We start from the raw sequence: 115,343 nt of genomic DNA on the forward strand, positions 1-115,343 counted from the left end.
CGCTGCCACCAGGTCGAAAACTGGTTATTGTTGTTATTGAAACCGTCGGTAAGTCTTGGCCATAGCGCATGTAAATTCCGGTTATCTTCCGACCAGTGGTCGTCAGCAATCGCTTTCAGCAAGCCATTCTGGAAAGAGCCATTCAATGCAAAAGGCGTAATATTTCCCGGATCAATAAAGAAGGAAGATCTTGCAGAGCCCTGGAAGAAAGTGCTCACATCAAAGCCTTTAAATCCTAAGGAGAATCCAAAACCATAGATAATCTCCGGATCTGTAGACAAGCCAATCGGTACTTTATCCTTATCGGTGATCTGGCCATCTCCATTAATGTCACGGTATTTGATATCTCCACCCATGGTAGGGATCAGTCCTCCAAAATTCTGTGTCGGCGAGTTTCGGGCCTCTATGTCGTCCACAAACAGACGCTCTGCAATCAAGCCGTATTTTTGTTCAAAAGGATAACCTAATCTCGACAGATGTTTCAGTCCATCGGGATAATCGGGCTCTTCGTTCACCATGACTTCATTCTTTGCATAGGTAAAGTTACCTCTCGCCTGAATCCACCAGTTGGAACCAAATGTTTTACTGTAGTCCAGTGCCAGGTCAAAGCCTTCATTTTTTGCTTTACCAACATTGGCCTGTACCGTGGTATTAAAGCCCATTGTACTTGGAATATTAGTCCTGCCCATCAGGATGTTGCTCCGAATGGATTTGTAATAATCAAACACCATTGAGAACCCATTTTTGAAGTTCAGGTCAAAGCCCAGGTCTGTTGTCGTGGCCTTCTCCCAGGTAATGTCGTAGTTCTCATACCTGCTCACATAATAACCAGGTCTGTAAAAATCCCATTTATCGCCCCAGGTATATCCCCGGCCGGCACTGTTGGGATCGACATTGGAAAGGTAAAAGAAGCGGTCCTCTGACCTTCCGATCTGGTCATTTCCAACCAAACCATAGGTACCTCTAAGCTTAAACCTTGTGATTACCGATTTAAGCGGTTCAAAAAAGTTCTCCTCAGAAACATTCCATCCTACACCCGCCGAAGGGAAAAACCCAAAGCGGTGGTTGGCCGCAAAACGCTCAGAACCATTGTAGCCAAAGTTACCTTCGAAAAGATAACGGTTATCATAAGCATAGGTTAACCTTCCTGAAACACCTAAATTCCTTGAGGGCAATGAAGCCTGCAGATCGCCTCCGTTTGCGGTAAGGTAATTTCTAAGGATCCCGATGAGCATCCCTGTAACCGCATGTTTTTCTTTAAATGTCCTGCTGTAGTTAACCGCAAGTTCTCCGTATGTAGTGGTATTCTGATTTCTGTTTCCCTGATTATAACTCAGAAATTCAGTCCCTCCCAGGGGATTTAAAGGAGAAAGAATGCGCTCCGTGCTGCCCGGAATAACGGTCAGGTTATAGAAAAACGGGTTAAAACTACGGGCTACATCAAAGTAGGAATAGCGTTGGGTATAAGCCATTAACCTCGTCGAAAGGCCTTCTGTAATCGCCTTCAGGTCCTGTTTCAGTTCCAGCTGAACGTTTACCGTTGAGGTATTGTACTGCTGATACCCGGAAACCATCCTCGCATAAGGGTTGATGTACATGTTTTGTGAATCGCCAATGAAAGCATTTCCAAACAAAGGGTGTTTTGAAAATGGCGAATATTCTGCCGGATACACCGCGGGGAACATCACTGGATTAGACCACAGTGCAGTTTGAAATACCGCCGCACCGCCATTGATCAGATTGCCCCATTCATCGCGTCCGCCAATGGGACCAGTATAATCGTCAAACTGAGCAGAAGTTCTGACGATAGCTTCTGTGGTCGGTGTAAGCTTTAAATTTACGTTAGAGCGCACCGCATAGTTCTTAATTTTAATGTTGTTATCTAAATTGTTTTTCTTGTCCGTTCTTAAGATGCCATTATCTACATTATAAGTTCCGGCCACATAATAGCGCGCCGTATTTCCTCCGCCGCTTACATTCATATTGAAACGCTGGTTATTGGTATAATCTTTAATCAGCTGCTCTATCCAGTTATTATTTGGATACAGTAATGGATTGTCTCCCGCTGCCGTATGGTCAATTTTGTTGGGGAGATAAGGAAGGCTTTTCTTAGGATCTCTTGTTAAAACTGCTTCATTTGCCAGATTCATATAGGTAATGTTATCTGCAAATTTGAAATTTCTGGTGTTGGACGACAGTGAGTTTTCGAAACGGACATTAAATCTCGCTGCACCAATTTCCCCCTGTTTGGTTGTCACCAATACCACCCCATTTGCGCCCCTTGCGCCGTATAACGAAGAAGCCGCCGCATCTTTAAGTACCGAGAAACCGGCGATATCATCTGGCTGTAACCTCGCAAGGTCTGTTCCTGTCGATTCCATTCCATCAATCAATATCAAAGGGTCTTTCTTTCCGGCACCAAAACTACCTACCCCCCTGATAAAGAAGGAGGCATTGTCCATACCAGGCTCACCGCTTCGCTGATAGGCCACCATCCCGGCAATACGCCCGGCCAGCATTGTGGTCAGATTTGAAGTGGGTCCCTTTAGTTCTTTTGGATCTATAGTGGTGATCGAAGCCACCATGCTGCTTTTCTTCTGTGTGCCATAAGCCACAATTGCCACCTCTTCCAGGCGATCCTGTGCAGATACCATCCTTACCGTTACCGGTTTCCCTTTCTGAACATACAACTCCCTTGGTTTGTAACTCACGAAAGAAAAAATCAATGTTGCCCCCTCTCCGGAAACATCCAGGGTAAATCTTCCCATATTGTCCGTCTGAGTACCCTGCTTCGTTCCTTTTATCATTACAGAAGCGTTTGGAATGGGCGCTTTGTCGACGCTGTCGATGACGAGCCCCGTAAGCCGTTGCCCGGTTGTTTGAGCATTAAGCGAAGTTGCAGTACCAATGCAAACCAGCAGCAATAGCCAACAGCTGTACATTGAAAAAAATCTGGTAAAATTATATTTCATATTGATTTAGTTTGGTTCAGAGAAGAAAAATAAACCAGACGAATAGAGGCAGTTAGATCCCATAGATGCAGCATGCGTTCATAATTTATATTTGGTTGGCTCGTTGGTTTGTTCGGGTAGTTCATCTACACTATACTACACTACACTAGTGCCAAGGTTGTAAAAATATTTTACATTCCAAAATTTATTTTTCAGAAGGTATTTTGAACAAACAGAATTAGGAGGCAGCGGGCACCTGACCCGGTAAAAGAATGAAAATCAATACCATACAGATATAAACTATAAAGAATTTCTTCTGATTAGCGTGCTCTTCATGATGTGTTGTATCGGTTTTCTGAATAGTACAAACTCTGCGGCCATTTCGCCCATTTGAGCAAAATCAATAGAGAATGTGGTAATTCCATCAAAGATTATTTCTTTTATATTATCATCATTATGAGATAATATGCCTAAATCTTTTCCTGGTTTCAATCCTTTAATTTTAGAGTCTTTAAGGATTTCCCATAATTCCAGATTATGGATGGTAAAGTATACTTTATTTGGCGCGATGCTGCCTAGTTCATATTTACTTTTGATAACGCCATTGATGTGATAGTCCTTGATAAAGCGTTGAAACGAGTCCATAACATCATTTGGCTCCGCAGATTTCTGCTTAAAAAAGAAAACAAACTCGTCGAATTCTTTAATGCGGTCTGCTAATTCTACAAAGGCGCTATAGGAGGATTCCTTAAATTCCTGTACGATATAGGAATGTTCTTCATTCAGGTTCAACTGTCTGTCGACAATCAGCAGCTTATTCATCGGAAATTGCGCCACCAGTGGAATGGACTCAGGAAGGTCGATCGGAGCGATCACATACATGCCGTACTTGCCTTTGATGTTATTGATGGTGTTCTCAAATACAGCAAAGTTATTGTGGTGAAAGAAAAGATCCAATTGAATGTTTTCACCTAATTTATTTCTGAAACTCTGGTAAAATGTTTCCTGGAAGGTATCAAATGCATATAATAACAAACAGACCCTTAAATGCTGCTCCGTATCTTCTGTCGCCACAAAATATCCCTTTCTGTTTTTGGATTCCAGAATTCCCCTGCTCACCAGTTCCTTATAGGCTTTTGCAATCGTTTCACCTGCAAAACCAATTTCCCTGATCATCCGGTTTACTGAAGGTAAAGCATCTCCCCTGACCAATATTTTCTGATCCAGGGCATTGATAATTCCCTGAACCAATTGTTCATGTTTCGAAAATGTGGATACATCTTCCAGTGCTTTAATTTCTGTAATTAATTGATATAGCTTCATGCAGAAATGCGATAAACAGCAAAGATTAATATTGGCCGTTAATAATTATATTCTGCGGTGAAGATATAAAAGTTTTTAGATTTTTAGGATTCCGGAGATTTTTCTCATTCCATAGTACACTATTTGGCATTCCACACCAGGACATCTTTGTGATGTAAAAAATGAATACAGTGCAGCTTTATTCACTGATGTACATTCTACTTCTCCCACACTATTCTCATTGTGATCCTATCTTTGCCTTAAATAAAAAATTACAACATTATATATAAAAGAAAATAAAAACAGAGTTAATCAGGTTTTTAACCAAATAATATTTAAAATCGCTTAACGACAAGAGAAAAAAATGTTCAACACCCCTTTACCCTATAAACTCGTACAGGTAAAATCAAATAAGTATATCTCTACTGAGAGTTATTCCAATGAGATGATATTTAGATTTTATAGACACAATGAAAAATGTTGCATTAAATATATCGTGTCAGTAAAAAGCTATGACAATTCCTTCCTGACATTAGACTTCTATCCAAAAATCAATCTTAGTCCCAAACGGCACTATTCCGATTCTATTCAGGATTTAAGATATAGAATGTTAACCGGACAAAACTCCTTTGGTTATATAGGAGGAACGATATTAGATATTATGAATTATATTCAACAGCAAACAAACAAACAAACATACGCACCTGGGGATTTCTAGCCGCGAATCTTCCAAATGAATTTACGAACTATAATAATAAGCGCTTTAACGTATATAAGGAAGTATTAAGGAGAACTTTTATCCGTCACCAGACCGTTTTTGGGAATAAAGACAAAAGCGCTATTTTTGTAATACCAAATAACAAACTGAAAAACAAAGATTTAATAACAAAAAACTATGAGCAGATCTTTTCAGAAACAAATTAAATGTACAGGACCAGTAGAACTATCGGCTGATGTAGCACGTTCGATAGCAAATCTTCGGCTTCTGTCTGGATCTAAAGGAAAATGGTCTTCAACAGCTAAGGAAAACAAATTTAAAGGAATGGCTGAAAACATTGAAATTGTCCAACCTTTAATCATTCCAGGATATAAAATCCGGGGGTAAACCCTATTTTTCACTTTTAGATACCACCAATGCAGCCACGCTATGCCCTATTGTGTTCGTGATCGCCCTTGCTTCACTCATAAAACGGTCGATGCTTAGCAGTACAGCCAGGCCCTCTACCGGAATCTTATGAATACTGCCAACTGTGGTCACTAAAGCGAGAAAACCGGTTCCCGGGATCCCGGAAGCACCCTTTGAAGTCAGCAAAACAATCATCACAATGTTGCATAGTTCAGAAAATGAAAAGCTGATGTTGTTGAGCTGTGCCAGAAATATGACCGACATTCCCAGATAAATGCAGGTTCCGTTCAGGTTCAGGGAGTTACCGGTTACTGTCACAAGCCTCACTACCGGTTGTTTCAAGCCAAGCCCTTCCAGTCTTTCCATCAATAGCGGAATAACAGAACTGGACGAAGAGGTACCAAGTGCATATAGAAGCTCATTTTTAATGTTCCCCAGGAATGTAAAAACATTCACCTTAAAAGCAGCGAGCAGGCTTCCAAGTACGATGAGTACGAAAAGGAACATCGCGATGTAAGTCCCCGCCATCATCTTGCCTATAGGAACCAGGGTATCCAGTCCATAACGGCCAACCGTATAAGCAATCCCACAGAAGGTAACAATTGGGGCCAGCAGAAAAATATACCTTAACAGCCTCAGCAAGGTGAATTTTAATTGGTCAATAACCCTGATCACCTCATTCCTGTATTTATACTGATTGACAAACAGGCCAATTGCGATGGCCAAAACAAGGATGATGAGCATACTGTTTTGCAGGACCACGTTCAACCATTCATGATAATTGCTTTCTTCTACCTTTGGAGGAGAGATTATGCCTAAAAAGCTTTTGTCTATTCGCCCGGGCTTAATCAGCAGGGCACTGCAGATCCCAAAAACAATTGCCATGGAACTTACAACAACGAAATAAACAAGGGCTTTAACCGTAATCCTTCCGGCAAGCCTCAAATTTTCCAAACTGCCAAACAAGCTCACAATACTCAGGAAAATGATTGGTGGCACAAAGGGCTCAATAACGGTCACAAATGAGGTACCCACCCATTGCATTTGTAAAGCAGCTTTCGGAAAATAAACGCCGCACAAAGTTCCCATCACTATGGCACTGAGTATCTGTAAGCTTAAATAACGATTCAGCTTATTCGGGTTCAGGTTTGTTTTTGTCAGGATGCTCAAATCGTTTAGCTATGGTATTTGCTTCTTGATGAAGATACTTAAAACCATCAATTAACCAAGAATCAATGGCACTCCGTTTTTAATTCATGAAATGTTGCCCTTGTATTCATTTGATTCAGTTAATGTTCGCTAATTTTCCCTTTTCAATTTCAGTCCCTCCAAGGCTCCAATCCTGTTCTTCTTCGCTTTCTATTACCGGATTGAACTCTTTCTCGCTCTTGGCGATCACGATCGTCGCCACACCGTTACCAATGATATTGGTCAGCGCACGGGCCTCGCTCATAAACTTATCTACGCCGAGCAGAAAGGCCAGTCCTTCGATCGGTATTTTGTGCAAGGCGGCCAGGGTAGAGGCCAGTACGATAAACCCGCTCCCGGTAACCCCCGCAGCTCCTTTTGAAGTGATCATCAATATTCCAATAATGCTGAGCATCTCCAGTACTGAAAGTTCAACCCCATACAACTGGGCGAGGAAAATCACCGACATCGAAAGGTAGATCGACGTTCCGTCCAGGTTAAAGGAATAGCCTGTTGGAATAACCAGTCCGACTACAGACTTGCTGCAACCCATTTTTTCGAGCTTCTGCATAATCGATGGAAGTGCCGATTCTGAAGAGGAGGTACCCAGTACCAGCAGCAATTCTTCTTTTATATATTTAATGAATTTCCAGATGCTCATTTGATAATATTTCATAATCCCGCCGAGAACGAGAAAGATGAAAATCCCCATGGTCAGGTATACCGTACCCATAAGTTTTGCCAATGGAACGAGGGTATGAAGTCCGAATTTACCTACTGTGTAAGCCATGCCACCAAAAGCACCCAGGGGCGCCAGGTACATCACATACTTTAGCCCGAGAAAGACGATTTTAGACAGACGACCTAAACCTTTTACCGCTTTTTCACGGTGTCTGGAGTAATTGAGAATAATCCCTGCAATAATCGCCACCACCAATACCTGAATGGTCACGTTGTTCATAAAGAAATGTACCCAGTCAAAATCCTTTGCAGGTCCGGAAGTGTATTTCGAGGCATCGCCGATTTGAAGCTTAGACTTATCAATATTTCCGGGCTTCAACAAAACCGCCATGACAATCCCGATGGCCAGAGAGAAAGTAGATACGATTTCAAAATATAAAAGCGACTTCAGGCCTATCCTGCCCACCTTTTTCAGGTCTCCCATACCGCTGATTCCCAAAACGATGGTTAAAAAGATAATGGGCGCGATAAAGAGCTTGATGATGTCGATAAAGGTCTTTCCTATAATTTCCATTTTCACGGCAGTTGCAGGTGCATAACTGCCCAGCACTACACCGGCGATAATGGCGATGAGTACCCAGAAAGTTAGGTTGGCGAGGATCCGCAGCCATATACTTGCTGTTTTTTTGTTCTGCTGAAAAGCAGGTTGAGGTGATTTTTCGATTAACATGTGGCTCTTTTTTATTAGTCTATATTGATATGGTACATCAGAACAAACATCATTTTCCTGTCGGTAACTTTGAGTGCTGTTCCTTGAGTAGTATAAATTGGTCTGCTCTGGGCATTGAAAACGAATTTGGAGGAGTGGTCTTTTAACAGCAGGCTCAGTCCGAGGTCGTAACTAAACATAGGGTCAGATAAGCGCTCAAATCGGGAATACTGGACTCCAAAAGCGGGCATTAGCCGGGTTTTCTTAGTCCGGCGGTTAAAATATGGCAGGGTAACCCCCGACTGCAGAATCAGGCTTTTTCCCGTTCCAACTACAGGATAGGCATTTCCGGCTCCATTAAAGGCCGCTATTTTACTTTCGATACCATTCGCCATATTGTTTATCCCCAGGTTGCGAATATAACCAGGTCCGTAATCATGGAGAAATGCAGCTGCATAAATATTCAGGGAAGTGCCGCTTTCTTTATTCAGCGGCGCATCAAAAAAGACATCTGCGCTGAAGAGTTTCATGCTATTTAAAACCGTATCGCCGGAACTGAGGCTCCACAGCAGGTCTTTTTGATACTCTGCACCAATCCCTATTGCCAGCACTTTTTTCCTGCCCAGGTAAGTTCCGGCAGAGATTGGAGAAACATTGCTTTCACTTTCAAAAAACTGCCATTTTACATAAGCAGAGAGGTTAGGTTTGACCTTCAGGTTATTGAAGTTGGAAATTCCTTCCTGAGGTTTCGCCGTTACAGGGATATAAGGTTTTGAAATGATCAGTCTATAGTCTAATGGCCCAAGCTGTCCTTTTGCAAACAGATTCAGGTTTCGAAGGGTAAGGTCAGTACGGTTCACATTTCCAAGGATCAGGAATGGAACATCATATAACAAAGTGGATCCGGGCCCCGCGGCAAATCTGGTCAGCCCTTTCCAGTTCGAACGCCCTCCGCCAAGGCTCAGCATTTGATTAAACTGGTATTCCCCGTAAGCATCCAGCAGTTCAACCGGGCTTTCATTGTGGGAAAGAGAGGTAAGATTGGTGGTACCGGCCTGAACTACAAACATCAGGTGATCAATTGGATTGGCCGTTACTTTTACCCTGAATCTTCTTAGGGACAGGTCTGCAGTATTGGCCACCTGACTTTCGTTGATCCTGCTGCCCGGGTTCATCATGGTATACCTTGCCCAGAATTGCGCATAGGCAGAAAACCGAATCCGTTTATCCTGCTTTTTCTCCTGGCTAAAAGAAGGGTCAGGAAAAAAAAGGGCAATTCCCAGTGCCAGGATCATTCCTAAAAAAAGAAGTCCTGTATTTCTGATCACCGAAAAAATAGAGATATTAGCCCTCATCTATCTTAAGTTTTATATTTGGTTGTTTCCCCACAGCAAATAGCTGCACCCGGAAATTAAATATGAGTATAAGGACTGTTGAAAAGGATTTATATCAATAAACGACAGAATAAATAAACGAACAACCAGAACTGAAAAATCACGATGAACAAATGATCCTGCTATTAAACCTTGTCTTTTTGATTTTAATCCTGAGGTTATCTTTCGAAAAAAAGGTAATGAACCTCCTGCTGAACGGAAAGTGGCCAGGTGTCATTTATATGCAGCATGTCCTGTTCTGGCTTGGATTTATTGGCCTGAGTGCTTACATCTACCTCAGTTTGTTTGGCTTTCCCGGCGCTTTGTATCGCTTGCTGTTTATGCTGGCCATCAATATCCCGCTGTACCTTTTATGCTTCAAAAGACTCGTTCCTCAATATTACCAGACCAAAAGATATGGGGAATATGTATTGTACACTGCAGGTGTTTTTGTGCTCTCCAGTCTGATCAGAATCCTGCTTGAACCTGAACTTTTCGACAATGGGATCGCGGCAGAAGGAAAATACATTTTCATGATCTACCTCACGCAGCTCATCATTATACTCGTTCCTTCCATGCAGGGTATCTCCAGATATAAGCTTATCGTGGAACAGGAGCTTGCCGAACTTCTGATCAGGAAAAAAGAAGCAGATCTGGAACTGGTAAAATCAAAGATCAACCCACATTTTCTCTTCAATACGCTGAACAATATTTATTCCTACAGTTATGCAACGGACAGCATTTCGGCAAACCTGATCAAACAGCTCAGCCTCTTAATGCAATACACTACTTATGAGGTGGAGAAAAAAACGATCCCCATAGAACGGGAAATTCAAATGATCACCGCATTGGCTACGCTCTACCAGTTAAAAAGTAAAAGCAAGCTGGATATGGAACTCGACTTCGAAGCGAATGAGCTTTTTAATATAGTAGAAATCCCTCCAACCATCTACCTCACCCTTTTCGAAAATGCAGTCAAGTATTCTGTCATAGGACAGGATGAAAAGGCCTATATCAGGCTTAAATTGTCACTTCAGAACGCCGTGGCGGAGTTTAGGATTTCAAATTCTATAGCTGATAAAAAGACATCCGACAATTCACCATCCTATAGAGGGGCGGGAATCAAAGTATTAAAAATGATCCTGGACAGCCAATATGGGGAGAACTATAATTTGGAATCTGTGCAGAAGGGCGTAGATTACAGCACTGTATTAACCATCAGAATATGACCGCAATCAAAGCCATTTATGTTGATGATGAGTCTCCTGCACTGGAGCTCATTCGTAAATACTGTGCCGACCTTCCTGAGATCGAACTTATGGCCTGTTTCCTGAATCCCCTGGAAGCACTGAATTACAGTCGTCTTGATGAGGTGGAGTTGTTCATCCTGGACATTGAAATGCCCGGACTTTCCGGAACAGAGATGCTGGCCCTGATTCCTAAAGGAAAACTGGGCATTTTTATTACTGCAGATCCGACCCATGCAGCAAAGGCATATGACCTGGATGTCATCGATTATCTCGTTAAACCGGTATTTCCAGAGCGCTTTCTGAAGGCAGTTCAAAAGGCAATTGACTATAGAAAGCTGACTGACCCTGAGGTCGAAAAAGAATTCCTGACTTTCAGGTCAGATTATATGTTAAATAAGGTCCCCCTGAGCGAGATCCAATGGATCGAGGGATTTGGAGAGTACCTAAAAGTCATCACGAGGTATAAACAATACCTGGTTTTACAACGGTTTTCTGATTTCATTGAAAAGAATGTAAAGCTTGGCTTTGTCAGGATTCATAAATCCTACATCGTTCAGAAAGCACATATATTGTCCCATAACTCACAGTTTGTGGTACTGAAAGACGGCAAGCAGCTTCCGGTAGGAAGGACGTATAAAGATGCGCTTAAATAAGAAAAGCCTCTTGCACCTTCAAATTTCAGAATCGTTATAACAGGATCATTTGCCGGAACGTAATTATAAAATCCGACAGCTATCTTTGCCTTCTTTGCCAAATGCAACAAAGTGTTAACAAATGTTAAATTCGGCCAAAAACCGCCTTTGAATGATATATTTGTGGCACATACAAATACTTTCTACCATGAAAAAAATATTATTTATCGTAATGCTGTTTCCTTCATTACCCCTGTTTTCTCAAAGGAAAATAGCAGACTTAAAAAAGGAGGATTTCATTTCCGACTTTGATTTATCCGTCAACATCATCAGGAAACAGCACCCCAATCCTTTCAAATTTATTAAAGAAGAGGCTTTTAACCATAAAGTGGATTCACTCCGCAAATCTTTGGTTTCAAATCCGGACATCTATAACTTCATATCCTCTTCTCCACTGCGATTAATAAAAGATGTCCATACTTCAGGAACAGTGGCAGAAGATCTGTCAATTGAATTGTATAAATCTGTCTCTTATTTCCCATATCCCGTCATCGTAGAAAAAGGAAGGGTATTTGTGAATATCATGAACAAAGAAATACCTTTTGGATCCGAAATAACAACGATCAATAAGGTACCGGTAAAGAAAATATTGACGGAAATTGCCTCCAATGTTGATGGTAACATTCAAACAGGTACTGACCGGAATGGAAATGATTTTGCGAGGTATTACAGTTTCAGGTACAGGAACCATGAAAATTATACGATAGCATTTGTTAAGCCGGGGAAAACAGAAACAGCGTCCATCACAGTCAGCCCGATCTCCGCATCTGATTATTCTTACAGGAGTGCCAAATGTGTTTTACCTTTTAACCTGTTACAGCAGAGCTATAGCATTTACAGTGACCTTAATGATCAAAAACAAACGGGCATCTTAACAGTAGGCACTTTTAACCTTTCAGAAGATTATGCCTACAAGGAATTCAGCAATTTTTTTAAAGAAGTCAATCAGAAAAAATATACCAATGTAATTATTGATATACGCCGTAACTCAGGTGGAAATCCAGCCATTGCGGCGCTCTTGTATTCCTTCATCACGAAAAACTCATTTGCAAACACCTATACCTACAAGACTAAAAACATCACGCTGGCTTATCCGCAGTATGTAGTAGACGGGAATATGAGGACCTACTCCGACGAAGATATCCGCAGTCAGAATAATTACTTATATCAGCGCTTTGATAAAAATGATACGACCGGATGGTATACCGGAAACACCAGATTAATGGAGGGTTTACTGACGAATTTCCCTAAAGATAAAGACGCTTTTTCAGGGAACGTAAAAGTGTTGGTCGGTGCAGAGACAATTTCAGCGGCTACCTATTTCGCCTCTTTGGTGAAGGTAAATAACAGAGGGTTAATTATCGGAAAAGAGACTGCCAGTGGAGTAGATGCGACAACCGCAGCCTGGTTTGCCAGCTATCAGCTTCCGGCTACTAAAAGTGTTTTGACAATTCCGCTTACAGAGATTTATTTCTTTAACGCAACAAAAGACAAGGGGCGTGGATTAATGCCTGATAAAGAATTACCAATCGAATTGTTTATTAAATATGCACTTGAAAACAAAGACCCTGAAATGACTTACGCCATGGGAGAAGGATAAAAAACAAAGGCCTATCTCCTGCAAAACAGTGAGGTAGGCCCTTTAGGTCATTAATTAACTGGTTGTACTTTTTTAATGATTAACCTGCCATTCTTTTTAACCATATCAACGTTATTTAATTTCGCTTTATCGAGGATACCTGCCTCACATGGCTCTTTTGATGGCTTAAGGGTGAAACTGAAAACATCTGCAGCCTCCTTTCCTCCCGATATCGGTAATTTCATCAGGAGTGTATCTACAGATTCGGCGCCAAGAATGACTGTGAAATACCTTGCTGTACCGGATCCGATAACCTCCGGCTTCCAGCCTTCTTTAAAAAGCTTATCATTTTTTTTAAAAAAGCCAATCTGGTCCGGGGTATATTTTGGATTGTCCGAGAAGAATAAATCTTTCCCTGTACTTGCATCTACAACATTAAAGTTCATGCTGGAATACTTGATCTGCATTGAACAAAAAGTAACTGGATCAGATTTCCTGCAGCCCGATCCGATAACAACAAGAAGGAGCGCGATAAAAAAGGATTTTGTTTGGTTTGTCATGATTTTTGGTTAGTGGTGATCAATCAAAGAATACTCGATTATCCCATAAACGAGTAAAATATGAATTTCGCTACACCACTGTTGTTATGCCCGCTTATTCAGGCTTTCCAGCAACTGCTCATATAAATCATCGCTAACGGACTTTTGAGGCTTAATCTTTTTAACTGTCGCACGTTTCCCTTTGGCTTTAGATTTTATAATCTTTAACAGTTCTTTAGAATAATCATTTTTAAAAGCGGTAATATTAAACGATCCTGAATATTGCCTGATCAAGGCCAGTCCAACCTCCAGTTCCTTCGGCTTAATGGTAATTTCTTCTTTCAGCTGAACCTCCCTGGTACTGCGGATCTCTTCCTGAAAGCGGATCTTTGTAATGACAATAATGCCATCCAGCGGATGAATAACGCAAAGATGTTCCTGATTTCTCAGTACAAAACGCGCTACCCCTGCTTTTTTAGATTTCAGCAAGGCCTGAAGTAGCAAAGCATAAGCTTTCTTTCCCTGATTTTCGGGTTGGGTATAGTATGAAGTTTCGTAATAAATCGCATTGATTTCCCTGATGTCGACGAAGTTTTCTATTTCTATGACTTTTGTTTTTTCAGGTTTTACCTCTTCAAAATCATGATCGTCCAGCACAATATACCGGTCTTTCAGAAAATAACCTTTCACAATATTTTCAAAAGGCACTTCTTTCTGCGTCTTCTCATTTATTCTCTTGAATTTGATGTTGGAATGGTCCCGTTCATCGAGCATATCCAAATCAAGATTACTGCTGGTCACTCCGGAAAACAGTTTCACAGGAATATTCACCAAACCAAATCCAATAGCACCTTTCCAGATAGATCTCATAATTAAATTGTTTAGGTTAGCGGTTTCTTTTAATAACGGCGGCAAGATTGATGCCTTTGCCCAGCACCGGTTTAAACAGGTCGCCCATTTCATTTGCCCGGGAGACCGCATTATAAATGTTAAAGTCCTTCATTTGAAGCCCTTTTTTTACCTCATCCCAATGCAAGGGCATGGAAACTGTAGCTCCGGGCTTAGGGCGTAAAGAGTAAGGAGCAGCAATGGTAGCCTGAGCCCTATTTTGGAGGAAATCCAGATAGATCTTTCCTTTACGGTCGGCCACCACCCGTTCCATACTGGTTGTTTTCGGCAGCTCACGGTTAACAAGCGTGACGATAATTTTGGCAAACTCCTTACTCTGGTCATAGGTGTATTTGTTTCCCAGAGGAATGTAAATGTGCAGGCCTGTAGATCCACTGGTTTTACAATAGCCCGGAACACCCATATCATCCAAAATAGCTTTGGTTACCTGTGCCACTTCAATAGTCTGATCAAATGCTTGTTTATCCGGATCCAGATCAAGGATGCACCAGGTTGGATGGTCTGGTTTCTTAATCTTGCTGCTCCATGGATGTATTTCGATGCAGCCCAGATTGGCCATGTACAATAGTGTTGCCTTATCCTTTCCTACCAGAAAATGTTTATCGGTATCGTCTCCTTCTGCATGATACAGATATGTTTTAATCCAGTCGGGCACTTTTCCGGTCACGTCTTTCTGGTAAAAATTTTGACCGGTAATCCCATCAGGAAAACGGTTCAAAGACTGCGGACGGTCTTTCAGATAAGGTAAAATAAAACCGGAGATCTGATCATAATAATTGATCAGGTCACGTTTACTTATTTTTTCAACCGGCCAGTATATTTTGTCCGGATTACTGAATGTTAACTCATGTCCGTTTACTTTTTTCAGCTGTGTTTCTCCCTCTTTTGTAATTAACATGTCTTTAGGATTAATGGATTTCGGGACAACTTTATCAATTTCTACCGCCCTTTCCAGCGTTACTTCTTTTGCCTTTTTATCTTCCCTCATTCCCTTAAAAGATGGATGTCTCATTAACCCATCTTTGGTCATTTCTGCAAAATTCACCTCGCAGATCAGTTCGGGCTTTAACCAGGTTGCTTTCGCCTGGGGGGTATTGAACCTAAACCGGTTAGGTTTATTGACATCCGGTTCTTCAGAAAACGGGATTTTATCTGTAATCAGTGGTTCGAACTGCCTGAGCAGTTCTTTTTGGGTACTCAAACTAAAGCCTGTCCCGATCTTTCCGGTATATATCAATTTCCCCTTTTTGAATAAGCCTGCCAGTAGCGAACTAAAAGGTTTCGGGCTCCCTGCAATTTTGGTGAAGCCACCAATCACCACTTCCTGACCTTTGCTGGTCTTTATTTTTAACCAATCATTTGTCCGGTTCCCAATATGGTAAATACTGTCGGCCCGCTTCGCCATGATTCCTTCCAAACCAATGCGTTTTGTTGCATTAAGAAATTCGGTCCCGGAAGTTTCAAAGGCTTTACTGAACCGGATAGGAGATTCATCGGGAACGAGCGCTGCAAGAATTGCTTTTCGATCAAGCAAGGGCAAATGGCAAAGGTCATAGCCATTGTACCACAGGATATCAAAAACATAGTACAGCAGTTCTCCGTCGGCATCGCTATTCCAGTTTTGCAGGGCTCCAAAATTAGCATCCCCCTTTTTATTCACCACGACTACCTCCCCGTCTATAATTGCATTAATCTTCCAGTCTTTCAATTGCTTATAGATGGGATAATACTTCTGATCATAGGGTTTATCATTACGGGATTTGAACGCGACCTTTCCTTTATTCATAAAAGCTACTGCACGATACCCATCCCATTTGATTTCATATACCCAGCCCGGTTCATCAAAAGGCTCAGCGGCCAAAGTCGCCAGCATAGGTTTAACCTGATCGTAAAAAGTCTTTTTTACTGCTTTTTTAAGCAGTTCTTCTAACCTGCCAGCCACAGGTACTCTGGCTTTACCCTGCTTTTCCATCACTCTAATTGCTTTTCGGGCCTTTTGATCGGGATTATGATCAGGCTTTTTTTCCATTTGTGCAATGGTTTTCCTGGAAATAACAGATTTGTCCTTTAAAAGAATGTCCCGGTCTTCTGCATACTGATCTTTGAGTTTCATGAGCAGCCAACCGTTATCTCCCCTGCCATGAGCTTTAACCAATGCATAAGCCCCTTTGAGTTTCTTTCCCTTCAAAATGACTTTAAGCTTTCCCGCTTTCAGCTGATCAAGCAACTGTTTTTCCTGTTGTCGAAGATCACCGGATTCAGGCTCGAAGGGCTTGTACGTACCTTCGTCCCATACAATTACGGTACCTCCTCCATATTCCTTTTCGGGAATGATGCCTTCAAAACTCCGGTAATCGTAGGGATGATCTTCCACCATCATCGCCAGACGCTTAATTTCGGGATTGGTAGATGGCCCCTTTGGGACTGCCCAGCTTTTTAATACACCATCCATTTCCAAACGAAAATCATAATGCAAATGAGTAGCATCATGTTTCTGAATAACAAAACGCAATTCATTTCCGGTTCCCTTCCCCCCTTCGGGCTCAGGTGTTTTCTTAAAGGAACGTTTCTTTTTATATTCAGTAAGACTCATTGGAAATCATGTTGAAGCCTGAGGGCAAATTGAAAAATAAATGACTCGGGTATAAAACAAGCATAGGGGCAGAAAGTTTAGGGGAAGGTTGCGCTGGTTTGGCATTCCTGATATTTAACTCTTTTTAACATACAGTTGTTGCAACTATGTTGTATATTTAAATATAATTTAATTAGGGATGATTAAATTAGTTGATTATGGCCGGTAGCAGTTTGGTAGCTGCTACCACTTTTTCTATCTTCGGGATATGAAATACATCGTCATCATGGCTTTCGTTTTAACGACGTTGAATGCCATTGCTCAGCAACCGACTTATAAATGGGAAGATGAGCTTTGCCTATATGAAGGTACATACGACACCAAAAAAGTCACAAAGGCTCAGCTCAAAGCCTGTTATCGCCTTGCCTTACAGAACGATTTCGATATCAATACCTCCCCGATGGTCTTTAAACCGGAAGACATTCAAAGCCGTCTGCAACCGGAAAAACTGGAAGAAGAATTCAGTACTAAAAATGAGGCGCTAAAAAAGCTCATAGTCCCCCAAACCCCTTTCTGGAAAGGGTTTAAAGCAGCAAAACTGAAAGAGCAGCAGCAGCGCTATGCCTTTAACCGCGCAGCTTTTAAGGCTTATAAAGACGTCAATGCTTTAAAAGAATACCAGTCAAAAAATGAAGCTGCACAACGCTATACGACAATATTATTGGCCGGCGGTAATACCCTGCTGGAGGAATGGAAGGAATTGAGAAAAAAAATGGCGGCAAGAAACGGTGATCCCGACCGGATTACCCGCGAGTATGAAGCCCGTCTTGCATCTCCCGAAAGATTGAATTACGCTTTTGTAGATGTGATGACTTTTGGATGGTTCAACAGTGCCAATGAAGGAATTGAACTCGCTGCCGATATTTACCCTCAGGAACTGGTAAATAAAGAATGGAAAAAGCTATTCATCAAAACAAAAACCATTCATTGTGATGAACCGTAATTATAAATGGTAAAATCAGAATAGAATTTCATTCTCGACTTCCAGCTGATCTTCAAAGAGTTTGCCAAGCTCAACAAGGTATTCGGTATCAAAAACGTCCGCCTGGCTGAGATTCTTTGCAAACAGGATACGGTCTAAGACGCTGACGGCACCATTTACCGGAAAAACCAATACCCTGCAGCCAAGGGCTTCAATTATTGAAGAAGCTTTGCTCCCTGATAAAATAGGATTCATTTCATACCCCCTGCCTGCACCCATCGCGATCAGTTCTATATTCCCATTCTTCAGCAGATCAACCACATGACCAGTTAAATCTCCCTGGCTAACCATACTGAAAACTATTGGTTTACGCTGATCCGTATCTATTAATGAAAACAACCTGCTGAGATGATGTTTAATTTTATTCATTTCCCCCTCGCAATGATCTTTCCAGGAATGATCCCCTTCTCCATGAAAAATACCCGGATAAAAAGTACTTACCGGAATGCCATAATCAGTGTAGAACAACAATATATTCACATGGAGTTTTACAGCCAACAGTGCGGCCTCCTCTGCTGCAATCAACGCATTTTTCGAAAAATCTGTCAATACAAGAATCGTTTTCATGGTCACAAACGTTAATTTTACACCTGGCAATTTCTTCAGAAAACAACCTCATTTTTATGTCTCCTACTGGACAAATCAGTGATGAAGATCATTGTTTAATCCCCACTTATTCACTAAATTGTAGTCATCCAATAAATCTTATACAAGATGGACAAATCCAATAGAATATCAAGAGCTTTTTACCAGCAATTAGCAAGACTATTTTATGCCATTGCGGCAACTGACGGCAAGGTAAGAAAAGAAGAGGAGGAGGAGCTGAAGAAAATTGTAAAAAATGAATGGCTCAGCTTTGACGCTTCCTTTGATGAGTATGGAATTGATTTTGTCTGCTACATTTCAATCACGTTCGACTGGTTACAGGAAAATGACTGGGGCATTAAACGGGCCATCTCCGACTTCAAAACTTACAGAGAAAGCAATAAAAATCTGTTTACCGATCCCATCAATCAACTGATCCTGAAAACAAGTGCAGCAATTACTTCGGCATTTGCAACGCAAAATAAATCTGAACTTGTATTGCTAAATAAGCTGAATATGGTACTGAATAACTAAAATGATAAAGGCAGGTACGCCGACCAAAACGCACCTGCCCTTATTTTCTTATTCTATGAGTACCCAGGTATAACTTTCCGGCTCCAGCGTACAGGTATATTCAATTTCATAATTCCTGTTCAGGGTATAGCTTTTTGCAGCCTTTCCCTTTTCCATCAGCTTTGCGACCGAAGTTAAACCAGTATAATAAAGCGGAACCTTGATGGTCCTGGTAATTTTCTCTTTTAATGGATTGTACAACATCAACATCCCTTTGTTTTTCAGCTTAGGGTTTACATGCAGTAAACCATCCCAATCTCTTCCATCTGCCCTGCGTAAATGGATAATCTCTGAATTCAGAATGTCACGGTATTTCTTATACCAGTCTATCACCCTGACTACGGTCAGCCTTGTATTTTCCGTATCGTACAACCTTGGGCCGCGGTAGCAGGCCTGAACGCCGGCACCATAGTACTGCATCATCAATTGCTCGTAGTCTTTAAGGTGGTCTTTTAAGGGTTCCAATACCGCCTCAGGTCCTCCGCCCTGATATTTAGTAAGGGGAACAAAGCCCCAGCTCATGGAAGCGGTCTTTTCCCAGGTGCCGTCAAAGATATTCTGACGGTTCAGGATCAGTTGGTTTTCTCTTGGCAAAGAGAAATTCACTTCCCGGTAGCCAATTCCGATTTTATGCGTCCCATCGAGAAAGTACCAGTCGGGCGCATTGATATAGACCCCTTTCCCATTTAACCAGTGGTATAATTCTTTCTGAATCGTGATCTGCTTCCATTGAGAATCTTCCAATCCCTGGTGTCCCGGATGACTGGTAGAAGCGCAGACATCACCGGGATAGGGCCCGTCATTTTCCCAAATATCAAAACCTGTTTTCGAATAAAAGGCCTTGATCTTATCCCGGTATCCCAATCCCCACTTACTGCCAAAACATGGTGCATTGCCAAAAAAGGCACCTCCGGGTTTACCTGTTTTGGGATTAATGACATCATCTTCATCACTGATCCTGCGGGAGCTGAAAAGGGAATAACTGCCGATAAAAACCTTTTTCTGATGTGCATAGTCGGCAAGGTCTTTCCATCGCTTAATGTTTGTAGCGCTGGTATCTTCCACATTACAATGACTGCCAAAACTCAGGATGAGTGCTTCGTAACCTGTTGCCGCACACTGGTCTACGGCACTCCGTACTTCGTCATCGTTCTTGCTCACCAGGTGCATAAATATCGGGTTTGCTGTTGTCCAGGGTGCAATGGTATTGTACATTTTTCGGATAGCAAGGCCTCTCCGCTCCCGGTCATAGCTGTCCATCAATAGTTCACAACTGCGTATAGATTGATAAGTTTCTCCTTTTTTCAAATCGATTCCAGATACCTTATCAGGATAGATTTCCAGCAAACAAGGTGTTTGATAATCGTAATTGACCTGTGAGGTGTAGGTAGAATCTACTTTCCAATGGGTGGTCTGATCACTCAGGTCATACCTCATGGCATTGTTAAACGCATAGTTACTTTCCACATAAATGCCCTGAGGGTTTGCCATTTTATCGACTCCTCCCACTACTGCACTTTGTTCCTCTACCATGCCCAGGATTTCGTTCACCACACGGTTTACTTTAAAAGTCTGATCTCCGGTATTATGAATAGAAAGCGATTTTACAATTAAAGGAAGGCCATCATACAGCTCATAGTTTACGCTGATTTCCAAACCGGACAATTGAGCCGCAACGGCACGGTAATGAAAGGAAAGCACTTTCCCGCTGGCCTGCTTATGATTTGATGCCCAGAATTTACTCTTCCAGTTTAACTGTGAACGGATTGGATTGACTTCAAAATTAATCATCTTAAAATCCTGATCACCCGGAGTAAAACGGTCCAGCCATTCCGGTAAGATGTAAGCGTTCTCTTTCTGCCCGATCAGGCCACCAATGTGGTAATCTTTTCCATTGATGTTGATCCTCGCTTCTGGTTTTACTGACCTCAGCAATTGCTGCCCGTTTACCTGGTTCAGGTAATCAATACAGACTACATTGGGTTCAATTCTGAATGTACGCTTCACAAGACCATTGTCAAGCGTGACTTCTTTCTTTGTGTCCTTTACTTTAACAGTTGCGGTATACTCAGTTGCGTTTAACAACCAATCTTTTTTTACCACTTTCTGCGCCAGCAAAACTGAAGTAGAGCTGATCATACCAAAACCGATCAGGGATAAACCAAGCCGGATCTGTTTAATGTTGATTTTTTTCATTCGTGTTTATTTGTGTGTTTGTTGGTTAAGCAGCTGGCATAGCTATACGCCAGCTGCTGTGGTTTCTTGTTTTAAAAATAATACTTTTTAACTACTGGACGGTAATGTCCCTGCTTAAACTCTTATCGGCTACAGTTACCGTAACCTTAGCATTGGTATTGCCGAATTTGATGGTCACCTTTGATGTTCCTTGTCCACCTGATATCGTGGCATCTCCGGTTACCTCCCATACATAAGTACCATTGATGTAATAGGTAGCAAAATCAACACTGTTATTTTTCTTTACTTCTGCCGGACCTGATATGACAAGTGTCTTAGGCGCTTCGTATCCGCCTTCTTCATAATTTTTTTTACAGGCTCCCAGACTTAGGGTCACCAGGAGTAACATTGCTATGAATAGATTTTTCATGAGTTGTTTAGTTTATACAAATAATCGTTTAATAACCAGCATTTTGAGTCAGATTCTTATTCAAATCCCTTTCCTGTTGGGGAATCGGCCACAGGTATCTGAATTCTCCCCAATTACTGATGATCCAGTTGACACCAGGATTGCCAAGGTGTTTGTTTTCCAATGCGGATTTCAACGTCTTCCAGCGTAACAGATCTTCGAACCTTACCGACTCTCCGGCCAGCTCTACCCTGCGTTCATGACGGATTTTATTCCTCATTTCTTCTTTTGTTAAACCAGCAGGAAGGTCAGGATTGCTGATCCCTGCACGCCTGCGGATTTCTTTGATCGCTGCATATACGGACGGGTCCGGGCCAACGGCCTCATTTTGTGCTTCCGCATAGGATAAATAAGCTTCTGCATTTCTGAGTACGATCCAGTTATAAGGAATCGTTCCTTTTGGCAACGTATTGAGGACGGCACTTGAAATGGTATATTTCTTCCAGCCATACATCGTTGCCGTCCAGGTCCTTTTCCATGGGATTCCAAAATAATCAGAACCTTCATAATTGATAGTGGCCGCCAAGCGGGGATCTCTGTTCTGATACTGTGTCAGGTCTGTCCTCACATCTCTGGCTCCGAGTACAAAAGGAGTACCATCGGCATTGTCATATTCATTGACAAGGTTTTGCAGGACCTGGCCCCAGTTCCAGCCTCCGGGAGCAGTGGTGGCTTCACCATTATCCGTATATCTGGTATTGATTTGAGAACCAAAATCTCCCGCACTGTTGCCCCATTGAATCTCAAACAGGGATTCTCCCAGATTTTCGGTCCCCGGCTTATTAAAGAGGTCGCTATAGCTGTTATTCAATCCATAATTCAGGTCTAAACAGGCTCTTGCCGATGCTGCAGCGGCGGTCCACATTTGATTGGACATTTCTACCCTCGCCTTTAACACCAATGCTGCACCTTTCTTTACCCGCCCAATATCTACTCCCGTATATTCTTTTGGAAGATACTGTGCAGCAAAGTTCAGGTCATCAAAAACAACCTTTAAGACCTCTGCTTTATTCGATCTTGAGGGCAGGAGCACATCTTCCGAAGGTAATTTCAGCATGAGTGGAACATCCCCGTACCGCATCAGCAAACGCTGGTACATAAAAGCCCGGAAAAAGCGGCATTCTGCCAGCAACCTGTTCTTCAAAGTTTCATCCATCTCAATGGCCGGGATTTTTGCAATAGCAACATTTGCCCTGGCAATGGTCGCATAGGAAGCGTTCCAGACCCTTCTCACATAACTGTTGCTGCCCAATGCCGTTTCAATCCCACTGGCCACTCCACCGTATAGTGCTGGTGAGCCTTCGCTATCCCATCTTTCGTCGTCTGTCAATACACTTTCCCAGATATACACCCAGCCAAAGTTATCTTTACGATACATGGTGCCATACACCGAGTTGGTGCCTAAAACAGCATCATTAGCCGTTTTATAGAAATTCTCCTCATTAACATTGTTCGGATCCTTTACATTAAGCAGGTCCTTTTTACATCCCCAGGAATTGACTGCAAGGATGATGAGTAATATGTTGATATAGTAAGTTTTCATCTGTTTCTGATTATTTTTAGCGGTAATGAAGCTTGCGGTGCAGGTTTCATCTTCAATAGTTTTTTCCCTTAATTCCATTAAAAAGTAACATTCAAGCCCAGCGTATACGTTCTTGCCTGGGGATAGTTGATCGTCTCCCTGCCAAAAGCCCCGCTTTGTTCAGGATCAAGCCCATAGTATTTGGTAAAAGTCAGCAGGTTATCCGCTCCCGCATAAACCCTTAAAGCTGAAATCTTCAGCTTACCAAGCAAAGATGAGGGAAGGGTATATCCAAGTTCCACATGCCTTAACCGGATGTAGGAAGCATTCTGCACGTAATAAGAAGAAACCGTATTGGCCAGGTATTCACTTCCTGCAATTAGCCTTGGGTGCTGGTTAGAAGTCCCCTCCCCATGCCACCTGTTCAGTGCATAGGCATAATTGTTATTGTTCTGCAGGTAGTACTCAAAGTAACCATAGCCATACTGCAGGAAATCCTTTTTCAGGTCTCCCTGAAATAAGAAGTTGAAGTCAAAGTTTTTGTAGTTCAATCCGCCAGACAAGCCCAAAGTATACTTTGGAATGCTGTTACCGAGAATGGTACGGTCGTTTTCATCGACCTTTCCGTCACCGTCGGTATCCAGAAACCTGAGATCGCCGGGCTGGTCATTGATCCGGTGCGGGTTAGCGGCAATTTCAGCAGCATTCTGCCAGACCCCGATGGCTTTAAATCCGTAAATGGAATTAAAGGATTCGCCAATCTGATTTACGGCCTCTCCTGCTCCTCCGACAATCTGTTTATCGGTCAATCCATTAAATCTCAGCAATTCGTTTTTATTGTAAGAACCGCTAAAGCTGAGGTTATAGCCCAGGTCCGTATTGATCTTATCTTTCCAGCTGACAAACAATTCCAGTCCCCCGTTTTTCAGAATTCCGACATTTTGCACCTGTGTTCCCAGAATCCCCTGATCATCAGAAATCCCTGTGGTGGCTGGGATACTCACCTGTGTCAACAGGTCTTCAGATTTTCTTTGGTACGCATCAACCGTAACATTTAAACGCTGGTTAAACAGGGCCAGGTCCAATCCGATGTTCAGGAGCTTATTGGTCTCCCATCTGATGTTCTTATTGGGCAAAGAATTTAAAGAGCCGATCTGTGCTGCATTGTTATTAAACACATATCCATCTTCAATGATGACATTGGAATTGTAGGTAAAATCAGGAATAACACTGTTTCCGGTCAGGCCATAGCTGGCCCTTAACTTCAAATCGTCAACTATTGTTTTCAACGGACTGAAGAAATCCTCTGCCGAGATTCGCCATCCCAGGGAAGCAGAAGGGAAAAATCCCCATCGGTTACTGGGAGCAAATTTTGAAGAGCCGTCTCTTCTCGCTACAGCCTCTATCAGGTATTTCCCTTTGTAATCGTAATTAACACGTCCAAAAAAAGAACGTATGGCATTGATTCCCGGAACATTCCCACCTGCATCCCGATGAGAAACGGTCACTCCTGTAGTTGCATTTACCCCGATATTCAGAAAATCATTGGTAGGATATCCCCCTACACGTGTGGTATAAAGCACATCTGATTTTTTCTGCTGTTCTTCATATCCCAGAACTGCCTTAATAGTATGGTCTTCGTTTAAGGTTTTGTTAAATTCCAGCGTATTGGTGATCAGGTAGCGGTCACTCTCTCTGTAAGTTTCCCTAAAGGTTCTGTTGGCTGGTAAACGGCCGGCAGAAGGAACAAGTTCCCCCTCATAATTCCTAAACTCATAACTTGGATCAAAAGTCTTATTCAGGAAAGTGGAGCGCTCATAAGTGACATTGGAACGGAGCTTTAGAGAAGGTAAAAACTTATATTCTGCATAGGCAGTGGCCAGGAGAAAGTTGGTCGGTGCATTATTGGTATAACCAAGGCTAAGTTCCCGCTCCGCAACAGGATTCAATCCCGTAGTTACCGAGCCGGAAGGATCGTTTTTACTGTACACGCCCGGCCTGCCGTCGGGAGTCTTAAAAGGGATCGTTGGAGAGAAGACGGTGGCATTGGTAAAACTGGCACCCCCCTGATTTTTACTGAAGGTATACTGTGCCTGCATTCCCATACTGAATTTCTCGCCAACCTGGGCGTCCAGTTTTGTTCTCAGGTTTAACCTTTTATACCAGGAATGGATCGCAATTCCTTTCTCGTCCAGGTAATTGGCAGAAACCAGGTAATTTACTTTCGGAGCACCGCCTGAAACGCCAATATAATGTTCCTGGCGGATTCCTGTCTGCAGTATTTTATCCCTCCAGTCTGTTCCTTCTCCCATGTTCCGGATCTGATCATCACTAAACAAGGGCATTCTTCCGGAGTTAATTCTGGCTTCATTCTGCAGTAAAGCGTATTCCTTTGCATTTAGCAATCTGGGCATATTGGCCGCCTCGTTAAAGCCCGATTTATAGGAATAATTGAGTCTGGCCTCTCCTTTTTTTCCGCTTTTAGTGGTGACCATAATCACGCCATTGGCCCCATTGGAGCCGTAAATCGCGGCAGCAGAGGCATCTTTTAAGATCGTAACCGTTTCTACTTCATCGGGGCTGATTAAATCAAGACTTCCTGCAGGTACACCGTCAATCACAATTAGAGGAGCGTTGTCGATGAAGGAGCCAACACCACGGATATTAATGGAAACCTTTGCTCCCGGCGCACCACCATCTCTATAAATCTGGACCCCGGCTGCGCGTCCCTGTATTGCCTGACCAATCCCGGTACTGCTCTGCCCCTTAAAATCTTTTGCGTCAATTTGCGTCACGGCAGCCGTCAGGTTTGCCCTTTTCTGAGCGCCATACCCCACCACAACCAGCTGTGCAAGCTCTGCCACATTTTCTTTGAGTTCTGCGTTTACAGCCAGTTGTTGTCCGGAACCGACCGTAATCTCCTTTATTAACTTTTCAAACCCTATGCTGCTAAAAGAAATTTTATAATTCCCTTCGGGTACCGCAGGGAAACGGTAATTCCCGTTATTGTCTGTGATCAGGGTTTTAGACCAGGTTCCATTTTCTATTTTGATGGTTACCCCTGGTAAGGGCTCTCCTTTTTTGGGTTCTTTGACTTGCCCGAAAACACTACCATCGGCATATCCGGTAAAAGACAATTTGATCGGCTCTTTAGGTTTCACAATGATCGTCCTGTCGGTGATGCTATAAGTTAAGGCCCGTCCTTCCAGACATTTACCCATTACTTCATCCAGCGAAGTATTGGAAAAGTCCACACTAATCTTCGTGGAGGTATTGAGCATCTTCCCGGAAACAAGAATGTTGTACCCCGTCTGACGCGTGATTTCCCGGAACACCCGTTCCAAAGAAGTATTCCGTTCTTTAAAAGACACCCTTTGGGCCTTCCCCGAAATGGCACTCACTTGCATAATAACAGCAATCAATAAAATAGCTGTAAGTTTCATAACCAGCAGAAATTTAGTCATGTAGGTGGAACACCCACAATATTTTTTAGTATAATTTTTATACATTTGATTGTTTGGTTTAAGTTGATGGAATTGTTCGTACAATAAGAAATTGATTATAACCAGGCATTTACAGGACCAGGAGGGCAATCCGGGTTCTGTTTTTTTTGTTATAACCAGGCTTAAAATCAGGGTGATCTTTCGTGGTTCATATCCGGTTTTTTATTTGGTTAAATATTTGGTTTTGTTTGGTTGATTCGAATTGATAGTGCGGAGGAACTATGGCATCGCCGTGACGACATTTCCCTCTATCCTGAAATGTATATCCCCTGTCGTCTCCAGCATTTTGAGCAATTTGGAAATCTTTTCAGTTCTTGATATCGTTCCCCAGTAGGTATTCTTTTTTAGGTCTTCGTTTGCATACCGGACTTCTACGTTATACCATCTCGACACTTTTTTCATAATACTTTCCAGCGCTTCGTTGTTAAACATAAATTTGCCTTCTTTCCAGGCGACGACATCACTGGTTTCCACAGGGATCACACTGAGTTCTTCTCCGGAAAGCACTGATTGCTGATTAGGCTTAAGTATCCGTGATGCAGGATGTGCAGCGCTTTTATCTTCTTTAGCCAGTGGCGAAACCGAAACCGCCCCTTCCAGCAAAGTAGTTTTAACGCTAGCTTCATCGGCATAGGCATTCACATCGAAGTGAGTACCCAATACTTCTACGGTTTGTCTGTTGGTTTTTACGATAAAAGGTTTGGCTTTATTCCTCGCGACTTCAAAATAAGCCTGTCCGCTGAGTACCACCATACGTTGGTTGGCCTCATCAAATGATACGGGAAACTTAATCGATGAGGAAGCGTTTAACCAGACTTTAGAACCATCCTGAAGTATGATTTGGTGTTGTCCTCCGCGAGGGGTTTCTACGGTATTATACGTGGAAATACCTGCAGTGGAAAGAGCGGGATCAAGCACCTTATACACCAGTTGTCCGTCGGCAGTTTTAGCAATACTGATTCCGGTTTGTTTGGCCAGTTCTCCATCGGAAACATCTGTCAAACTGATTTTCTTTCCGTTTGCTAAAGTCAGGATTGCCTTATTGTTTCCCGGGAGTACATCCTGCGCATAGGCGGCAGCTTCATGTTTTAAAGAATTTCTGTTTTTCAGATGATAAAATAATCCGGCGCTGCAGACAAGGAGCACAGAAGCGGCAACGGCAATACGTTGCCACAACACACGTCGTTTATTTTTTTCCAGTGCTGATTTTTGTGTTTTGATTTTTGTCAGGATCTCATTTCTGGTCTGCGCGTAGTCCGGCATCGGGGGTTCTTCCAGCGCTTTAAACTCCTGGTTATACCAGCTTTCGAATTGCGCAGTCTCTTCGGCAGAGCATGTTCCTGCCAGGTATTTATTCCATAAATCACGCGCCTGCTGATTGTCCATAAAGATTGGGTATTTTGGTCTTATGGTTAAGACAGGTCAGCGAACAATAAGTACCATGCGGATTGAAAAAAAATCAGGGATGGAGAAAAAGATAGATCAGAGCCAGTCCGCCGAACTTTAGTTTAAGGATTTTTAAAGCCTTGCTGATTTGATTTTTTACGGTACTATCGGCCAGGCCCAGCTGTTCCCCAATCTCTTTATAGGAGAGGTTTGACTTTCTGCTCAGTTCAAATACTTCCCGCATTTTCTCGGGTAAAGCGGCGATTTCTTTTTCAATCAATGCGGCAAGCTCGTTTTCCCGGACACGGTTGTCGGTGGTATACTCGCCATTGCGCAGAAAATTTCCAAGAGAAGAAATGTATTTTTCTTTAATCTTCCCATGATCCAGGTAATTCAGGATTCGGTTACGGACCGCAGCATACAGGTAAGCAGATAGTGAAGAGCTGAGTTCCAGCTCAGCACCTTTTGTCCACAGGTTAACGAATATTTCCTGTATAATGTCACTTACCTCATCGTCATTATACAGAATTTTACGGGCATGGCGGTATAAAATACCCCAGTACCGATCGTAGATCTCCGTAAATGCATCGTCATTCCCCGACTTCAAAAGGGAGATCAGTTGCTGATCTGTGCAAGACTGGTATATTGACATTTTAAATTCCCCATGATAAATGTATTGATTATATCATAAAAAACAAGAATAGCCCCCACAGGAGTACCGCTTAGATATAAAATCTGTTTTTTTATGTACTGAATTGCAAAAGACAGGGTACTTTTGCAGCTGAGGTATAAAGTAATCAGGTTATGATAGAAGAAGTGATACTGGTAAACACCAGCGATGAGGTGATAGGAACGATGCCAAAACTGGAAGCACACCTGCATGGCAAACTTCACAGGGCATTTTCTATTTTCATTTTTAACACGTCAAGGCAACTGTTATTACAGCAACGTGCTTTTGACAAATACCATTCTCCAGGCGAATGGACCAATACCTGCTGTAGTCACCCCAGGCCGGGAGAGGAAACTGCTGACGCAACTGTAAGGAGGTTACAGGAAGAAATGGGGATGGAATGTAAAATGGAACCGGTTTTTAGCTTCCATTATAGAGCTGAAGTTGGGGATGGCCTGATAGAAAATGAATATGATCATGTGTACTTCGGAACAAGCGACATCCTGCCACAGCCCAATTCGGAAGAGGTCAGTGCTTTCAGATATGTAGATATGGATGAATTAAAAGCCGACCTGACTGAACATCCTGAAAACTATACCGCATGGCTAAAAATATCTTTTGAACAGGTCCTGTTTCATTACCATAAAATGTTTGCTAAGGAATTTTAGTAGATTTGTTCCTATAAAAAGCGCTCCATGCACAAAATCTGGTTTACTTCTGATCACCACTTCGGACATAACGGAATCATTCAATATGCTGGAAGGCCATTTGAAAGTGTAGAGGAAATGGATGAAACCATGATCCGCAAATGGAATGAAAAAGTGAGCGATAAAGATGCAGTCTTTTACCTTGGGGATCTTGCACTCAACCGCCCCGAACGGCTAAAAGAAATTCTTAAACGCTTAAACGGAAGCATTTACCTCATCACCGGTAATCACGAAGTCTCCGCCCTTTCCTGTAAGAAGAGGTTCGAATGGGTAAAAGATTATTATGAACTGAAAGTGAATGACGATACCGTAAAAGGTGGAAAACAAAAAATCGTGCTGTTTCATTATTCCATTAGAAACTGGAATGGCAAAGGAAAAGGAAGCTTCCATTTATACGGTCACTCCCATGGAACACTGGAAGAAGATATGAATTCATTATCCTTTGATATTGGCGTAGACAACCATGATTTTTACCCACTTGAATATCAGGAAGTGAAGGCCATCATGTTAAAAAAGGAATCGGCGCTTCAAATCCTCAGACGGGATCCTGCAGACAGTAATTCCATAGAAAATCTACTGTAAACGATTGAATTTACAGCGCTGATTTAAATGAACGTGGACTTTCCCCAACCTGTTTCTTAAAGAAATTATTGAAATTCTGTGGGTGCTCAAAGCCCAGGCTATAGCTGATTTCTGCAATCCCCCAGTTGGTATACCTCAACAGGTTTTTAGCTTCTTTAATGATCTTTTCCTGAATAATCTTTGAGGTAGGTTTTCCGGTGTAGCTCTTAACGCTGCTGTTGAGGTGATTTACATGGACATAGAGCTGCTTTGCAAAATCAGCAGGGGTTTTAAGACTTAAGGCCATCCCGGGCGCATCTATAGGAAACTGATTATCCAGCAGGTCCAGAAACCGGTTCACTAACCTGTTGGGCTGGGCCGTTTTAACAGAGGGACATACATCTGACTGGATTTTTATACTGCTATAAATGATGAGCTTCAGCGCAGTTTCAATCATTTTATTTTTATGCTCAAAATCCTGATGGTACTCGGTATGCATCAATTGAAAGTAATGCAGGTAGGCCTCAAACTGTGTCTCATTCAAAAGAATAAAAGGATAAGGACTGCTTTGAAAACTGGCATATAAAGTATCCAGTTCTCTTTTGAGTTCTGTGCAGAGGTATTGTTCATTAAACAGGCATACATAACCTCCCTGTTGTTCAGAAACGTTTTCCCAGCCAAACTTCAGACTTGGGTTTGAAAAGAAAAGCGCGGGCTGGTTAACGTCTAAATCACCATTCTCTGTATTTAAGACGGCATGTCCGGTAGTCAGGCAGATCTTATAATAATCCTTTCTGTTAAACGGAATACTTACGGAACAGTGATCGCGCTTCAGTACATTAAAGTGGCTGGTGGTACCATTTGAACGCAATAAATCAAAAGGCAATTCCCTGTTCGTAGTCTGGTAATAATGTATAAGGGTTTCTTGCTTATCCATAATGACCAAAATTACATATTTATAGCTGTTGGCGATGCGAATTTCATCAAATCTGTATAAAAATATATTGAGCAATATCATTTTTATACCTGCTTAAAGGCATTTTTATCCTTGGTATACCTCAATAGATTTGCTTCAAATAAATATTACTGATATGAAAAAGTTAATTGTATCCATGGCGCTGTTGATGGCCGGACTTTACGTTTACCCTCAATCCTCCCAAACCGGAGAACAGTGGAGAGTCAGACTTAGGGGAGTCGCGGTTATCCCTCAGGAAAGTGCTTCAATCGGAGTGATAGGTGGTGATGCTAAGATTTCAAATTCCTTTATTCCGGAACTGGATTTCACGTATTTCTTTAACAAACACTTTGCAGCAGAACTGATTCTTGGAACAACCAGGCATAAAGTGAATACGGTTGGGTCTGATCTAAGTGCAATAGGTGCAGCAAGCTCGGCAAAAGTAGATCTGGGCAAGGTATGGTTACTCCCACCCACGCTGACCTTACAATATCATTACCCTGTTGGAAAGTTTAATCCTTACCTGGGTGCGGGTGTCAACTACACCATTTTTTACAGTGCCGATGAAGGTCCGGTAGTCAAAGGAATAAAGTATAAGGACAAGTTTGCTTTTGCCGCACAGGCTGGTTTTGATTATGACATCAGCAAAAGGTTGTTTGTCAATGTGGACCTAAAGAAAATCTTTCTGTCTACCACTGCTACTGTTGATGCTTCGAACCTTACCCCATCAGGAAGTCCACAACTGGCTCCGGTGTTGAGCAATATTGAGGCAGATGTAAAAATCAGGCCCTGGTTATTGGGTGTAGGTATTGGCTGCAAGTTTTAGCCATTTGAATCTCTTTGAAAACTATGTTACTTGGCCTTTCCGGAATGATTTCGGAAAGGTCATATCTGCCCGTATAATGTGGCAATTCCTTCTTCTTTTTTTGCCAATTGAAGCAGTTCTTTCTGAAAACGATCAATCGCAGCCGGCTCCATAATAATTTCCAGCTTGAGCTTGTCTTTTTCCTCTTCCCGGTATTCGGTACATACATTAGCTTCCAGATGTACTTCTACACCCGCAATTCCATTTACCCCAACAGGATAGTATTTCATAGAAAAATAAGCGTAGCTATCTTTCTCCCCTGCTTCATAAAATAAAACCTCGCTGCTTTTTGGATAATCAATTAAAGACTTCGCAAAGGCTGATAAAGGCTTAGATTGTTCATATACTTCAGTACTGCCATAAAAGCGACCGTTAAAAGCACTGACAGACATTTCAAACATATCGTCATCTTTCCAAATCACTTTTACTTCAAGAAATGGTTTTTGCAGGCTTAAATTCATTTTGATAGTTTAAGGAGCAAACCTATCATTTCATTTGATTAATTACTACGAAATGATCATAAAAAAGGAGTGGTTATCACTAACCACTCCTACCAATCTAAAATTAACTAATGGAGAACGCTAATTGAGTTTCGCTGCGGGGATACTTTTAGTCATTTTCTCGAATCCGGCAATATAGCTGTCGAACTCAGCGGTCAGCTGACTAACCATCGCCTTCTTTCCCTCTTCATTTCCTTTGACCACTGCCCCCCACTGGACACTGGTTTTTTCCCCTTTTTCTTTTGTAAATATGGTAATCTCTGCAGAAGTGACTCCCTTTGGAAGGGACTCTTTATTGATCACTATGTTCATGAACTTATATTGCTGATCCAGTTGGGTAATGCTTTCTGAACGTTTCGTTCCATCAGAGAACACAATATCTCTTCCCACCGGAAAAGCAGGATCACTGATCTTGATCGAACTCAGGTATCCGTTCGCTGCAATCTTAAGCAAATCAACACTATTGAGAATTTCCCAGGCCCTGTGTTGATCCATATTAAATGCTACTTCTTTATTCACATCCCATTTTATTGGCGTAGCGGCTCCCATTTGAGCATAAGCGCTACTTCCTCCCAATACACCCAGTACCAGGAATAAAGACCATATTATTTTTCTCATTTATAACCAGGATTAATTACCAAAAATCTCTTTTAATTTTTTATCAAGGCTTTCTCCGCGAAGGTTCTTCTCAATAATGTTTCCTTCTTTATCTACGACTACCAGGTAAGGAATTCCGCTGAACAAATAGGATGACATCACCTCTTTTGATTCCTTAGCATTTACCTGTGGCCAGGCCATTTTTTCTTCATTCATCGCTTTCTTCCAATCGTTCTCCTTGGCATCGACAGAAACCGCCAGAATTTCCAATCCCTTGCTTTGATATTTCTTATACACTTCTTTCAAATGAGGAATTTCCTGGCGACAAGGTCCGCACCATGAGGCCCAGAAATCAACAATCAGGTATTTACCCTTAAAATCTTTAGGACTCCATTTTTTGCCATTCACATCCGGAAAAGCGAAGTCCGGCGCTTTTTTACCATTTGCAATCTTCGCCGTTTGCGCCATATTCTCCAGAATCTCCTTTTTCTTCTCCTTCGCTTGTGTTAACCAGGGATATTTTTTGGTCAGGTTATCCAGTGTAGACATCAGCAATTCCCCATCTCTCTTCCAGCTTAAAGAATTCAAAGCATACAATACAGCGGGTTGATCTTTGTATTTATTCACGAGGTACTTGATGCGGAAGGTCATGTCAGTATTGATCTTATCGAAACCATCTTTCACATAGTTGATCCATAAACTATCCTTCGAAAGACCAGCCTTCCATTGCTCCTGTCCTACTGCAATCATTTGCTGATAGTTGAGGTAGTTCACCAGGTTAACATCATTAATCAGGTCATTATCTGCAGAAGTATTCTCCATATAGATATATGGCGGATTCTTGATTTTCATCTTCGCCGTATCAATCCCCCTCACGTTGACATGGATATTGTCCTTATCGGCCCAGAAATCTATACGGTCAAAATAATAAACCCTAACCTGATAAAAATCAGGCTTCTCCGCATTTACTTTGAAGGAGAAACTGTTATTGGCATCCAACTTTGTACTGTCCAGCGCTTTAAATGCCCTTTTAAATCCTTCTCCTTCGTATTTACCAAGGTAAATCCAATATTTATCTTCTGTATCAGGAAATTTCACCTTACCGGTAAAAGTCACCTGTTTTCCTTTTTGTGCAAAGCTGCTGCATACCATCATTAAGGCCGCAACGGCTAGTATCAATCCTTTTTTCATTTTTTTTATTTGCTTTATTTAGTTTTGGTTATTAATCTTTCATCATTGGAGGCGTCATCTGCCCCTTTTCACTGGCTTCTTTTCTAAGGGCCATCGCTTCTAAAGCCATACTTTCTGCATCTGCAGTTTTACCCTGCTTTTTTAAGATTCTTTTCTTCAGATCGGCTACCTGTATCTTGGTAAACAAGTCCGGATTTGCTTCCGAAATCTTTACCGCCCAGTTCAAAGCCTCCGGATAGTATTTTGCAGGCGCCCGACTGACCATATCATTGGCAGCAGTAACAACAACAGAAATCTTTTGTGGAAAGCTATCGTCGTTCCAGATCTTATTCAATCTTGCGGAGAACTTGTCCCATTGATTTGAAGCGGCATATTCGGTCAGGTCCAGCTGACTTAACATCGGCTTTGAACTAACAGGTTCATCAGCTAAAAGCTTCCTTATCGCCGCAGCACGCTCCGCTGCATCCTTTAATTCCGTTTTTTGCTCATAGGCTCTCTTAATAGAATACACCGATCTGTTGAAAGTCTGCTGGAAATAGGAATCCACGTTAGCCTTTCCATAGGCAGTGGCAAGCGATCCTTTATTTGCATATAAATAAGCAAAAGCGCTGGAAGAAGGGGTATTCAGATATTTTAAGATCAGCCTCCAGTTGTGCGCTTCCAGCAATGAAGTTTTAGGAAGTTTATCAAAATAAACCTTCGCCACCCTGCCCATTTTATCTGATTCGTAAGCCTTGTCCAGCCCTTCCAGATAAGCCAATGCCGTGGCTTCAGAATGGTCTCCGCCATTAAACTTTTTGGCCAGTCCGAATACCGTACTTTCCGGCTTTAAAGCTTTAACAGCCTCCCCCATAAATTCAGCAGCAGGCGCACTTCCCACAATCTTGTGCACCACCTCTCCATCTCCATTGATGAACAAATAGGTTGGGAATGCATTGACACCAAATTTGTCTTTCAATGCAATCCCTTCCCCCTTCTCCATATCATACTTGACATTGATGAAAGTCTGATTAAACAGATCAGCAACACTGTCTTTGGTAAAAACATCTTTTGCCATCATTTTACAAGGCCCGCACCAGCTGGTATAAGCATCAAAAAAGATGAGTTTATTTTCTTTCTTTGCATTCGCCAGCTGTGTTTTCCAATCGGCTTCTTTAAACACAATCTCCCGGTGCTGTCCGGCGGCAGACAGCGCAACCAAACAGCCCAGTCCGACCATTAGTCTTTTCATTGTTCTCATATTTATACTTGTTTAGGGGTTTTGTTCAAGGTTTGGATTTAACTGCATCTCCAGTGGTGGCAATGGGTAAACCACACGTTTATCCGTAGCTTCAATCGTTAAACTGGCAGCGCTATAATCGCTGTAGTTCCTGATCACAGGTAATCCATTGCGGAAATTATCAAAAGAAGAATGTCCTTCCCAGGCCAGCTCCAGCCTCCGCTCATTCAGCACGACTTCGAACATGGTTTTTCCCGCCAGCGCCATCGTTGCAGTGGTCCATGCCGGAGCATTTGCTCTTGTTCTGATCGTATTAACTGCAATCAGTGCATCAGAATTATTGCCTAATTTAGCCAGGGCTTCCGCCTTGTTGAGGTAAACTTCCGCCAGTCTAAGATAAGGGGTAGCGCTTCTGGTTTGCGAACTGAATTCGAAACCTCCCGGTGGAAAAACCTGCTGAAAGTTGAACTTATTTACCGAGTTTCTGCTTTTGTCGGTTCCGGCAATCCGCTTATCGTTTTCAACGGTAATAAAGCCCTTTCTCAGGTCTGCAGCATTTTGATTAAGAATGGCCATATAGTCTGGGGAAGCAGCGTATTCTCCCTGATAAGGAAACCCAAATACATCTCTTAAAATCAGAAATTCATTTATTCTGTTTCCGTTCACATCATCGTGTCTGAAGCTGAAAATAAGTTCTTTATTGCTTTTTCCATCTATAGCAAATGAATTGCTGTAGGCTGCTCCCTGTAAAAGGCTGTACTTGTTGGCCGCGATCACTTTATCGGCATACTCCACTGCCTTCGTATTAAACTCGTTTTGAGGAGCAGAGGGTGTTCCTCCCATATACAGGTAAACCCTGGACAACAATGCCCATGCGGCCTCTTTCGAGGCATAATAATTTCCGCGCGTTTGTGTCATCAGTGCTGCCGCTTTTTCCAGATCTGCAATGACGCTGGCATATACTTCTTTGACAGTGTTACGCTTAGGTTTATAGTCCTTATCCACTGCTGAGTTTAAGGAAAGCGGAACTGCCAGGTTATTTCCATTGTTCTCATAATATGGTCTTCCATAAACCCGAAGCAAATTGAAGTAAGCCATTGCCCTGAGGAAATAGTTTTCTCCTTTGATCTGGTCAAATCCAGCTCCCTGTCCGTCGGAAATGGCATCTATCACTTTGTTCGCACCAAAAACAATCCGGTAAGAACAACGCCAGAAAGAGGAAGTCATCCCCTGAGTGGGAGAGTTTACATAGGTGTAGCTATCGCTTCTGCTTTGCGGAAAGGGCTGACTCGTGGCCAATAGGTTATTGCCCTTTAATTCACTTAAATTATACCAGCTCAGCGCATACGAAGCATCACCCGCAGCTCCGGTAACCAATAACGCATAATTGCCATTAGTCGCTACAGTAAGGCCATCTAAATTGGTAAGCAGTTCGGTATCGGCCTTATCATTTGAAGGCCTGATGTTCTCATTTATTGATTTCTTGCAGCCAAATAGTAAAATCGCTGCGAGACAGATATATAAGGATTGGATATACTTAGTCATGGGGTATAGGATTAAAATGTTAACTGTAAACCAAGCAGGTATTTCCGACTGGCGCCATATCCTGCACTTACGCCATAATTGTTCTCATTACCTGCCAGAACACCTTCGGGATCAGCTCCATAAAAGGTCTTTTTGGTAAAGACAAAAAGGTTATCACCACTCAGATAGATATTCGCTCTTTTTAGCTTAACCGCACTGATCAGCTTTTCCGGCAGGCTATAGGCGAGGCGAACATTCCGAACCCTGATGTGACTGGCGTCTTCCCATAACCTGGAACTGGAGCCATCAGCACCGTCTGTACGCGTCCGAAAAAGCATTGGCTCTGTCGCCTGGTCTCCTGGCTTTTCCCAGATCACCTGACCGCTACCTGGCTTGATCTGATTGTTTTTCAGGATGTTATTTCCCTCCGAAGAAAAGTAGGAATTTCTCGAGTTGTTAAAAACCAGATAATTGGCAGAGAAATTCAGCAATACAGAAAGCTCAAAGCCATTGTAGGAAAAGGTATTCAGTAAGCCGCCGTAATATTTGGGTGTCATGTTCCCTACAAACTGGTACTGAGCACTGTAAGCATCGCCGCTTAGTCCGGCAAGAACTTCATCTAAGGTGTTCACGATCGTCCGGCCGGTAACGTTACCCTGCCCGTCTATCGCTACCCGTTCAAATTGAGGCTTTCCTGTTTGAGCATCAACCCCAAGCCATTTAATGTCATGTACACTGGAAATGTCATCACCCTCTTTTATCATACCCGAATTTCCACGCGAAAGCGTACCGTTGTATAATTTCTCTACTTTATTGGTATTGAAAGTGATGTTAAAACCAGTTTCCCACTTGAACTTACCAGTCAGGTTTTTACTGTTCAACAGGAGTTCTACCCCACGGTTTAGCATCTGAGCGATATTCTGGTATTGACTAGGCACACCAAGTAAGGCAGAAGTTCCAACCCTTTGAATCAGGTCCGTAGTCCTTTTACGGTAAAAATCAGCACTGATGGAGAGCCTGTTGAACAAACCAAGATCCAGCCCAAGGTTTGCTACATAAGCTTTTTCCCAGGTAATGTTACGGTTTCCGAGTTGGTTGATCACTGCTGCAGGATCCCCTCCATACTGGTAGCCGAAATTATAAAAGCTTTCCGTCAGGAAGTCCTCCCCTGCCACTTTTCCATTTGTACCATAACTCGCCCTCAATTTTAAATTACTGATGTATTTATGGTCTTTCAACAGATCCTCGTTGGAAGCCAGCCAGGCACCACTCACAGAGTAGAAATGACCATCCCGTTTATCTATCCCAAAATTTGCAGAATAATCCATCCGGTAAGAAGAATTTAGAAAATACCGTTCCTGGTAATTATAGCCTCCCTCTGCAAACAGAGAATAAGATCCGCGTGCAAATTTCTCTCCCCGGAAAGCTTTACCACTACCAGTGTTCCATACTTCAGCTGCTGCAGATGCAACTTTGATACCGGTAGGCATATTCTTCACCGATAAACTATTGTACTCAGAATTACTTCTGTTGTATTCAAAACCGCCTAAACCATTGATGCTATGGGAGCCAAACTGCTTACGTGCAGAAATCAGGTTCGAGGTCATAAACGAGTTTGTATTTGTTTTCTGCTGCACCAGACTTCCTTTATTCGTAGCCCCGGATAAAGACAAACGGTCCTGATAGGCCTCATAATTTATAAAAGAAGTATTATAGGAATTGTTGGAAGTCAGCGTAAGCCAATTGTTCAACTTATATTTCGCAGAAAGGACTCCCAACACCTGTTGAGTTTTGGTGATGGTGCTGTTATAAGGTAAATCGTATAGCGGATTCTGAGTGGTATTGCCCAAAGCATCAACGCCAAGAATCTTTTTAGGGCTCCCATCCTCATTGTTCGGCACATACCACGGTAAAGTTAAAGCACCGGTAAGTCCTCCGATCGGACTGGCATTGCCTTTATCAAAAATGGTACTTAGGTTCGCATTTAAACTTAGCTTACTGGTAATATTATGATCGAGATTTAATTTGAAGCTGGATCTCGTAAGGTCATTCCCTTTTAGTGCACCTTGCTCATTGTAGTTGTTGGCGCCAAAGTAATAACGTGTTTTCTCCGTTCCGCCAGAGAGCGAGAGGTCTACTGTTTTTGTCAGACCATCTCTGTACAACTCCCGGTTCCAATCGGTGTAACTACCAGTCACCGAAGCCGGAGGAAGGTATTTGTTCAGGTAAGCATCCTGCGTTAATCCTTCATTACTCACAGAGAAAGAGTTCAGCAACATTTTACGCTGGTAATCATAGAGTTCCTGACTGTTCATAAACTCAATTTTACCCAGGTATCTTTTGCTGACCCCAAAACTGCTGTTCAGGTTCAACTGCGTGTTGCCTGCCACTCCTCTTTTAGTCGTGATCACCAATACCCCCTGACTGGCCCTGGAGCCGAAGATGGCAGTAGATGCTGCATCTTTCAATAAGGTAACGGTTTCAATGTCTGTAGAAGAGACGATGTCACTTGGATAAGCAACATCAGGATAGATGATACCATCCACCACGATGAGCGGATTCAGGTTGTTTGTTACCCTTAAATTGTCTGTAATCGGCAAAGTACCCTGCCCCCGCACTACAAAACTGGCTTTATTATTTGGGTCGCCGGAAGGTTCAGTGATGTACATCCCGGCTATTTTTCCTTTCAGCTGGGAAATCAGGTTCGAAGTGGTTACTCCCTCCAGCTGACGCGCAGAAAAGGTTTGCAATGACCCGGTAATTTCGCTGGCCTTCTTTATGCTGTACCCGACCACCAGTGCTTCCTGGAGCTGGATTAATGCAGGCACGAGGGTTACATTTATGGGCTCGTCACTGTCGTTGGAAACCACTTTCTCTATCCGTTTGCTCTCATAACCTACGGAACTAAACACCAAACGGTACTTTCCAGGAGAGAGATTGATGGTAAAGCTCCCGTTTAAATCGGTCACAGTGCTAAGATTGGTGCCATCTACTCTGACGGATACGCCGGAGATCGGACCTTTTCCGTCGGTTACTTTTCCGCGAACCGGCTTTTTAATTTCCGGCACTGATTTATTTTCAGTCGCCCTGGATTTTGGTTTTATGATAACGGTATTGTTTACAATTACAAATTCTAAAGGTTGGTTGACCAGGGTTTCCTCAAGAGCCTTCTCAACCGTCACGTTTTTTAATGACAAGTTGATTTTCGAAGGATTTTTCCTGAGCAGGTCAATATTGTAAAAAAGAGAATAGCCTCCTTGACTGGCAATCTTCTTTACAACGCTTTCTATGCTTGCATTTTTTTCGGCTAAATTGATAGACTGGCTGAATGCAACTGCATTTGCCTGGAAACTGAGAATCAATAAGCATATAATTAATTTCATGACTCTTAATGCGTCTAGAATTTTATTCATATTTTTGTTCGGTTTAGTCGTAGGCAGCCGCTTTCCTTTTTTAAGGAATCATGGATGCCAAACGATTTGGGTTGATAATTTGATGAGATCTGTCAGGATTGATTTTATGTTTAACCCGGAACTTTTGTCCGGAGGTGGTCGAAACACCTCCGGCTTTTTTATTCCTTGTTAAAATCCGGTTCGTTAAGATTTTACAATAAGCGTTCTCCCTTCTATTTTAAAGTTTATACCATTTGTTGCTAAGATTTTTAAGACGTCTGATAAGGCCAGTCTCCTTGGAATTTTAAGCAGGAATAATTCCTGTGAAGGCTTTCCTTCAAAGACCACATCAATGTCGTACCAACGGGAAAGCTGTTTCATGATGTTGACCAGATTTTCTTCGTTGAACTGGAAATATCCGTTTTTCCAGGCAAGGGCCTCGTCCAGGTCAACAGCGTTAACGTTGAGGCGGTTATTTTCAACGGTAGATTGTTGTCCTGGTACCAGGACTTGTGTATTTACTGATTTTAGCGCCTGCTTCTCAGCTAAGGAAACACGAACAGACCCCTCAAAAAGCGTAGTTTTAGTTTTGACCTCATCTGCATAGGCATTGATATTGAAATGCGTTCCCAATACCGCCACTTCCTGAAGGGCAGTTTTGACAAGGAAAGGAATTTTCTTTTTGGCCACTTCAAAGTAAGCCTCTCCGGATAACTCCACTTTACGTTCCTGTCCGTTAAAAACGGCCGGATATTTTAAGGAGGAGGCCGCATTTAGCCATACCATCGTACCATCTGGCAAGTTGACCTGATAGAGCCCTCCCCTGGGTGTAGTGATTGTATTAAATCCGGCCGCAGCTACGGAAGTCTTCGAGATTTCATAGACCAGTTTCCCATCCCCTGTTTTTGTAACGGTAAGGCCTGATTGTTCTGCGATTTCTCCCTTGCTGGCTTTATCAAGATTGATCGTTGATCCGTTGGCCAGGGTTAAGGTCGCTTTATTGCTGGCAGCTGGGATGGAACTGACATAGACCGCATCCTGTTGCTTTTTAAGATCAGAATGATGATTGAGGCTATATAAATAGAGTCCGGCAGATACCGTAACAAAGGCCAGTCCAGCCGCGGCATAACGGTACCAGGAAATTTTCCGGACAACAGGTTGGTGATGATGATGGCTTAGAATGTGATCTAAAATATGGTTGGCTTTTTCCTCACTTAATCCTTTTCCCTTTTCTACTGTGGCCCAGGTATGGTCCATCAGATCGTTCATCTGTTCAGTTTTTTGATCTGCCATTAGCAGAGAAAAAAACTCTTCCCGCTCTTCGGCAGTACAGATTTCATCAATGTATCGCTGGTATAAATAAGCTAGCCTTGTATTCATCGCGTTGAGTTTGTTCTCCCTTTTCTTATAATGACCCCTAAGAAAGAAGACAGGAGTAACGGAGAATAAAAAAAATGTATTAATTCTTTTTATTCAGAATTTCCATCACAATGATGAATACAGCAATGTCGGTATGACTGCTGATATAATTGCGCAGAAAGCGCAAGGCATGCTGCATATGGGTTTTTACAGTAAGTTTAGAGATGTTGAGCCGATCGGCAACCTCTTCATATTTTAAACCTTCCTGATGACAAAGACAATAAACCAGCTTTTGCTGCGCAGGAAGCTTTTCGATCCCCTCATTTAAGATCTTTTCAGAGTCTTTGAAAATAATGTATTCTTCGGTATCATTATGATCTTCCCTATAGCTGCTGCTGCTCATTTTGCTCGTTTTGAACTCAAGAGCCATCCTGCGTAAGACTTTAAGGGTATGGTTTCTGGTCACAGTACGAAGAAAGCCGTCAAAGTTCTCGATCTCAGTTAAGGTTTCCCCAAGACTCCAGATTTTAACGAATACTTCCTGAACAATTTCTTCGGCAATCGATTCGGCTTTTACAATTCTAAAAGCATAAGCGTAAACTTTTGCCTGATATCGATGAAAAACAGTACTGAATGCCCGTGCATCACCAGCCGAGACGCGTTGTAAAAGCATCTTTTCATCGATAAAAACTTCTGTATGCATTGTTTTGTAACCGGGTTTAAAGTAGTAGCCCGGAAGATTCCCCTAAAGTAAATTTAGGAATTACAATTTCATTGTTAACAATTATTTCACAAAAAGTTTAAACCTGCAATTCAAAAACCTGTTGAGGACCAGCGAATAATAGGACCACAGCTTAGTTATCGCCCTGAACTTTTCACAAAATCCAGGTATTTCCGGATATCATGTTCCAGCTGTGCCGGATAAGGATACTGCAGTTTAAGCGCCAGTTCTGTTCCCAGTTCATGTACCAGATCAGCATAAGCAATTAATGCCCTCCAGTTGTCCCCGATGTCACTTCCCGAAAATGTAGCTTCAACTTTTTGCCACATTTCCGCCGACAGGTATTTCTTAAATAAGCGACCATGTTTATTGGTCGTCACCTTCCAGTCATGATCAATGGCGATATACCACTCAATAACCGGAACCAGATAATCTGTGCGCATATTGTTTTCGGACATAAATTTTGCATAGAAAATATCGTCCCTGGCCAGGCATTTGATCACATAGGTCATGTCCCACCAAAAGTCATTTAGTTTCTGTTCAAATGCTGCTGCCGAAGGTTTCCTGATTAGGCTAACCTGATGTGTGGCTGGTTTTAACTGATGTGTAAGCCCATCTTTATCCAAAAGTATTTTGTAGCCTATATCCCAGTCTTCCTGCAGTTCCTCTGCCTTCACCTCTTCCAAAAACCGGGCAACACTGTACAGCTTAAAGTCAACTTTTTCATAATCGTCATACAGCACCATCCGCATTGCATGCCTCCCCTCAAACACTTCTTCCCTTTCCGATATCTTCGCGATTACCTGACCAAATTCAGAAAGCCAAAGGTCATCAGCCAGAACCTTTGGCAGATCGGCAAACACCAGCTCTACATCCAGATCACTGAATTGATCCACGGGAGCAAGGGGATTAACGAGGGAGCTGGTTAACAATACCGCCCTTACATTGTCATTCTGACCTGCCCAATCTATGATCTGCTGAAGTTTTTGAGCGCTGTTATTCATGTGCTGATGGATCTTTTATAATTCCGAAAAAAAAACCGGAGCCCGGGGATCTCCCCAGGCTCCGGTTTTGATCTGCTATGAGCAGCAAGTTATAAATTTTCCAATGCTTTTTTTACGCCTTCACCTACTGCTTTGGCAGATTGTGGATTTTGTCCGGTTACCAGTCGCTGGTCCGTTACCACATGTTCCTGCCATGGAGCTGATTTTTCATAAATCCCGCCACGTTTTTTCAATTGATCTTCCAGTAAAAATGGAACCACATTTTCCAGCTTAACAGCTTTCTCTTCTTCATTCGTGAAACCGCTTACTTTCTTACCATCAATCAGGAATTTCCCATTGCTCAGTTTGATGTTTACCAATCCGGCTGGTCCGTGACAAACGGCACTAACCACCCCATTGTTTTCATAAATCCTGCTGGCAATTCCCGCGATCTCCTGATTATCCGGAAGGTCCCAGACTGCTCCATGCCCCCCGGCATAGTATATCGCTGCATAATCTTCTGCTTTTACTTCCGAAGGTTTATGGCTGTTACTGATCTTTTGATGATACACCTGATCTTCCCAAAACTCTTTGTTTACTGCATCCGAAAGATCGAATCCATCGACCGGCGGATTGCCACCTTTAGGACTTACAAAATCTATTTCATAACCGGCTTCTTTTAATACTTTCCAGGCGTGACTCACCTCTCCGAGGTAATAACCTGTAGCTTCTCCGGTACTTCCTTTTTTGTCATGGCTGGTCACCACAAATAAGATTTTCTTTTTCATCTGATTAGATTTGAGGGTTTGCGCATTTGCTGTATTTACAGAGGAGAAAATGGCGCAACATGCAAGAACCATCATTCCCTTTTTAATCATCTTCATAGTATTGAATTTAAACACCTCCATTATTACAATGGACAAGGGCACAAAGTTTCAATAAAAATAGAAGCGCTGAAAGGAAGCTGGTCACAAAATTTATGTGATTACAATCACACTAAGGATGGCTGAGCCGACTCAATGTTTCTCTTGATACGCCTATATAGGCAGCAAGCAGGGTTTTTGGTAAACGTTGCAAGAGCTTGGGATTCAATTTCAAAAACCGGTTGTACCGTTCCTGCGGATTTTTGTTCAGCAGGAACAAAATGCGTTGTTGTAAGGCCACATAACCTGCATGGGATTTCTTACGGAAAAAATTGGCCATGCCCTTGATCTCATTGCAAAGTAACTCCCTGTCTTCCGCAGAGATCACCAACAGCTCGCTGTCTTCAATACAGTCGATATTGATGCTTGCCGGAGTATGGTATACCAAAGATTGATAGTCTGAAATCCACCAGTCTTCCATGGCAAACTGAAGGATGTGGATCTTTCCATCCTCATCGGTATGATAGGCTTTGAGCAGCCCTTTGACTACCCAGTAATCATGAAGCACTGCTGAACCTTCCTGCACCAGAAACTGATGTTTTTTGAGCTTCTTAACACTAAATTTAGAAAGCACCTCATCAAACTCTGCATCTGTTAATGTGGTCATTTTCTCTATATGTTGACGGAAGGCTAGGCTCATCTTCAAATCTATTCAATTTTTCAAAATAGAAGTACACCATAAGTTTACTTTATTCCAGCGCTTGCAAGCCCTTCAGGATCTCTTTTGTGATCTCCTTTCTCCATTTACCGAAATTAGCATTCGGTTTTCCCAGCGCTTGTGTCAACCGTGTGGCAAAGAAATAAGGTCGGTCTTTGTTGACCAAATAGCCAACCCACCAGCCAATATCCTGCCCTTCTGTTCGTGTCCAGCCCGTTTTCGACCTCAAAATGTAATTTCCGCTCTTTTCAGTAACCATTACATTTTTAAGAATTTCGGTATTTCGTTTGGAAAATGGTGTCTTGCCCTCATATAACTTAACCAAAAATCTGATCTGGTTTTCAGGACTTATTTTCATAGGACCAAAATTCCAAAAGTCCGCCCCTTTTTCCGAAAGGTCTAAATTGCCGTACCCTGATCGTTTTAAATAATCCAGATATACCGGCCGCTTAATCCTTTTGGCAATTTCAATAAATGCCCAGCCTGCAGAAACCTCGAACGCTTGCTTCACCGACAGGTCTTTATAGATCTCCGGGCGGTATCCATACAAGGTGGTATCCGTCTTTCCTGGCCATGGGATAATTTCCTGTTCATCTTTAATCGCTCCGCTTTCCAATGCGATCAGCAAATTGATGATTTTAAAGGTTGAAGCCGGTTGCATGGCGATTTTTGCATCGGCAGCATCACTATACAGCCATTTTTTGTTTTTGTAATCGAATATCGTGGTACTGCCCCCGGCTCCATATTTGCGAAAAGTACTGCTCAATGTTTCCTGAGCGTAACCTGCGACAACAAAATAAAAGGCGATAATAAGGGAAAGAAGTATCTTTTTAAACATTGGTTTCTTTATTAAAATAAACAGGCCCCTCTTGAATAAACTAAAATGGGAATTTACTGATGTTGCTTTTTACAAATTGGTAGAGTGTATCTATAAGTAACGGTCTTTGTATTTCAAACAAATCGCTTTGTGCGGTAAGTTCGGCTGTCTGGCCTACAAAGCCATCCCTTTCCAAAGAAACTTTCTGCTGAGGGGCCTGAACAATAGCAATTGCCTGGGCTTCTTTTAAAGTCTCCGCTATTTCAGGCAGCAAAAGTTGCCGATCGATCAGATCACTGATCACATCCAAATGAAAATATAACGCTGTTTCAAAATCCTCCCAACCGGCAAAACCAAGCCACTCCATCAGCATGACCAGACAAAACACTTCCGGTTGAAGCCGGCTTAAAGCATCAGGATGCAGCCAGTATTCCCGGATCAAACCCTCCTTCTCTACTACCGCCCCGGCGATTTTCTCAAGCGCCTCTTCCTTATCTTTATTTCTTCTGATGATCAGTTCAGTAAGGCTAAAGCGCGCTTCGTCAATGTATTTTAAGGTCGCAGCAATATCAAAGTTGTACTTCAATAAATGTACCGAGGCCTCCTGTTCCGAAATACCAGTCTTCTGTACAATTAAGTCCCTACATTCCTGCCTGAAATAGCCTGCAGCCTCTTCCACATTTCCTCCCGCCTTTTCAAGGAGATTAAGTCCATAACGCAGTCCTATAGGGAGCTGCTGCCTTAAATTTTCCAGTTTATGTTTATCAGTTTCGTCCACAGTTCGAGTTAAAGCAGATCATGCCAAGTTTACCAATCAAAAAAAGCTTTGCGCTAAGATAATTATTATTGACCTATATGAACAAACGTTTCCTTTTTTCATTATTTTGGGCATTATGGCATTGGATTTTCACCGGCTCGATAACAGCGATTACTTATTTGGACTCGACACTGCTAAGTACAACATGCTTGAAGAGATATTTGAAACCTTTAAACATTGGACGGGCCTGGCAATTGACCCATATACAGACAACCGGCTGTCAGTGGACCATCAAAAAATACTCCTCAGAATAATTGATGACTATGTGGCTATAACAGACCTCAAAAGAGATAAATCAAAAACAACGGCGATTTTGGAATTCAGGGGATTATTAACCTATTTATCAACTAACAATTGGGATATAGAACTCCTGGGAGATTAAAAAACCTGTTTAAACCAACAAACACCACGACGCATCAACAGATCCTGGCTAAGGTGGCCAATAAGTAAACCTTTAAACCAGGATTAATCCTGGTACAGGTCTTTTAACTGAAGGCTGATCAGCCGATACCCCATTATTTTCATTGCTGAGCCCAATTGCAATTTCAGCGCCTCACTAAGGTCTTCATAATCACTAAGGGCAATCGACTTACTTCTGTTAAAAAAGAAACCGGCTACCTTTATTTTTATAATTTCAGAAAGTGCTTCTTTTCTTTTGATACTATCCTTGAATTGATAGGCTACTTTCTTAATATTTTCTGTCCCGGTATTAAGGAGCTCCCAATTGAGGAAAAGGGTAACATGCAGCACTTCCTTAGCCTCCGTCGGTATATCCAGCTTAAAGGTATCACTTTCAGTTAAAGTGGAAATCAGGCCATTGACCTGGTCAATTACAGGAATCTTAAAATAAGTCCCCCCGGAAACCGCACGATGGAACTTCCCTATTCTTTCAATAATCAGAATGGTATTCGGCGGAACGCGAAGCCTGCTAAAAAAAACAAGAGCGGTAATGATAAGAATACAGATGGCGAACAGGTTGATCAGCGAATTCATACGTTCAGTTTTTTTAATAACAGATTTGCCCAATCTAAGCATTAATAAACTTCCGCATTAAATTTTGGGACGAATTGCCCTATTTAGCGGCAAGAGAACTTCGTAAATTTAACGATTAAGGGACATGCCGAAAACCCTGAAAGTAGTAGGCAAAAACTAGAGTTTTATTCTTTTTGATCTATAAAAGAAACGCAATAAACAATTCTGCTGATCCATGGATCAGCAGGTTGTTAATTGCGGCAGTTTTATCGCTTATAACTTGACTTTCACAAAATATAACCTGTTCTTGTCTACAGCTTTGGTGAAGGGCAAAATTTTCTGTGCAAAAGTTCCACCTGGCCCTGGAATTACCCCAAAATCATCATCGTTGGAGATAACCAGTATATTTCCGTTGATCAGGGCCAAACCTTCTGCTTTATCATGAGGGTAAACCGCAGGTAAATCCTTTAGCAGATCCAGGACAAGCGACTTACTAACGGGAACAATACCAGCAGTACTCAAACCTGTCTGATCTTTCAGTTCTTCTGCAGTCTTACCGGAAAACAGCTTACCATTAGCTGAGTTCGCAGGATCAGAAATCTCAGTTGCTCCCGAAAGATCAATCTTAAAGACCTTTTTAAAGGTCGCCGGCGAACTCGCTGCCCCACCATAGCCCCCGTCTCTTTCGAGTGTCAGAAAGGTCGTTGCGTTAACGGCCAAAATTTCACTTACCCCGGTTAAAGATGGGTTCTCCATTAAATAAACATATTGTTTTGTAGCTGCTGTAGCGATGTCAAAAGTAAGAATCCGCAATACGACAGAATTTGTTGCCGCAGCAGCACTGGGATTAGACATCGGCGACTGCATAATGCCAACCAGTGTTTTTCCATCCGGAGTAATGGCAAGTCCTTCCATTCCACGGTTTGCTTTACGTTTCGCAAAAACAGCAGGAATACTCCTGCCACCTGTGCCATTACCAAAAGGATTGATCCTTTCAATTGTACGGCCATTCGCATCCACATGCAGAATATGAGGACCATATTCGTCACTGATCCAGAAACTGCCATCTGATGCCCTTACAAGTCCTTCAGAATCTATACCATCGATACTTGGACTAAGGGTCTTCCCTGTCAGGTCGATCGCTGTTTCACCAGTGGAACCTGATCCGACCGGATTCGGCAATCCGTTTAAGTTTTGTCCGAGGGCATTTTTTAACATGATGGTTTGCTCCAGGACTAGCTTTCCGTCTTTTAGTCTGAATTTACCAATCTGAGGCGTAAAATCAGCCTTTCCGAAGATTTTAATATCTGAAGTAGCCCCTTCAGCATTCGGTCCGCGATCCGTTAAAAGGTAAAATACATCGGGCGCATTGGGATCGGCTGCCACTGCAGAACCGAATCCACCGTTGTACACTTTCACGCCATTGGAGGCTTCAAATAACAATGCAGGATCTGAGGCCTCGGCCATATCAGGATAAGTGATCTGCGCGGTACGGTCATTGTTCTTTTTGCAGGAAGCAAAAAGTACCGCAAGGGCCACAGAAGAAAGGAGTAATGTTCTTTTCATATAAGATGCTTATGTTTTTACAAAAAGAGCATCAGACTATGAACAAATTGTTAAGCCCCGGATAAGTTCCTGAATTTCTATTATTCTGAAAAAAATCAGCGGAATGCCGCAAATGCTGATATATTTACAACATCAGGCGAAATGAGATTGATAACGAACACGGCACCTGATTAAGAAAGAACAACAATACATGAATACTGAAATCGTAAAACTGCATACCGCAGGACTTGTTGTCCTGAAAGACGGAAAACTACTCCTGGCTTTTAGCAAAAATAAAAAAGCATGGTATCTGCCGGGAGGAAAAATAGATGCAGGAGAAACCGCCCTTCAAGCCATCATCAGGGAGGTTAAAGAAGAACTTAACCTTGACCTCAATAGCAAAAAACTGATACTTTATAAACACATTACTGCAGCGGCCTATGGTGAACATAGCCATATCCAAATGGAACAGGACTGCTTCATGTACAACCTGACAGAAAAAATAGCACCCGGCAATGAAATTGAAGAAGTACGCTATTTTGATCTGGAAAGCTATCTGCAGGAACCTGCTCAGGTTCCCGGTGTTTTAATGCTTTTCAAAAGCCTTGAAAAAGACGGAATATTGCCTATTCATATTTAAGGGCATCTATCGTATTTGCAACAGCGGTTTTGTAAGACTTTAGACTAACGGTAATCAGGGTGATGGTCATAGAAATCAAAAATGCCAGCAGGAATGGCCAGATACTAAGGTCTATTCTATAAACAAACCCTGATAACCAATGCGAAACAAAGAGATATGCCAATGGCCATGCGATCAGGTTGGCCATAAAGACCATGATCAAAAAAGAACCATTAAGCATTTTAACCAGTTCCAACGTAGAAGCACCCAGGACTTTTCTAATGGCAACCTCACGTGTGCGCTGAGCAGCAATAAAAGAGATTAACCCAAACAAGCCAATAAAGGAAATGAAAATAATCACTCCGGAAGCAATATTAAAAAGTACCCCGGTTACCCGCTCATTTTCGTAGTATTCATTAATGTCGTCATTTAGAAAATTAGCGTCGTAAACATAACTTGGATAGGTACTATTCCATAAAGCTTCTACCTTTTTCATAGCAGACATGAGCTTTCTGCTATCCAGTTTAATGGCCAGTTTAAAGTACCCTTCTTTCTGAGGATAAATCACAAGGGCCGAAATATTATCCTTCAGAGAGAGGTCATTGTAATCTTTCACCACGCCGGTAATGGTCATCTGAAATCCGTTGGTTCTTAAGGATTTGCCAATAACCTCCTGAGGATTTGAAATGTTCATCTTTTTCAGAAAAGTTTCATTTACCACACAGCCGTTCACAGTGTCACTTTTTATAAAGGCCTTCCCGGCAACAAGCTTCAAATCAAACAATTTAAAATAATCCTCATCAGCTTTTGAATTTCTCAATTCAAAATCAACATTTCTTTTACCGTTGTAATGAAAATCAGAAGAAGTGATGTCACTGGAAGAAGGAGCAGTCTGACAAAAACTAAGCGCTTCTATTCCCGGGATTTGAGAGGCCCTTTCCTTAAACGTACTGTATTTACGCTGGCTTAAGCTATCGGCTGGCATACCAACCATAGCAACGGCATCTTTGTTAAATCCAAGTGGCTTTTCCCTTAAATACTCCATTTGTTTCATAATCACCAGTGTGCCGATAATCAGCCCGATAGTAATGGTAAATTGTACCACAACGAGGACCTTCCGTAAACTCAGCCCGCTGGCATTCATCGCTACCTTATTTTTTATTGCTAAAACAGGACTAAAACCAGACATCACCATGGCAGGATAAAAACCTGCCAAAAAGCTCACCAGAACAATCATGATCCCCATGAACAGGAAGATCACCGGTTCTCCGAACAAACTCAATACGACCTGTTCTTTGAGCAAAGAACGCATCCCGGGAAGTGCCATCTCTGTCAGCACACAGGCAATGAGCATGGCGATCGTGGTGACGACAAAAGTTTCCATCAGAAATTGCACTACAAGCTCCTTACGCTGACCGCCGATGACCTTGCGCACACCAACTTCTTTAGAGCGGTTAACAGACTGTGCAGTAGCCAGATTCACGAAATTAATACAGGCCGTAAGAATTAAAAACAAACCAATAATACCCAATCCGTAAATTTCCTTTTTACTGATAGAGACATCCGCAAAGCTGCCATACCTTTCGTTAAAATGAATGTCACTTAACGGCTGTAATGCATTGGATTGATTCCCCAAAGCTTTTTTGTCCGGATAATATTTGTCGTTAAATTGTGCCAGTGGTTTTTCTAAATCGGCCAGCCCCAGTCCCTTTTTCAATAAGACATAACACTCCATTCCTGAACTTACACTTTCCCAGTTTACATATTTCTTACTGTTAAAAGTCTGATAACTCACTACAATTTTTAAAGGAAAACTGCTGTTTTGAGGTCTGTCCTTAAATACACCGGTGACCTTTAAATTCATCTGATTGGCAAATAAAAAGCTTTTCCCAATCGCCCCTTCCGTACTGCCAAAAAATCGTTTTGCAGTGCTTTCTGATAAGGCTACCGTATTGGGCGCTGATAAAGCCTGCCGAGGGTTCCCCGATAACCATGGCATATCAAAAATCTCAAAAAAGTCCGGCTCAGCATAATAAACGGGTTCATGAACCTTTATAAAGTCCTGTCCTTTTTCGTCCTTTACATGAATAATTCCCCACTTTTTAATGATGGCCGCAACTTTCTCCAAACCGGCAAATTCATTCCTCGCCGCCGGAACCAGTGGCAGTGGAATGCCTTTTGAATAATCATCATAAGTAGCATATTTCCAGTTGGTGACAAAACGATAAATCCGGTCTTCATTTTTATATCCTTTATCAAAACCCAGCTGGTAATTGATAAATATAAAAATGAGCAGACATGCCGCAATCCCAATAGATAAACCAGCAATATTGATGAAGGTATATCCTTTATTTTTCCAGAGGTTGCGCCAGGCAATTTTAAAGTTCAGAAGAAACATAAGGTCAATTTCTATAAAAATAACCATTGCTGTGCCAGAAAGAAATCAGGCCATAAACTCCTATTCAACAGCGAATTAACAAGTTGCCTTGTTTTAAATTGTTCATTTCTGAACAATTGCTGAACGATAGCGTACAACATCACCGGGTTATTTCCTGAGGAAGAGCGCTCATAACAATGCTAATATCGCTTTTTTCCAACCGCATTCTTTTAACACATTTTAACTTTTCTTTAACACTAATTAACGCAACATAGTTGTATCTTTAAACCTATCAAAGTTGGTTAACTTTGATAGTTGAAAATAGCCTGAAGGTAACTGCCTGGTCGCGTTTACTAAAAAGCTATAACAATCAGGAAGCCCCCCTCCTTGATTGTTTTATCGTTAATCCAGGTAGTTAGACGGATGTCTTTCTACCTGGATTTTTTTAATACCAGGTAAATGTGATGCTTCTTCATTTCCGGTACGATGTAGATTCAAAACAGAAGAATAAAAAATATCAAATAGAAAACATTTTTCCAACATTCATCTTAAATTAAATAAATCATTAATTTTGAAATACTTAAAATAGATTAGATGTTAAATAAAATAGCAACGGTACTACTCTGCATTACTTCAATCTCCTTATCCGCTCAGGAAAAGATAACCGCTGCCGATTTGGCCCGCTTTAACCATTATTTTGAAATTAAAAATGATAAACTAACGGGTGAGGGCGCTCAATTGTTACTCAGCAGGATGGCGGAAAGCCAATTTACGATGCTTGGTGAACAACACGCTATTGCGGAAATATCCCAGTTGACAAACGCCCTGCTCCCACATTTATCAATGCAGGGATATAAAAATTTTGTAGTCGAGGCCGGTCCGAAAAGTGTAGAACGGATGACCACTGAAATTAAAGAAAAAGGACAGCTCTACGATTTTAATTCAAAATACTTTAAGGAAACATGGGGTGTTCCTTTTGTCTTTTTTGATGGTAAAGAGGATGAAACCTTTTTAAAAACAGCAATAAAAAACAACTTTAAACTTTGGGGCATTGATCAGGAATTCCTTTATTCCTATTCATTTTTATTTGATCAGATGTATGAGCTTTCTAAAAACAAAGCACAGATAAGCCCATTTTACAAGACTGCCAAAAGCTTTTTGCTGGGAGAATTTAAAAAATCTGCAGCATCCGATGACTATAAAATGTTCGATCGCCTGTTAAATAATCAGGAAATAAAGGCATTCTTTGAAAAAGCAGGCTCCGGCAATGCAGCAATCAAAACCATCATCGCATCGATCATCAAATCCTGGGAGATCTATGCCTTATATGATAATGGAAAGTACGCGATGAGCAACTCCGGCAGGATCGCATATATGAAGTCCAATTTTGGAAAGAATTACAGAGAGATGGAAAGTAAAAATAAAATGCCAAAAGTCTTCTTTAAAATGGGAGCTGTTCACCTGTCGCTTGGAATAAACAGCCTTGGACTCTATGATATGGGAAACATGATCAAAGAACTCTCAAACCTCAATGATACCAAAGCCCTTTCGATCATCTGCGCGCCAAGATTTCAATACGAGAAAGATGGTACCATCACTGACAACATCAATGAAGAAGAACCGGAATTAATCCCGGTTTATCAAAATGCGGCCAAAGAGCGATGGACTCTGGTAGACAATAAAAGCATTGAAAATTATTACAAAGGACGTAAAGTCAAGTTGAGTGAAGCATTAAAAAATCAAATTTCAAAATATGATTTCACACTCATCCCCCCTGCTTCCCATAACACGCAACCGAATTATAAAACTCAGGACTAATTATCCATTCCCATCTGTGCTCAATACTTCGCTCATATAATCGAAAAACGGACGCATTTCCAGGAAGGTTCGTCCTGCCTCTTTTAAGAAATCTTCACTAAGCACCTCTTCATCTGAAAACGGCCTGATGAGCAGAAACTGCTTGTACCTCAACAGATCAATCGCTTCGTGTTCCAGATCAAATCCCTTAGGTTTTGTTTTCAGCTGATCCCCCTTTAATCCACCGAAGCAGGAGATAAACGAAGGGCTGCTGATGATCTTTCTCAAAGGCGCATCGTCAAAAGAGATGTCATCTCTGATGAGTTTTAAATCTGCCGATGAGGGTCCCCAGAAACCTCCGGCAATAAAACTCCTGCCTTGTTCAAGATGGAAATAATACCCACCTCTGCGAAAACTGGTAGCGCGGGTAAAGCTTCCGCCCCAGTAGGTCTGGTAAGGCGTCTTGTCATGGGAAAAACGGACATCCCTGTAGATGCGGTATAATGCCCGTTTTCCAGACGCTGTTTCAATCACATCATGGGTCCGGAGTCCGGCCAGCAAAGCTTCTGCAAATCCTTCCATGAGGATTTTTTCCTGTTCAAATTCAGGTTTATGCTGGTTGAACCAATCTCTGTTATTGTTGTTTTTTAACTGATTTAGAAAGTCAAAACCAGATTGATGTACTCGTAACGTTTTTTCAGGATAATTTGCCATGGGGCGTATAGAATGTATTTTATGTTTATGCTTTAGCAAGCAGTTTAATATCTGTTACTTCGAGAATTTGTTTTGGATAGCCTTTTAATACACTGTTGATCATGGCCAGGCCTACTTCTTGCATGGTGCTGACCCGATCCGGCATCAAAATTTTCAATAAAGGATAAAACCAGCTGATCACTTTATAAAAACTTTTAACATTCTGCTGTCCTGCTGTAGGTTTCATAAAACCCGGGCGGAAATTATACACCTTTTTGAAAGGCAAACGCATCAATGCATTTTCAATTTTTCCTTTTACCCTGGCCCACATGATGTTTCCCTTTTCCGAACTGTCGCTATGACTTCCCGACACATGACTAAAGACCATTTGCGGGTTAAGGCTTAACAATTTCTCTGCAAAACCGAGAGTCGTATCATAAGTAATATGACTATAATCAGACTCATTCATACCATTTGAACTGATGCCTGCACAATAAAAACAAGCGTCATAACCGGTTAACTGCTCCGAAAATTCATCCGGATTCAGAAAGGAAGGAATGATACATTCTTTCAGCCGGGGATCCTTTAGCGCATTGGATTTGCGGTTTACCATCAGTACTTCCTTTACCAGAGGGTGTTCCAGGCAGGCCAGCAGGACACCTTCCCCCACCAAACCGGTAGCACCTGTTAGGATTACTTTTATTTCCATGATTCAATATACAAATATGATGGTAAACCTATAAATATTACAAACCAGATCCTGATCCGGAAGATTTATTTAGTAATATTGAATAAACACATCATTTCGAAACCTTTTTATTTCTCAAACATGAAAATTACACTAGACCTTAAATCAATTATGATTGGATTTCTGGGGACTGCTTTGCTGGTCTCTATCATTAGTTTCAAAAACAACAGCGATGAAAATGAGGGCAAATTTAAGACGGTCATTGGAGAACAGGGCATTGTGATCCTGGATTCACAAACAGGAGCCTATATCATTGCCCCAATCATGCGGGAAGCAGGTAAGGTCCAATGGATCAAAGGGGATTTTTACAACACCCATAAAACAGGGAAAGACAATAAAAAAGAAAACTAAATAGTAAATCCCCTGCCTTTTAACAGTAAGACAGGGGATTTATTTAATGTAAAAATGGATTTAAAACCGCAATTCTACTATAACAACGCTTTCAGCTTCTCATCAATATCTTTCTCTTCTCCTGAACGAACAAGAATCTTTCCGTCCTTATCCAGCAAAATGTAAAAGGGCAAAAAAGGAGCTTCATACTGAGAGATAACCCTGGCCGTTCTGTTTTTTACGGGAAATTCATCTGTAACCTGAATCCATGGCATCTTTTCCTGATCCAAAGCCTTAATCCAATCCGATCTCCGGCTATCGTTGGTAATACTAACCATTTCAAATCCCTTATTCTGATATTCCTGATAGACCTTTTTCCAGTGAGGGATCCCTTCCCGGCATGGCTTGCACCAGCTGGCCCAGAAATCAAGCATCACATATTTTCCTTTTAAGGAAGAAAGCTTAAATATAGTGCTATCCCTCTTTAAGAGCTGAAAGTCCGGCGCATCTTTCCCAACCATCACTGCCTTCCGGGAATTGACACTCTTCAGGATTCCCCGGTAATAAACCGATTGCTTTGCCGCTCCATCTATTTTACCCAACAGTGCATCTATTTCAGGAATGGCCATATCTGAATTCATCCGGTAATAATTAGATAAGATATACGCGGCTGCAACCGATGACGGCTGCTTAACAAGGTATCCATTAATCCATTTCAACTGCCATGCACTACTCAGTTTACCCAAAGAATCAAATTTCAGTTTCATTTTTTCCTTTTGCTTCGGATCTTTCTCTACATCATACGCTTTATTCAATCCTGCAAATGCCTCCATAAATTTCAGCTGCTGAGGGTCCTTGTCGAAGGTCTGATAAGTATCCTGATTGCCGGACCCCGTAATGACCGGATCTTTTAGATTCGCTCCCTTGTCGCCTCCATATCCGGTATAATCGTAATGGACGGCTCCCGCAGTATCCGATGCAAAGGTGATATCGCTGTTTTCTACAAAAACATTCGCCACCCAATTACCGGGCTTAACGATAATGGTCATCATTTCCGGATTTTCGGCCTTCCCTTTCAATTCAAAGGTCCCGTTTTTAAAAACAACGCTGTCCAGCACTTTCTTCGTTCGCTCCTCCTCATCAAACTGCTGAAGAACGACCACTCCGCTATCGACTCCCTTTATGGTTCCTTTAATGCTAAAATGATCTGATGCAGAGGGTTTACAACCCGCTCCCAGTAGCAACATCAAGCCACCGGAAAGCATTATTGAGGTATATTTCATGTACAGTTTAAAGATTAATTGAACAATTCAGCCAGTTTTTTTGTCAGCGCTAAACCACGCAGGTCTTTGGCAATAATTTTTCCCTGAGGATCAATCAGCAAGGTGCTTGGAATTCCCATAATGCCATAATAGGTAGAGACTTCATTTTTCCAGCCCTTCAGATCTGAAACCTGTGTCCATGGCATATTGTCGTCCTTAATTGCCTTTTTCCAGTTTTCCCCTTTATCGTCAAGGGAAACCCCTACAACAGTGAAATTTTTGTCTTTGTACTCATTGTAAAGCTTCAGGACATTAGGATTTTCAGCACGACAAGGTCCGCACCAGCTCGCCCAGAAGTCTACCAGCACATATTTACCTTTGAATGCAGAAAACTGCACAGGCTTACCCTCAGTATCATTCTGTTTGAAATCCAGCATCGGTTCTCCAATGGCGCTCCGCTTTAAGACAGCAAGGCGCTCAGAAATACGCTTTCCCTCCCCGCTTTGCTGTGCCGATGGAGCCAGTTTTTCAAAGGCCAATGCCACCTCATCATAACTTCCCATCATTGCCTTTTCTGAAACCATACTAATGCTTAAAGGACTTGCAGGGTGTGCAGCAATGTAATTATTGTTCCGCTCCCTCCGCTGTTTCCTTAAGTCATCGACCTTTTCTTCCAATGCAATCTGCTCATCCTTACTTACCTTACCCCATTTTTCATACAAAGGGGATTCCTGATCATCAAGGTATTTCAAGGTTTTATCATAAGCCTCGTACTCGTCCTGCGACTTAGATCCGGTAATCTTTATATCCTCAGTACGCTTTCCTCCACTGATCTTAATGTTTCCACTTTCCACAAAAAACTGATAATACCTACCAAAAAGCATCGTACCTACCTTCTGTGGTTCAGCCATTTTCGTCACCCATTTAAACTGGCCATTATTGACCTTTACGGTATCTGTTACCGCCTTGCCATCCTTAAAGTAATAGATGGAGATTTCTTTCTCTTTCAGGCCCTCGAGCTTACCAGATACGTTTGCCGTTTGTGCGTAAACCGTAATGCCGCAGCACAACAGGGCTGGCATGATTAATTTTAATTTCTTTATCATCTTTGATTATTTTAATAGTTCTGCTAATTTTTTATCGAGATCCTCATCAGAACCACCATTGTTATCTCCGTACCGGCCGATGATCTTTCCCGATGGATCGATCAGGATTTTTGTAGGTAAAGAATGAATGCCGTACTTCTCAGAAATGTCATCCGGATTGGGTAGATTTTTCATCCTCAGATCCATATCCAGACCACGCAAAACGTGATGCCAGATGCCTATTTTATCCTGATTCACCGCCTTTTTCCAGGCTTCATGATTGCGGTCATCATCAGAAACACCGATAATCTCCAGCCCCTTCTCATGGTAAGTATTGTAGACATTAATCAGGTGTGGATTTCCTTTGCGACAAGGGACACACCAACTCGCCCAAAAATCAATGATCACATATTTGCCTTTAAAATCTGAAAGTGACAGCGGCTGATCGTTGAGGTCTTTCGCTGTAAAATTTGCAGCCACACTTCCAGGCATTCCGGATTCAATTTTGCGGATTTCCTTATATAGCTCTTGTACCGCTTTATCCTTTTTCATCGTCGCATTAAAGTTATTGTACACCCTTTTCGTCGAATCAAGCCCCATCTGCGCAAGGTAAAACCGCATCATATCTGCAGTCACATAAGAATTGGGATGGGCGATAAAAAAATCATAGGTGATCTTTTTTATCCTGTCATTATAAGGTCCCAGCTGATCCCGGATTTCTGAAGCTTTTTCATGATCTTTTTCTTTTTCTAAAGCATCAATCACGGGCTGCATTTCTTTTCGGATCCCGGCAATACTTCCATGAAGTTCATTCAACTCCAGCTGGGTTTTCGAACCGGTAATTTTGAAGTTCTTTGGCTCGCTGGAAACACCGGAAATCATTAGGGTTCCAGGCTCCAGATATATTTCCGTCATTCTTTCCCAAAACTGCTGGCGGGGAATCACCTCGTCTTTCTTTTTAAACAGAATTCTGGCGCCCACAGGCTTATTGATTTTGCCGCTAAGGCTAAATTTACCGTTCACAACAGGTTTGGATACCTGAACCTGTTTTCCCGTAGCATCTGCATAATAAAGCAGGACAGAATCGGCAGCACTTACATTTCCATTAAGCTGGAACTGATTTTTTGTTTGCCCCGACTGGGCAAAAGAAGCTTGCCCCTGATAAAAAAGAAAGGGTAGCAATAAAAGGTGACTTATTTTCATGATTTAGGGTTTTTACAGTTGATAAAAAGTATTTTAATTTTTGCTATAGCCTGGGTTCTGATCACCGATCATTGGATTCTTATCAAACTCCTCCTTGGGAATTGGAAGAATAAAATGATTCTTGTCTGTGATCGCAGGTTTTACCGCCAATACAAAAGACATTGGCATTCTCAATAATGCAGACCAGTCCTGCCCATCTTCAAAAGACAGGTTCCTGGCAGTTTCATTATAGAGCTGAATCAATAGCGCATCCGGGGTATTTGCATTGTCAATTGCAGAAAAATCACTGACACCTGCATGTGACAACACTGTTTTAAGCAGCGTTCTTGCTGCATTGAGATCCCCACCAGAGCGAACGATTCCTTCGGCCTGAAGTAAGTAAACTTCAGTGAGCCTCAGGGCATAGGAAACCTCCACCTTTGGACCTTTGTATTTAAGAATTCCGTCAGGTTCTGTCCCCACCACACCAATCATCCAGCTGTTTCTCGGATCAGTTGCAAAGAGCGCTTTGAACGATGGTGTAGCGGTATAGCCCGGACTGTTTCTATAAAAATAAGTATCAAACTTACTCACCTGATTCACTTTTGGAAACAGTCCAAGCATCACTTCTTTACTCTCCAGTCCCTTGGAACTAAAGATGTCCTGAAGCTGAGGTTCCAGTACATAGGGAGAATTCCGGATGATATCATCCGTTAAAGCAACTGCCTGGGCATAATCACCGGCAGCCCCCCTGATCATAAGGATCCTTGCTTTAAGGGCTTTGGCAACCCAGCGGTTGGTATAGTAGTTTACACTGCTCAGCGGTCCATGTGCAATCGCGTCATCCAGGTCGGCCAGAATAAAATCGTAACTTTCTTTAACAGAACTCCGCTTTTGAGCAATGTTATTAGTGGTGACAAATTCCTTCCTCAGCAATACGCCATAACTGCTGTTGAGGTCATGAAATTCCGCGAAATACCGCAGCAATCCCTGATGACCATAAGCCCTTAAAAGCCTCGCTTCTGCGAGAATCTCCAGCTTCCTGCTTCCGGAAAACTGTTGGTCCTGAAGTTTGGAAACCTGTTCAATGACCCCATTTGCTGCATTCAGCAGGCTATAATAGGTTCCCCATAACCGGGCAACAGCATAATCCGTTGCGGAAATGAGGTTGTTCTCATCCAGTGATGATCCCCCATGCGGATAAGTAATATAACCCGCCAGATAAGTCGGGGTAATTTCATGGTTCCCCGACCACAATATGCTGGGTGTCCCACGATCATCCCCACCTTCAGCTAACCGAAGGTAGACACCGTTTAAAGCCACTTCCGCACTCTTTTGATCAATGATCGCATTTCCTTCCACTTTAGACTGGGTAGGCAATGCATTTAGTTCCTTCTTGCAGGATACAGAAATCCCCAGTGCAAAAAAGCACATGCTATATATCAGAATTAATTTCTTCATCGCTTTAATATTTTATGATTAAAATCCCATACGAACACCAAAGGTGTATGACTTCACTGTTGGATAACTACTCACATCACGCCCGCCTCCGATCACACTTCCAGGATCGTCACTCACCTCAGGATCAGGCCCCGGATAATGAGTTACCGTGAAGATATTGGTCCCTGTAGCGTATACAGACAGGTTATTCATCCTCAGTTTCTTTAAAATCTTTTGGGAAACATTATAGGCCAGCGTAAGCGATTTAAGCTTTAGATAAGAAGCATCGTACACATTTAAATTGGTCAGCATTGGCGTGTCATCAAACATGTATCTTGGTCGTTCTGATCCGGTATTCGATTCACTATAATGTTCCAGCGCCCTGATCCCTTTATTGGGCAGGCTGTTGAATCCCATATCGCTCACATCCTTCTGATAAATCAGGTCACCGCCATAAGAAAAAGTAAACAGGGAAATCAGGCTGAAATTCTTATAACTAAGCGTATTGGTATAGCCACCAAAGAATTTAGGAGCCGCACGCCCAATAATGTCCTGCTTCCAGAAACTATTTTCAATTTCATAAGACATGTCGCCAATGTTCAGTAAAGGATCAAAAATGCTCCAGTAGGGAAAGGCCTTCTTGTAATCTTCCAGCTGTTGTGGGGTCTTGATCACGCCGTTTGCAACCCTACCGTACAACAAACCCAAAGGCTCGCCTTCTTTCACAATACTGGTGCCCAGGTTCAATGCATTCCGGTCATTTGGATTAGAAAAAGGACCGCCGTCAATATTGATTACTTTGGAAATGTTTCTTGAAATGTTAATGGCACCATTCCAGCTGAAACCTTTACTCCGGACAAAATCACCATGCAGGTCCAGCTCTAAGCCTCTGTTTCTGATTTTGGCAATGTTGTATATCACACTGCTGTAAGAAGAGCTGGGTGCAGGTGTAAGGTTTAAAAGTGCGCCATCGGTTACTTTGTTGTAATAGCCAAAAGTACCACCTAACCTGCCTTTAAAGAAGGAAAAGTCCAGCCCAAGGTCCTGCTGACTGGTCGCTTCCCATTTGATGTTTACGTTGCCCAGCTGGTTGGGTACCAGTGCATTTTTATCCGCATAAGCGTCGGGAGCATACAAAGTCCGCCACATATGGTCGCCAATACTTTGGGTTCCTGTTTTACCCATACTGGCCCTGATCTTAATCTCATCTATCCATTTCACACCTTTCAGGAAGTTCTCCTGAGAGACTCTCCATCCTATCGCTCCGGAAGGAAAATAGCCGACCTGATTGGAGGGTGAAAACTTGGATGAAGCATCAGACCTGCCGGTAAAAGTGAAGAGGTATTTATCCTTAAACACATAGTTCGCCCGGATGTAAAAAGACAAAAGGGAGCTCTGGCTCGCAGGGTTTGCGCCTTTTACCGATACTGCCGTTGCGGCAGAGCCCAGGTTATTGAGGATAAAATCATCGGGAAAACCCCTTCCCGTAGCGGAAAAGAAATCGGCTTTATTGTTCTCCCAGGATGTCCCGGCCAGAACGTTCAAACGATGGTCATCATTAAATTCTTTATTCCAGGTCAGCGTATTTTCAATAAAACTACTCAAAGAGTTAGAACTGGCCTGAGTACCTAAACCTCCCTGAGAATCTTCACGACCGTAAAAACCGCCAATCTCTACAAAACTTGGAACATAGTTTAACTGGTTATAAGCGCCATAGTTAACCGATAGCGTACTCTTAAATTTCAGGTCTTTCAGGATATCATATTCCGCGGAAACAGAGCCCATCAAAGTATAATCTTTCGCTCTGTTGGTTCCTGCAATTACGGCGAGTGGGTTTTGATAACCTCTGTAATCTGAACTGAGCAGGCCCAGTTCGGAGTAAGAACCATCACTGTTGTAAGGAGAAAATGTGGGTGGCGCAGTGAGTGCCTGGCCATAAACTCCGTTCGTAATGTTGTTTTTCGTATAACCAAAATTCAGGTTAGTGATCAGACGCAGGCGTTTGGAGATTTCGCTGTCCAGGTTTATTTTTCCGGAAAGACGGGTAAAATCAGTGCCTTTTATCGTTCCATTCTGATTGGTATAGTTAAGCGAAGTATAATACCTCGATCCGATCCCGCCTCCACTTAAAGCAAAGTCTGCATTCTGGGTAACGCCGGTTCTTAAAATCAGATCCAGCCAGTCGGTATCGGCATTTCCAAAAAATGAAGGATCATTCAGGATGCTTAAAGCTTGTTTTGCCGTCCCCGTTGTCAGGCTCAGGTTCAAACGTTTACGCTCATTGATGTAGTTATTGGCGCCTTCTCTAAGCCCGGCTTTATATTGCTCAGCATTCAACACCTTTTCTTTAATCGGTTTGTTAAAGCCCACATAATAATTGGCGCTAAGGAGTGGTTTAGAGTTCAGCTTTCCCTTTTTCGTGGTAATGATCACCACACCATTCGCCGCTTTCGAGCCATAAATCGCCGTAGCAGAAGCGTCTTTGAGGATGTCAATACTCTCGATATCGGAAATGTTCAGCCCCGCAAGATTGTTGAGCCCCCTGGAGAATGCTCCGGAAACACTGTTGTTAAAATCTTCACCATAATTGGCCGCCTCTACCGGATTCACGATGTCCGACTGCCCGTTGATGTAATTATTAGAGATCACGGTAGGAATTCCATCAATCACATACAGGGGATCATTTGTTCCAAGAAGGGAGGCCCCTCCACGAATTCTGATCCTTACCGCACCCCCCGGAGATCCGTCTGCTTTGGTTACCTGTACACCAGGCGTCTTTCCGGCAAGTGCATTGTCGATACTCATAAAAGGAACATCTCTGACTTCATTCACATTTACGGAAGAAACAGATCCTGTCAGGTCCTTTCTTCTGGTGCTTCCATAGCCCACCACGACCATTTCGTTGAGTTTGTTTAGTTCCGGCTCCATCTGCACCACCATCCCTTGTTTTGCGGGCAGTTCTTTAGTGACAAAACCTACACAGGAAAAAACAAGAATCGTATTTTCATCAGGTGCATTGATCGAAAACTGACCTTCTATATTGGTGGCAGTCGTTTTATTCCCGCCTTTAATTCTCACGCTCACCAGGTTAAGTGGGTTTCCATTGAGGTCTTTAACGGTACCATTGATGATCATCACCACCTTACTTTCTGTGCGAAAGTTCTGCTCTTTGAGCTTTTCCTTCACGAGAATGGTTTTGTCAAAGATGCTGAAGGTAAAGGGCTGCTGACTGAAGATCTGTTCCAGTGCAAAGGCAATCGGAACATTCGTTAGCGTTAAGGTTACAGGACTCGATTTCTCAATGAGCTGTGCATCGTACAGCAACTGATATCCGCTGAGCTTCCTGAGCTTTTGTAAAACATTTTTTAGTGGGGTATTCTTCTCCGTTAAAATGATCTGCTGGGAATACCCGGATGCTGAAACATGAAGACAGCAGATCAGGACGATAATTGCAGTCAATTTCATAATTAAAATTAATTTAGATTTTAAATCGAAGAATGAAGGGAGACCTTTTTTAGGGCAATAGGGTTCCTTGTATTGAATTTTGAAATTCATACATTTGTTTAGTTAAGGTTGTGGTTCGTTGATTGAGTTATTTTTTTACGGCTGTGCCTTAATAGAACCAGATGCGGTGCAACGCATCTGGTTTAATTTTTCCAGGCGGTGTATAAATGACTACATAGGCATTGTTTTTAGGTTAATATTTAGTGTTTTAAGTTGATCACTTTAATGGTCTTTTCGTCAATTTCAAACTGTATTCCTCCCGCTATTTCCAACATCTCAAGCACTTTTGAAAGGTTGACACTTCTGGAAATAAATCCCATAAAAAATCTGTTTTCCGGAACGTGGCTATAATCGACCTCTACATCATACCATCTGGAGAGCTGTCGTAAAATACTTTTCAGGTCCAACTCCTTAAAAAGGAAGTTTCCCTCTTTCCAGGCTGTAGCCATTTCAATATCTGCTGGACCGGTCTGAATGCTTTTCCGAAGTGTCGCCTGCTGACCAGGTTTTAGTACTGCAAAATCTTTTCCCTCAACAGGGTTTACAATGTCCCCGAGACGGCGAATGAGTACAGCTCCCTGAAGCAAAGTCGTTTTCGTGACGTCCTCGTCAGCATAGCTGCTCAGGTTAAAATGAGTTCCCAATACCGACAGCTCCTGGCGGGCCGTTTTGACGATAAAAGGTTGCTTTTTATTATGGGCAACTTCAAAATAGGCTTCTCCGTTTAATTCAACTTCCCGTGTTTTCAAATTTGTAAACATGGCTGGAAAACGGAGTGAGGAAGCGGAATTCAGCCAGACTTTCGTCCCATCCGGCAAAACAACCTGGTATTGCCCTCCTTTTGGCGTTTCAATCTTATTGTATCTCGGCTGGGTAATTTGAGCTGTACCCTGATCAGAAAGGGTATAGATCAGCTGCCCATCTGCCGACTTACTAATGGCTACCCCGGTCTCCTTAGCCAGTTGTCCGTTCGCGGCATCGTTCAATACAATTCGTTTTCCATCCGCAAGGGTCAAATAAGCTTTATTACCTCCGGCAGGAACGTCCTGTTTTGCAATCATTGCAGGAGTTGATCCGCCACGATGGAAATAAAAGAACAAAGCGCTGCTCAGGGCAATCAGAATCACAGCCGCAGCTGCAAAGCGCGGCCATAAACGCAACGGCGTTTTTTGAACTTCCGGCTCCTCATCGAGCCTGCTCCAGATATGATCTATGCGTTGTTCAGCTTCTGCATCGGCAAGATCAATCTCTTCATCTGTTCTCCATTGCAAATACCAGCTTTCCAGCATGCCAACCTCTTCCGCAGTACAATGTCCTGCGTCGAATTTTTCAAGTAATGATTTTAGTTCTTCTTTGTTCATCTTCTGAGGGCACTAATGATCTGGGTTTAAAGATATAGACCATCAACTCCCGCCGAACAGGTAGATTATTTTAAAAAAAATTGTCAGGGCTTGATAAAGAAGGCCAGAAAGGTCAAAAACCAGAGTTTTGCCCGCAGAATTCTCAGTGCATTGGTCACTTGTTTGGAAACCGTTTGCTCAGAAAGCTGTAACTGATCGGCTATTTCTTTATGAGACAGGTGATGTTTTCGGCTCAGCTCAAATATTTCTCTCATTTTTGAGGGAAGCGCAGCAATCTCTTTCTCAATGAGTATGGTCATCTGATGCTCGCGGACAAGATGGTCTGTAATGTTAACGGCACTTTTTGCCGTTTCAAAAAAGGAAGTAATGTAGGCAGATTCGATGTCTTTATGCGCCATGAATTTAAAGACCCGGTTCCGCACCGCGGTATATAAATACCCCGATAAGTGCGTTTTTAAAACAAAGCTCTCCCTGTTGTTCCATAACACTGCAAAAAGATCATGGATGATGTCTTCTGCTTCATCAGCATTCCTTAAACGTTTGTAAACATGCAGGTATAAAAGATATTTGTACCTGTTGTAAATTTCCGTAAAAGCAGCCCGGTCTCCCTGCTGCAATAAAATAGCCAATTCACCGTCGCTAAGACCAGTATAAGTTATCATCCCCATTTTCCCCTTAACATAAAGGTAACAAACACCTGTCAATGTTGATTAAACAATTTTGAATTTTGAGGGCATTCCTTTTTTTTAAAACCACTTCAGTTCATGAAAGTTCTGGTTAAAAAACCCGGTTAAAGTGCTTTAAAAACGAGGATGTAATTTCCTAATAGTAAAATAACAAATAATTACAGAAATTAACAATACCACTGCTGCCAATTAAAAATATTTATTTTATAAATTAGCAAACAATTTAAACAACAAAACGTTATAAGGGGTATAACTATCTAAAATATAAGCCAATGAACCCATTTGACATTGAAGTAACAGTGAGCAACAAAAAAGAAAAGCTACAAGTTGTTCCTTTTGAGAAAGAAAACAAGTACAAACTGCTTAATGGAGAGAGAGAAGTAGGAACAGTATGGCCTGCCAACGGAGAAAATGGCGGTTTATGGAAGTCAGATGTATTCATGACCCACCAGCAGCTGATTGAAATCGGTCAGAAAATTGCACAGCGTAACCAGTATGTATAATACATACCGGTTACCTCTTTAAAGCGGATGTCAAATGTTATTTCTTTTCTACAGGCAAATCCTTTGGAAGAACGAGGTCCTCTTCCTTTACCGGAACATAATCAATTGAAGTTGCATAAGCTTTACCTGTTTTCATATCAAGCCCAAGAATAGCACCCTCTTTAGAAAACAGCCCAAAAGGCCCGATTCTAAATGGCAGCTCTTTACAGATCCATAGTGTAACATCCCCTGATACCACACCCTGGCAGCTAAAACCTAAAATCTCTCTGGTTTTAGCAGGCTTATTCTCTTTGCTGCCCTCTTTTTTACCAACCTTATCGGCCATCGCCTGTAAGGATCTCTTTCCCTCTTTGTCAATCAGATAATAGGTACCTTCCACAGTCCCATCACTGTACATTCCCCGTCTGCCTCCCTCAAAATCCATCTTTACCTTTACGCCATCTTCACCTTCCTGTTCATCGGGGTTTATACGTTCAATTTTTGCCAGATTTCCTTTAAAATAAAGAATTTCCTGAGAGGTCGAGAATTCAGGGATCATATCCTTGAATTGTAACTGATCCGGTTTTAAGGAAGCGTGTAAATTTATACTCACTTCATAATTCACTTTACCCTGGGTCTTGTCCTGAGCACTTAAATTAAAGCCGATACCAAAGGTGACCAGCAATAACATGATTTTTGTTTTCATATGATTCTATTTTTTATTTGATTTTGGAAAATGTCTGAACTTGTAAACTGCAGAAATCTGAAAAAATCTGCCCAATGCATTGTTTCTTTTGTCTTCGATATAACCGTTCCCTGTAATCCTGCTGATGCTTTGATTCCGGTTTAACAGGTCTCTTGCCTCAGCTTTTATGGAGAACTGTTTCCCGATTTCTTTATTCAATCCACCATTTAATAATATCACACTGGTATTATAACCCTCACTCAGACCCGGCGTGCTAAATCCATCCATACTGCCTTCCAAAGACATTTTAAAAGGAAGGATCACTATACTTTCCAAACTATAGCTGAGCAGCCAGTTTTGCTCTGGTAAACGACTTGGCCCTGAAAATTTACGGTCGTTCCAGGAGGCACTGCCACGTCCGTTAAGGCTGATTTTATTCCCGAAATAGTAATTAAAGGACAGCTCCGGACTGATAGAAAATGTTTTAATGCTGTTCAACAGATAATTGTTCATGAGGCTGCTTTTTGAATAGCCGGCATTAATTTCAGCGGTCAGAGAAGATCCGCCCTTATCCAGTCTGGCTGTTTTGCCAATGTTTAGCGCATACCTGTAATTACCACTTACATTAATCGGGGTAATCAACTGTTTTCCGGTCGTTTCATCAGTAATGGTATGATCTGCAATCTGCCGGTTATACCAGTTCAGGTTAAAAGAAGCGTAAACAGAATTTCCGGAGCTCAGCTTAAAAGAGTTAAAAGCCAAAGATAAACGCTGACTTTTTTCCTGTTCCAGGTCCGGGTTTCCTTTACGGGTAAATAATGGATCAATATTGTCCTCTATTGGCTGCAGATTACTTACGGAAGGCATGTTGGCCTCCATCGCATAATTCAGCACCAATTTATAAGAACCAGACATTTTATAGCTCGCATATGCCGAAGGCAGCCATGCCTGGTAACGTTTATCTACCTGATAATTTCTAAGCACTGAATTTCCGTTCACGGAACTCTGTTTAAAGCTCCCGCCGGCTGTATAATTAAACCGTTTATAATTTCCGGAGATAGAAAGTTTGCTATTGTACTCCATCCTGTTCGAGGAGTAATTATCTGACAGAGCAGCAACAGGAAGGTCATAGTCACCATTCAGCGTATTTTTATTCTTCACCTGGCGAAGGTATTTCCCATGACTATAATAGAATTGCTGTCCTGCCTGTAAAAGGTAATGGGAAGAAAGTGGCTCAGTATAGACCAGATTGCTGTTAAGGTTAAAAATATCACCAGTATTCAGCGTTTGCTGATCGGTGTTTTCTGTGGTTTTCCCGGTTGCCTGATAGGTATTGTTGCTGGATTGATTAACAAAATCACTATTGCTCTGAAAAGATTCCGGACTAATCTCAAAAACCAATGTACGTCCGGGTTTTGTTAGCCGGTGCCTGAACATCGTATTGCCGCTAAACAGGTTGTTCCTCGACTTGCTGTTAAACAATTGCGTTCCGTCATTTATCGACATAGCCTGCATTCCTGCCGTAACTGAACGGTAAGTCTGATCGGAGTTTCTGTCGGAACTGCTTAAATTAATCCGGGGACTGATTTTAAGAGAACTGCGGTTGCTCAGTTTAACATCAGCGCTCAGATCTATACGCTGATTATTCGTACGGTCTGTTTTTGTCCCTGACTGGAAATAATTATAGGGCGACTGCAAAAGCAGGTATTGCCGCGCATTGTCGAACTGATCGAGGGTGCTGTTATCGTTAAAAAAATAACTGCTGCGAAACTTAAAGCGGTCAGACCAGTCATTGTTAAAGTTTAAACCACCATATTTTGTATTTGTTAATCCCGAAGGCCGGGCCATCTCCGCAAGTGCTTCACTGCTTCCTTCGATCTTGACAGATTTCATCTTCATCAGTTCCGACAATGCAGATGGAGGCAGACTGTTGAACATCTCCGGATTTTGACTCAGTAACCTGATCAGTTCAGTTGCACTGAAACCCGATTTATTGACATTATTGCCCTTAAGGAGTAAAGACAGCTGTGCTTCATTCACAAAACTATTGACATTCGCTCCCGCCTCATAACGACCGGCATCCCCAATCCCGGCATTTAGGTTTCCAAAATACCCCCGTTTTCTGTCTTTCTTCGTAATCAGATTGATGGTCTTCATTTGTTTCCCATCCGGAACTCCGGTAAACTCGGCCATGTCACTGTTCTTATCCAAAACCTGCACTTTCTGGATCATATCAGCAGGCAGGTTACGCGTTGCCACTGAAGGATCACTGCCAAAGAACTCTTTTCCATCTACCAATACCCGCTGGACTACCTCCCCCTGAGCTTTAATCGTTCCGCTTTTGTCTATATTCACTCCCGGAAGTTTCCTCAGCAGGTCTTCAACAACAGCATTGTCCTTAGTTTTGAATTTCGTTGCATTGTATTCGATGGTATCTCCCTTCATCCCTACAGCCGGTCCATCGTCTTTAATGACGACTTCTTTTAACTGAATTCCCCGGTCGGGCCGGAGATATATGTTACCTGGAAAGGTCTTGAACTTACCTGCAGGAATACTGAAATGAATCAATGTGTCTGTGTAGCCGATGGCATGGATCTGCAGGTTATAATCTCCTTTTTGAAGCCGGTCGAAAATAATCAGGCCCTGGGCATCAGTTGCCCCCGACTTTTTAACGGTAGTATCCTTTTGATGCTGCACCTTAACCGAAACATTCGTTAAGGCTGCTCCCGTATTGGCATCAATGATTAAAGACCTGAACTGTTGCTGTGAAAATGCCGGGCTGGTCCATCCCAACAGGATCAAAGCCATCAGCCCGAAAAACTTATTGTTACTCCTCATCATGTCACAAAACTAATGTGACAATTTCCCAACCTGAGTTAACGAACGTTGATATAACCTTAACAAAGGTTAGAAAAAAAACCGAAGCTTATACGATGAGCTTATACCCTCTCCCCCGAACGTTCACGATCTGAACATTTACATCCTGCGACAGGTATTTGCGGATCCTGGTGATGTACACATCCATACTACGGGTATTGAAAAAACTATCGTCTCCCCAAAGCTCAATGAGCATCTCTTTTCTTGAAGTAATCTCGTTTAAATGATTGGCCAGGCTCTTTAGGATTTCAGCTTCCCGCTGAGACATCCGCTGAACTTCACCACCAAAATGCAATTCCTGGCGATTGGGATCAAAGATATAGTTGCCAAGATAATAAAGATCCGGATTTGTATTCCCGCTGGCCCTGCTTCTTTTAAGCAGTACCTGAATGCGCATCAGCAATTCTTCTACACTAAAAGGCTTCTTCATATAATCGTCGGCCCCGGCATGAAAACCTTTTAATACATCCTGAATTTCACTTTTTGCAGTGAGTATGATCAATGGAATATGTTTATCCCTGCTCCTGATTTCTTCAATCAGCGATAAACCATCTTTCTGCGGCATCATGATATCGATAATGCATAAATCCGGATTAAAATGCTGAAAATGATCTAGACCTTCCAGACCATTGCTGGCATGGCTTACCTTAAAACCTTTCATTTCCAGGGTTTCTTTCACTACTCCTGCGAGTATCGGCTCATCTTCGACCAATAATAACTTTACTTCATCATTCATTTCTTATTCAATTGGACGGTAAATACTGATCCTTTTTTCAACTGACTAACCACACTAATTTCTCCACCCATCTTTTCGATCAGGCTTTTCACATGACTAAGTCCCAGGCCATAGCCTTTAACCTCATGAATATTTCCCTGTGGAACACGGTAAAATTTATCGAAGACATAGGCTTGATGCTCCTCACTAATCCCTATTCCAAAATCAGTAATGCTGAAAAAATAATGCTTTGAATCCTGTGTAACAGCAAGTCTGATCAATTTGTCGTTTCCGGGAGTATATTTAATCGCATTATCCAGAAGATTGGAAAGTACTGTTTTTAAGGCCTCCGGCCAGGTATTGACCAGATAGTTATTGACCTGAAGATCAAGCTCGATTGTTACGCCCTTCAACTCCATAAAACGGGAAGCAACTACTTTTAGCAAATCATGAAGGTAAATCATTTCCGGCTTTCCAAGCCCATGATCCCCATGGTCCATTTTGCTGAGGGAAAGTATGCCGTCAATCAACCCCTGTAATTTATAGAGCTCATCTTTGCTTAACCTCAGGTAACGCTCTGTTTTTTCCTGATCTTTTAAGCCGTCAAAATTCAATAAAACATCATTGGTTGTACTTAGAATGGCCAGAGGTGTTTTAAGTTCATGACTGATATTACTAATGAAATCATTTTTCATGTTCTCCAGTTTTTTTTGCCGGTAAATGATCCTGGCCAAAAGAGCGATGCATCCCGTAATCAGCACCACCAATAAAAAAGAAAGTACAATGGGCCACAATATTTTAATTAACAACAGCTTACTCACTCCTGAAAATTCAGCGGCGACCAACTGTTTATTGTTTTTCAGCTGAACAAGAATGGTTCCCGAACGGGGATTGATTTTAGTTCCTTTCTTAAGTACAGATAACCTGAAAGGAAGGGTAATTTTTCGGATTTTAAGTTCTTCCCGATAGCTTTTATTTAATACTGCAGGGTTCAATTGAGAAAAGGAGCTCATGGAAAGCACTTCAGACAAGAAACTGTTCATGCTTTCAGTTGGTTCCTTAACGGTAAATACCGTATCCTGATTAGTCGGATTTGATGGCATAATCAGCTTTTGCAGACTTTCGGCATCAAGGTTTTCTAAATCCAGCTTTGCAGATAATTTAACAGACCTCTTTTCTCCGAGGGTAACCACCTTACCCGGCAGGGAATTTATAACGGCCTGGTCATAGGCTTTTTGTAAAGCATCAGTCGCCAGCTGTTCAAAGCTGACTTGTTGATTTACATAAGTAATGCGTAACCAGTACAACTGAAACACCAAAACTGCCATTGCAGTCGGGATAGTGATATACCAGATGCGCTTAATAATAAAGTCCATTGACAAATATAAGTCAATGGACTTTAAACTGTTAACGCAATTAACATTCGTTAACAAAACTGCAACTATCTTTAACTTAAGGCCAAAAGCATAGTCTTTATAAATCTATTTTGCTGGTGTGATCACAATTTTCCTGAATTCAATCGGTCCATGATCTCCCTGAATATAGATCGGTCCGGCTTCTCCCTCGTTGCTGTCCAGTGCACCGCCGGTAATTCCCGGAATCTCCTGATTGCTGATCACCGTTTTTCCGTTTGCAACGACTGTTACCAACCGGCCAACCAGCGTAATATCATAGCTTTGCCATTTGTCTGGACCTAAAGCAGCAATTTCATTGGGTGGTAAGAAACCATATATCCCGCTAAACAATACGCTTGAAGGGTGTGCATCTTTTGGACTGTCTTCGATTTGTGTTTCATAACGTCCTCTTAAATACACCCCGCTATTGCTGCCTTTCTGATACCTGAATTCTACATGTAACTTAAAATCATTAAACTTTTGATCAGAAATCAAATTGGCACCAGACTGCGGACTTGTCAATACACCATTTTTAACCAGCCACTGATTTTTACCCAGTGCTTTCCAGCCCTTCAGGTCTTTTCCATTGAACAAAGCAATTGGCTTAGCCCAGGCGGTTACTGTTCTTTTTAATGCGGGTGCCTTTACGCCTTTCCAGGTATATTTTTTCCCTTCACTACTAACGAGGGTACCATGAATTTCAGTTCCCGATACCTCTCCTTCAATCACTACATCCTGAGTACCTTGCTCCCATTGTGGTGGAATCGCAAAGCTGAACTTGCCTTTGTCAAAGTTTACTTTTGCAATGGGACGTGCACTGCCCGATACGCCGACAAAATAACCAACCAATGTGCGGTAACCGGAAAGCTTAACCTCCAGCCAGGAAGGGACAGACTTTCCATCCTCGTCCATGGTAATGTCCCAGCGACCGATTAAGTCTTTTGCAGTTACTTCCTGCTTAACCTTAGCGGATGGGAAATGGTCTGCTGCAAATAGTGTATTTGCCGCCCCAAATGTTAACAGGCTGCTTAGCCCCAATAAGAGAAATTTTTTATTCATATGTGGTTCGAATGATAATAATTAGGTATCGTAAGATAGGATTTATTCCGCAATTGCGGTAACAGCTATTTCTTCATAAGCAACCTCAAATCGGTCAGATTTTTCTTTAAGCCAATGATCAGCTCCGTCAATAATTCTACCGTATGGTCGTCATGATTCAACAAGCGGAAACTTTCCTCATTTGGAAGGACAAAACGCCTTTTCAATACCAATGGAATCTTATAACTCTCCGCTGTCAATACACAGGCATAGAAGTACAGGCTCTCAATAAACTCCGATAAGGAGCGCTCATAATAAAGCTTTAACTTTTTATAACTTTTGGATCTTTTAAAGACCAGGATATATGGCCTGTAACGTAAGGCCTGAATCACAAGTAAAGGGTCTTCCAAATCCTCTACCTCATCAATTCCAAACCTTAAGGTCAGTTCTCCCTTACAATGGATCAGCTTCAGCTGGGCGTCAAAGCAATTTTGAACGAAAGGATCTTCAATTTTTTCAAAGAAACCCAGGTCTTCGATGCTTTGTTCGTATGGATCATTGAAATCTTTAGCATAAGATTTCATCGACTTTTTAAAAGTCAGAAAGTAGGTATACTCATAAAGGTCGGAATGCATCTGTGTCAGCAACACACCTAAACCCCTGATACACAAATTAGAATCGTAAGGATCATTTCTTGAAATTTTCATACTGCCTCTATTTTCTTAATCGCCCAAAAGCAGGGATTCAGCTTGGTTTTAAACTTAAAAATAAAAACGCAGACTTAATAACTTAATGTAATTCCGCCGCCATAGCCCATATCGCTGTCGTAATGCGTGGACAAAGAGAAATATTTGGTAACGATATACCGGAAACCAGTCATATATTCTTTATCTGTATTTGCAGAAAAACTAAACCTTAACCTGTTCGTAACCGGAACATCTTCACGTTTCAACTGAAAACGCAGCTTGCCCTTGCTATCCACCCTTGCTTCGGCAACAATCAGCATGGGCAAGGTGTATTGGATACCCGCAGTTATTGCCTTTCTGTTCTTTTGATTGCTCAGCTGTCCGAACATATTCTTTTCGCTTTCATTTCTGACCGGGTTATAATGATAATCGAAACCTATAAAAGGAAACAGCCATTGGGTCTTACCCAAATACCTGCCGAAATAGGTCTCACTTTCCATACCATGGTGCGCTTTGAAGCCTAATCTCCATTCCGTAGAAAGACGGTAACGGGTATTGGATAACATCAGCTGTCCATCGCTTCCATTGCTTTCCAGTCCGGCCATTCCCATCAGGTGAAACTTCCTGTCGTCGCTGTTTAACATACGTTGCGCATACTTAGGATTCGGAATTTCAGGATTTGGAGGGGAATTTTCATAGCTGAAGACCCTTCCCATCCCACTCATCATGTGGTAAAGGATATGGCAGTGAAAAAACCAATCGCCACTTTCAGTCGCCGCAAATTCAAGGGTATCAGTTTCCATAGGCAGGATATCCAGTACATTCTTTAGTGGCGCATATTCTCCCTGTCCGTTTAATACCCTAAAATCATGCCCATGTAAATGCATCGGATGACGCATCATAGAGTTGTTATAGAGGATAATTTTTACATTCTCTCCTTTTTTAATCAGGATTCGATCTGATTCAGAAACAGTTTTATTGTCCAGGGTCCAGACATAGCGGTCCATATTTCCGGTCAGCTCAAACTTCAGCAACCTTTCCGGTCCTTTCCTAAGTGTCGTCTTCTCCGTAGCACGCAGCATTCCGTAATTTAGGGTTACGATTTCGGAATCAGCTCCCCCCATCTCCATGCCTTCCATATTGCCCATGGTTTTCTTATGATCCATGGTTTTCTTATCATGGCCTTTCTTTTCCACTTTCTTCGTTGTTTTTCCCGCTTCGGCTCCTGTAATCTCCGGATACATGACATTGTTCATATCCATTTGCTGATTGCTCATTTCCATCCCTTCCATTGGCGCCATGCTTCCATCCATTTTCATCATGTCGTTCATCATCTTCATCCCTTCAAAGTATTTCAGCTTGCCTAAAGGTTTTGCCGGCATCTTCATCCCCGCCCCCAGCCAGATTGAAGTTGAATTGGTCCGGTCTTCTGCGGTCGACAAAAACTCATACTGCATATTTTGCGGGATGGTGACAACCACATCGTAGGTTTCTGAAGGAGCAATGATCAGCCGGTCTACTTCCACAGGCTCCACATCATTGCCATCGTTGCCGACCACAGTAATTTTTCCTCCTGAATAACTGAGCCAGAAATAAGTAGAGGCTCCTCCATTGACCATCCTCAGCCTCACCTTATCCCCCGCCTTAAACTGAGCATAGCTGAGTTCAGGTTTCCCATTGCTGAGAAACTTTTCATAATAGACATCACTCACATCCATCGCACTCATCCGCTTCCATTCATTGGTCAGCTTGGTTTTAAAATGTCCTTTTTGTATCGCTTCAGCATAACTTTGGGTTGTTCCTTTTTTAATGGCAAACCAATCGTTCGCTGTATGTAAAAAGCGGTCTGCCTCCATCGGGTTCATATCCGTCCAGTCGCTCAATACCACAGGAATGGTCGGAATCTCCGGTTCATTCACCTTATTAAAAATCAGCGCTCCGTACATTCCGCTTTGCTCCTGCATTTCTGTATGACTATGGTACCAATAGGTACCGTTCTGGATAACCGGAAATTTGTAAACAAAAGTAGCATGAGGCTTAATCGGCATCTGTGTCAGATAGGGAACACCATCATAACGGTTGGGCAGAAAAACACCATGCCAGTGGATCGAGGTCTCCATATGCATGAGGTTGTGTACATATACCACCGCCGTATCTCCTTCGGTAAAGGTCAGCACAGGTCCGGGAATACTGCCATTAATGGCAATCGCCTTTTTCTCTTTTCCCGAATAATTAACCGTTGTATCCTTAATGTATAAGTCGTAACGTACTGATTTAGGCTGCGCTTTTACTTTCAAACTGCTTTTCTCCAATACAACCGGCTTTCCTGAAACGGCTTTCTTCGGTTGCCCCACCGGCATTTGATGCCCTTCATGTTGTGCAAGGACCATTTGCGAAAAGCCAAACAACAGTACCATTATTAATGTCCTTTTCATAGGTTATTTGTTTAATGAAATGCGGTCCCTTGTGCTGTTCAGCCAAGCTATAATCAGGGCTTTATCACTTGAGGACAACTTTGCATTTTTGTGAATCAGGATATAAGAAGACAAAGGCATGCTGTTGTCTTCTATACTACCTGCAATAGATTTTAATTTACTTTTTTGCTTGCGCAGAGAGTAAGTTCCAAACTCGTTAAAATTCAATTCTTCTTTCCCTTCCCGGATGTGCTCTGCCAGCCACCAACCCAGAGGTTGGATATTTGCGTACCAGGGATAAATGGTGCTGTTGCTATGACAGTCATAACAAGCCCTTTTAAAAATCCCATGTACCTGCTCCGGCATCCCATAAAGACTGCTGATATCAGCTTCAGGAGCCTGCCCGCGTTCATTGCGGACAGGTCTGATCAACTGAATAATTAGAAATAAAGCGAATAAGGTCAATAGCACCACCTTTGTCCTTTTCATGAATATCGTCTAATTAAGTTCTTCCTTCAGCGATCCACAGTCAGGCATTGACTTTCCTAAATATGGATTTTTGATTTCCTTTGTTTCGCTGAGCCAATTCGCTCCTTTTTTACCGTTATACATTGGACAATGGTCAAAATATAACTTCTGACCAGTTCCTACAGCTTTTGCCAGGTCATAGATATCCTGACTTAAACTTTCAAAATGTTCCCTTTGATGGTGAATATTACCGACATTCTCTCCGATATGTTCCGCATGTTCTTTTACAGCACCTTCTATGTCCCCATAGATTTTGGCCTGCTCAGCACTTAACGTTGTTTTATCAAATGCCGCCATAGCTTTCATCATTGCATTTCCAGCCTCCGCAGCCGCTTTATCATCATCTGCCACCAACGCATTTTTCAGTTGCAGGTAGCCATTAATGATTCCATCTGCCGGAGCAGGTTTTGTTTTTTCTGATGAAGTTAGGGATGCCGTAGTATCTGTATTTTGTGTTGAATCCGATGGACTGGTCGTAGAACTGCTGTTGCTGCACGCAGCAAGAAATAAAGTAGAAAGCAGTGTACTAAAGATGAATAGTTTCATTTTATTAGATTAAGATAAGTTAATTTTTTAAGATTATTTAAGTGTTTCCGTTACTTTGCCGCAAGTCAGCATGGCAGTTCCGTAGTAAGGATTTTTGATCGCTGATTCTTTACTGAGCCAGTTGACCTTTTTCATCGGGCAATAGATCTTATAAATCGGATCAGAGCTCAGCTTTACAGACTTTGCGAGCGCAAACATGTGCTCGGAAAACTCCGCAAGATAAACGCGTTGTTCTTTCAGATCTTTTGTAGCAGAAATGGAGGAAGCATCTTTAAGAAGTGCTTTACGGTCAGCCTCAGGAAGGCCTTTTGCCACTAAGGCTGATTTTGAAAATGCTTCGGCCGTATTGGCTGCCAGCGTAGGGTTTCCTTTTACCAGGGCATCCTTGATCTGATAATATAAATCGAGTAACTGATCCGGTTTCGAATCATGAGTAGGGTCCTGTGCAAAACCATTTTGCACAAAGAAGGTTGCAACGAAGGCAACGATAAGAAATATCTTTTTCATTTTGATTGAATTGATGTTAAAAGCAAATGGGATTAGCGCAATGCTAACCTGAAAAACGCTGTTAAAACATCATCTCAAATCTGAAAACTTTGCAGGGCAATCCTGATGTCAGGAATGGGGGGATGTTCATCCCGAACAAAATATTTGGGACGAAGGGTGTACAATGAAGACACAGAGGCCTCCAAAAGGACGTAATTTGGAAATATAAGGGTATAAAATGGCTGATAAGTACTGAACTCCAAAACCGGAGGACTCAGCTTATCGGTCTTTTCGATTTTTTGGACCTGATCTGTACAACAGTCCCCGTTTGTTTTTTTCTCCTTGGAGGAATGATGGTGATCTCCTTTCGATGCATGGTGATCGTGTTCGCCTTTATGGTGATGATGGTCTGCTTTCGATTCCCTGGCATCGTGATGATGGGCTTTAACGGCCCCCATTCCCATACCTACCGAGCAGGCAAAACCAACCACCGTATTCAAAAGGAATACGATCAGGAGGAAAACTGCTTTTCGGGATATGGCGGACTTTCTGTTCATCAGACACAAAGTTAATTCAGTTATCCTACAACAATTTATATAATTCTGTGAAATTTTTATAAGATACGGTCAGGACAAAAGGGCTGACAAACAAGCGCTTATTGAAAACTACGAAATTCCTTTTTACAGACCTGGGATTTGCATCTTTCTGAGCGGTATCTTTGCTCCCGTTAATACCATTGATTATGCTAAAAAGAATCTCCTGTATTTTATCCTTCGTACTCCTTAGCGGACTCAGCTCCTTTGCGCAGCAAACGAACACGTCCTTTAAGATCGTTCCCCTTGGCGTTAAAGGTGGTGATGATGAAAGTAATCTCTCAGCCTACCTCCTTGCCCCTCTTCAGAGCGACAACTATATCGCCCTTGACGCAGGAACCATTCATGCAGGCATTCAAAAAGCAATTCAACGTGGCATCTTTAAAGGCTCTACTCAGGAGGTCCTGAAAAAACAGGTGAAAGGCTATTTAATATCCCATGCCCATCTGGATCACCTGGCGGGCCTGATCATCAATTCTCCGGCAGATAGTTCCAAAAATATATATTCAATGCCAAAAGTGTTAAACATCATCAGGGATAAATACTTTACCTGGGATGCCTGGGCAAACTTTGCAAATGAAGGAGAAAAACCTCAATTGAAAAAATACACCTATACCCCACTTGAAGAAGACAAGTCTCAGGCTTTGGATGGAACAGAGATGACGGTTCAGGCTTATACTTTGAGTCATGGCAACCCTTATCAAAGCACTGCCTTTCTGCTGAAAGCCAATGAAAGTTATGTTTTGTATTTGGGAGATACCGGAGCTGACGAGATCGAAAAGTCCGACCGCTTAAAGAAATTATGGCAAAAAGTAGCGCCATTGGTAAATTCAGGCCAGTTAAAGGCGATATTCTTAGAAGTATCTTTCCCGAATGAGCAGCCCGAAAACCAACTCTTCGGACACCTGACCCCAAAACTCTTTTTTAAAGAACTTCAGCAATTACAACAACTAACTGAAACCGCAGCTTTCAGAAAACTCTCCTTTATCGTCACACATCGGAAACCGCCAATTTATAAAGAAGAAAGAATCAAAAAACAACTCAAAGCCGCAAACAACTTAAATTTAAAGTTAATTTTTCCGGAGCAAGGACGGATGTTAATAATAAATTAACACAACACTATCATAAAGACTGCTTTCAAGAAGTAATTTTGCAGAAAAAAACTTCATGAAAAAACATCTATTCCTATTTCTACTGACTACTTTTTTGATGCTCGGCGGACAATTGGTCCGGGCACAAAATGAAACTACCGCTTCCATCAATGGTTTGGTTGCAGACGCAGGAGGCCCGATTGCGGGCGCATCTGTGATTGCAGTTCATGAGCCTTCAGGGACAAGATATGCCACATCAACCCGGTCAGATGGCCGATACAATATTCCGGCGATGCGAATCGGCGGTCCTTATTCCATCACAGTATCCTTTGTAGGTTACAAAAGCAATACCGACCGCATAGAAAAACTGGCCCTGAGTCAGAATGCAACTTTAAATGTGAAGCTGAGCGAAGATGCCAATAACCTGTCGGAAGTTACGGTGACCGCTACACAAAGCAAGGTCTTTAATTCCGGCAGAACGGGTGCCGCACAAAACATTTCCAGAACCGCAATTCAGAACTTACCTACCTTAAACAGAAGTTTTACAGATTTCGTGAAACTTACACCGCAGTTTTCGGTGCAGTTCGGCAGTCCGAGCTTTGCAGGAAGAAGCAATGTAGGTAATAACTTCACAGTCGATGGTGCCTTGTTTAACAATGCTTTTGGTTTACAGGGAACGATTGGCAGCCAGACTGGCTCTCAGCCGATCAACATGGATGCTTTTGAAGAGATCAATGTCAATATCGCACCTTACGACATCCGCCAAAGCGGATTTACAGGAGCTGCAATCAATGCAGTAACGAAAAGTGGAACGAACGAATTTCAGGGAACCCTAAACAGTTACTTCCGAAACCAGGACCTCGTTAATGATTACAACTATGCCGGACTGAAAGCACCGGTTACGAATTTTAACCTGAAAGGATATGGATTGACCCTGGGTGGTCCGATCATCAAAAACAAATTGTTCTTCTTCTTAAGCGGAGAACTCGAAAGACGTACTGATCCGGGAACCGGTTTTGTGGCTTCCCGTGATGGCAGCACCGGACCAAATGTCTCTCAGGTGAAAGCAGAAAACCTGGACGCATTGAGTACCTATCTGCAGGGATTGGGATATAATCCAGGTCCATATCAAAACTATGCCCTCAATACCAGAAGTGATAAATTATCTGCCAAAGTGGATTACAACATTGACGATAAAAACACTTTAAGTTTAAAATACTTCTATTTCAGGTCTTATAAAGACATCCTGCCCAGCAACAGTGGTGCACCGGCAAACAACCGTCAGCCATCCAGACAAGGACTTCCATTCCAGTCTGCCGGTTACGGAATCAATAACAACATGGACAACCTGAACCTGGAATTCAGAACCCGGATCAGCAACACCATCTCCAATCAGCTGACAGTTGGATTCAACAACATGAACGATTTCAGAGAGTCTAAAGGTGGTAAACCATTCCCGCTGGTAGACATCATGAATTCCGATGGGACCTCCTCCACGGCTTTCGGTTATGAACCGTTCACTGCTTTCAACACCCTGAAAACAAAAGTTTATCAGGTAACAGATAACTTAAACATCTATGCAGGCCGTCATGAAATCACCCTTGGTTTCAACTATGAAGGCTATAGAACCTTAAACGGTTTTGCCCCGAATTACTATGGCGCCTATTCTTTCAAAAGCCTGGATGATTTTTACAGCAGTGCGAAAAACGGGGTCTCTAACGCCGCCAATTACAGCATTCAGTATTCTGTAATGCCTGACGGATCTTTTCCTTATGCCAAAACACAATCCAATATCTATGGTTTGTATGTACAGGATGCCTTTACCATCAGCGATCAGTTTAAGTTAACCGCCGGACTCCGTGCCGACTTAACCGACATCTCCTCTTCTTCAACCCTGAGGAACGAGAATGTAGAGAATCTGAGCTTTGTGAACGGAGAGAAAATCGATGTCAGCAGATACCCAAAAACCGCGATATTATGGTCGCCGAGACTGGGCTTTAACTGGAATGTAAACAACGAAGGTAAAACACAGGTTCGCGGTGGAACCGGACTATTCACGGGCCGCCCGCCATTGGTATGGATCTCTAACCAATCGAGCAATAACGGGGTTCAGTTTGGATCAGAATCCATCGCAAACCCAACAAACCGTCCTTTTACCCCGGATGTTGACGCTTATAGAAATGTAAACAAATCTACAGCATCGAGCAATACCGCTTACAACCTGGCGGTAACCGCACCTGATTTCAAGTTTATGCAGGTATGGCGCTCCAACCTGGCGGTAGACCAGAAACTTCCGGGAGGAATCAACGGAACGATTGAAGCTTTATATTCAAAAGACATCAATTCCGTTTATTTCAGGAATGTGAACCTGAATACCAACGACTCCAGCCCATTAGTCGGTGCAGACAACCGCCCGGTTTATAAAAGCTCCAGAATCTATGGTCCGGGTACACCAACACCTGCAAAACCAAACATTTCTGACGCGATAGTGATGACAAATACCAACAAAGGATACAGCTTATCCTTAACAGGAACACTCTCGAAAGAATTTAAAGGAGGCTTTTTCGCAACCGCAGGTTATACCTATACCGATTCCCGCTCTGTAAATGATGGAGGAACGATTGCACAATCCATGTGGAGAGACAGACAGGTTTCCGGAGATCCCAACTCGGATGCCATGTCGTACTCTACTTATATGGTGAAAAGCCGTTTTATCGCTTCACTGGTTTACAGAAAAGAATACTTCAATCACCTTGGAACCACGGTCTCGATGTTCTATCAGTTACAGGATGGACTTAGATATTCTTACACTTATGGTGGCGACCTTAACAATGACGGCCTGAAAGGCAATGACCTGATTTATGTGCCGAGAAATAAATCTGAAATCATACTGGTACCGGAAATCACTGATAAAACCACCGATTTGCGGACACCTGATCAAATCTGGGCCCAGCTGGACAGCTATATCAGCCAGGACAACTACCTGAACAAAAGAAGAGGTACCTATGCGCAAAGAAACGGTCTGGTAGGAAATATGGTCGGTACATTAGACCTGCGTATTGCACAGGATTTATTCACCAGTGTAAGCAACAAAAAACACTCTTTACAAATTACATTTGACGTTTTCAATTTCGGAAACCTGCTCAACAAAACATGGGGAGTGCCTAAATTTGCCAACAGGGCCAATGGACTATTGAACTATAAAGGAATAGATCCGCTGACCAATAAACCAAGTTTCTCTTTCCCTTACATGGATGCAACGAATGCTTCACCAATGGTGAATTCGTTTTCCAGCAGTATTGATGAAACTGCAAGGTGGAGAATGCAGTTCGGCGTAAAATACCGCTTTAACTAATAAAAGATACCAGTAAATAAAAAAGGTGATGCAGGTGAAATGTCCTGCATCACCTTTTTTTGTTTATCCACCGGCAATTCCACGGTTAAACTGCTTTCTTCTCCGGCAACAAAAGCTGTCTGATCGAGCTCAGCTGAGCAAACAATACAAGCGGAACAATAAAAGTGGGTAACCAATGAAAAGGGAAATAAAGAATGGCAATATTAGGTTGGTCAAAAGCCAGTTTCTGGAATGGAGATGGAGCAGATAAAAGGGCATGAACTACGATATTGATCAAAAGCCCAAGACAGACAAAGTTCCAGATCAATATAAAACTTCTGCTTAATTTCCCTTTTCTGAATCCAAACCAGGCAATCAGGGGAGCGGTAATTCCCGAAAGAACATCAAAATTCCTTCCTTCAAAGGTCATCAGTTCAGGCACAAGCTTATAAATAAACAACAAAAACAGCACAAGCTCTACGGGGACCCTCACTACATTGATCCAGATGAGTCTTTCCAGTGGCAAAGCATCAATAAAGTACCTTCCTTTTACCGTCAAAAACAGCAATAAGACCAATAGCATTGCCGGGCCAATCCCAAATAAAATGATCTTCGGGGGAATGGCACCTGGATCTGAGTAATATACATTCCTAAAGGCCAGTATAGCCTGAAAACCTAACCAGAGGATCAGTCCAAAGGAGATTACATTTGCTTTGTTCCTGACCTTTTCCAGGCCAGAACCCTTTATCGTCCAATATAAAAGTAAAAGTGCCGCTATAGTCGTCAGGACAAATAAAATGGGTACATAAACAGGTAGATTTTCCATCTTTAGATTTTATGAGTAAATTTTGCTTTCAGCTGACGGGCCGCCTGGGTATAACCTCCCTCCGCCCCGTCTACGAAATGAATATGCCCGTCTTTAAGGTCCCGGACGTAGCAGGACATCACCGAATCTCCGCTAACATGTACGCCATATAAAATCTCCCCGGCTTTTTCCAGTTTATCCAAAGCCTTCAACAATTGAAAACGCTCTGCCTGGTTACCGGAAATCACGGTATTGATTCTCCCGTCCATGACCAGTGTATCTGACATTTCGACCAGGCGGTTGAGGTAATTCTTCCCGCTTTCCGTTTGAAAATAAATATAACCATACAGGTTGATCAGCCAGCTCTTCAGAAGTTCAAAAAAACGGATCTTTCCAATCCTGGCACGCATCTCCACACTGAGCCGGTCGAAGCTGGATTTCAGCTTAAGCTTGGCCACGGAAATGGGTTGCCTTTTTTGCGGTGGCCCGTAAATCTCGTCAATGTGCCGGATCACTTTACTAAAAACCAATGCCGGGGAAACAGAACCAACAGCCATAACCAGCAGGGTAACAATCTCCTGGCTGTTCTCCGGCGGATCAATTTTATCCCAGCGGCATTGCATTCCGCTGAGGTCGAGTTCTGCTGCAGGTTCCAGTTCCGAAGCAAACAGGTAATCTTCGGCTTTGATCAACTGCTCTGCAAAGCTTAAACCTTTACCAAGTATCACAGGAATGGAAAAAGCCTCAGAGAGGCTGAATTTGCTGATGTTCAGCTCATGTCCCTCCCGATAAATTTCCTGCACCGGAACAATGCCGACACGCAGTTCCAGGCTAAAATTCTCAGAGGTATTGAACTGATACAACAATAAGCCTTGCATGGCCTGATCTGCAATAGACGGAGGAACAATAAATGTAGCCCCATCCCCTCCAAAGAAGAATGGAACAGTAATCCCTGCTCTGAAAGCCAGGTTCAACACCGTTACAATACTTCCTGTAGCGATCAGGTTTACGGTCTCATGAAGACCAGACTGTACCGCCTGCGTTGATCCTTTAATGTCCGTGATGATCACATGCCAGTCGGCAGGAACGGGATGAAATAATGTTGTTTTTAATAAAAGATCAGCAAGTGCCATTCGGGTGGCAGGCAGGTCATTATAAAACTGATCCGTAGATTGAGGCATCCATAAAAATAACCATCATCTTTGTAATTACGTTATTTAATTAAGGAAGATTTACAGCAGGAGGCCGAATAACACCGCGTCCTGCTGTGAATACTATCTGGTGGTATAACCACCATTTGCAAAAATGGTCTGTCCGGTGATCCACCAGCCATCCGTTACCAGGAATTCCACCAATGGTGCAATGTCTTTGATATTTGTTAAACCACCCAAAGCAGAGGCTGATTGGTGATAGGCCACCGCCTCCGGAGATTCCTGTCCATAAAAAAATGGCGTATCCATGGGTCCGGGAGCAACAGCCGTAACTGAAATCCCACGTTCCCCGAACTCTTTGGAAGCCGCACGGGTAAAATGTTCTACCGGTGCTTTCGCTCCCGCATAGGTGGAATACAAACCGGTATAAGCAGCGAGCAATGAAGTCACAATGGTACAGATTCTGCCATGGTCATTTATTTTCTTCCCTGCTTCCTGAAGGAAGAAATAGGCAGATTTGGAATTTATACCAAACATGGTGTCGTATTCCGCTTCAGTAGTTTCCGCAAAAGGCTTTTTAAGTACCATCCCCACCGTATTTATGGCGATATCAATGCCTCCAAACCTTGCAATGGCCGCATCAAAAAGCTGGGTTACATTGGCAGGGACCGTCAGGTCACCTTGTATAATTATCGCTTCGGCCCCAATGGCCTCAATTTCCGAAAGTGTTTTTTCGGCATCCGCTTTGGTACTGTCGCTGTTATAATGGACTACCACTTTAGCTCCTTGCTTAGCAAAATCAAGGCTCAGTAAGCCACCCAGGTTTTTAGCACCTCCCGCAATCAGGACCACTTTTTCTTTTAAATCTTTTCCAGACATCATGTTTTTTTAAGTTAAGACTGACGTAAAGGTCTGGAGAAGAAAGTGCTACATTATGGTGAACTTTTCGGTTTTTTAAGGCCGCTGCTTTTTTCTGAATTGTCCCGGCGTCTCTCCGGAATATTTTTTGAAAAACTTGGAGAAATTGGATGGATCGTAGGTCAGGCGTCTGGCAATCTCGGCAACGGGTAAACTGGTCTCCTTAAGTAAAGCCTGCGCAACTGCCAGGATTTTAAAATCGTAAAAATGGCAGGGGTGATTGCCGCTGCTTTGCTGAATCACGGCAATCAGGTGCTGATGAGAAACGCAAAGTTCCTTAGAGATCTCACTTAATTCCAGCATTTCAGTAGCCTCACCGGCAACCAGCTCAGACAAATGTTTGTCCAGAAAGGCAAAATAAGCAGTAGTCAGTTCGGCTACCCTGGGAGATTGTTTCTTCAAATCCAAGCGATCGGTCATAGGCTCATTTCTTTAATTACTCAATACAAATCTTACCGGGAGGTTACAGAACGTATCCTCTGCAATCCCTCTGTAATATCCGGGTTTCCAGGGAGCAAATAGTCTAACCACCCTCAAAGCCTCCGCATTCAGGTCCGGATGAATCGACTTCAGCACTGAAATATTGCGAATCTCCCCAGTCTTAAGCACCGTAAATTTAAGAAACACAGTGCCCTCAATTCCTGCCTCCTGGCATTTTTCCGGATACCTGATGTGAGTCCCCAGAAATTTGGACAGCGCTGCATGACCGCCAACAAATTCAGGATCTGTAACCAGCTTTGTATAAGCATAAATCTTCCCCTTTTCATCAGTGCTCTTTCCGGACAGGAATTTTCCTTTATCATAACTTTCAGCATAACTGAATTGTCTTTTAAGATTCTTTCCCGTCCAAAGACCATCATTCAAACCCTCCTTCACATTCCCCTGATCTGTTACCTGCTTAAAATCTTCATCATAAATAACATATTTACCATTGCCATTCCGCACAAGATTTTTTCCTTTCAGGTCTTTGACGGTCTTTATATAGACAGACTGCTGCGCCGGCGTTCCTTCCTTGCTGTAGACTTTAGTCACATATAGCTTACCGTCCGGATAGTAAGTATGCTGCTCCCCCTCTAACTCATCATTGACATAATTACCCCTCTGTTGCTGGTTCCCGTTCTTGTACCAGGTCACATAAGGACCTTCATAAACCATACGTTTATTCATGATGGCCTGAGCAGTACGCTTCTTATTTCCATTCAAATAAAAATCATTGATCTGATAAACACTACTCCCCGCAACCGGGTCCGTCACTGTACGTGTATAATCAGCACTATCTTTATCCTTCACATAAACACCGCTATTTTTAAGAAAATAGATCTTCTGAGTTTCGGTTTGTGCGGTAGTATGAAGCCCCGCAAACAACAGGAATAAAAAGGAAAGATGAAGTTGTTTCATGAAGGTAGATAGCATTTATTAATTCCTGCTAATTTAAGCCAATTTATTCTCTTTATGATAAATTAAGGCACGAATGAAACCTCCATAGTAAAACTGACTGTCGGTTATCCTATAATTTGCACGTTTAAAATAAGGCTCCATATCAATCAGTTCCGATGCCTCCACTATCCTGATGAGCTTAAAAAAAACATACATCACCTGGAGGAATATAGATTTCCACCATTTCCCCTGCTCTCCATTCAAACTAAAATCTACAAAAAACCAATGTCCGTCTTCTTTAAGCAGGTCATCCAGCTGTTCAAAAATCAGCCATGCCCTCCGTTCCGAAAAATTATCAAACAAAAACGGACTGGAAATCACATCAAAACTTAAAGAAGAAGAGAAGTCTTCTATGCCCATGTTAACAAATTCAACGGTATTGGCGCCTACATTCCTGACTTTAGAAAGTGCGATCATCTTTGCTGATATTTCCACATATACAATATGCAGGCCTGCCGGATGAACTTTTGCGAGTTCTTCCAGAATCCAGCCCGTTCCACCACCTACAATTAACACCCTGCTATTTTCCGGAATGTATTTCAGTTGATGAATCTGGGCATTTACCTGAGATTTAAAAAATACCAGACGACTCAGTCTGTCATAATAATTCGCTATTTTATCGTAGTTATTGATCATAAAACCATGAATTGCATGGCAATGATGCCACAAATAGCTTTAAACAAAATCAATCCGTCGATCACCATCAGGTAATATAAGATGTTCTTTCTCCGGCGCATGGAATAGGCAATGTAAATTGTCAGGATAAAAGGCAGGATATTGAGTGCCGTTGGGATTGGACCGAAGCCTTTATAGCCCGCAAAGATGAACAGAGAGATCATCCCTATCACCAGTAATGGAATGAGGATATAAAATATGGTTCGTCTTAAACCAAAGCTGACGACAAATGTCTTGAGGTGTTTATTGGCATCCGTAGGATAATCCTTGATGTCGAATAAGATCGCATTAACGGTACAGAACATCCAGTTCTTGATGAACAGCCAGGTCCATAACAGTGGATCGTGATAACCAACCCCGGTTTCTATTTTGAGCATAATCAGCGGCAGAACATTTGCACAACAGGCCCATACAAAGCCGATCACAAAAGCCTTTAACCATCCGGTATTCCGTAAGTCGAAGTTCAGGAAAGACCTGGGCAAAAGCCGGTAATATAGCCCTCCTGCCAGAACAATAACGGCAATAGCGATCCAATAACTCAGAGGCAGGTTCAAAATATTACTGTAATTCAGGTAGAGCAGCCGGAAAGCCAAAGCCAGGCATAGGCTAAAAAGAATCCCCTGACTCCAGCTGATAAAAACCCGGTGTTTCGCATACCACTGACTGCGGGGATTATTCGAAGCAGGCTGAGCCGAGAGCTTATGATAAGCGTAGGTATAATAAATGGTCGGGGCCAAAAACAGCAGCAAATAATAATTCAGGGAATTATAGGGGAGCCGAAGCTGCTGCGTCGCTTCTACTGTAAGCGCAACCGCAAGCAAGCCCACAAAGTAATTACCGAAGAAAACGAACCTGACGATTTTGTTGCCCATTAATCATTTAATAACAAAGCGATGTGCAGGCCAATTTCGGATATAAAATGAATATTCTTACTATAAATCATGGGTTTATTCTTGGTCAAGCAGATAAAGGTAGGGTGGAAAAGAATGATGAATCATGATATCCTTACCCTCATTTGGAAACTTCAGCGCATAACCGGAATCAGGATACAAAACAATTGATGTTCCCGTCCGTACATAATTACTGCTGTTATAATAAGCCGGGGCCTTATAATCTGGCAAATAGGTCTTTATTCTTTTTGCCATCTCCTCTCCCAGCAGCTTTTGATAGCGCTTCACAACTTTACGCGATGGGTTCCGCACTTTATTATACATCATATTGAGGAATATCCGCTTAAAAAAAGACTGCTTTTTGATGAGCCCTTCGATCAATGGTACCGGGCTTACCTCCGGCAGGTCATCCAGCATTTGTACTGAAAAGGGAGTTTGAGGCACCCAGTCGGCCGCATTGATCACATTGTAGGCCCAGCCATTTTGAGTGGCAGCTTCATAACTATAAGCGAAATACAGATTTCCCGGTTTAGGCGCTGCACTGCAATAGGTCTTAAAACGAATGTCCTTAGCCAAACGGCCCTGCTTTTGCAGATGGTACAAATGAGCAGTTAACAAATAGCTGATTGCTCCGCCCTGACTATGTCCCATGATGATAAAATCACGGATCCCGGATTGGTAACAGGAATCTATTTTTGGCAGCATATCTTCCGCTATAAATGCGGTGCTGATCAGGAAACCGGCATGAACAGCAGCCTTTGGGTCTGAAGACAACTCATATTCGAAAGTATGCGCTTTATCAATATTAAGGGTTCCTTTTGCCGGAACCATCGCTGCATACAGGTTTGCCAGCCAGCTTTCACTTTTTGCGGTAGAACCTCTGATCCCCAAAATGGCAGTCGAATGGTCTTTAATCCATAATTCCCATGCATTATCTAAGCCAATGGATTTACTCTGGTATGCCAGTTTAGAATGCTCAGGTTTAGGAATCAGCTTGGCCTTCTCTGGAAATTCAAATGATGTTGCCGACAAATAAATCAGTTCTCTGTACTCTGCTTTATCGAATCCGGGTTTTAGCTGTTGCGACCTTGCAGCGAAACTATAACACAATAGAAAAAGCGATATGCCTGTTAGTTTCAGAAATTTCATAGAAAAAAACGTATAAACGATGAATCACTAAAACTAATAAAAAAGAATGCTACTAAAATATAATTTACGCCTTCTGATAAATCCATCCTGAATAAAGTAAAGTCAGGATTCAATGATAAAATAGTATCAAAATATTGATGTTGTTGACAAAAAAATATCACCATCATCACAATGTATCAAAAAAATTACCATATATTGGATTTAGTATCTACCGAGAAACTAACTAATTTATGAAAATCACAAAAAACCTATTGTTCATTGCAGTTACGCTTTTAATCATGGCAGGCTGTAAGAAAAACACCGACAATTCATCCCAGGAAGAAGCACCTGTATCAAAATCAGAATCCAGTGTTCCTTTCTCTTGTGAAATGAAAGTCGATTCACCTGATGGTAAAACACCGGGCACAGAATCGAACGGACCGGCCAATAAAATCTGGCCTAATGGAAGTACGATCAAAGTTAGGTTTAGCGGAGGAAGTGCTTATGTAAGATCAAAAGTTCAGCAGTATGCCAAAAGCTGGGAAACTTATGCCAACCTTACTTTTCAGTTTGTAGCAGACAATGCAGCAGCAGACATTAAGGTTGCTTTTGATGCAGGAGGATCCTGGTCTTACATCGGAACGGACACCAAAAACAAAACAGTTTCTATGAACTATGGCTGGTTCAATAACAACACCAGCGATACAGAGTTCAGAAGAACAGTAACTCATGAGTTTGGCCATGCCCTGGGTTTGAACCACGAACAGTCGCATCCTGATGCCAACATCCCATGGAATACTCAAGCCGTTTACAATTACTATATGGGTGCACCAAATTATTGGACAAAAGCACAGATAGATTTCAATGTACTTGCGGTTTCCTCCAGAACCGGATTGAACTACACTGCTTACGATAAAGCTTCCATCATGCACTACCCTGTTCAGGCTCAGTTTACAACGAACAATGTAACCATTGCAGCCAATAACACCACTATTTCAGCAAACGATGCATTATACATGACCAGCATTTATCCTGGCAGATAATCATCATTAAACGCGCCCTCATAACTCATCCTAAAAATTCATTCGGGCAGATACTGAACCTTCGGAAGCAAAGCTTCTGAAGGTTTTTTTATCCATTATAAATCCAGAGCAATACGGGTTTCTTCTTTTTCCTAAGCAGCTGGTCCACCTTCCGCATCACCTCATCTGCAAGTACCGGACATCCCGCACTTTGTCCGAACAAGGTGTTTGGATAAATCTCATGGTTCTGAACGGGTGAATAGGAATGCAACACAATGATCCGCGCATAAGCATTGTCATTGCTTTTTTCCAGGCCGTGCATCTTGTAATTTACATGGATCCCCCAATTGCTGTAACCACGTTTTCCAATCCTGTATTTTCCCAGCGCCGTACAATTGCTCCCAATGGTATTGCTAAATACCGGCTTAGTCGCCGTACTCCCCCCGCCTACACCATGTGCACAAAGACCACTGATCAACACTTTCTTTTCCTTAAAATCCCATACAAATATTCTGTTTTTACCAGAATGGATGCGCATGTCTACCAGAATGCAGACCGAGGCATCCATATTTTTCTTTTTGACAAAAACTTCCGCTTCTGCTATTGGCAACCTGGCGGTCAGACCAGACTCCTGAGTAAAACCAGAAAAAGAGAACAGGAAACAAAAGCTGATCAGGAGCAATATTTTACGCGTCATAGGTATAGAGGAAAGACCTATAACGACAATACATGTTTTTAATTGTAAATCCTTGGTCATCATTGATCAATTGGTTTTTCTTCCTGTTTATAAGTGATAAATTTAGTAATGAAACAATTATTCTCCTCCCTGTCTGATCAATCGAAACAAATAGAAAATGTACTCCTGTTATTTAAACAGGAACAATTACCCTGGACTCCCGAATCATGGGATGGAATTCCCGGAGAAAGGTTTTCTGCAATTGAACAGATCTGCCATATCAGGGATATAGAAACAGATGGATACCATCATCGCATTCAGAGGATACTGAAGGAGCACAACCCGACTTTAGCCCCGGTAGAAGGATATGAGCTGGCCATACAAAGGGATTATAAAAACGCAGATTTACAGGAAACAATTGCTGCCTTTCTCGAAGCAAGGAAAAAGACGGTCGCAATGATTGGAGAAATTGAAGATACGCAATGGGACAGACCTGCCTATTTTGAAGGGTATGGGAACATTACCCTTCGGTCCCTAATTCATTTTCTCTGCAGCCATGATTTGGAACACCTGGCCTCCTTACGCTGGCTTCTTGGAAAAATGGGTTAATGAAAAAGACCAGGAGCATTCAGATTTCTGAGAATGCTGCTGGTCCTGGTCCCTGTGGGTACTAAAAATTAAAACCGATCCTTGCAAAAATGCGCCTTCCGTTTCCACCCATCTGAACCGCATCAAATGGCCCGGCAGGTTCATTATTATAAGCCCAGCCTTTTGCACCCTGAATATAGCCAAGATCAGGATGGACGTTCAATACATTATCTGCACCCAGTGAGATCCTGGCGTATTTATTCAGTTTATAAGATAAATACACATCACTCACCAGCTTTCCGCTATAGTTATACAGGTCTGCTACTGAACCGGAACCATCATCTTTTGGAACCACAGGAGAAGTCCCTGTTCCGTCACCATATCCATAGATCTCTACTTTTCCGAAATAGGTAAAACGCAGACCAACAGTCAGGTCCTGATGTCCATATTCAGGGTTCAAAGAAAACTTTACTTTCGGCGCAGAAGCCAAAATGAATTTCTTCTCCCTTGAGCTCAGGAAGGTCTCTTTTAAGGCATCAGTTTTACCCAGGATAGTCGGATAGTTCACTTTGTCAATGTCCATGCTTTGGAAATTCCCGGTAAACAAAATCCGGTAACGGTTGTCCCCGATTGTCTTGTTATAATCCAGTACCACATCCAATCCCCGGTTGGTGGTGTTCACTGCATTGGCAAAGAACTGTGCCGTACCTACCCTAAGTGCTTTTAAAGCATCTGTAAACGAAGGGTCCAATGTCGCATCATCTGCGCTAAACTGCCCCGACAGCACCACACGGTCTTTTACATTGATGATATAACCGTCTACGGTAATGCTAAATTCAGGAACAGGTTTAAAGGTAAAGCCTAAACCTGCATTTTTCGAGGTTTCCTGTTTCAGGTTCGGAATTCCCGCAGCCTTGGTAATCGGACTGGTATTGGGTGCGATCTTTACTTCGGAAATGATAGATCCCTGCACATTGGTAAAGGTAGAACTGTAATTGATCTGCTGTAAAGAAGGCGCACGGAAACCTGTACCTACCGAGCCACGGATGTTAAAATTATCGGCAATTTTATAACGTGTGGCAAACTTGGTACTGAAGTTATAACCGAAATCACTGTAATGTTCCAGCCGGTTCGCAAAATTGATCAGCCATTTGTCGGTCGCATCCAGCTCAAAATCAACAAAGCCTCCAAACACAGAGCGGTTGGAATTCGCGGCATCACCCGGCTGAAAACCAGGAAACCCCTGTGATCCTGCAGCCTTAATCCCGGCAGGATCGTAATTCTTATAGGAAGCTTCCTCACCTGCAGAAATTTTATAACGTTCATAACGGTATTCGGCACCGAAACCAAGGTTAAATCCGGAAAGGACTTTATCAAAACGTTTACTAAAGTTCAGGTTTGTGGTGTTCTGTAAAAATTCGGAACCTCCATCATCGAAAGAAGTTTTATCTGCACCAAGAGAAGCATTGAACGTCTTTTTTCCATAAAAATGAAAATCATTGTTTCCGGTATTGTTGCTCAGGTCCCAGTTCCAGGCCTCCCCAAAAACGCCTTTAATCCCCGCAGCAAAGCCCAGGTCTTTAATCTTTGTTTCGATGAGCGGATTGTAATAGGATTCCCCGTCAGGTGTCTTTACGATAATGCCATCCACGGGAATGATATTCGCACCATTGGTAGGGAAACGTTCCGGTCTGGAAGAGAAGTTCCGCGTAAAAGCGTAAGCATCCGAGCCTTTATAACTGTAACCACCAAAGCTGTAAAAGGTGGTCTTTGTACTTACAGGAATTTCACTGTTAAAAAAGATCGTCCCTCCTTCTGAGGATCCATCGCCATTGGCCCGTCTTGGGGTATTTAAAGGCAATGCCTTAGGATTTGCAGTTGCCGTATCCTTTGTCTGACGGTAAGTTTTTCCGTTTTTAGAATAGTCGGCAGTCAGGTTAAGAAAACCAGCTTTGCCGATTTTCAGGCCATAATTCGCATCAAAGGTAAAGGCATTGCCATCAATAGTACCACCATGCGGATACTGGGCCGCGGCCACGCTTTTTTTGCTGTTAAAGGCAGGATCATAATATCCCGAATAGCCTGCATTCGCGGTAAACTCATCGACACTCTTTTTAAGTACCAGGTTAATTACACCCGCTATTGCATCAGAGCCGTATTGTGCCGAAGCACCGTCACGCAGGATTTCGACCCGCTCAATTGCGGCGGTAGGAATGGTACTTAAATCCACACCGGAATTTCCCCGGCCTCTGGTTCCAAATACAGAAACAAAGGCAGTGGAATGCCGGCGTTTACCATTTACAAGTACCAGAGTTTGATCCGGGCCCAACCCTCTCAGCGTTCCCAGCTCCACATGATCTGCCCCATCAGAACCCGACTGCTTGTTGTAATTAAAGGAGGGTGCTGCATAATTTAAGATATCGGTTAACTCCAGTCGTCCGGTCGTAGCAGCAGTCTTGCTGACATTCACAATATCCACAGGCACTGCCGTTTCCAGCTTTACCCTTCCTGCAGAACGTGTACCGATCAACACCACTTCATCTAACTGAGCAGTATTGCTCTCCAAACTGATTTGAAAGCTGGTATTCGCAGCAACCAATTGGATAACCGGCTTATACCCGGTATAGCTGAACACGAGTTGATCAGTTGAAACAGCCTCAATAGAGAACTGTCCGCTGGCATTGGTACTTGTCCCTTGTTTACTTCCTTTGATGTATACAGATACACCAATTAAAGTTTCTTTGGTCGCGGCATCGGTTACCGTTCCGGTAATGGTCTTTTTTTGTGCAAATGTCAGTTCCGAGCTCAGAAACAGCAGCACAATAAGGAGTAATAATGTTTTTTTCATAGTGGTTAAGATGATTGAAGTTCAGGTTTAGGTTTTCTAACATAAAATACCAATTATTATCAACAATACCATACACAATATCACTAAGACACAGATATTTAAAACAAAATTCCAAAATACTACCAAACAACATTTTTTGTTTCGACAGATCAATTATTTGCCCCATTTTGAACAAAATTGGACTTTAACAAATTATAAAGTATCTTAGGTAATGGCCTTCAGCCACATAAACCAAATATTGCACCTATAAAAGGCAAATTTTAGCCTGGGTAAAACACCATTAATTTCCTGCCATAAAACCCTATTTACTAACCATACCTAATCAATTATGACAAGCAATTTTTTACTCAGAAATGCCGGAGTCGTTTTTAGAAACAGACCCGATGCAAAAACGCTGCAAAAAACAGCAATGTCCCTCTTCATCTTACTCCTATCCTGTTTTACCGCCTATGCCCAATCGGTTGTTACGGGAACAGTTACAGATAAGGAGAATACCACCCTCATTGGCGTAACCGTTTCCGTTGAAGGAAAAAGCGTCAGAACGCTGACCGATGCCAATGGGAAATATGCCATCAATGTGCCTGCAGATGGAAAAAAACTAACCTTCAGCTATGTAGGCATGCAAACCCTAACCCTGGACATTGAGGGAAAGAAAATCCTGAATGCCGTAATGGGATCAGCAAACGAACTCACAGAAGTTACCGTGGTCGGTTATGGTTCTGTAAAGAAAAATGACCTTACCGGTGCTGTAGCTACCCTCTCGGCCAAAGATTTCAATAAAGGCCCGCTCATCGCGCCCGATCAATTGCTACAGGGAAAGGTTGCCGGTGTACAAATGATCAACAACAGCGGACAACCGGGAGGTGCCACGACCGTAAGAATCCGTGGAAATGCGGCCGTTACCGGTACCGGACAACCCCTGTATGTAGTGGATGGAGTTGCGCTGACCAGCAATTCGGCAAGACCAAGTGCCAGCCCCAGTTCTGTAGGTGGTGTTAAAGCCACTCCGGGAGGAGGTTTAGGAAGCGCTCCTGGTGGAAATCCGCTCAACTTCATCAATCCCAGTGATATCGCAAGCATGGAAATCCTGAAAGATGCCTCCGCAACGGCCATTTATGGATCAAGAGCTGCTTATGGTGTGGTACTGATCACCACAAAAAGAGGTGCCAGCGGAGCGACGAAATTGGATGTAAATGCTTCCACAGGGGTTAGTAACCTCATGAATCAGCTGGAAGTATTAGATGGTAATCAATACCGCTCGGCTTTGAATAAATACGGACTTACTGCAGGTGATTATGGAGGTAATGTAGATGCCATGAAGGCCATTACAAGAACGGCTTACAATCAGAATTATTCTGTTGGGATCAGTGGCGGGAACGATGCCAGTACTTACCGTGCCTCCTTCGGCTATCAGGACCAACAGGGAATTATCAGAAAAACGGACTTAAAAAAATATACTGCTGCTTTTAATGGCAATTTCAAATTCCTGGACAGCAAAAAGCTGGGCATGGACGTGAGTTTGATCAGCAGTCAGTATAACGAAAACATTGCGCCCATCACCAATGATGCGGGATTTACAGGAAGTCTGATCAGTCAGGCCCTATCCTGGAACCCAACCAGGCCTTTAAGAAATACCGATGGCTCCCTGTTCATCGAAAATGGCCGGATCATCAATCCCCTGGCCATGTCGGAAGCCTACAGCGATAAATCTAAAGTATCTTCTATTTTAGGAAGCGTCTCTCCTTATTATAAAATCACCCCATGGCTGGAATACCGGATGCTGGTGAGTCTCAACTACAGTTCCGGTGTCAGGAGAAATTCTACCCGCAGCTTCATTAACATTGAAGGGGTTCAGGCCAAACCTGCCGATAATTTTCTGGGTGGATATGCCAGTTATTCAAATAGTGAACTGCTGACCCAGCAATTCACAAACACGCTGACCTTTAACAAGGAAATCGCTACAAAACTAAACCTGAACGCGGTAGTTGGTTATGAATACACCAATTACATCAACAAGGGAACCAATATGAATGCCAGTGGCTTTGGCGATATTCCTGTAGATTACACCGATGCGCTGCAGGCAACTCCTCCAAATAACAGAAGGATGAGCTCGTTTAGCGATCCGACCACAGAGCTGCAATCTTATTTTGCACGTGCGATTTTCAACTATGCAGGTAAATACCTTTTAACCGCCACCATCAGGGCAGATGGATCTACCCGTTTCGGTTCCGATAATAAATACGGTTATTTCCCCTCTTTCTCTGCCGCATGGAACATTAAAAATGAAGAGTTCCTTGCCGGTACAGAATGGCTGGACCAGTTAAAGATCAGGGCCGGATACGGACGGACAGGTAATCAGGAGTTCCCTTCCGGATCCTCTCAAAAACGCTTTGCTTTCGGTTATGATTCCGGAGGCCCAACCTTAACCGGAGTAAACAATGAGAATAAAAAGCTGAAATGGCAAGCCGATGAACAAATCAATATTGGTGCCGATTTCGGCTTTCTGAAAAGCAGGCTGACGGGATCAATCGACTTTTTCAGAAAGACCACAACCGATCTTTTATTCCCTCAAATTCCGTTCTACCCTTCTGCTGCCGGAGCTTCGGTAACCTGGGTAAACTTACCCGGAAAGATCATCAATAAAGGAGTGGAATTAACCTTAAACGGCAGCATTATCGACCGGACAGATTTCTCCTGGTCCCTGGGTGGAAATGCGACCTTTCTGGACAACAAAGTAAAGGATATTGCAGGTATCATCAATACCGGAACTTTAAATGGTCAGGGCTTGAGTGATGTTACCCTGGAGGTCATTCAAAGTGGATTGCCACTCTTTGCTATGGTAACCCGACGTTATGAAGGCCTGGATGCAGGTGGGTTTTCTAAATATACAGACGACGGATACACCCTTTACTATGTGGGAAATCCCAATCCAAGCGTTATCCTGGGCATCAGCACGGATTTCAGGTACAAAAAACTCTCGCTGGGCCTAAACTTTAACGGCTCATTCGGACAGGACATCTACAACAATACCGCCAATTCTGTATTGCCGATTACCAATCTCGGAACGAGAAATGTCGCCGCTCCGCTCCTGAATTCAGCGATTCAGGAATCGCTGGCCAACCCAATCTCTGCCTCTTCCCGTTATATTGAAAAGGGAAATTACCTGAAACTGGCCAATGCCACCCTGAACTACAATGTCGGCAACCTCGGAAAAACCATCAAAGGACTAAATGTCTATGTGAATGGGCAGAACCTCTTTGTGATCACCAAATATACCGGCTTTGATCCGGAGGTGAATGTCGACAAAAGTATCAACGGCGTTCCATCAGCCGGAATAGAATATGTTCCTTATCCAACGGCAAGGACCTTCAATTTCGGAGTTAATTTTTCCCTTTAATTTAAATATTCTGAACATGAAAACTAGATATATAACCGCTGTAATCGTTGCTTTTCTCTCCTTTACGGCATGTACCAAACTAGATGAAAAACTAAACGGCCAGATCAATGATGCCGGTGTAGGCTCCGGCAATGTCGCGGCAGTACTCAACTCCGCTTACAACGCCATGCGCGCACCTTATCAGGGGCCCTATGGCTGGTGGGCTTTACAGGAATTCCCAAGTGATGAAGCCATTGTACCTACCCGTGGTGGCGACTGGGATGACAATGGCGCATGGCGAGCTTTACACCTGCATCGCTGGGCATCAGACCATACCCGGATCCATTCCGTTTACCGGGACCTGAACAGCGTAAGCTATGTGGCAACGAGTGTATTGCAATTCAGTCCAACACCACAACAGGCGGCTGAAGCCCGCTTTTTACGCGCTTTTGCCCAATTCTCTATCCTCGACGGCTGGAACCAGGTCCCTTACCGTGATCCTGGTGAAGATGTTACACTGCCTTCAAGGGTGAGAAAAAATACCGAAGCCATTGCCTACATCATCGCAGAGCTGACCGAAATTCTACCCGCACTGCCAACCAGCCCAAATACCGGCGCGACCAAAGATGCGGCAAAAATGCTGCTGATGAAATGTTACCTGAATAAAGGCGCTTTCCTGAACCGTGCAGCCCCAACTTTCGATCCGGCAGATATGGCCAAAGTGATCGGCCTGGCAGATGAAATCATCACCGGAGGTGCTTATACCCTGACCCCCAATTATTTCGACAATTTTGCACCAAAGAATGACCTTCTTGCCAAAGAAAATGTCTTTACCGGTAAAAACAGTGGTGGCGTAGATGCCGGTGGATTAAATGCCATGTGGGTAGCCCCACTGCATTACAACCAAAGCCCAAGTGGAAATAACGGCTTTTGTACCCTTTCCGACTTCTACAATAAGTTCGAAGCTTCGGATTCCAGACGAGGTGGAGCTTATACAGGCGTTACAGATGTATCGGGTGTCCGGGTAGGTTTTCTCGTAGGTCAGCAGGTCAATCAAACCGGCGCACTGATCAAAAACAGACTTGGGGAGAACCTGATTTTTACACCTGAAGTGAACATCATTGAGCGTGATCCGAAAAGGCTGGAAAATGCAGGAATCCGGGTCATTAAATACCCTGTTGATTATGCAAACGGCTCTTCCGGATTTCCGGATAACGACTGGGTTTACTATAGGTACTCAGATGTGTTACTGATGAAAGCTGAAGCCTTGCTAAGGACTGGACAAGGCCCTCTAGCGCTACCTTTGGTGAACCTGGTACGGACTACCCGCGGGGCTTCCATCTGGGGAAGTGTATCACTGGACCAGTTGCTGGACGAACGCGGTCGCGAGTTCTTCTGGGAAGGGGTAAGGAGACAGGACCTGATCCGCTTTGGTAAGTTTTTAACACCATGGCAGGAAAAACCAAGTGATGATCCGAAATACCTGATTTTCCCGATTCCGGCCAATCAAATGGCAAACCCTAATTACACTCAGAATCCAGGGTATTAACACTACAAAAAGACGTTAGTCCATACGAAAAAACCCCTGTTTTGAAATTCAAAACAGGGGTTTTTCATGAGGTTCCATAATATTTTTATCCATCAAGCCTAAAAAACAAGCTGATTAAAAAGCTTCGCCCAGACTAAAGGTAAAGCTATTGTACCCCTTGCTCGTTCCATAATCAACACCAATATTGGTATTAGAGCTCTTATTGAATTTTACCCGGAGTCCGGTACCGACGGCAGGTTTCCAGGAGCTAAACATCGCATTAGAACCACTCACGGTATTGACATTTGCAAACACCACAAAACCTAACAAACCATTATTGGTAATGTCCCTCCGGTATTCGCTTTCCAGATAAAACAGGGACTTTCCGCGATAACGGTTCTGGTCGATTCCCCTCCCCGATCGGTTTGCAGGGTCCCAACCGATACTGGGTAAATCAAGGTAAGGAGTTTTATTGCCCAGGCTTGTCCAGAGGTAAGTCCAGAAAGCCAATGTATTTTGCTGATCAGGTTTGGATGGATTCATGGATATATATTTTCTGACATCCAGGTACAAAGAGCTCCAGGAATCATTGCTTCCTAAAAATTTAGGATTCACCCGATAAACCAGGTTGCCATACATCCCCGGAAGTGGATTAATCGAATTGCTCCGGGTATCGTACAGCAAATTGAAAGTAATCCCCGAAGAAAAAGAGTTTTTGGCAGTCCCGTATTCATAGTTTGTATACTGTTTCAGGTCCACATTCGGATCTTCACTTTTTATATTAAAATGGTAATCAAGGTTATAACCCAATCCTGCAAAGAAATAGGGTTTGATCCGTTTCAATGCACTTTGGTAAAAGCGGATATACTTGTAATCTACCAGTATCGGCTCGGGCCTTACCGCATTGCTTCCCAGTCCCCAGGTGTATTGCGGATAAACCAGAAAACGCGTATCTCCCTGGATTACCCATTTATTATCAGGAAGCCATACGGTGCTGCGCAGAGGCAAACCAAAGCGGTTACCTAAATTCCAGTAGGGAGTGAAGGTCACGGAAGAAAGGTTTGTGGTCTTCCTTGGCCCAAGGTACATGGCTGCAGTGGTGCTTGTCACCAATGCACGGCCACTTCCGCCAGGAACAGTACTGCTCACCGGAAGTATAGAGAAATATACTTTTTTACCCCGTTCTGCTTTGATTTCCTTCGGTTTTATCTTAAACAATGACTTGGCCACATCGATCAGATCTTTCTGAGCTGAGGTGTCCGTTTCGACCGTTTGCTGCGTAGCGATATTGCTCACATTCTGGGCATATAAGCCACAGGGAAATAGCAACAAGAAAAATAAACCTGCTTTTACTGGAAATCCTTGCATAAGAAATAACTGAATCATTAGTTATTCAATAAACGTGCCTGTAATTAGGGATGGTTCCCGTTTAGGGTTTATATATTTCAAAAGTATTGCCAATAAGTTCATGAATGATCAGTGTCTGTGGCAGAATTACCTGGTTCCTGTAGGTAAAAGGAACCCTGCCGAAATTAGCGATCACCTCCATCTTATCGCCAAATGTGGTTTTCTGAACCTGATGGTCTTTGCTCAGCCAGTCAAATGCTGTCATTTCCAATTTCACGGCTTGTTCATGTGTTTTCGAGAAAACTTTTACATGCCTGGAAATGACCTCATTAAACTTCAGCCAGCTTTCATCATTAAGATGATACAATGGAGGAACATTAAATAAGATTTCCTTCAATTCCGTCTGCCTCAGCTCAGAAGGCACTTTCAAACTCCCCCACTCCCAATGATGAGAAGTGATCACGGCATTGTTATAGACCAGTTGAAATAAGGGAATGTTAAAACGGCTGTCATAATACAGATAACGGTATTCGTCTTTTAGTGCAGCCTGCAGGCCATACCTGTCCGGAACCCCTCCATTATTAGAGAAATATCCTCCGATATAGTATTTTGATGTTTTGTTTTTCCTCATGTCCGGGTCATTCCAGGCAATCACAGGAGTTGTCATTCCATGACCATACGCAATGACCTCCGCAGCAAAATCATTTCCAACTTCCGAACCGACAACCAGTTTATAGGTGTCCCTGATCCAGGCCATTCTTTGCAAACGCGCTTTGATGTCATCCTCCTGACTGCTCATTCTTCCGGGCGTATAATCATCCAGACTCTCCCCAGTGGCATCACAATCAATAAACCAGGAGTTGAATACCTTCCCTGTATTGGCCATCACCTCTGCCATCCTGCTTTTTACTGCAGGCATCGATAAAGCAGGGTTGAGCTTACGGCCCTTGCCTAGAAAACCCAAAGACGGCTTTCCGTTTTTATTCATCACAAAGGCGCTGGTAAACAATGTGGTATCGGAAAATTTCGCAGTGATCCAGCCTTCTTTTCCGGGTTGATGAATGCTGTGATAGGAATCATAGGGACCGATTAAATAGCCTTTTGCTACCGCCTTGCCAACAAACTCCGGATGAATCTCGGCAGGCATCCAGTCGTTTAAACCGAGCCATGCTTTTTTTATTCCTGCGCTCTGCATTTCATCCAGCATTTTGGGTGCTGCACCTCCCCAGTCTGCTGCCGGACTAAAGACCTCCGGATATGCGGCCCTCAGCAACAGTTGATTTAAGCGGTAAAGTTCCATGGCATTCAGCCGGTCAATACCTTTACCGATCAGACTTAAAGCGTCTTTACCCGGATTTACATTGCTCCAGGCCAGTTTATTATAAAAATCCTTCCTCAGCAGCACTTCATTGATCCCCTGGATCAACCCATTCTTCTGGTACTTCGTGATAAAGTCGTCCTTAACAAAATCGTCCAGCTGTTTTTGAAACTCCCTCCCCGATTCTCCTCCTGAAAACTGTCTGAACATATTTTTTGTAGGGTTCATTGCCCTATCTTTCAATTGTTCCAGGATCATTTTTTTAAACAGCTTCCAGTTGAGCACATCATTTGATACCAGGAATTTATCATTCCAGATATAGATATGAGGAGCACCATATAATTTCCGGATATTAGGATTATCTGCAGCTTTTTGCTCCAGCGTAATGATCTTCCCTTTTTCTTCCCGATATTTTTTATAGGTCTTTGCAATGGTTGTTATACTGTTTGCGGTCAGGTAAATTCTGAAACCATATTGCTTATCGGAAACGGTAGCAGGAAATTCATGATTAAAACTCAATCCCAGTATGCCATTATTGTTTGCAAAGTTCAGCTTGTTATTGAACATATTCCGGATCACATAAACCAGCGCTTTATCTCCGGTGCCTGCAGCAAAAAACTGCATAGACAAATCCTGAGCGCCACTCAAAGGACCGCTTTTGGTCAGATGGCTGATCCATGCGGTATCCCTGGCCGGAATGTATTTCCCCTGATGTAAAGGAATCGTGAGGGCATCTATCTTTCCATTCAAAACAGGCCAGGTAAAGTCCGTTGTTTTACCGGCTTTGATGTTTACCTCTAAAAAATCAGGATGCAATTCCAGCGATACCTGAATCCCTTTTTCAGGATAGTTCCATGAAGCGCTCTTTTCCGCAAATACCAATCCGCTTAAGGCTTCTTTTTGAAGCGGGGCCGAAACCGGATACCGCTTTCCATCTGCATCTACGGCCGTAACTGAAAACAATTCCGGATTAACCTCCATCTTCTGCGTACCGTTTACCAGGTACAGCAGTTCCTGCTGATTTACATGCTGTCCAAAAGTATCCAGTACAGCAAACAACAGGACCAGCACCATGCTTTTCCTTCCCAGCCTCTTCAATTTTCTCAATATTTTTTCTTTAGTTATTGTCAAACACTCCACACCAGATTTCGTAATGCTTACCTGCCCATTTCTTCATTTTTGGGAAGTACCATTTTGCGGCACCCTGTGCCAAACAGAATCCTTTATCATCATCAACGATTCCTTCCTCCTCAAAATTGCTCAGGGCATGATGTAATGCGGCACTGCAGAGCAGAAATTGCGCAAAATTATCTGCAATTACATCTCCGTAATCCCAATTTCCGGCTCCGTGTTCCAATCTTAAAATACCATTTTCCGGCGCATCCATATTTATAAGGATGGGGTCTGCTCCTTCGTCGGCAAAAAGGAAAGAGCCTTTATCCCAATCTTCCAGTTCTGATTTCGCAGCCGAATCATAATTGTATCCATCCTGAACATACTTTAAGTTGTCAATGCCATATACCACTATTGGGTTTCCGGCAGTCAGGAAATAAAAATCCTCAGCAGGTGTATAGCTGCTGATGTATTTTCTTAAGTCTTCCGGCAATGTGCGGCCAAACTCTTTTTCCAGTCTTTCGATATGCTCAGCATGATCTGATAGCCCAAAAGGCAATTCCTCTTCATCGTTCCAGAACTTTTTTATTTCTTCAATAGCAGCTTCTATAGTCATATTAAATTTATTTTCATAGGTTTCTATACCCGACAAACATACATTATTCAGAAAAACATATTACTATATTTACCCAAAGGTTAATTTAATGAAGGAAGTTATTCACCAGTATGGGGTAGAATTGGATTGGGTAGCAGGTCTTGCTGCTCAGCTGAATGGCCATGTGGAAGGAAACCGCATCATCATTCCCGATGAGGTCCATCCGGGAAACCGCTATGTACTTCCCATTAATGAATCTTTAACCGCCTTTATTATTGATGTCAGGTACCGGCAGGATGTTGTCTTTAAATTAAGAAACACCAGGAGTGATTTTGTTGGCCTCTATTTCAACCTCACTGAAGGAGACTCCATTCATATCCTTGATGAGGTGTCCAGAACTGCCGGACGATGGGGCTATAACCTGGCCATATTTGATGCAGAGATGCAGGGCGATTTCCAGGTTAAAGCGGACTGTATCACCTATATGATTGCCATTTTTATCAAAAAAACGGCTTTAAAGCAATACGTTTCAAATATTCCTCAACATCAGCAGCTGGTAGAATCCATATTTAACCCGAAACTCAATACCATTGTGCGTTTTGACCGCATGAGCAATCAGGCCTGGTGGCTGATGAATGAATTGCGAAAAGCCTCACCGGAAGGCCCTTTATACGATGTTTTTGTCACAGGAACAGTCTATGGTTTAATTGGGGATTATATGGATCAGCTCATTAGCCAGGAAATCATCATCGAACAGGTGATTGCAGAAGATGTAGTGAATATCGTTAATTCACAGGCTTTTTTAATCGAAAACATTGAAAACGCTTTCCCCGGAATAGCAGAGCTCTCGTCTAAGGCAATGATGTCGGAAACAAAGTATAAAAAGCTCTTTAAAAAGATGACTGGCGTAAGTCCCAATGCCTTTTTCCTGAGCAACAAGCTTTCTTTTGCGAAAGAAGTGCTGGAAACAGGCAATTATACCATTGCAGAAATCGCAGACCGGTTTAACTTTTTCGGTGCTTCACACTTCATTGAACAATTTAAAAACTCCTATGGTGTTCCTCCGAAGGAGTACCTGACCCAATTATAACCATGACGACCGAAAGAATCGAGTTTTTCTACCACTATACGATGGGCCCGGAATGGCAGCAACAGATCGTTGATCAGTTGGGTGCAAGCCTGACCGACAATAAGATCATGATCATGCCGGAAGGGATCGCATCGGGAGGTTCCATCTTTCTGGAAGTATTGCCAGGCTTATCCGTACTGCTGCTGGACATGACCTTTCGGGTTCCCGTAGCCATTACCAGGGTTCCAACGGACCACAACTATTACATGGTCTATTTTGATATTGGCGATGAGATCACCACTCATATCGTAGAGGATAGCATTCATAAAGCCGGATACCATTCGAAGTTGGGCATGAGTTTCATGGATGCCAGTTCAAAAGGAACGATCATGCCACCGGTTGGAGAACGTTCTTATAGTTTAAGGTTATTTATCGCGAAGCATTATTTAAAAGAACTGGGCGCTTCTACAAGAGAGCTTTCGGTCAACAATCAATTATTTGACGAGACAAAAAACACCTTATTCTTCTATAGTCACATTGACAGCAGAAGTAAAGTACTTTTAAACAACCTGAAAGAGCAGCCTTTTACCAATCCGTCTTTCGAACTAAAACTGAAAAGCACGGCCTTATACCTGTTGGGTTATCTGGTAGAGCGGGTCAGTCGGTTTGAGCCTATCATCAATAAACTCTCCCAACAGGACATCGACAATGTGCTGAAAACCTCCCAATACCTGCTGGATCACCTGCTCGATGAATTTCCGGGATTACAGAAAATGGCAGATCTCGCGGGAATGTCTGTTTCTAAATATAAAATACTGTTTAAGAAAATGCTCAAGGAAAGCCCGAACAACTTTTTCTTAAATGAGAAACTGCTGCTGGCCCAAAAGCTATTGCAAAGCGGCGACTTTAACAGCGTTCAGGAAATTGCCTACGAACTGGGATACAGCAGTCCGAATTACTTTGCCAAAGTATATAAGAAGATGTTTGGACTTTTACCCGCTGAAGTTTTGGTAAAAGCAGCATTGATGGGATAATCCGGATTGGCTTATAAAGAAGAAGCAGGCATGCCCTAAGGCATAACCTGCAATCCCCCCTCTACTAATCGATAAAGAAACCCCTATAGGTTATTTTTGCATGCTGAATACCAGGTAACCTTTATCTTTGGTATGGATAATTACGTTTCTACCTTTGTTTTCAAACTGTTGTCCAAGTTCTAAAAACTGAACAACCTTCATATCATTCTCTCCCGGGGCAATTTTAGAGGTAGAGATTTTTACATCCTTCAATCCATCCTTATCGCTTACGGTATAACTTCCGCTCAATTGAATATTTTCAGGTTTACCTGAGACGTTTGCAGTTTGTTTTGCCTGATCAAACGTAAGGCTTAGACCACTTACCGGAAATTCAACCGTTGCGGAATCTTTTCCCTGAGCATTAAGCTGATGCATTTCAATTAAACGGTATTGTCCTTTTGGAAGTGCTGCGCCATCTCCCGGATTTTGATCATTGTCTTTTTTACATGCGGTAAATGCTGCTGCTATAACTACTAGTGTTGCTAAAAATTGGGTTTTCATAATGTTCTTTTTTTAAATTATTTATTGTTTATATATCAGTTGTGTGTTGTGTTTCATTTTTCATACCTGCCGGAGTTTACTCCAGGCCGAGGTAGTTTGCTATCAATTGCTGATCAGTTTCCGGTTTGCTTGAAATGGATAAGGAGGTACTCTCTCCAATACAAATCACCCGCTTCCTTCCTTTTTCTTTAACCACGACAAAAAAACCGGCACTCTCTACTTCGTTGTCTTTTCCCGCCACCTCTGCATGAATGAGCTCAGATGGAAATAAAATGGGGTTTCCTTTAACGACGATATACTTTCTTAGTGACAACATATTTTGTTTCAATTATTTATGATACAAAAGTACGGTCGGCCCTGATCAGCAAGGGGTAGGATCAGACATTTAACTATTAAAATAAGACCAAATGAGATCTTATCTTTGTGTTTATGAAGAACGCAGCAGCATGTGAAAACATGGAAGAAATCCGCGGGGAGATTGATCAGCTAGACAAACAGGTGATCCATCTGATAGGCCAGCGCTATAAATATGTGCAGGCGGCCGCAAAGTTTAAAAAGGATGAAAACTCAGTAAAAGCACCGGAAAGGTTTAAAAGCATGCTGGAGAAAAGAAGAGAATGGGCGATACAGGAAGGCCTTTCTCCTGATGCCATAGAAAAGATGTTCCGCGATCTGGTCAACTATTTCATTTCCGAAGAACTGAAAACCTGGAAAAAAGAAGGGTCTTCCTGATGATTGCTAAAAACCGCTCATTGAAGACCAAAGTAGGGATTGCGCTTTGCTTTGTATTGCTGTCCGGCTGCTTTCTCCTAAATGCCAATGCAGTTGCCAACCTATGGTCAGTTGCCACAGGGAGAGGTTACCTCATTCCCGAAGAAAGTTCCATGACCAGGTTCAGGGTTACTCAAATGAACAGAGGATCCGGAGAATACTGGCTTTACGCAGAAGATGAAAACAACTATTATACGATGATGGAAAAATCAGGCACAAAGCCTTACCTGTCCTTCTCTAAAGAGAAAGCTGCAAACTGCCTTCATTTCGACAAGTTTGAGGTTAAAACCTGGTGCAACTAAAAAAATTAAAAGAAATTCAGGAAGGGGCCTTTCTGTTCTTTAGTGCTTCCAGAAACCAAAGTCTGTTCCGTTCATGTGTAATCTTTGGCGCTGGAATTATGGGTTCTTCCCGGTTTTCCGATCCTTTAGAAATGGGTATACTTTTTCTTTCTACTGTTGTTTTCTCTTCGGCAGGCTGTTGATTTTCAGTCTCAATTTCCGGGGATTTCTGAACAACCGCAGCGATCGAGCCTACATATACACTGTCTGATACTTTTGTTCCTACAGCATTAACAAAGGAAATATAGGCTTCCATATGTGCATCTTTAAAACTCCATTCAATAGGTAACAGGTCTCTGCCGTCACTGCGCTTTGATCCACTTGGATGATAGCTCATTTCGCCCAGTTCAGGGAAACAAACCAATAACATTACACGATCGTGTTTCTGTTCGTTGGATACGCAGGAGGGGTCCCATGTAAATAAGAGTCCCTCCTCAGTTCTTTCCATCTGAGGTTGTTTCGCAACCGCGAGGTTTCCCTTGCTGACCAATACCTTACTGTAATCCATACTGATGTCTGGATATTCTCCCTTAAGGGCATTCATTTTATTATAAGAAACCGCCTCATTATAGGCATTTCTATTTGTCCCTGCCACCTCAAACCGAAACCCTACCTGAATAAAAGGGAGTGCCGGCTGCAAAAACCGGTTCACAACCGTCATCTTTTCACAGTTTGCTTTCCTTGCCGGGGTTAAGGGTTTCTCGCTCTTGCCAATCTGCCTCATGACGTTCTGTCCTTTGAGTACATAGCCTACCAAATTTCCGACCCTTCCATGGAGCACTCCAAAGGGGCCACCTATTAATTTTCCCATAATTTTGTTTTTTAATTCGTTAATAAAAATTATTTTACTGAATATACGAAATCAATACCACATCCGGTTAATTTGAGTTAGCCTCCCCGGCACCCGCCAATAGGGATCAACAGACCATCCACAGATCCTCAGAACCAATCAAGGATCAATCAACCCCCTATTACCGGTCTATTGTAAATCAATTGGAGGTAAACGCACGGTAAAAGCAATTGAAGGACACCCATCTCTGGAAAATCCGACAAAAAACTACCATATAAGTATAATAAAGTTGTTTTACCAGAGATTTTTGTATCTAAGCGGCTGAACCCTGAAAATTCGTGTAATTTTTTTGTTATATTGCTATATAAACCTACAACCTTATGAAAAAAAATTTACACACCACCATTTTTCTGGTCTTTTTTCTCCTTGCCTCCGGACAATTATTTGCCCAGGGTTTAAAAGGAAAAGTCACCGATTCTACCGGTTCCGTTATCCCGGGCGCCACCATTCAGGTGATCGGCGCTAAAATCGGAACTTCAACAGATGCCAATGGCCAATATGCCCTAAAATTTCCGGCAGCCGGAGCCTATAGGGTAAAAGTTTCCTTTACCGGATATGAAACTTCAGAAACTGAAGTTCAGATCGAAAATACGGTAAAAATACAGGATTTCACACTTAGAGATGCGAAGCAACTCCTGCTGGACGTGATTGTAGTGGGCTCTAGATCCTCCGTACCGAGAACCAATATTCAAAGTTTAGTTCCTGTAGATTTAATTACCAGTAAAGATGTCCGGACTTTTGCCCAGGTAGACATTACGCAAATCTTAAACTATGTAGCCCCTTCCTTTAACTCCAACAGACAAACGGTTGCTGATGGAACAGATCATATCGACCCGGCCTCTCTACGCGGTCTGGGCCCGGATCAGGTTCTGGTATTGGTTAATGGTAAACGCAGGCATACCACTGCCCTAGTGAACATCAACGGTACTTTCGGCCGCGGTACCGTAGGAACAGACATGAACTCCATCCCAGTTGCGGCCATCGAGCGCATCGAGGTTTTACGTGATGGGGCCGCCGCACAGTACGGCTCTGATGCCATCGCCGGAGTCATTAACGTCGTCTTAAAAAAAGTTACTCCCTATAGTTTTTCCACCTCCTTTGGCCAGTCTGATACCAAAGCCTTAGGCCGTGAGTTTAATGATGGCCGTACCTTCCAGGTCGATTTCAGCAAAGGATGGGCTTTTAAGAACGACAGGGGCTTTATCAATTTCGCCGGACAATATTTACAACGCGGTTTTACCAACCGTGGTGGTTTAGATACCCGTCCTTTATTGTATTCTGCATCACCAACCAAAGGCCCTACAGAAACTGAAGCCGCTTTTCAGGCCAGATTTGCCAGCCTGAAAGCAGCAGATGATGCCAGGGCCGCAGCAAACGGGCTCGACAGAAACAACATGCGTGTAGGAAATTCAGATTCCAAAAACGGTGGTTTCTTCCTGAACGGACAATACAACTTCTCTGACGCCGCGGAGCTTTATTTCGCAGGAGGCTATACCCATAAAACCGGAAGTGCTGCAGGTTTCTTCCGCCTGCCTACACAGACCACTCAGATCGATCTGAGCATATATCCCAACGGGTTCCTGCCGCTTATCGATACCAAAATCAATGACCTCTCCTTTTCTGCCGGACTGAAAGGCAAACTGGGCGGATGGAATTACGACCTGAGCAATACCAGCGGAGAAAATAACATTGCATTCGACATTAACAATACGGTAAATGCCTCACTCCCGACAGGCACGAGCCCGACCTCCTTTTATGCAGGTAAATTGTTTTTCAGACAAAATACGACCAATCTGGACCTGGATAAAAAGTACAGCTTTGATGGTGGTTTTCTGACTTCATTAAATACGGCTTTCGGCGGGGAATTCAGAATAGACAATTATCAGATCAAACCAGGAGAAGAGCTGTCTTATTCTTATGGTCAGCCTTCGAAAAATATTCCCGGCCGAATGGTAGGATCTTCATTTACGGCAGCTGGTGCACAGGTATTCCCGGGTTTCAAGCCTGCGAATGCACTTGATAAATCCAGACATAATACCAGTGCTTACCTCGATTTGGAAGCTGAATTCGGCTCAAGAGTCATGCTGGAAGCAGCCGGACGCTATGAAAATTACAGTGATTTCGGCTCCAATTTCTCCTATAAATTTGCAGGCAGAATAAAACTATTCGGGGACATTTCCCTGCGTGGTGCTTATGCAACCGGCTTCCGGGCACCTTCTTTACATCAACGCTTTTTCAATAATGAGAGTACTCAGTTTGTTGCCGGAAATCCCACTCAGGTGCTAACGGTAAACAACGACAATCCCATTGTTGCCCAGTTTGGTGTAGGCTCCTTAAAACCGGAAATTTCCAGGTCAGGAAGTTTAGGCCTTGCAGGAAGAATTGCCAAAACATTTACGTTTACCATTGATGCTTACAACATTGATATTGACGACCGCATCGTTTTCTCCAGTCAATATGCCCGGGAACGTGGTGCCGGTGGGGTACTCATCCCAACGGGTGTGGTAAACCAGATCTTAAATACGGTAGATCCAAATGCACAGGTAAATAGTGTTCAGTTTTTCACGAATGCCATTAAAACAAATACTGCCGGTTTAGATGTCGTACTGACCAACAGGTTTACTTTAGGCACTTCCAGCAGTTTGTTATTGAGCGTAGCCGGAAACCTGAACAAAACGATTGTAAGGAGTGTTCAGGGTTCTGCAAAAATAGAAAGTGACCCAACATTGAAAGCCAAGCTGTTTGACCGTTTGGAGCGTTCCCGTTTTGAAAGCTCTGTTCCTAAAAACAAACTGAACATCACGGCCAATTACACGATAGATAAATTAAGCTTTGTAGCCCGGACCGTTCGTTTTGGTGAGGTGACCTTTTTAAATGCAATAGATCCCAACGTTCCGGCCAATGGTTTACCGGTACAACTGGATCAGACCTTCGCTCCAAAATGGGTAACCGATTTCTCGGTAAGTTATGCACCAAGCAAAGCATTAACGCTAACGGTAGGTGCCAACAATATATTTGATGTATACCCTGATAAGTTATATATCGACCCCCGGAATAATGAAAACAATTTGAGTGGTGTTGCTACGACGAACTATTCAGGCGGCTTAGACAATACCTCTAATGGCAGGTTTCTATTCCCAAGGGCGATCAGTCAGTTTGGCTTTAGCGGCCGCTATGTATATGGCAAAATCGCCTGTACTTTCTAGCATCCCGCCTTAGCCCCTTACCTTAGCTTTTAGCTTCACAAACAGAAAGCCGGTCAATATGACCGGCTTTCTGTTTTAAAAATTCGGATTATACTTTCCTGGCGAATAACCATAACATTGCCTGAATGCCCGTATAAATGCGGAATCTGAAGCATAACCGATTACTGCTGCAACCTCCCCAACAGTAAAGCCCCCACTGGCAAGCAGTACCTGCGCATGATTTAACCTGAGCTGCTGGATATAGCCAAAAACCGTTGTTCCAAATAATTTTTTAAAGCCTCTTTTCAGCTTGAACTCATTTAACATAAAGTTCCTGCTAATTTCTTCCAAGGTCAACTGATCTAGAAAATTTTCAGACAGATAGGCTTTACAACTCATCAGCCGTTCTGCATCTGTGCCTGAAATGTCATCCGTTTTATCCTTCTTGTTTTGCGGATCATGGTTTAGTGTCAAAAGAACCAGTTCTTTTACTTTCGAAGTAATATAGCTTGCTTTTAAAGTATCCGCAACCGGCGGAGCACTAATCAGACCAAGCGTCATATTTTGCCAATGGTCCATCCTTTTGCTCTGACTAAATAAGGAAAAAGATTCTGCTCTTGTGCTTCGGTCAAAAATCTCCTGAAAACCGGGCCCGCATTCCGCAAGTATTTGTCTGAAGAATGTTGGTTTCAGTCCCAGGCATATATATTCGTATTTCTGTTGCTCAGGGAAAGTAAAGGTACTTACAGGATCGATACAATTCATTACATTAAAATGGCCTTTTTCCATAGACAGCACTTCTTTGAATCCTGTAATCGAGGCATCCGATCTGCCCGAAAGTTCAAAATGAAAACTGACATGCGTCGTGTCCTCCATTCTGTTAACCCTGACCGTCTTCTTAAAATCCGCATAAAAATGCAAAATATCAAAATGCGCATTACGAAGACTTTTTGTCTGACATTCGAACCTATCCTTTAAGGTTACCGATGTTTCTTCAGCTTGAAACCCGGCAACAAACTCCCTTTTCATCAATGTTGCGAATTCTTTTCCTTCGATTTGATACATAATCCGTTTCGGTCAATTTTAAATCCTTTCCTGCATATTATAAAATCTAATGATCTTGCAATTTGCGCAGATGAAAGACATGAACAAATCTATAATAGATATTACAACCTGGAAAAGAAAAGACCATTATTATTTCTTTAAGGAATTTGAACAACCATTTTATGGAATCACGACAGATCTGAATTGTACGGAAGCATATCATTATTGCAAAGCTTATGAGATTCCTTTCTTCTTGTTTTACCTCTATAAATCGCTTAAAGCTGTTCAGCAAATCAATGAGCTTAAATACCGGATGGAACAGGATCAGGTATTTGAATACCGGCAAATTTCCGGATCGGTAACCGTCCTGAGGAATGATGAGACCTTCGGCTTTGCCTATTTCGACTACCATGAGGATTTTACGCAGTTTATGGAGCAGACAAAAATCGCCATGGCGGAAGTAAAAGCGGCAAAAGGCTTGCAAATAAGACCCGAATTAAACAGCGTCATTCATTATACCGTTCTTCCGGGGATAAAATTCTCCAGTATGCAGCATGTGCATTCAACATCTGTAAAGGACTGTGTTCCAAAAATCGCCTTCGGAAAGCTGACTTTCCTGAATGGTCAGGTTTTACTGCCGGTTTCCATCCATGTACACCATTCCCTTTGTGATGGCTTACACCTGGCAAAATACATTACCTGTTACCAGCAGGAACTGGAACTTCATTAACGCCTTCCTGTATTCCTAAAACACTGCGGCAGCATCAGTTGCCGTAAAAAACACTACGTTTGGCAGCGCTCTTTCTTCCGGAGGCACAAGCGCATATCCCCGAACTCGTTTCCGGAAAAAAAACAGATTTTACACGCCCCGGACCGCGGCTCAATTGCCGGTTGGAGGTCAATCTTTATTTGGTCGTTTTTTCAGAAAAGATACCAGATTCCCTCTTCTGAGTACAGAAACAAAAGCCCTCTTCATCGTGACCAGCTATTTTACATAGATTAATTTTATTTTTCAATACAGCAATTTAATTTGCACGAACAGGAATATTATTTGCTATGATCATATTAATTTATATATATTTAAAATACTAAGGAAAGGACTGCCTGCAATCGCTAATTGCAGATTAATCCTAAAGATTTTAAACATCATAAATGCTGTAGCTCTTGAAAAAATTTCCATTTTATAAACAACCGGACCAGATGGACTGTGGTCCAACCTGTTTACGTATGATCTCCAAACACTATGGCCGCAACTATAGTTTGCAGCGCCTGCGTGAAATTTCCGGAATCAATAGAGAGGGGGTTTCCCTTTTGGGAATCAGTGAGGCTGCTGAAAAAATTGGCTTCCGGACTACCGGTGTGCGGATTGACCTGGAGATGCTGCTGGAAGTGGAAATGCCCTGCATCTTACACTGGAGCCAGAACCACTTTGTGGTCTTGTATAAAGTTCCTTCAAAAACCAATTTAAAAGGAAAGAATTATTTAATCGCAGATCCCGCAAAAGGGCTTATTGCTTATACAGAACAGGAATTAAAAAGACATTGGATCAGCACACAGAATGATGGACAGGGAGAAGGTGTGCTCCTGATGCTTTCTCCGGCCCCGGATTTTTATGCTCAGGGCGGCGACCCGGATAAGGGATTAAATTTATCTTATCTGCTAAGCTATTTACTCAAGTATAAAAAGCTGCTTTTACAGTTATTTGTTGGATTGGGTGTAGGCAGTATCCTGCAATTGATCTTACCTTTTCTAACACAATCACTCGTTGATATCGGGATAAATTCTCGGAACCTGAACTTCGTTTACATCATTGTGATTGCACAGACCATGCTCTTTCTGGGCAGACTGAGTATCGATTTCATCCGTTCCTGGATTTTACTGCACATCAGTACCAGGATCAACATTTCCATCCTGACGGACTTCCTGATCAAGATCATGAAACTCCCGATGAGTTTCTTTGATACGAAGATGACAGGAGATATCATGCAGCGGATGAGCGACCAGGGAAGGATTCAGAGTTTCCTGACTGGTTCCTCCTT

General features: G+C 42.5%; 96 protein-coding genes (2 of these 96 only partly in view). 27 read left to right on the forward strand and 69 right to left on the reverse strand.

Translation table 11 applies throughout. The features are described 5' to 3' along the window. Together DBR43_RS05100 and DBR43_RS05105 are read right to left on the reverse strand one after the other, a co-directional pair. Window positions 1–2,972 carry the 5' portion of a SusC/RagA family TonB-linked outer membrane protein gene (locus tag DBR43_RS05100; RefSeq protein ID WP_199756957.1) on the reverse strand. The gene continues 220 nt to the left of window position 1, outside the view, so only the first 2,972 of its 3,192 coding nucleotides appear in the window; it begins with the start codon at window positions 2,970–2,972; its stop codon lies off the left edge, out of view. A gap of 279 nt (window positions 2,973–3,251) precedes the next feature. Beyond that, a complete protein-coding gene (locus tag DBR43_RS05105) occupies window positions 3,252–4,274 on the reverse strand; it encodes a GntR family transcriptional regulator (protein ID WP_124578528.1) in 1,023 nt (340 codons plus the stop codon). 874 nt (window positions 4,275–5,148) lie between these two features. Here DBR43_RS05105 and DBR43_RS05110 point away from each other — a divergent pair. Then, on the forward strand, window positions 5,149–5,358 hold the full coding sequence (locus DBR43_RS05110; RefSeq protein ID WP_124578531.1) for a hypothetical protein: 210 nt from the start codon (window positions 5,149–5,151) through the stop codon (window positions 5,356–5,358). 3 nt (window positions 5,359–5,361) lie between these two features. On the opposite strand, the gene DBR43_RS05115 is transcribed toward DBR43_RS05110, so the two are convergent. The 3 genes from DBR43_RS05115 to DBR43_RS05125 all read right to left on the reverse strand — a co-directional run bounded on the left by DBR43_RS05115 (window position 5,362) and on the right by DBR43_RS05125 (window position 9,312). Beyond that, on the reverse strand, window positions 5,362–6,549 hold the full coding sequence (locus DBR43_RS05115; RefSeq protein ID WP_124578533.1) for a cation:dicarboxylate symporter family transporter: 1,188 nt from the start codon (window positions 6,547–6,549) through the stop codon (window positions 5,362–5,364). 115 nt (window positions 6,550–6,664) lie between these two features. Then, the gene (locus DBR43_RS05120) at window positions 6,665–7,978 is read right to left on the reverse strand and encodes a cation:dicarboxylate symporter family transporter (RefSeq protein ID WP_124578535.1); all 1,314 of its coding nucleotides are present in this window, start codon (window positions 7,976–7,978) and stop codon (window positions 6,665–6,667) included. 14 nt (window positions 7,979–7,992) lie between these two features. Then, the gene (locus tag DBR43_RS05125) at window positions 7,993–9,312 is read right to left on the reverse strand and encodes a hypothetical protein (protein WP_124578537.1); all 1,320 of its coding nucleotides are present in this window, start codon (window positions 9,310–9,312) and stop codon (window positions 7,993–7,995) included. Window positions 9,313–9,464: 152 nt separating this feature from the next. Between DBR43_RS05125 and DBR43_RS05130 the strand changes: the two genes are divergently transcribed. From DBR43_RS05130 to DBR43_RS05140, 3 genes are all read left to right on the forward strand, one after another. After that, complete coding sequence (locus DBR43_RS05130; RefSeq protein ID WP_124578539.1) at window positions 9,465–10,559, forward strand: sensor histidine kinase; 1,095 nt, start codon at window positions 9,465–9,467, stop codon at window positions 10,557–10,559. Next, window positions 10,556–11,233: a LytR/AlgR family response regulator transcription factor gene (locus DBR43_RS05135; protein ID WP_124578541.1), complete on the forward strand. Its 678-nt coding sequence runs from the start codon at window positions 10,556–10,558 to the stop codon at window positions 11,231–11,233. Before DBR43_RS05130 ends, DBR43_RS05135 begins: the two co-directional genes overlap by 4 nt. Window positions 11,234–11,420: 187 nt before the next feature. Continuing rightward, complete coding sequence (locus DBR43_RS05140) at window positions 11,421–12,872, forward strand: S41 family peptidase (protein ID WP_158622431.1); 1,452 nt, start codon at window positions 11,421–11,423, stop codon at window positions 12,870–12,872. A 50-nt stretch (window positions 12,873–12,922) separates the two neighbouring features. Here the strand turns inward: DBR43_RS05140 and DBR43_RS05145 are convergent, their stop codons facing one another. From DBR43_RS05145 to ligD, 3 genes are all read right to left on the reverse strand, one after another. After that, window positions 12,923–13,297: a hypothetical protein gene (locus tag DBR43_RS05145; protein ID WP_148090755.1), complete on the reverse strand. Its 375-nt coding sequence runs from the start codon at window positions 13,295–13,297 to the stop codon at window positions 12,923–12,925. 198 nt (window positions 13,298–13,495) lie between these two features. Continuing rightward, on the reverse strand, window positions 13,496–14,260 hold the full coding sequence (locus DBR43_RS05150; RefSeq protein ID WP_124578547.1) for a Ku protein: 765 nt from the start codon (window positions 14,258–14,260) through the stop codon (window positions 13,496–13,498). Between the two features lie 16 nt (window positions 14,261–14,276). After that, window positions 14,277–16,892, reverse strand: a complete 2,616-nt coding sequence (gene ligD / locus DBR43_RS05155) for a DNA ligase D (protein ID WP_124578549.1) — start codon at window positions 16,890–16,892, stop codon at window positions 14,277–14,279. A 247-nt stretch (window positions 16,893–17,139) separates the two neighbouring features. Here ligD and DBR43_RS05160 point away from each other — a divergent pair, with 247 nt between their 5' ends. Further along, entirely contained in the window at window positions 17,140–17,874 is a 735-nt protein-coding gene (locus DBR43_RS05160) for a hypothetical protein (RefSeq protein ID WP_124578551.1), read from the forward strand. A gap of 15 nt (window positions 17,875–17,889) precedes the next feature. Here the strand turns inward: DBR43_RS05160 and DBR43_RS05165 are convergent, their stop codons facing one another. After that, window positions 17,890–18,480 carry a universal stress protein gene (locus tag DBR43_RS05165; protein WP_124578553.1) on the reverse strand — a complete coding sequence of 197 codons (591 nt, stop codon included), beginning with the start codon at window positions 18,478–18,480 and terminating at the stop codon, window positions 17,890–17,892. A 147-nt stretch (window positions 18,481–18,627) separates the two neighbouring features. Between DBR43_RS05165 and DBR43_RS05170 the strand changes: the two genes are divergently transcribed. After that, window positions 18,628–19,032, forward strand: a complete 405-nt coding sequence (locus tag DBR43_RS05170; protein WP_124578555.1) for a hypothetical protein — start codon at window positions 18,628–18,630, stop codon at window positions 19,030–19,032. A 48-nt stretch (window positions 19,033–19,080) separates the two neighbouring features. Here the strand turns inward: DBR43_RS05170 and DBR43_RS05175 are convergent, their stop codons facing one another. The 6 genes from DBR43_RS05175 to DBR43_RS05200 all read right to left on the reverse strand — a co-directional run bounded on the left by DBR43_RS05175 (window position 19,081) and on the right by DBR43_RS05200 (window position 28,778). Continuing rightward, window positions 19,081–21,267, reverse strand: coding sequence for an alpha-galactosidase (locus DBR43_RS05175; protein WP_124578557.1), 2,187 nt, complete (start codon window positions 21,265–21,267; stop codon window positions 19,081–19,083). Between the two features lie 91 nt (window positions 21,268–21,358). After that, a complete protein-coding gene (locus DBR43_RS05180; protein ID WP_124578559.1) occupies window positions 21,359–21,676 on the reverse strand; it encodes a hypothetical protein in 318 nt (105 codons plus the stop codon). Between the two features lie 28 nt (window positions 21,677–21,704). Then, a complete protein-coding gene (locus tag DBR43_RS05185) occupies window positions 21,705–23,258 on the reverse strand; it encodes a RagB/SusD family nutrient uptake outer membrane protein (RefSeq protein ID WP_158622432.1) in 1,554 nt (517 codons plus the stop codon). Between the two features lie 77 nt (window positions 23,259–23,335). Beyond that, window positions 23,336–26,680: a TonB-dependent receptor gene (locus DBR43_RS05190; RefSeq protein WP_158622433.1), complete on the reverse strand. Its 3,345-nt coding sequence runs from the start codon at window positions 26,678–26,680 to the stop codon at window positions 23,336–23,338. Between the two features lie 279 nt (window positions 26,681–26,959). After that, a complete protein-coding gene (locus tag DBR43_RS05195) occupies window positions 26,960–28,126 on the reverse strand; it encodes a FecR family protein (protein WP_124578565.1) in 1,167 nt (388 codons plus the stop codon). Window positions 28,127–28,199: 73 nt separating this feature from the next. Beyond that, complete coding sequence (locus tag DBR43_RS05200) at window positions 28,200–28,778, reverse strand: RNA polymerase sigma factor (protein ID WP_124578567.1); 579 nt, start codon at window positions 28,776–28,778, stop codon at window positions 28,200–28,202. A 152-nt stretch (window positions 28,779–28,930) separates the two neighbouring features. Here DBR43_RS05200 and idi point away from each other — a divergent pair, with 152 nt between their 5' ends. Continuing rightward, complete coding sequence (idi, locus tag DBR43_RS05205) at window positions 28,931–29,464, forward strand: isopentenyl-diphosphate Delta-isomerase (protein WP_124578569.1); 534 nt, start codon at window positions 28,931–28,933, stop codon at window positions 29,462–29,464. A gap of 27 nt (window positions 29,465–29,491) precedes the next feature. Further along, window positions 29,492–30,085 (forward strand): metallophosphoesterase, encoded by a 594-nt coding sequence (locus DBR43_RS05210; protein WP_124578571.1) that lies wholly within the window; start codon window positions 29,492–29,494, stop codon window positions 30,083–30,085. Window positions 30,086–30,095: 10 nt separating this feature from the next. On the opposite strand, the gene DBR43_RS05215 is transcribed toward DBR43_RS05210, so the two are convergent. Beyond that, complete coding sequence (locus DBR43_RS05215; protein ID WP_124578573.1) at window positions 30,096–31,001, reverse strand: helix-turn-helix domain-containing protein; 906 nt, start codon at window positions 30,999–31,001, stop codon at window positions 30,096–30,098. 154 nt (window positions 31,002–31,155) lie between these two features. Here DBR43_RS05215 and DBR43_RS05220 point away from each other — a divergent pair, with 154 nt between their 5' ends. Then, window positions 31,156–31,845, forward strand: coding sequence for an OmpW/AlkL family protein (locus tag DBR43_RS05220; protein WP_124578575.1), 690 nt, complete (start codon window positions 31,156–31,158; stop codon window positions 31,843–31,845). A 59-nt stretch (window positions 31,846–31,904) separates the two neighbouring features. Here DBR43_RS05220 and DBR43_RS05225 read toward each other — a convergent pair whose 3' ends face one another. The 13 genes from DBR43_RS05225 to DBR43_RS05285 form a co-directional block, all read right to left on the reverse strand. Further along, window positions 31,905–32,345, reverse strand: coding sequence for a hypothetical protein (locus DBR43_RS05225; RefSeq protein WP_199756958.1), 441 nt, complete (start codon window positions 32,343–32,345; stop codon window positions 31,905–31,907). A 120-nt stretch (window positions 32,346–32,465) separates the two neighbouring features. Continuing rightward, window positions 32,466–33,002, reverse strand: coding sequence for a hypothetical protein (locus DBR43_RS05230; protein ID WP_124578577.1), 537 nt, complete (start codon window positions 33,000–33,002; stop codon window positions 32,466–32,468). Window positions 33,003–33,014: 12 nt separating this feature from the next. Then, window positions 33,015–34,172: a TlpA family protein disulfide reductase gene (locus tag DBR43_RS05235; protein WP_124578579.1), complete on the reverse strand. Its 1,158-nt coding sequence runs from the start codon at window positions 34,170–34,172 to the stop codon at window positions 33,015–33,017. 31 nt (window positions 34,173–34,203) lie between these two features. Further along, window positions 34,204–35,403: a thioredoxin family protein gene (locus DBR43_RS05240; protein WP_158622434.1), complete on the reverse strand. Its 1,200-nt coding sequence runs from the start codon at window positions 35,401–35,403 to the stop codon at window positions 34,204–34,206. A 21-nt stretch (window positions 35,404–35,424) separates the two neighbouring features. After that, window positions 35,425–36,936: a RagB/SusD family nutrient uptake outer membrane protein gene (locus tag DBR43_RS05245; RefSeq protein WP_124578583.1), complete on the reverse strand. Its 1,512-nt coding sequence runs from the start codon at window positions 36,934–36,936 to the stop codon at window positions 35,425–35,427. 11 nt (window positions 36,937–36,947) lie between these two features. Beyond that, window positions 36,948–40,328, reverse strand: coding sequence for a SusC/RagA family TonB-linked outer membrane protein (locus DBR43_RS05250; RefSeq protein WP_124578585.1), 3,381 nt, complete (start codon window positions 40,326–40,328; stop codon window positions 36,948–36,950). A gap of 183 nt (window positions 40,329–40,511) precedes the next feature. Further along, the gene (locus DBR43_RS05255; RefSeq protein ID WP_124578587.1) at window positions 40,512–41,687 is read right to left on the reverse strand and encodes a FecR family protein; all 1,176 of its coding nucleotides are present in this window, start codon (window positions 41,685–41,687) and stop codon (window positions 40,512–40,514) included. A gap of 79 nt (window positions 41,688–41,766) precedes the next feature. Then, window positions 41,767–42,369, reverse strand: a complete 603-nt coding sequence (locus tag DBR43_RS05260; RefSeq protein ID WP_124578589.1) for an RNA polymerase sigma-70 factor — start codon at window positions 42,367–42,369, stop codon at window positions 41,767–41,769. A 155-nt stretch (window positions 42,370–42,524) separates the two neighbouring features. Then, on the reverse strand, window positions 42,525–43,391 hold the full coding sequence (locus tag DBR43_RS05265; protein WP_124578590.1) for an AadS family aminoglycoside 6-adenylyltransferase: 867 nt from the start codon (window positions 43,389–43,391) through the stop codon (window positions 42,525–42,527). Window positions 43,392–43,480: 89 nt separating this feature from the next. Continuing rightward, the gene (locus DBR43_RS05270; protein WP_199756959.1) at window positions 43,481–44,254 is read right to left on the reverse strand and encodes a type 1 glutamine amidotransferase domain-containing protein; all 774 of its coding nucleotides are present in this window, start codon (window positions 44,252–44,254) and stop codon (window positions 43,481–43,483) included. Window positions 44,255–44,366: 112 nt separating this feature from the next. After that, window positions 44,367–44,900 carry a Crp/Fnr family transcriptional regulator gene (locus tag DBR43_RS05275; RefSeq protein WP_233602871.1) on the reverse strand — a complete coding sequence of 178 codons (534 nt, stop codon included), beginning with the start codon at window positions 44,898–44,900 and terminating at the stop codon, window positions 44,367–44,369. An 82-nt stretch (window positions 44,901–44,982) separates the two neighbouring features. Next, the gene (locus DBR43_RS05280) at window positions 44,983–45,789 is read right to left on the reverse strand and encodes a penicillin-binding transpeptidase domain-containing protein (protein WP_124578594.1); all 807 of its coding nucleotides are present in this window, start codon (window positions 45,787–45,789) and stop codon (window positions 44,983–44,985) included. Between the two features lie 40 nt (window positions 45,790–45,829). Then, window positions 45,830–46,546, reverse strand: coding sequence for a hypothetical protein (locus DBR43_RS05285; protein WP_124578596.1), 717 nt, complete (start codon window positions 46,544–46,546; stop codon window positions 45,830–45,832). Window positions 46,547–46,661: 115 nt separating this feature from the next. Here DBR43_RS05285 and DBR43_RS05290 point away from each other — a divergent pair, with 115 nt between their 5' ends. Then, window positions 46,662–46,967 (forward strand): hypothetical protein, encoded by a 306-nt coding sequence (locus DBR43_RS05290; protein WP_124578598.1) that lies wholly within the window; start codon window positions 46,662–46,664, stop codon window positions 46,965–46,967. Between the two features lie 83 nt (window positions 46,968–47,050). Here the strand turns inward: DBR43_RS05290 and DBR43_RS05295 are convergent, their stop codons facing one another. Both DBR43_RS05295 and DBR43_RS05300 read right to left on the reverse strand, forming a co-directional pair. Further along, on the reverse strand, window positions 47,051–47,578 hold the full coding sequence (locus DBR43_RS05295; protein ID WP_158622435.1) for an SPFH domain-containing protein: 528 nt from the start codon (window positions 47,576–47,578) through the stop codon (window positions 47,051–47,053). A 252-nt stretch (window positions 47,579–47,830) separates the two neighbouring features. Further along, window positions 47,831–49,123, reverse strand: coding sequence for an esterase-like activity of phytase family protein (locus DBR43_RS05300; RefSeq protein WP_124578602.1), 1,293 nt, complete (start codon window positions 49,121–49,123; stop codon window positions 47,831–47,833). Window positions 49,124–49,313: 190 nt separating this feature from the next. Here DBR43_RS05300 and DBR43_RS05305 point away from each other — a divergent pair, with 190 nt between their 5' ends. Then, window positions 49,314–49,742: an NUDIX hydrolase gene (locus DBR43_RS05305; RefSeq protein ID WP_124578604.1), complete on the forward strand. Its 429-nt coding sequence runs from the start codon at window positions 49,314–49,316 to the stop codon at window positions 49,740–49,742. Here the strand turns inward: DBR43_RS05305 and DBR43_RS05310 are convergent. Continuing rightward, a complete protein-coding gene (locus tag DBR43_RS05310; protein ID WP_124578606.1) occupies window positions 49,729–52,119 on the reverse strand; it encodes an ABC transporter permease in 2,391 nt (796 codons plus the stop codon). The two genes, DBR43_RS05305 and DBR43_RS05310, sit on opposite strands and share 14 nt — an antisense overlap. 573 nt (window positions 52,120–52,692) lie before the next feature. On the opposite strand from DBR43_RS05310, the gene DBR43_RS05315 reads away from it, so the two are divergent. Beyond that, a complete protein-coding gene (locus DBR43_RS05315) occupies window positions 52,693–53,916 on the forward strand; it encodes a hypothetical protein (protein WP_124578608.1) in 1,224 nt (407 codons plus the stop codon). On the opposite strand, the gene DBR43_RS05320 is transcribed toward DBR43_RS05315, so the two are convergent. Together DBR43_RS05320 and DBR43_RS05325 are read right to left on the reverse strand one after the other, a co-directional pair. Next, window positions 53,917–54,609 (reverse strand): DUF2461 domain-containing protein, encoded by a 693-nt coding sequence (locus DBR43_RS05320; protein WP_124578610.1) that lies wholly within the window; start codon window positions 54,607–54,609, stop codon window positions 53,917–53,919. Between the two features lie 25 nt (window positions 54,610–54,634). After that, complete coding sequence (locus tag DBR43_RS05325) at window positions 54,635–55,297, reverse strand: NAD-dependent epimerase/dehydratase family protein (protein ID WP_124578613.1); 663 nt, start codon at window positions 55,295–55,297, stop codon at window positions 54,635–54,637. 120 nt (window positions 55,298–55,417) lie between these two features. On the opposite strand from DBR43_RS05325, the gene DBR43_RS05330 reads away from it, so the two are divergent. Then, a complete protein-coding gene (locus DBR43_RS05330; protein ID WP_124578615.1) occupies window positions 55,418–55,687 on the forward strand; it encodes a hypothetical protein in 270 nt (89 codons plus the stop codon). Between the two features lie 77 nt (window positions 55,688–55,764). Here the strand turns inward: DBR43_RS05330 and DBR43_RS05335 are convergent, their stop codons facing one another. The 7 genes from DBR43_RS05335 to DBR43_RS05365 form a co-directional block, all read right to left on the reverse strand. Beyond that, window positions 55,765–56,949, reverse strand: coding sequence for a TlpA disulfide reductase family protein (locus DBR43_RS05335; RefSeq protein ID WP_124578617.1), 1,185 nt, complete (start codon window positions 56,947–56,949; stop codon window positions 55,765–55,767). A gap of 14 nt (window positions 56,950–56,963) precedes the next feature. Next, entirely contained in the window at window positions 56,964–58,034 is a 1,071-nt protein-coding gene (locus DBR43_RS05340) for a TlpA disulfide reductase family protein (RefSeq protein ID WP_199756960.1), read from the reverse strand. A 6-nt stretch (window positions 58,035–58,040) separates the two neighbouring features. Then, window positions 58,041–59,216, reverse strand: coding sequence for a TlpA disulfide reductase family protein (locus tag DBR43_RS05345; protein WP_124578619.1), 1,176 nt, complete (start codon window positions 59,214–59,216; stop codon window positions 58,041–58,043). Window positions 59,217–59,249: 33 nt separating this feature from the next. Then, entirely contained in the window at window positions 59,250–60,656 is a 1,407-nt protein-coding gene (locus DBR43_RS05350; protein WP_124578621.1) for a RagB/SusD family nutrient uptake outer membrane protein, read from the reverse strand. Window positions 60,657–60,674: 18 nt separating this feature from the next. Then, entirely contained in the window at window positions 60,675–64,100 is a 3,426-nt protein-coding gene (locus DBR43_RS05355; RefSeq protein WP_124578623.1) for a TonB-dependent receptor, read from the reverse strand. 239 nt (window positions 64,101–64,339) lie between these two features. Beyond that, window positions 64,340–65,500, reverse strand: coding sequence for a FecR family protein (locus tag DBR43_RS05360; RefSeq protein WP_124578624.1), 1,161 nt, complete (start codon window positions 65,498–65,500; stop codon window positions 64,340–64,342). A gap of 83 nt (window positions 65,501–65,583) precedes the next feature. Further along, window positions 65,584–66,162: an RNA polymerase sigma factor gene (locus tag DBR43_RS05365; RefSeq protein WP_124578625.1), complete on the reverse strand. Its 579-nt coding sequence runs from the start codon at window positions 66,160–66,162 to the stop codon at window positions 65,584–65,586. A gap of 296 nt (window positions 66,163–66,458) precedes the next feature. Here DBR43_RS05365 and DBR43_RS05370 point away from each other — a divergent pair, with 296 nt between their 5' ends. Further along, on the forward strand, window positions 66,459–66,689 hold the full coding sequence (locus DBR43_RS05370) for a hypothetical protein (RefSeq protein ID WP_124578626.1): 231 nt from the start codon (window positions 66,459–66,461) through the stop codon (window positions 66,687–66,689). A gap of 37 nt (window positions 66,690–66,726) precedes the next feature. Here DBR43_RS05370 and DBR43_RS05375 read toward each other — a convergent pair whose 3' ends face one another. The 11 genes from DBR43_RS05375 to DBR43_RS05425 all read right to left on the reverse strand — a co-directional run bounded on the left by DBR43_RS05375 (window position 66,727) and on the right by DBR43_RS05425 (window position 78,594). After that, a complete protein-coding gene (locus tag DBR43_RS05375; RefSeq protein WP_124578628.1) occupies window positions 66,727–67,374 on the reverse strand; it encodes a hypothetical protein in 648 nt (215 codons plus the stop codon). 6 nt (window positions 67,375–67,380) lie between these two features. Further along, window positions 67,381–70,194: a TonB-dependent receptor gene (locus DBR43_RS05380; RefSeq protein WP_124578630.1), complete on the reverse strand. Its 2,814-nt coding sequence runs from the start codon at window positions 70,192–70,194 to the stop codon at window positions 67,381–67,383. 85 nt (window positions 70,195–70,279) lie between these two features. Beyond that, on the reverse strand, window positions 70,280–70,966 hold the full coding sequence (locus DBR43_RS05385; RefSeq protein ID WP_124578632.1) for a response regulator transcription factor: 687 nt from the start codon (window positions 70,964–70,966) through the stop codon (window positions 70,280–70,282). After that, window positions 70,963–72,321 carry a sensor histidine kinase gene (locus DBR43_RS05390; RefSeq protein WP_124578634.1) on the reverse strand — a complete coding sequence of 453 codons (1,359 nt, stop codon included), beginning with the start codon at window positions 72,319–72,321 and terminating at the stop codon, window positions 70,963–70,965. The genes DBR43_RS05385 and DBR43_RS05390 overlap by 4 nt, the downstream gene beginning before the upstream one ends. Before the next feature lie 105 nt (window positions 72,322–72,426). Then, a complete protein-coding gene (locus DBR43_RS05395) occupies window positions 72,427–73,398 on the reverse strand; it encodes a DUF1080 domain-containing protein (protein ID WP_124578636.1) in 972 nt (323 codons plus the stop codon). Between the two features lie 65 nt (window positions 73,399–73,463). Beyond that, entirely contained in the window at window positions 73,464–74,084 is a 621-nt protein-coding gene (locus DBR43_RS05400) for a hypothetical protein (RefSeq protein ID WP_124578638.1), read from the reverse strand. A 74-nt stretch (window positions 74,085–74,158) separates the two neighbouring features. Beyond that, window positions 74,159–76,498, reverse strand: coding sequence for a multicopper oxidase domain-containing protein (locus DBR43_RS05405; RefSeq protein WP_124578640.1), 2,340 nt, complete (start codon window positions 76,496–76,498; stop codon window positions 74,159–74,161). Window positions 76,499–76,501: 3 nt separating this feature from the next. Beyond that, the gene (locus tag DBR43_RS05410; protein WP_124578642.1) at window positions 76,502–76,966 is read right to left on the reverse strand and encodes a heme-binding domain-containing protein; all 465 of its coding nucleotides are present in this window, start codon (window positions 76,964–76,966) and stop codon (window positions 76,502–76,504) included. A 9-nt stretch (window positions 76,967–76,975) separates the two neighbouring features. Beyond that, complete coding sequence (locus DBR43_RS05415; RefSeq protein ID WP_124578644.1) at window positions 76,976–77,551, reverse strand: DUF3347 domain-containing protein; 576 nt, start codon at window positions 77,549–77,551, stop codon at window positions 76,976–76,978. Window positions 77,552–77,584: 33 nt separating this feature from the next. Then, window positions 77,585–78,058, reverse strand: a complete 474-nt coding sequence (locus tag DBR43_RS05420; protein WP_124578646.1) for a DUF3347 domain-containing protein — start codon at window positions 78,056–78,058, stop codon at window positions 77,585–77,587. A 74-nt stretch (window positions 78,059–78,132) separates the two neighbouring features. Further along, window positions 78,133–78,594: a hypothetical protein gene (locus tag DBR43_RS05425; RefSeq protein WP_124578647.1), complete on the reverse strand. Its 462-nt coding sequence runs from the start codon at window positions 78,592–78,594 to the stop codon at window positions 78,133–78,135. Between the two features lie 185 nt (window positions 78,595–78,779). Here DBR43_RS05425 and DBR43_RS05430 point away from each other — a divergent pair, with 185 nt between their 5' ends. Further along, the gene (locus tag DBR43_RS05430; protein WP_124578649.1) at window positions 78,780–79,742 is read left to right on the forward strand and encodes an MBL fold metallo-hydrolase; all 963 of its coding nucleotides are present in this window, start codon (window positions 78,780–78,782) and stop codon (window positions 79,740–79,742) included. 55 nt (window positions 79,743–79,797) lie between these two features. Further along, window positions 79,798–83,076, forward strand: a complete 3,279-nt coding sequence (locus DBR43_RS05435; RefSeq protein ID WP_124578651.1) for a carboxypeptidase regulatory-like domain-containing protein — start codon at window positions 79,798–79,800, stop codon at window positions 83,074–83,076. Window positions 83,077–83,161: 85 nt separating this feature from the next. Here DBR43_RS05435 and DBR43_RS05440 read toward each other — a convergent pair whose 3' ends face one another. The 8 genes from DBR43_RS05440 to DBR43_RS05475 all read right to left on the reverse strand — a co-directional run bounded on the left by DBR43_RS05440 (window position 83,162) and on the right by DBR43_RS05475 (window position 90,080). Continuing rightward, window positions 83,162–83,881, reverse strand: a complete 720-nt coding sequence (locus tag DBR43_RS05440) for a hypothetical protein (protein ID WP_124578653.1) — start codon at window positions 83,879–83,881, stop codon at window positions 83,162–83,164. A 2-nt stretch (window positions 83,882–83,883) separates the two neighbouring features. Continuing rightward, entirely contained in the window at window positions 83,884–85,041 is a 1,158-nt protein-coding gene (locus DBR43_RS05445) for a DUF3095 domain-containing protein (RefSeq protein ID WP_124578655.1), read from the reverse strand. 93 nt (window positions 85,042–85,134) lie between these two features. Beyond that, window positions 85,135–85,893 (reverse strand): SDR family oxidoreductase, encoded by a 759-nt coding sequence (locus DBR43_RS05450; RefSeq protein WP_233602873.1) that lies wholly within the window; start codon window positions 85,891–85,893, stop codon window positions 85,135–85,137. 72 nt (window positions 85,894–85,965) lie between these two features. Then, window positions 85,966–86,349 (reverse strand): helix-turn-helix domain-containing protein, encoded by a 384-nt coding sequence (locus tag DBR43_RS05455; protein ID WP_124578657.1) that lies wholly within the window; start codon window positions 86,347–86,349, stop codon window positions 85,966–85,968. 12 nt (window positions 86,350–86,361) lie between these two features. Further along, window positions 86,362–87,327, reverse strand: a complete 966-nt coding sequence (locus tag DBR43_RS05460) for an energy transducer TonB (RefSeq protein WP_158622436.1) — start codon at window positions 87,325–87,327, stop codon at window positions 86,362–86,364. A gap of 33 nt (window positions 87,328–87,360) precedes the next feature. Then, window positions 87,361–88,002, reverse strand: coding sequence for a class I SAM-dependent methyltransferase (locus DBR43_RS05465; RefSeq protein ID WP_124578661.1), 642 nt, complete (start codon window positions 88,000–88,002; stop codon window positions 87,361–87,363). Next, on the reverse strand, window positions 87,999–88,913 hold the full coding sequence (locus DBR43_RS05470) for a UbiA family prenyltransferase (RefSeq protein ID WP_124578663.1): 915 nt from the start codon (window positions 88,911–88,913) through the stop codon (window positions 87,999–88,001). Before DBR43_RS05470 ends, DBR43_RS05465 begins: the two co-directional genes overlap by 4 nt. Window positions 88,914–88,988: 75 nt before the next feature. Next, window positions 88,989–90,080 (reverse strand): lipase family protein, encoded by a 1,092-nt coding sequence (locus tag DBR43_RS05475; RefSeq protein ID WP_124578665.1) that lies wholly within the window; start codon window positions 90,078–90,080, stop codon window positions 88,989–88,991. A 230-nt stretch (window positions 90,081–90,310) separates the two neighbouring features. On the opposite strand from DBR43_RS05475, the gene DBR43_RS05480 reads away from it, so the two are divergent. Further along, window positions 90,311–91,102 (forward strand): M12 family metallopeptidase, encoded by a 792-nt coding sequence (locus DBR43_RS05480; RefSeq protein ID WP_124578667.1) that lies wholly within the window; start codon window positions 90,311–90,313, stop codon window positions 91,100–91,102. Between the two features lie 88 nt (window positions 91,103–91,190). Here the strand turns inward: DBR43_RS05480 and DBR43_RS05485 are convergent, their stop codons facing one another. After that, window positions 91,191–91,778, reverse strand: a complete 588-nt coding sequence (locus DBR43_RS05485) for a murein L,D-transpeptidase catalytic domain-containing protein (RefSeq protein WP_124578669.1) — start codon at window positions 91,776–91,778, stop codon at window positions 91,191–91,193. Window positions 91,779–91,886: 108 nt separating this feature from the next. Here DBR43_RS05485 and DBR43_RS05490 point away from each other — a divergent pair, with 108 nt between their 5' ends. Beyond that, entirely contained in the window at window positions 91,887–92,366 is a 480-nt protein-coding gene (locus tag DBR43_RS05490) for a DinB family protein (RefSeq protein WP_124578671.1), read from the forward strand. 61 nt (window positions 92,367–92,427) lie between these two features. On the opposite strand, the gene DBR43_RS05495 is transcribed toward DBR43_RS05490, so the two are convergent. Then, window positions 92,428–95,193: a TonB-dependent receptor gene (locus DBR43_RS05495; RefSeq protein ID WP_124578673.1), complete on the reverse strand. Its 2,766-nt coding sequence runs from the start codon at window positions 95,191–95,193 to the stop codon at window positions 92,428–92,430. A gap of 328 nt (window positions 95,194–95,521) precedes the next feature. Between DBR43_RS05495 and DBR43_RS05500 the strand changes: the two genes are divergently transcribed. Next, window positions 95,522–98,590, forward strand: a complete 3,069-nt coding sequence (locus tag DBR43_RS05500) for a SusC/RagA family TonB-linked outer membrane protein (protein ID WP_233602878.1) — start codon at window positions 95,522–95,524, stop codon at window positions 98,588–98,590. A 16-nt stretch (window positions 98,591–98,606) separates the two neighbouring features. After that, entirely contained in the window at window positions 98,607–100,118 is a 1,512-nt protein-coding gene (locus DBR43_RS05505) for a RagB/SusD family nutrient uptake outer membrane protein (RefSeq protein WP_124578675.1), read from the forward strand. Between the two features lie 114 nt (window positions 100,119–100,232). On the opposite strand, the gene DBR43_RS05510 is transcribed toward DBR43_RS05505, so the two are convergent. From DBR43_RS05510 to DBR43_RS05520, 3 genes are all read right to left on the reverse strand, one after another. Continuing rightward, complete coding sequence (locus DBR43_RS05510) at window positions 100,233–101,465, reverse strand: BamA/TamA family outer membrane protein (RefSeq protein ID WP_124578677.1); 1,233 nt, start codon at window positions 101,463–101,465, stop codon at window positions 100,233–100,235. Between the two features lie 61 nt (window positions 101,466–101,526). Next, entirely contained in the window at window positions 101,527–103,869 is a 2,343-nt protein-coding gene (locus DBR43_RS05515) for a glycoside hydrolase (protein ID WP_124578679.1), read from the reverse strand. Window positions 103,870–103,879: 10 nt separating this feature from the next. After that, a complete protein-coding gene (locus DBR43_RS05520; RefSeq protein ID WP_124578681.1) occupies window positions 103,880–104,491 on the reverse strand; it encodes an SMI1/KNR4 family protein in 612 nt (203 codons plus the stop codon). 88 nt (window positions 104,492–104,579) lie between these two features. Here DBR43_RS05520 and DBR43_RS05525 point away from each other — a divergent pair, with 88 nt between their 5' ends. After that, on the forward strand, window positions 104,580–105,560 hold the full coding sequence (locus DBR43_RS05525; RefSeq protein WP_124578683.1) for a helix-turn-helix domain-containing protein: 981 nt from the start codon (window positions 104,580–104,582) through the stop codon (window positions 105,558–105,560). A 2-nt stretch (window positions 105,561–105,562) separates the two neighbouring features. Further along, window positions 105,563–106,573: a helix-turn-helix domain-containing protein gene (locus DBR43_RS05530; protein WP_124578685.1), complete on the forward strand. Its 1,011-nt coding sequence runs from the start codon at window positions 105,563–105,565 to the stop codon at window positions 106,571–106,573. A gap of 90 nt (window positions 106,574–106,663) precedes the next feature. Here the strand turns inward: DBR43_RS05530 and DBR43_RS05535 are convergent, their stop codons facing one another. Further along, entirely contained in the window at window positions 106,664–107,113 is a 450-nt protein-coding gene (locus tag DBR43_RS05535) for a hypothetical protein (RefSeq protein WP_124578687.1), read from the reverse strand. A 76-nt stretch (window positions 107,114–107,189) separates the two neighbouring features. Next, window positions 107,190–107,429 (reverse strand): hypothetical protein, encoded by a 240-nt coding sequence (locus DBR43_RS05540; protein ID WP_124578688.1) that lies wholly within the window; start codon window positions 107,427–107,429, stop codon window positions 107,190–107,192. A 113-nt stretch (window positions 107,430–107,542) separates the two neighbouring features. Here DBR43_RS05540 and DBR43_RS05545 point away from each other — a divergent pair, with 113 nt between their 5' ends. After that, window positions 107,543–107,845, forward strand: a complete 303-nt coding sequence (locus DBR43_RS05545; RefSeq protein WP_124578691.1) for an isochorismate lyase — start codon at window positions 107,543–107,545, stop codon at window positions 107,843–107,845. Window positions 107,846–107,865: 20 nt separating this feature from the next. After that, on the forward strand, window positions 107,866–108,186 hold the full coding sequence (locus DBR43_RS05550) for a hypothetical protein (RefSeq protein WP_148090756.1): 321 nt from the start codon (window positions 107,866–107,868) through the stop codon (window positions 108,184–108,186). 16 nt (window positions 108,187–108,202) lie between these two features. Here DBR43_RS05550 and DBR43_RS05555 read toward each other — a convergent pair whose 3' ends face one another. Beyond that, window positions 108,203–109,036: a DUF6266 family protein gene (locus DBR43_RS05555; protein ID WP_124578695.1), complete on the reverse strand. Its 834-nt coding sequence runs from the start codon at window positions 109,034–109,036 to the stop codon at window positions 108,203–108,205. A gap of 359 nt (window positions 109,037–109,395) precedes the next feature. On the opposite strand from DBR43_RS05555, the gene DBR43_RS05560 reads away from it, so the two are divergent. Further along, window positions 109,396–112,281, forward strand: a complete 2,886-nt coding sequence (locus tag DBR43_RS05560) for a TonB-dependent receptor (protein WP_124578697.1) — start codon at window positions 109,396–109,398, stop codon at window positions 112,279–112,281. Window positions 112,282–112,356: 75 nt separating this feature from the next. Here the strand turns inward: DBR43_RS05560 and DBR43_RS05565 are convergent, their stop codons facing one another. Continuing rightward, the gene (locus DBR43_RS05565) at window positions 112,357–113,325 is read right to left on the reverse strand and encodes a helix-turn-helix transcriptional regulator (protein WP_124578699.1); all 969 of its coding nucleotides are present in this window, start codon (window positions 113,323–113,325) and stop codon (window positions 112,357–112,359) included. Between the two features lie 49 nt (window positions 113,326–113,374). Between DBR43_RS05565 and DBR43_RS05570 the strand changes: the two genes are divergently transcribed. Both DBR43_RS05570 and DBR43_RS05575 read left to right on the forward strand, forming a co-directional pair. After that, window positions 113,375–114,034, forward strand: coding sequence for a CatA-like O-acetyltransferase (locus DBR43_RS05570; RefSeq protein ID WP_124578701.1), 660 nt, complete (start codon window positions 113,375–113,377; stop codon window positions 114,032–114,034). Window positions 114,035–114,468: 434 nt separating this feature from the next. Beyond that, window positions 114,469–115,343 carry the 5' portion of a peptidase domain-containing ABC transporter gene (locus DBR43_RS05575; RefSeq protein WP_124578703.1) on the forward strand. Its footprint extends 1,330 nt past the window's final position, so the window shows 875 of its 2,205 coding nt (coding positions 1–875); its start codon is at window positions 114,469–114,471; its stop codon lies beyond the right edge, outside the window.

Origin of the sequence: Pedobacter sp. KBW06, from assembly GCF_003852525.1 — a bacterium.
GTDB lineage: Bacteria > Bacteroidota > Bacteroidia > Sphingobacteriales > Sphingobacteriaceae > Pedobacter.

Bases quoted from the DNA above. Each gene is read 5' to 3' on its own strand.
- DBR43_RS05105 (WP_124578528.1), bottom strand. From the start codon at position 4,274: ATGAAGCTATATCAATTAATTACAGAAATTAAAGCACTGGAAGATGTA.
- DBR43_RS05110 (WP_124578531.1), top strand. From the start codon at position 5,149: ATGAGCAGATCTTTTCAGAAACAAATTAAATGTACAGGACCAGTAGAA.
- DBR43_RS05120 (WP_124578535.1), bottom strand. From the start codon at position 7,978: ATGTTAATCGAAAAATCACCTCAACCTGCTTTTCAGCAGAACAAAAAA.
- DBR43_RS05125 (WP_124578537.1), bottom strand. From the start codon at position 9,312: ATGAGGGCTAATATCTCTATTTTTTCGGTGATCAGAAATACAGGACTT.
- DBR43_RS05130 (WP_124578539.1), top strand. From the start codon at position 9,465: ATGATCCTGCTATTAAACCTTGTCTTTTTGATTTTAATCCTGAGGTTA.
- DBR43_RS05135 (WP_124578541.1), top strand. From the start codon at position 10,556: ATGACCGCAATCAAAGCCATTTATGTTGATGATGAGTCTCCTGCACTG.
- DBR43_RS05140 (WP_158622431.1), top strand. From the start codon at position 11,421: ATGAAAAAAATATTATTTATCGTAATGCTGTTTCCTTCATTACCCCTG.
- DBR43_RS05145 (WP_148090755.1), bottom strand. From the start codon at position 13,297: ATGAACTTTAATGTTGTAGATGCAAGTACAGGGAAAGATTTATTCTTC.
- DBR43_RS05150 (WP_124578547.1), bottom strand. From the start codon at position 14,260: ATGAGATCTATCTGGAAAGGTGCTATTGGATTTGGTTTGGTGAATATT.
- ligD (WP_124578549.1), bottom strand. From the start codon at position 16,892: ATGAGTCTTACTGAATATAAAAAGAAACGTTCCTTTAAGAAAACACCT.
- DBR43_RS05160 (WP_124578551.1), top strand. From the start codon at position 17,140: ATGAAATACATCGTCATCATGGCTTTCGTTTTAACGACGTTGAATGCC.
- DBR43_RS05165 (WP_124578553.1), bottom strand. From the start codon at position 18,480: ATGAAAACGATTCTTGTATTGACAGATTTTTCGAAAAATGCGTTGATT.
- DBR43_RS05170 (WP_124578555.1), top strand. From the start codon at position 18,628: ATGGACAAATCCAATAGAATATCAAGAGCTTTTTACCAGCAATTAGCA.
- DBR43_RS05175 (WP_124578557.1), bottom strand. From the start codon at position 21,267: ATGAAAAAAATCAACATTAAACAGATCCGGCTTGGTTTATCCCTGATC.
- DBR43_RS05180 (WP_124578559.1), bottom strand. From the start codon at position 21,676: ATGAAAAATCTATTCATAGCAATGTTACTCCTGGTGACCCTAAGTCTG.
- DBR43_RS05185 (WP_158622432.1), bottom strand. From the start codon at position 23,258: ATGAAAACTTACTATATCAACATATTACTCATCATCCTTGCAGTCAAT.
- DBR43_RS05190 (WP_158622433.1), bottom strand. From the start codon at position 26,680: ATGAAACTTACAGCTATTTTATTGATTGCTGTTATTATGCAAGTGAGT.
- DBR43_RS05195 (WP_124578565.1), bottom strand. From the start codon at position 28,126: ATGGACAATCAGCAGGCGCGTGATTTATGGAATAAATACCTGGCAGGA.
- DBR43_RS05200 (WP_124578567.1), bottom strand. From the start codon at position 28,778: ATGTCAATATACCAGTCTTGCACAGATCAGCAACTGATCTCCCTTTTG.
- idi (WP_124578569.1), top strand. From the start codon at position 28,931: ATGATAGAAGAAGTGATACTGGTAAACACCAGCGATGAGGTGATAGGA.
- DBR43_RS05210 (WP_124578571.1), top strand. From the start codon at position 29,492: ATGCACAAAATCTGGTTTACTTCTGATCACCACTTCGGACATAACGGA.
- DBR43_RS05215 (WP_124578573.1), bottom strand. From the start codon at position 31,001: ATGGATAAGCAAGAAACCCTTATACATTATTACCAGACTACGAACAGG.
- DBR43_RS05220 (WP_124578575.1), top strand. From the start codon at position 31,156: ATGAAAAAGTTAATTGTATCCATGGCGCTGTTGATGGCCGGACTTTAC.
- DBR43_RS05225 (WP_199756958.1), bottom strand. From the start codon at position 32,345: ATGAATTTAAGCCTGCAAAAACCATTTCTTGAAGTAAAAGTGATTTGG.
- DBR43_RS05230 (WP_124578577.1), bottom strand. From the start codon at position 33,002: ATGAGAAAAATAATATGGTCTTTATTCCTGGTACTGGGTGTATTGGGA.
- DBR43_RS05235 (WP_124578579.1), bottom strand. From the start codon at position 34,172: ATGAAAAAAGGATTGATACTAGCCGTTGCGGCCTTAATGATGGTATGC.
- DBR43_RS05240 (WP_158622434.1), bottom strand. From the start codon at position 35,403: ATGAAAAGACTAATGGTCGGACTGGGCTGTTTGGTTGCGCTGTCTGCC.
- DBR43_RS05245 (WP_124578583.1), bottom strand. From the start codon at position 36,936: ATGACTAAGTATATCCAATCCTTATATATCTGTCTCGCAGCGATTTTA.
- DBR43_RS05250 (WP_124578585.1), bottom strand. From the start codon at position 40,328: ATGAATAAAATTCTAGACGCATTAAGAGTCATGAAATTAATTATATGC.
- DBR43_RS05255 (WP_124578587.1), bottom strand. From the start codon at position 41,687: ATGAATACAAGGCTAGCTTATTTATACCAGCGATACATTGATGAAATC.
- DBR43_RS05260 (WP_124578589.1), bottom strand. From the start codon at position 42,369: ATGCATACAGAAGTTTTTATCGATGAAAAGATGCTTTTACAACGCGTC.
- DBR43_RS05265 (WP_124578590.1), bottom strand. From the start codon at position 43,391: ATGAATAACAGCGCTCAAAAACTTCAGCAGATCATAGATTGGGCAGGT.
- DBR43_RS05270 (WP_199756959.1), bottom strand. From the start codon at position 44,254: ATGAAGATGATTAAAAAGGGAATGATGGTTCTTGCATGTTGCGCCATT.
- DBR43_RS05275 (WP_233602871.1), bottom strand. From the start codon at position 44,900: ATGACCACATTAACAGATGCAGAGTTTGATGAGGTGCTTTCTAAATTT.
- DBR43_RS05280 (WP_124578594.1), bottom strand. From the start codon at position 45,789: ATGTTTAAAAAGATACTTCTTTCCCTTATTATCGCCTTTTATTTTGTT.
- DBR43_RS05290 (WP_124578598.1), top strand. From the start codon at position 46,662: ATGGCATTGGATTTTCACCGGCTCGATAACAGCGATTACTTATTTGGA.
- DBR43_RS05295 (WP_158622435.1), bottom strand. From the start codon at position 47,578: ATGAATTCGCTGATCAACCTGTTCGCCATCTGTATTCTTATCATTACC.
- DBR43_RS05300 (WP_124578602.1), bottom strand. From the start codon at position 49,123: ATGAAAAGAACATTACTCCTTTCTTCTGTGGCCCTTGCGGTACTTTTT.
- DBR43_RS05305 (WP_124578604.1), top strand. From the start codon at position 49,314: ATGAATACTGAAATCGTAAAACTGCATACCGCAGGACTTGTTGTCCTG.
- DBR43_RS05310 (WP_124578606.1), bottom strand. From the start codon at position 52,119: ATGTTTCTTCTGAACTTTAAAATTGCCTGGCGCAACCTCTGGAAAAAT.
- DBR43_RS05315 (WP_124578608.1), top strand. From the start codon at position 52,693: ATGTTAAATAAAATAGCAACGGTACTACTCTGCATTACTTCAATCTCC.
- DBR43_RS05320 (WP_124578610.1), bottom strand. From the start codon at position 54,609: ATGGCAAATTATCCTGAAAAAACGTTACGAGTACATCAATCTGGTTTT.
- DBR43_RS05325 (WP_124578613.1), bottom strand. From the start codon at position 55,297: ATGGAAATAAAAGTAATCCTAACAGGTGCTACCGGTTTGGTGGGGGAA.
- DBR43_RS05330 (WP_124578615.1), top strand. From the start codon at position 55,418: ATGAAAATTACACTAGACCTTAAATCAATTATGATTGGATTTCTGGGG.
- DBR43_RS05335 (WP_124578617.1), bottom strand. From the start codon at position 56,949: ATGAAATATACCTCAATAATGCTTTCCGGTGGCTTGATGTTGCTACTG.
- DBR43_RS05340 (WP_199756960.1), bottom strand. From the start codon at position 58,034: ATGATAAAGAAATTAAAATTAATCATGCCAGCCCTGTTGTGCTGCGGC.
- DBR43_RS05345 (WP_124578619.1), bottom strand. From the start codon at position 59,216: ATGAAAATAAGTCACCTTTTATTGCTACCCTTTCTTTTTTATCAGGGG.
- DBR43_RS05350 (WP_124578621.1), bottom strand. From the start codon at position 60,656: ATGAAGAAATTAATTCTGATATATAGCATGTGCTTTTTTGCACTGGGG.
- DBR43_RS05355 (WP_124578623.1), bottom strand. From the start codon at position 64,100: ATGAAATTGACTGCAATTATCGTCCTGATCTGCTGTCTTCATGTTTCA.
- DBR43_RS05360 (WP_124578624.1), bottom strand. From the start codon at position 65,500: ATGAACAAAGAAGAACTAAAATCATTACTTGAAAAATTCGACGCAGGA.
- DBR43_RS05365 (WP_124578625.1), bottom strand. From the start codon at position 66,162: ATGATAACTTATACTGGTCTTAGCGACGGTGAATTGGCTATTTTATTG.
- DBR43_RS05370 (WP_124578626.1), top strand. From the start codon at position 66,459: ATGAACCCATTTGACATTGAAGTAACAGTGAGCAACAAAAAAGAAAAG.
- DBR43_RS05375 (WP_124578628.1), bottom strand. From the start codon at position 67,374: ATGAAAACAAAAATCATGTTATTGCTGGTCACCTTTGGTATCGGCTTT.
- DBR43_RS05380 (WP_124578630.1), bottom strand. From the start codon at position 70,194: ATGATGAGGAGTAACAATAAGTTTTTCGGGCTGATGGCTTTGATCCTG.
- DBR43_RS05385 (WP_124578632.1), bottom strand. From the start codon at position 70,966: ATGAATGATGAAGTAAAGTTATTATTGGTCGAAGATGAGCCGATACTC.
- DBR43_RS05390 (WP_124578634.1), bottom strand. From the start codon at position 72,321: ATGGACTTTATTATTAAGCGCATCTGGTATATCACTATCCCGACTGCA.
- DBR43_RS05395 (WP_124578636.1), bottom strand. From the start codon at position 73,398: ATGAATAAAAAATTTCTCTTATTGGGGCTAAGCAGCCTGTTAACATTT.
- DBR43_RS05400 (WP_124578638.1), bottom strand. From the start codon at position 74,084: ATGAAAATTTCAAGAAATGATCCTTACGATTCTAATTTGTGTATCAGG.
- DBR43_RS05405 (WP_124578640.1), bottom strand. From the start codon at position 76,498: ATGAAAAGGACATTAATAATGGTACTGTTGTTTGGCTTTTCGCAAATG.
- DBR43_RS05410 (WP_124578642.1), bottom strand. From the start codon at position 76,966: ATGAAAAGGACAAAGGTGGTGCTATTGACCTTATTCGCTTTATTTCTA.
- DBR43_RS05415 (WP_124578644.1), bottom strand. From the start codon at position 77,551: ATGAAACTATTCATCTTTAGTACACTGCTTTCTACTTTATTTCTTGCT.
- DBR43_RS05420 (WP_124578646.1), bottom strand. From the start codon at position 78,058: ATGAAAAAGATATTTCTTATCGTTGCCTTCGTTGCAACCTTCTTTGTG.
- DBR43_RS05425 (WP_124578647.1), bottom strand. From the start codon at position 78,594: ATGAACAGAAAGTCCGCCATATCCCGAAAAGCAGTTTTCCTCCTGATC.
- DBR43_RS05430 (WP_124578649.1), top strand. From the start codon at position 78,780: ATGCTAAAAAGAATCTCCTGTATTTTATCCTTCGTACTCCTTAGCGGA.
- DBR43_RS05435 (WP_124578651.1), top strand. From the start codon at position 79,798: ATGAAAAAACATCTATTCCTATTTCTACTGACTACTTTTTTGATGCTC.
- DBR43_RS05440 (WP_124578653.1), bottom strand. From the start codon at position 83,881: ATGGAAAATCTACCTGTTTATGTACCCATTTTATTTGTCCTGACGACT.
- DBR43_RS05445 (WP_124578655.1), bottom strand. From the start codon at position 85,041: ATGCCTCAATCTACGGATCAGTTTTATAATGACCTGCCTGCCACCCGA.
- DBR43_RS05450 (WP_233602873.1), bottom strand. From the start codon at position 85,893: ATGATGTCTGGAAAAGATTTAAAAGAAAAAGTGGTCCTGATTGCGGGA.
- DBR43_RS05455 (WP_124578657.1), bottom strand. From the start codon at position 86,349: ATGACCGATCGCTTGGATTTGAAGAAACAATCTCCCAGGGTAGCCGAA.
- DBR43_RS05460 (WP_158622436.1), bottom strand. From the start codon at position 87,327: ATGAAACAACTTCATCTTTCCTTTTTATTCCTGTTGTTTGCGGGGCTT.
- DBR43_RS05465 (WP_124578661.1), bottom strand. From the start codon at position 88,002: ATGATCAATAACTACGATAAAATAGCGAATTATTATGACAGACTGAGT.
- DBR43_RS05470 (WP_124578663.1), bottom strand. From the start codon at position 88,913: ATGGGCAACAAAATCGTCAGGTTCGTTTTCTTCGGTAATTACTTTGTG.
- DBR43_RS05475 (WP_124578665.1), bottom strand. From the start codon at position 90,080: ATGAAATTTCTGAAACTAACAGGCATATCGCTTTTTCTATTGTGTTAT.
- DBR43_RS05480 (WP_124578667.1), top strand. From the start codon at position 90,311: ATGAAAATCACAAAAAACCTATTGTTCATTGCAGTTACGCTTTTAATC.
- DBR43_RS05485 (WP_124578669.1), bottom strand. From the start codon at position 91,778: ATGACGCGTAAAATATTGCTCCTGATCAGCTTTTGTTTCCTGTTCTCT.
- DBR43_RS05490 (WP_124578671.1), top strand. From the start codon at position 91,887: ATGAAACAATTATTCTCCTCCCTGTCTGATCAATCGAAACAAATAGAA.
- DBR43_RS05495 (WP_124578673.1), bottom strand. From the start codon at position 95,193: ATGAAAAAAACATTATTACTCCTTATTGTGCTGCTGTTTCTGAGCTCG.
- DBR43_RS05500 (WP_233602878.1), top strand. From the start codon at position 95,522: ATGACAAGCAATTTTTTACTCAGAAATGCCGGAGTCGTTTTTAGAAAC.
- DBR43_RS05505 (WP_124578675.1), top strand. From the start codon at position 98,607: ATGAAAACTAGATATATAACCGCTGTAATCGTTGCTTTTCTCTCCTTT.
- DBR43_RS05510 (WP_124578677.1), bottom strand. From the start codon at position 101,465: ATGCAAGGATTTCCAGTAAAAGCAGGTTTATTTTTCTTGTTGCTATTT.
- DBR43_RS05520 (WP_124578681.1), bottom strand. From the start codon at position 104,491: ATGACTATAGAAGCTGCTATTGAAGAAATAAAAAAGTTCTGGAACGAT.
- DBR43_RS05525 (WP_124578683.1), top strand. From the start codon at position 104,580: ATGAAGGAAGTTATTCACCAGTATGGGGTAGAATTGGATTGGGTAGCA.
- DBR43_RS05530 (WP_124578685.1), top strand. From the start codon at position 105,563: ATGACGACCGAAAGAATCGAGTTTTTCTACCACTATACGATGGGCCCG.
- DBR43_RS05535 (WP_124578687.1), bottom strand. From the start codon at position 107,113: ATGAAAACCCAATTTTTAGCAACACTAGTAGTTATAGCAGCAGCATTT.
- DBR43_RS05540 (WP_124578688.1), bottom strand. From the start codon at position 107,429: ATGTTGTCACTAAGAAAGTATATCGTCGTTAAAGGAAACCCCATTTTA.
- DBR43_RS05545 (WP_124578691.1), top strand. From the start codon at position 107,543: ATGAAGAACGCAGCAGCATGTGAAAACATGGAAGAAATCCGCGGGGAG.
- DBR43_RS05555 (WP_124578695.1), bottom strand. From the start codon at position 109,036: ATGGGAAAATTAATAGGTGGCCCCTTTGGAGTGCTCCATGGAAGGGTC.
- DBR43_RS05560 (WP_124578697.1), top strand. From the start codon at position 109,396: ATGAAAAAAAATTTACACACCACCATTTTTCTGGTCTTTTTTCTCCTT.
- DBR43_RS05565 (WP_124578699.1), bottom strand. From the start codon at position 113,325: ATGTATCAAATCGAAGGAAAAGAATTCGCAACATTGATGAAAAGGGAG.
- DBR43_RS05570 (WP_124578701.1), top strand. From the start codon at position 113,375: ATGATCTTGCAATTTGCGCAGATGAAAGACATGAACAAATCTATAATA.